The organism is Actinoplanes sp. NPDC049316 (assembly GCF_040677315.1).
Lineage (GTDB): Bacteria > Actinomycetota > Actinomycetes > Mycobacteriales > Micromonosporaceae > Actinoplanes.
The window spans coordinates 213,420-326,447 of the sequence record NZ_JBFAQM010000006.1; the positions used below are offsets into that span (position 1 = coordinate 213,420).

The 113,028-nt window shown below is 71.9% G+C and carries 107 protein-coding genes and 2 pseudogenes (1 of these 109 cut by a window edge); 44 read left to right on the forward strand and 65 right to left on the reverse strand.

The features are described 5' to 3' along the window. A partial coding sequence (locus tag AB0K03_RS12190) for a hypothetical protein (RefSeq protein WP_364683477.1) occupies positions 1-442 on the forward strand: 442 nt, incomplete at its 5' end. A gap of 15 nt (positions 443-457) precedes the next feature. On the opposite strand, the gene AB0K03_RS12195 is transcribed toward AB0K03_RS12190, so the two are convergent. The 4 genes from AB0K03_RS12195 to AB0K03_RS12210 all read right to left on the reverse strand — a co-directional run bounded on the left by AB0K03_RS12195 (position 458) and on the right by AB0K03_RS12210 (position 3,635). After that, a complete protein-coding gene (locus AB0K03_RS12195) occupies positions 458-1,198 on the reverse strand; it encodes a peptidase E (RefSeq protein WP_364683479.1) in 741 nt (246 codons plus the stop codon). Next, positions 1,195-2,028, reverse strand: coding sequence for a nucleotidyltransferase domain-containing protein (locus AB0K03_RS12200; protein ID WP_364683481.1), 834 nt, complete (start codon positions 2,026-2,028; stop codon positions 1,195-1,197). Before AB0K03_RS12200 ends, AB0K03_RS12195 begins: the two co-directional genes overlap by 4 nt. A 15-nt stretch (positions 2,029-2,043) precedes the next feature. After that, on the reverse strand, positions 2,044-2,649 hold the full coding sequence (locus AB0K03_RS12205) for a class I SAM-dependent methyltransferase (RefSeq protein ID WP_364683483.1): 606 nt from the start codon (positions 2,647-2,649) through the stop codon (positions 2,044-2,046). Positions 2,650-2,813: 164 nt separating this feature from the next. After that, positions 2,814-3,635, reverse strand: coding sequence for a G5 domain-containing protein (locus AB0K03_RS12210; RefSeq protein WP_364683485.1), 822 nt, complete (start codon positions 3,633-3,635; stop codon positions 2,814-2,816). A 221-nt stretch (positions 3,636-3,856) separates the two neighbouring features. Between AB0K03_RS12210 and AB0K03_RS12215 the strand changes: the two genes are divergently transcribed. After that, complete coding sequence (locus AB0K03_RS12215) at positions 3,857-4,315, forward strand: lamin tail domain-containing protein (protein ID WP_364683487.1); 459 nt, start codon at positions 3,857-3,859, stop codon at positions 4,313-4,315. 194 nt (positions 4,316-4,509) lie between these two features. Here the strand turns inward: AB0K03_RS12215 and AB0K03_RS12220 are convergent, their stop codons facing one another. Then, positions 4,510-5,079 carry an NAD(P)H-dependent oxidoreductase gene (locus AB0K03_RS12220; RefSeq protein WP_364683489.1) on the reverse strand — a complete coding sequence of 190 codons (570 nt, stop codon included), beginning with the start codon at positions 5,077-5,079 and terminating at the stop codon, positions 4,510-4,512. Positions 5,080-5,172: 93 nt separating this feature from the next. On the opposite strand from AB0K03_RS12220, the gene AB0K03_RS12225 reads away from it, so the two are divergent. The 6 genes from AB0K03_RS12225 to AB0K03_RS12250 are packed head-to-tail and all read left to right on the forward strand — an operon-like array spanning position 5,173 to position 10,673. Then, positions 5,173-5,628, forward strand: a complete 456-nt coding sequence (locus AB0K03_RS12225; RefSeq protein ID WP_364683491.1) for a MarR family winged helix-turn-helix transcriptional regulator — start codon at positions 5,173-5,175, stop codon at positions 5,626-5,628. Between the two features lie 42 nt (positions 5,629-5,670). Then, positions 5,671-6,024: a metalloregulator ArsR/SmtB family transcription factor gene (locus AB0K03_RS12230; RefSeq protein ID WP_364683493.1), complete on the forward strand. Its 354-nt coding sequence runs from the start codon at positions 5,671-5,673 to the stop codon at positions 6,022-6,024. Further along, positions 6,008-6,502 (forward strand): SRPBCC family protein, encoded by a 495-nt coding sequence (locus AB0K03_RS12235; protein WP_364683495.1) that lies wholly within the window; start codon positions 6,008-6,010, stop codon positions 6,500-6,502. Before AB0K03_RS12230 ends, AB0K03_RS12235 begins: the two co-directional genes overlap by 17 nt. Before the next feature lie 20 nt (positions 6,503-6,522). Then, positions 6,523-7,107 (forward strand): phosphoesterase PA-phosphatase, encoded by a 585-nt coding sequence (locus AB0K03_RS12240; protein ID WP_364683497.1) that lies wholly within the window; start codon positions 6,523-6,525, stop codon positions 7,105-7,107. 47 nt (positions 7,108-7,154) lie between these two features. Continuing rightward, positions 7,155-9,251 (forward strand): hypothetical protein, encoded by a 2,097-nt coding sequence (locus tag AB0K03_RS12245; RefSeq protein ID WP_364683499.1) that lies wholly within the window; start codon positions 7,155-7,157, stop codon positions 9,249-9,251. 51 nt (positions 9,252-9,302) lie between these two features. Further along, the gene (locus AB0K03_RS12250) at positions 9,303-10,673 is read left to right on the forward strand and encodes an MFS transporter (RefSeq protein WP_364683501.1); all 1,371 of its coding nucleotides are present in this window, start codon (positions 9,303-9,305) and stop codon (positions 10,671-10,673) included. On the opposite strand, the gene AB0K03_RS12255 is transcribed toward AB0K03_RS12250, so the two are convergent. Genes AB0K03_RS12255 through AB0K03_RS12265 form a run of 3 tightly spaced genes read right to left on the reverse strand, consistent with a single transcriptional unit; the run spans position 10,633 to position 11,602 of the window. After that, a complete protein-coding gene (locus AB0K03_RS12255) occupies positions 10,633-10,929 on the reverse strand; it encodes a DUF1905 domain-containing protein (RefSeq protein ID WP_364683503.1) in 297 nt (98 codons plus the stop codon). The genes AB0K03_RS12250 and AB0K03_RS12255 overlap by 41 nt on opposite strands. 41 nt (positions 10,930-10,970) lie before the next feature. Next, positions 10,971-11,366 (reverse strand): PIN domain-containing protein, encoded by a 396-nt coding sequence (locus AB0K03_RS12260; RefSeq protein WP_364683505.1) that lies wholly within the window; start codon positions 11,364-11,366, stop codon positions 10,971-10,973. Continuing rightward, positions 11,363-11,602 carry a hypothetical protein gene (locus tag AB0K03_RS12265; protein ID WP_364683507.1) on the reverse strand — a complete coding sequence of 80 codons (240 nt, stop codon included), beginning with the start codon at positions 11,600-11,602 and terminating at the stop codon, positions 11,363-11,365. The genes AB0K03_RS12260 and AB0K03_RS12265 overlap by 4 nt, the downstream gene beginning before the upstream one ends. A 140-nt stretch (positions 11,603-11,742) precedes the next feature. On the opposite strand from AB0K03_RS12265, the gene AB0K03_RS12270 reads away from it, so the two are divergent. Then, positions 11,743-12,324 (forward strand): Uma2 family endonuclease, encoded by a 582-nt coding sequence (locus AB0K03_RS12270; RefSeq protein ID WP_364683509.1) that lies wholly within the window; start codon positions 11,743-11,745, stop codon positions 12,322-12,324. A 28-nt stretch (positions 12,325-12,352) separates the two neighbouring features. Here AB0K03_RS12270 and ychF read toward each other — a convergent pair whose 3' ends face one another. Together ychF and AB0K03_RS12280 are read right to left on the reverse strand one after the other, a co-directional pair. Continuing rightward, complete coding sequence (gene ychF / locus AB0K03_RS12275) at positions 12,353-13,438, reverse strand: redox-regulated ATPase YchF (RefSeq protein ID WP_364683511.1); 1,086 nt, start codon at positions 13,436-13,438, stop codon at positions 12,353-12,355. Positions 13,439-13,449: 11 nt separating this feature from the next. Next, positions 13,450-14,106 (reverse strand): hypothetical protein, encoded by a 657-nt coding sequence (locus tag AB0K03_RS12280; protein ID WP_364683513.1) that lies wholly within the window; start codon positions 14,104-14,106, stop codon positions 13,450-13,452. Positions 14,107-14,184: 78 nt separating this feature from the next. Between AB0K03_RS12280 and AB0K03_RS12285 the strand changes: the two genes are divergently transcribed. Continuing rightward, positions 14,185-15,600, forward strand: coding sequence for an AlkA N-terminal domain-containing protein (locus AB0K03_RS12285; RefSeq protein ID WP_364683515.1), 1,416 nt, complete (start codon positions 14,185-14,187; stop codon positions 15,598-15,600). Next, entirely contained in the window at positions 15,597-16,100 is a 504-nt protein-coding gene (locus tag AB0K03_RS12290) for a methylated-DNA--[protein]-cysteine S-methyltransferase (RefSeq protein WP_364683517.1), read from the forward strand. Before AB0K03_RS12285 ends, AB0K03_RS12290 begins: the two co-directional genes overlap by 4 nt. Here the strand turns inward: AB0K03_RS12290 and AB0K03_RS12295 are convergent. The 5 genes and pseudogenes from AB0K03_RS12295 to AB0K03_RS12315 form a co-directional block, all read right to left on the reverse strand. Beyond that, complete coding sequence (locus AB0K03_RS12295) at positions 16,097-16,459, reverse strand: hypothetical protein (RefSeq protein WP_364683738.1); 363 nt, start codon at positions 16,457-16,459, stop codon at positions 16,097-16,099. The two genes, AB0K03_RS12290 and AB0K03_RS12295, sit on opposite strands and share 4 nt — an antisense overlap. Further along, positions 16,451-16,843: pseudogene (locus AB0K03_RS12300) on the reverse strand (maleylpyruvate isomerase N-terminal domain-containing protein); the annotation flags it as partial. The gene AB0K03_RS12295 and the pseudogene AB0K03_RS12300, both read right to left, overlap by 9 nt. 12 nt (positions 16,844-16,855) lie before the next feature. Continuing rightward, positions 16,856-17,362: a hypothetical protein gene (locus AB0K03_RS12305; protein ID WP_364683519.1), complete on the reverse strand. Its 507-nt coding sequence runs from the start codon at positions 17,360-17,362 to the stop codon at positions 16,856-16,858. A gap of 14 nt (positions 17,363-17,376) precedes the next feature. Continuing rightward, positions 17,377-17,691: a hypothetical protein gene (locus AB0K03_RS12310; protein WP_364683521.1), complete on the reverse strand. Its 315-nt coding sequence runs from the start codon at positions 17,689-17,691 to the stop codon at positions 17,377-17,379. Positions 17,692-17,697: 6 nt separating this feature from the next. After that, complete coding sequence (locus tag AB0K03_RS12315; RefSeq protein WP_364683523.1) at positions 17,698-17,952, reverse strand: hypothetical protein; 255 nt, start codon at positions 17,950-17,952, stop codon at positions 17,698-17,700. A gap of 47 nt (positions 17,953-17,999) precedes the next feature. Here AB0K03_RS12315 and valS point away from each other — a divergent pair, with 47 nt between their 5' ends. Then, positions 18,000-20,531 carry a valine--tRNA ligase gene (gene valS / locus AB0K03_RS12320; protein ID WP_364683525.1) on the forward strand — a complete coding sequence of 844 codons (2,532 nt, stop codon included), beginning with the start codon at positions 18,000-18,002 and terminating at the stop codon, positions 20,529-20,531. Positions 20,532-20,598: 67 nt separating this feature from the next. Then, on the forward strand, positions 20,599-21,138 hold the full coding sequence (locus tag AB0K03_RS12325; RefSeq protein ID WP_364683527.1) for a hypothetical protein: 540 nt from the start codon (positions 20,599-20,601) through the stop codon (positions 21,136-21,138). 254 nt (positions 21,139-21,392) lie between these two features. Here the strand turns inward: AB0K03_RS12325 and AB0K03_RS12330 are convergent, their stop codons facing one another. Then, complete coding sequence (locus AB0K03_RS12330) at positions 21,393-22,553, reverse strand: DNA recombination protein RmuC (RefSeq protein ID WP_364683529.1); 1,161 nt, start codon at positions 22,551-22,553, stop codon at positions 21,393-21,395. Positions 22,554-22,606: 53 nt separating this feature from the next. On the opposite strand from AB0K03_RS12330, the gene AB0K03_RS12335 reads away from it, so the two are divergent. Beyond that, on the forward strand, positions 22,607-23,380 hold the full coding sequence (locus AB0K03_RS12335) for a hypothetical protein (RefSeq protein ID WP_364683531.1): 774 nt from the start codon (positions 22,607-22,609) through the stop codon (positions 23,378-23,380). On the opposite strand, the gene AB0K03_RS12340 is transcribed toward AB0K03_RS12335, so the two are convergent. Then, entirely contained in the window at positions 23,377-24,333 is a 957-nt protein-coding gene (locus AB0K03_RS12340; protein ID WP_364683740.1) for a 4-hydroxy-3-methylbut-2-enyl diphosphate reductase, read from the reverse strand. The two genes, AB0K03_RS12335 and AB0K03_RS12340, sit on opposite strands and share 4 nt — an antisense overlap. Before the next feature lie 121 nt (positions 24,334-24,454). Between AB0K03_RS12340 and AB0K03_RS12345 the strand changes: the two genes are divergently transcribed. From AB0K03_RS12345 to AB0K03_RS12355, 3 genes are read left to right on the forward strand one after another with little or no spacing between them, the layout of a single operon-like run. After that, complete coding sequence (locus tag AB0K03_RS12345; protein WP_364683533.1) at positions 24,455-24,838, forward strand: hypothetical protein; 384 nt, start codon at positions 24,455-24,457, stop codon at positions 24,836-24,838. A 5-nt stretch (positions 24,839-24,843) separates the two neighbouring features. After that, entirely contained in the window at positions 24,844-26,067 is a 1,224-nt protein-coding gene (xseA, locus tag AB0K03_RS12350; RefSeq protein ID WP_364683535.1) for an exodeoxyribonuclease VII large subunit, read from the forward strand. After that, positions 26,064-26,267, forward strand: coding sequence for an exodeoxyribonuclease VII small subunit (locus AB0K03_RS12355; RefSeq protein WP_249610876.1), 204 nt, complete (start codon positions 26,064-26,066; stop codon positions 26,265-26,267). The genes xseA and AB0K03_RS12355 overlap by 4 nt, the downstream gene beginning before the upstream one ends. Before the next feature lie 3 nt (positions 26,268-26,270). Here the strand turns inward: AB0K03_RS12355 and AB0K03_RS12360 are convergent, their stop codons facing one another. Beyond that, positions 26,271-26,813, reverse strand: a complete 543-nt coding sequence (locus AB0K03_RS12360; RefSeq protein ID WP_364683537.1) for a DUF4245 domain-containing protein — start codon at positions 26,811-26,813, stop codon at positions 26,271-26,273. Positions 26,814-26,912: 99 nt separating this feature from the next. Here AB0K03_RS12360 and glpX point away from each other — a divergent pair, with 99 nt between their 5' ends. Together glpX and AB0K03_RS12370 are read left to right on the forward strand one after the other, a co-directional pair. Further along, a complete protein-coding gene (gene glpX / locus AB0K03_RS12365; RefSeq protein WP_364683539.1) occupies positions 26,913-27,950 on the forward strand; it encodes a class II fructose-bisphosphatase in 1,038 nt (345 codons plus the stop codon). Next, positions 27,947-28,912 (forward strand): DMT family transporter, encoded by a 966-nt coding sequence (locus AB0K03_RS12370; protein WP_364683541.1) that lies wholly within the window; start codon positions 27,947-27,949, stop codon positions 28,910-28,912. Before glpX ends, AB0K03_RS12370 begins: the two co-directional genes overlap by 4 nt. Before the next feature lie 20 nt (positions 28,913-28,932). On the opposite strand, the gene AB0K03_RS12375 is transcribed toward AB0K03_RS12370, so the two are convergent. The 4 genes from AB0K03_RS12375 to AB0K03_RS12390 form a co-directional block, all read right to left on the reverse strand. Continuing rightward, positions 28,933-29,595, reverse strand: a complete 663-nt coding sequence (locus tag AB0K03_RS12375; RefSeq protein WP_364683543.1) for a rhomboid family intramembrane serine protease — start codon at positions 29,593-29,595, stop codon at positions 28,933-28,935. A 60-nt stretch (positions 29,596-29,655) separates the two neighbouring features. Then, positions 29,656-30,444, reverse strand: a complete 789-nt coding sequence (locus tag AB0K03_RS12380; protein WP_364683545.1) for a serine protease — start codon at positions 30,442-30,444, stop codon at positions 29,656-29,658. A gap of 80 nt (positions 30,445-30,524) precedes the next feature. Next, positions 30,525-31,247, reverse strand: coding sequence for a transglycosylase SLT domain-containing protein (locus AB0K03_RS12385; protein ID WP_364683547.1), 723 nt, complete (start codon positions 31,245-31,247; stop codon positions 30,525-30,527). 384 nt (positions 31,248-31,631) lie between these two features. Continuing rightward, positions 31,632-33,047, reverse strand: coding sequence for a PhoH family protein (locus tag AB0K03_RS12390; RefSeq protein WP_364683549.1), 1,416 nt, complete (start codon positions 33,045-33,047; stop codon positions 31,632-31,634). Between the two features lie 259 nt (positions 33,048-33,306). Between AB0K03_RS12390 and otsB the strand changes: the two genes are divergently transcribed. Next, entirely contained in the window at positions 33,307-34,134 is an 828-nt protein-coding gene (gene otsB / locus AB0K03_RS12395) for a trehalose-phosphatase (RefSeq protein WP_364683550.1), read from the forward strand. 81 nt (positions 34,135-34,215) lie between these two features. Here the strand turns inward: otsB and AB0K03_RS12400 are convergent, their stop codons facing one another. The 4 genes from AB0K03_RS12400 to AB0K03_RS12415 are packed head-to-tail and all read right to left on the reverse strand — an operon-like array spanning position 34,216 to position 38,851. Further along, entirely contained in the window at positions 34,216-34,986 is a 771-nt protein-coding gene (locus tag AB0K03_RS12400; RefSeq protein WP_364683552.1) for an isoprenyl transferase, read from the reverse strand. A gap of 31 nt (positions 34,987-35,017) precedes the next feature. Further along, a complete protein-coding gene (locus AB0K03_RS12405) occupies positions 35,018-36,136 on the reverse strand; it encodes an NAD(P)/FAD-dependent oxidoreductase (RefSeq protein WP_364683554.1) in 1,119 nt (372 codons plus the stop codon). Then, a complete protein-coding gene (locus AB0K03_RS12410; protein WP_364683556.1) occupies positions 36,133-36,990 on the reverse strand; it encodes a hypothetical protein in 858 nt (285 codons plus the stop codon). Before AB0K03_RS12410 ends, AB0K03_RS12405 begins: the two co-directional genes overlap by 4 nt. Positions 36,991-37,045: 55 nt before the next feature. Beyond that, a complete protein-coding gene (locus AB0K03_RS12415) occupies positions 37,046-38,851 on the reverse strand; it encodes a phosphoenolpyruvate carboxykinase (GTP) (RefSeq protein WP_364683558.1) in 1,806 nt (601 codons plus the stop codon). Between the two features lie 340 nt (positions 38,852-39,191). Between AB0K03_RS12415 and AB0K03_RS12420 the strand changes: the two genes are divergently transcribed. The 3 genes from AB0K03_RS12420 to AB0K03_RS12430 all read left to right on the forward strand — a co-directional run bounded on the left by AB0K03_RS12420 (position 39,192) and on the right by AB0K03_RS12430 (position 41,202). Continuing rightward, the gene (locus AB0K03_RS12420; protein WP_364683559.1) at positions 39,192-39,956 is read left to right on the forward strand and encodes a sigma-70 family RNA polymerase sigma factor; all 765 of its coding nucleotides are present in this window, start codon (positions 39,192-39,194) and stop codon (positions 39,954-39,956) included. Positions 39,957-40,008: 52 nt separating this feature from the next. Next, positions 40,009-40,575 carry a GtrA family protein gene (locus AB0K03_RS12425; protein ID WP_364683561.1) on the forward strand — a complete coding sequence of 189 codons (567 nt, stop codon included), beginning with the start codon at positions 40,009-40,011 and terminating at the stop codon, positions 40,573-40,575. A 63-nt stretch (positions 40,576-40,638) separates the two neighbouring features. Further along, a complete protein-coding gene (locus AB0K03_RS12430; protein WP_364683563.1) occupies positions 40,639-41,202 on the forward strand; it encodes a GtrA family protein in 564 nt (187 codons plus the stop codon). Here AB0K03_RS12430 and AB0K03_RS12435 read toward each other — a convergent pair. Together AB0K03_RS12435 and AB0K03_RS12440 are read right to left on the reverse strand one after the other, a co-directional pair. Continuing rightward, entirely contained in the window at positions 41,129-41,731 is a 603-nt protein-coding gene (locus tag AB0K03_RS12435; protein ID WP_364683565.1) for a PH domain-containing protein, read from the reverse strand. The two genes, AB0K03_RS12430 and AB0K03_RS12435, sit on opposite strands and share 74 nt — an antisense overlap. 4 nt (positions 41,732-41,735) lie before the next feature. Continuing rightward, entirely contained in the window at positions 41,736-42,605 is an 870-nt protein-coding gene (locus tag AB0K03_RS12440) for a biotin--[acetyl-CoA-carboxylase] ligase (RefSeq protein ID WP_364683567.1), read from the reverse strand. Positions 42,606-44,152: 1,547 nt separating this feature from the next. On the opposite strand from AB0K03_RS12440, the gene AB0K03_RS12445 reads away from it, so the two are divergent. Together AB0K03_RS12445 and AB0K03_RS12450 are read left to right on the forward strand one after the other, a co-directional pair. Beyond that, entirely contained in the window at positions 44,153-44,428 is a 276-nt protein-coding gene (locus tag AB0K03_RS12445) for a hypothetical protein (RefSeq protein ID WP_364683742.1), read from the forward strand. A gap of 1,647 nt (positions 44,429-46,075) precedes the next feature. After that, a complete protein-coding gene (locus tag AB0K03_RS12450; protein WP_364683568.1) occupies positions 46,076-47,662 on the forward strand; it encodes an acyl-CoA carboxylase subunit beta in 1,587 nt (528 codons plus the stop codon). A gap of 188 nt (positions 47,663-47,850) precedes the next feature. On the opposite strand, the gene AB0K03_RS12455 is transcribed toward AB0K03_RS12450, so the two are convergent. The 5 genes and pseudogenes from AB0K03_RS12455 to AB0K03_RS12475 form a co-directional block, all read right to left on the reverse strand. Further along, a complete protein-coding gene (locus AB0K03_RS12455) occupies positions 47,851-48,507 on the reverse strand; it encodes a M50 family metallopeptidase (RefSeq protein ID WP_364683570.1) in 657 nt (218 codons plus the stop codon). Positions 48,508-48,613: 106 nt separating this feature from the next. Then, positions 48,614-48,823, reverse strand: coding sequence for a hypothetical protein (locus AB0K03_RS12460; protein WP_364683572.1), 210 nt, complete (start codon positions 48,821-48,823; stop codon positions 48,614-48,616). A gap of 246 nt (positions 48,824-49,069) precedes the next feature. Next, a complete protein-coding gene (locus tag AB0K03_RS12465; protein ID WP_364683574.1) occupies positions 49,070-49,813 on the reverse strand; it encodes a M50 family metallopeptidase in 744 nt (247 codons plus the stop codon). Positions 49,814-50,077: 264 nt separating this feature from the next. Next, positions 50,078-50,290, reverse strand: coding sequence for a hypothetical protein (locus AB0K03_RS12470; RefSeq protein WP_364683576.1), 213 nt, complete (start codon positions 50,288-50,290; stop codon positions 50,078-50,080). 3,171 nt (positions 50,291-53,461) lie between these two features. After that, positions 53,462-54,424 (reverse strand): annotated as a pseudogene (locus AB0K03_RS12475) (serine/threonine-protein kinase); the annotation flags it as partial. 102 nt (positions 54,425-54,526) lie between these two features. On the opposite strand from AB0K03_RS12475, the gene AB0K03_RS12480 reads away from it, so the two are divergent. The 5 genes from AB0K03_RS12480 (at position 54,527) to AB0K03_RS12500 (ending at position 58,471) form a co-directional block, all read left to right on the forward strand. Continuing rightward, a complete protein-coding gene (locus tag AB0K03_RS12480; protein ID WP_364683578.1) occupies positions 54,527-54,724 on the forward strand; it encodes an acyl-CoA carboxylase subunit epsilon in 198 nt (65 codons plus the stop codon). A gap of 122 nt (positions 54,725-54,846) precedes the next feature. Next, complete coding sequence (locus AB0K03_RS12485; protein WP_364683580.1) at positions 54,847-55,257, forward strand: hypothetical protein; 411 nt, start codon at positions 54,847-54,849, stop codon at positions 55,255-55,257. Next, on the forward strand, positions 55,257-56,687 hold the full coding sequence (locus AB0K03_RS12490) for a hypothetical protein (protein ID WP_364683583.1): 1,431 nt from the start codon (positions 55,257-55,259) through the stop codon (positions 56,685-56,687). Before AB0K03_RS12485 ends, AB0K03_RS12490 begins: the two co-directional genes overlap by 1 nt. Then, positions 56,684-57,808 carry a type VII secretion-associated serine protease mycosin gene (gene mycP / locus AB0K03_RS12495; RefSeq protein ID WP_364683585.1) on the forward strand — a complete coding sequence of 375 codons (1,125 nt, stop codon included), beginning with the start codon at positions 56,684-56,686 and terminating at the stop codon, positions 57,806-57,808. Before AB0K03_RS12490 ends, mycP begins: the two co-directional genes overlap by 4 nt. Before the next feature lie 45 nt (positions 57,809-57,853). Next, on the forward strand, positions 57,854-58,471 hold the full coding sequence (locus tag AB0K03_RS12500; RefSeq protein WP_364683587.1) for a nucleoside triphosphate pyrophosphatase: 618 nt from the start codon (positions 57,854-57,856) through the stop codon (positions 58,469-58,471). 48 nt (positions 58,472-58,519) lie between these two features. On the opposite strand, the gene AB0K03_RS12505 is transcribed toward AB0K03_RS12500, so the two are convergent. The 3 genes from AB0K03_RS12505 to AB0K03_RS12515 form a co-directional block, all read right to left on the reverse strand. Then, positions 58,520-59,275: an ABC transporter permease gene (locus AB0K03_RS12505; RefSeq protein WP_364683589.1), complete on the reverse strand. Its 756-nt coding sequence runs from the start codon at positions 59,273-59,275 to the stop codon at positions 58,520-58,522. Between the two features lie 3 nt (positions 59,276-59,278). Continuing rightward, entirely contained in the window at positions 59,279-60,229 is a 951-nt protein-coding gene (locus AB0K03_RS12510; protein ID WP_364683591.1) for an ATP-binding cassette domain-containing protein, read from the reverse strand. Positions 60,230-60,537: 308 nt separating this feature from the next. Next, a complete protein-coding gene (locus AB0K03_RS12515) occupies positions 60,538-61,095 on the reverse strand; it encodes a PadR family transcriptional regulator (protein WP_364683593.1) in 558 nt (185 codons plus the stop codon). Positions 61,096-61,161: 66 nt separating this feature from the next. Between AB0K03_RS12515 and AB0K03_RS12520 the strand changes: the two genes are divergently transcribed. Continuing rightward, positions 61,162-62,922, forward strand: a complete 1,761-nt coding sequence (locus AB0K03_RS12520) for a biotin carboxylase N-terminal domain-containing protein (protein ID WP_364683595.1) — start codon at positions 61,162-61,164, stop codon at positions 62,920-62,922. Positions 62,923-63,081: 159 nt separating this feature from the next. Here the strand turns inward: AB0K03_RS12520 and AB0K03_RS12525 are convergent, their stop codons facing one another. The 3 genes from AB0K03_RS12525 to AB0K03_RS12535 are packed head-to-tail and all read right to left on the reverse strand — an operon-like array spanning position 63,082 to position 66,424. Then, positions 63,082-63,954, reverse strand: a complete 873-nt coding sequence (locus AB0K03_RS12525) for a transglutaminase family protein (protein WP_364683597.1) — start codon at positions 63,952-63,954, stop codon at positions 63,082-63,084. Beyond that, a complete protein-coding gene (locus AB0K03_RS12530) occupies positions 63,951-64,886 on the reverse strand; it encodes an alpha-E domain-containing protein (protein WP_364683599.1) in 936 nt (311 codons plus the stop codon). Before AB0K03_RS12530 ends, AB0K03_RS12525 begins: the two co-directional genes overlap by 4 nt. Further along, on the reverse strand, positions 64,880-66,424 hold the full coding sequence (locus AB0K03_RS12535) for a circularly permuted type 2 ATP-grasp protein (protein WP_364683601.1): 1,545 nt from the start codon (positions 66,422-66,424) through the stop codon (positions 64,880-64,882). The genes AB0K03_RS12530 and AB0K03_RS12535 overlap by 7 nt, the downstream gene beginning before the upstream one ends. 365 nt (positions 66,425-66,789) lie before the next feature. On the opposite strand from AB0K03_RS12535, the gene AB0K03_RS12540 reads away from it, so the two are divergent. Further along, on the forward strand, positions 66,790-67,530 hold the full coding sequence (locus AB0K03_RS12540) for a DedA family protein (RefSeq protein ID WP_364683603.1): 741 nt from the start codon (positions 66,790-66,792) through the stop codon (positions 67,528-67,530). Positions 67,531-67,549: 19 nt separating this feature from the next. Here AB0K03_RS12540 and AB0K03_RS12545 read toward each other — a convergent pair whose 3' ends face one another. Further along, on the reverse strand, positions 67,550-68,950 hold the full coding sequence (locus tag AB0K03_RS12545; RefSeq protein ID WP_364683605.1) for an NAD(P)H-quinone dehydrogenase: 1,401 nt from the start codon (positions 68,948-68,950) through the stop codon (positions 67,550-67,552). 107 nt (positions 68,951-69,057) lie between these two features. On the opposite strand from AB0K03_RS12545, the gene AB0K03_RS12550 reads away from it, so the two are divergent. Beyond that, positions 69,058-69,519 carry a gamma-glutamylcyclotransferase gene (locus AB0K03_RS12550; protein WP_364683607.1) on the forward strand — a complete coding sequence of 154 codons (462 nt, stop codon included), beginning with the start codon at positions 69,058-69,060 and terminating at the stop codon, positions 69,517-69,519. Here AB0K03_RS12550 and AB0K03_RS12555 read toward each other — a convergent pair. From AB0K03_RS12555 to AB0K03_RS12570, 4 genes are read right to left on the reverse strand one after another with little or no spacing between them, the layout of a single operon-like run. Then, positions 69,516-70,469, reverse strand: coding sequence for a GNAT family N-acetyltransferase (locus tag AB0K03_RS12555; RefSeq protein WP_364683609.1), 954 nt, complete (start codon positions 70,467-70,469; stop codon positions 69,516-69,518). The two genes, AB0K03_RS12550 and AB0K03_RS12555, sit on opposite strands and share 4 nt — an antisense overlap. Before the next feature lie 14 nt (positions 70,470-70,483). Continuing rightward, positions 70,484-71,221 (reverse strand): SCO6745 family protein, encoded by a 738-nt coding sequence (locus AB0K03_RS12560; RefSeq protein ID WP_364683611.1) that lies wholly within the window; start codon positions 71,219-71,221, stop codon positions 70,484-70,486. 43 nt (positions 71,222-71,264) lie between these two features. After that, positions 71,265-72,179, reverse strand: a complete 915-nt coding sequence (locus tag AB0K03_RS12565; protein ID WP_364683613.1) for a hypothetical protein — start codon at positions 72,177-72,179, stop codon at positions 71,265-71,267. 1 nt (position 72,180) lies between these two features. Continuing rightward, complete coding sequence (locus AB0K03_RS12570) at positions 72,181-72,813, reverse strand: MBL fold metallo-hydrolase (RefSeq protein WP_364683615.1); 633 nt, start codon at positions 72,811-72,813, stop codon at positions 72,181-72,183. A 107-nt stretch (positions 72,814-72,920) separates the two neighbouring features. Here AB0K03_RS12570 and AB0K03_RS12575 point away from each other — a divergent pair, with 107 nt between their 5' ends. After that, a complete protein-coding gene (locus tag AB0K03_RS12575) occupies positions 72,921-73,844 on the forward strand; it encodes a DUF4349 domain-containing protein (RefSeq protein ID WP_364683617.1) in 924 nt (307 codons plus the stop codon). Here AB0K03_RS12575 and AB0K03_RS12580 read toward each other — a convergent pair. Continuing rightward, entirely contained in the window at positions 73,841-75,100 is a 1,260-nt protein-coding gene (locus AB0K03_RS12580; RefSeq protein ID WP_364683619.1) for an amidohydrolase, read from the reverse strand. The two genes, AB0K03_RS12575 and AB0K03_RS12580, sit on opposite strands and share 4 nt — an antisense overlap. 219 nt (positions 75,101-75,319) lie before the next feature. Then, on the reverse strand, positions 75,320-76,891 hold the full coding sequence (locus AB0K03_RS12585) for a methylmalonyl-CoA mutase family protein (protein WP_364683621.1): 1,572 nt from the start codon (positions 76,889-76,891) through the stop codon (positions 75,320-75,322). Between the two features lie 209 nt (positions 76,892-77,100). Between AB0K03_RS12585 and AB0K03_RS12590 the strand changes: the two genes are divergently transcribed. Both AB0K03_RS12590 and AB0K03_RS12595 read left to right on the forward strand, forming a co-directional pair. Then, entirely contained in the window at positions 77,101-79,023 is a 1,923-nt protein-coding gene (locus AB0K03_RS12590; RefSeq protein ID WP_364683623.1) for a protein kinase domain-containing protein, read from the forward strand. A 57-nt stretch (positions 79,024-79,080) separates the two neighbouring features. Beyond that, the gene (locus AB0K03_RS12595) at positions 79,081-80,724 is read left to right on the forward strand and encodes a phospho-sugar mutase (protein WP_364683625.1); all 1,644 of its coding nucleotides are present in this window, start codon (positions 79,081-79,083) and stop codon (positions 80,722-80,724) included. A gap of 4 nt (positions 80,725-80,728) precedes the next feature. On the opposite strand, the gene AB0K03_RS12600 is transcribed toward AB0K03_RS12595, so the two are convergent. From AB0K03_RS12600 to AB0K03_RS12610, 3 genes are read right to left on the reverse strand one after another with little or no spacing between them, the layout of a single operon-like run. Continuing rightward, complete coding sequence (locus AB0K03_RS12600; RefSeq protein WP_364683627.1) at positions 80,729-81,412, reverse strand: GPP34 family phosphoprotein; 684 nt, start codon at positions 81,410-81,412, stop codon at positions 80,729-80,731. A gap of 59 nt (positions 81,413-81,471) precedes the next feature. Further along, positions 81,472-82,398: a GT-D fold domain-containing glycosyltransferase gene (locus tag AB0K03_RS12605; RefSeq protein WP_364683629.1), complete on the reverse strand. Its 927-nt coding sequence runs from the start codon at positions 82,396-82,398 to the stop codon at positions 81,472-81,474. Continuing rightward, on the reverse strand, positions 82,395-85,880 hold the full coding sequence (locus AB0K03_RS12610; RefSeq protein WP_364683631.1) for a bifunctional glycosyltransferase family 2 protein/CDP-glycerol:glycerophosphate glycerophosphotransferase: 3,486 nt from the start codon (positions 85,878-85,880) through the stop codon (positions 82,395-82,397). Before AB0K03_RS12610 ends, AB0K03_RS12605 begins: the two co-directional genes overlap by 4 nt. Positions 85,881-85,954: 74 nt before the next feature. Between AB0K03_RS12610 and AB0K03_RS12615 the strand changes: the two genes are divergently transcribed. Next, the gene (locus tag AB0K03_RS12615) at positions 85,955-86,437 is read left to right on the forward strand and encodes an 8-oxo-dGTP diphosphatase (RefSeq protein ID WP_364683633.1); all 483 of its coding nucleotides are present in this window, start codon (positions 85,955-85,957) and stop codon (positions 86,435-86,437) included. Here the strand turns inward: AB0K03_RS12615 and upp are convergent. Continuing rightward, complete coding sequence (gene upp, locus AB0K03_RS12620) at positions 86,434-87,066, reverse strand: uracil phosphoribosyltransferase (protein WP_364683635.1); 633 nt, start codon at positions 87,064-87,066, stop codon at positions 86,434-86,436. The genes AB0K03_RS12615 and upp overlap by 4 nt on opposite strands. 62 nt (positions 87,067-87,128) lie before the next feature. Between upp and deoC the strand changes: the two genes are divergently transcribed. The 5 genes from deoC to AB0K03_RS12645 all read left to right on the forward strand — a co-directional run bounded on the left by deoC (position 87,129) and on the right by AB0K03_RS12645 (position 93,835). Then, the gene (deoC, locus tag AB0K03_RS12625) at positions 87,129-88,079 is read left to right on the forward strand and encodes a deoxyribose-phosphate aldolase (RefSeq protein ID WP_364683637.1); all 951 of its coding nucleotides are present in this window, start codon (positions 87,129-87,131) and stop codon (positions 88,077-88,079) included. 5 nt (positions 88,080-88,084) lie between these two features. Then, complete coding sequence (locus AB0K03_RS12630) at positions 88,085-89,512, forward strand: aldehyde dehydrogenase family protein (protein WP_364683639.1); 1,428 nt, start codon at positions 88,085-88,087, stop codon at positions 89,510-89,512. A 151-nt stretch (positions 89,513-89,663) separates the two neighbouring features. Beyond that, the gene (locus tag AB0K03_RS12635; RefSeq protein ID WP_364683743.1) at positions 89,664-90,464 is read left to right on the forward strand and encodes an aldehyde dehydrogenase family protein; all 801 of its coding nucleotides are present in this window, start codon (positions 89,664-89,666) and stop codon (positions 90,462-90,464) included. A gap of 97 nt (positions 90,465-90,561) precedes the next feature. Then, positions 90,562-91,470 carry a DNA primase gene (locus AB0K03_RS12640; RefSeq protein WP_364683641.1) on the forward strand — a complete coding sequence of 303 codons (909 nt, stop codon included), beginning with the start codon at positions 90,562-90,564 and terminating at the stop codon, positions 91,468-91,470. A gap of 70 nt (positions 91,471-91,540) precedes the next feature. Then, a complete protein-coding gene (locus AB0K03_RS12645; RefSeq protein WP_364683643.1) occupies positions 91,541-93,835 on the forward strand; it encodes a transposase in 2,295 nt (764 codons plus the stop codon). Positions 93,836-94,417: 582 nt separating this feature from the next. Here the strand turns inward: AB0K03_RS12645 and AB0K03_RS12650 are convergent. From AB0K03_RS12650 to AB0K03_RS12675, 6 genes are all read right to left on the reverse strand, one after another. After that, a complete protein-coding gene (locus AB0K03_RS12650; protein WP_364683645.1) occupies positions 94,418-95,356 on the reverse strand; it encodes a cellulose binding domain-containing protein in 939 nt (312 codons plus the stop codon). Positions 95,357-95,691: 335 nt separating this feature from the next. Next, positions 95,692-96,279, reverse strand: a complete 588-nt coding sequence (locus tag AB0K03_RS12655; protein ID WP_041832917.1) for a GTP-binding protein — start codon at positions 96,277-96,279, stop codon at positions 95,692-95,694. A 1-nt stretch (position 96,280) separates the two neighbouring features. Continuing rightward, the gene (locus AB0K03_RS12660; protein ID WP_199510810.1) at positions 96,281-96,655 is read right to left on the reverse strand and encodes a DUF742 domain-containing protein; all 375 of its coding nucleotides are present in this window, start codon (positions 96,653-96,655) and stop codon (positions 96,281-96,283) included. 92 nt (positions 96,656-96,747) lie between these two features. After that, the gene (locus AB0K03_RS12665) at positions 96,748-97,152 is read right to left on the reverse strand and encodes a roadblock/LC7 domain-containing protein (RefSeq protein WP_014447580.1); all 405 of its coding nucleotides are present in this window, start codon (positions 97,150-97,152) and stop codon (positions 96,748-96,750) included. Continuing rightward, positions 97,149-100,799 carry a sensor histidine kinase gene (locus tag AB0K03_RS12670; protein WP_364683646.1) on the reverse strand — a complete coding sequence of 1,217 codons (3,651 nt, stop codon included), beginning with the start codon at positions 100,797-100,799 and terminating at the stop codon, positions 97,149-97,151. The genes AB0K03_RS12665 and AB0K03_RS12670 overlap by 4 nt, the downstream gene beginning before the upstream one ends. 448 nt (positions 100,800-101,247) lie before the next feature. Then, the gene (locus AB0K03_RS12675) at positions 101,248-102,315 is read right to left on the reverse strand and encodes an adenosine deaminase (RefSeq protein ID WP_364683648.1); all 1,068 of its coding nucleotides are present in this window, start codon (positions 102,313-102,315) and stop codon (positions 101,248-101,250) included. Positions 102,316-102,341: 26 nt separating this feature from the next. Here AB0K03_RS12675 and AB0K03_RS12680 point away from each other — a divergent pair, with 26 nt between their 5' ends. After that, positions 102,342-103,232, forward strand: a complete 891-nt coding sequence (locus AB0K03_RS12680) for a putative RNA methyltransferase (RefSeq protein WP_364683650.1) — start codon at positions 102,342-102,344, stop codon at positions 103,230-103,232. Here the strand turns inward: AB0K03_RS12680 and AB0K03_RS12685 are convergent. From AB0K03_RS12685 to AB0K03_RS12725, 9 genes are all read right to left on the reverse strand, one after another. Continuing rightward, a complete protein-coding gene (locus tag AB0K03_RS12685) occupies positions 103,229-103,906 on the reverse strand; it encodes a DUF4272 domain-containing protein (protein WP_364683652.1) in 678 nt (225 codons plus the stop codon). The genes AB0K03_RS12680 and AB0K03_RS12685 overlap by 4 nt on opposite strands. 6 nt (positions 103,907-103,912) lie before the next feature. Continuing rightward, positions 103,913-105,235: a thymidine phosphorylase gene (locus tag AB0K03_RS12690; protein WP_364683654.1), complete on the reverse strand. Its 1,323-nt coding sequence runs from the start codon at positions 105,233-105,235 to the stop codon at positions 103,913-103,915. Beyond that, positions 105,232-105,945: a cytidine deaminase gene (locus tag AB0K03_RS12695; RefSeq protein ID WP_364683656.1), complete on the reverse strand. Its 714-nt coding sequence runs from the start codon at positions 105,943-105,945 to the stop codon at positions 105,232-105,234. Before AB0K03_RS12695 ends, AB0K03_RS12690 begins: the two co-directional genes overlap by 4 nt. Positions 105,946-105,964: 19 nt before the next feature. After that, on the reverse strand, positions 105,965-107,233 hold the full coding sequence (locus tag AB0K03_RS12700) for an ABC transporter permease (RefSeq protein ID WP_364683745.1): 1,269 nt from the start codon (positions 107,231-107,233) through the stop codon (positions 105,965-105,967). Positions 107,234-107,238: 5 nt separating this feature from the next. Then, a complete protein-coding gene (locus AB0K03_RS12705) occupies positions 107,239-108,441 on the reverse strand; it encodes an ABC transporter permease (protein ID WP_364683747.1) in 1,203 nt (400 codons plus the stop codon). Between the two features lie 65 nt (positions 108,442-108,506). Next, positions 108,507-110,114 (reverse strand): ABC transporter ATP-binding protein, encoded by a 1,608-nt coding sequence (locus AB0K03_RS12710; protein WP_364683658.1) that lies wholly within the window; start codon positions 110,112-110,114, stop codon positions 108,507-108,509. A gap of 181 nt (positions 110,115-110,295) precedes the next feature. After that, positions 110,296-111,390 carry a BMP family ABC transporter substrate-binding protein gene (locus AB0K03_RS12715; RefSeq protein ID WP_364683660.1) on the reverse strand — a complete coding sequence of 365 codons (1,095 nt, stop codon included), beginning with the start codon at positions 111,388-111,390 and terminating at the stop codon, positions 110,296-110,298. A 194-nt stretch (positions 111,391-111,584) separates the two neighbouring features. Continuing rightward, the gene (locus AB0K03_RS12720) at positions 111,585-111,866 is read right to left on the reverse strand and encodes an SCO4848 family membrane protein (RefSeq protein ID WP_364683662.1); all 282 of its coding nucleotides are present in this window, start codon (positions 111,864-111,866) and stop codon (positions 111,585-111,587) included. 51 nt (positions 111,867-111,917) lie between these two features. Continuing rightward, positions 111,918-112,865 carry a hypothetical protein gene (locus AB0K03_RS12725; protein WP_364683664.1) on the reverse strand — a complete coding sequence of 316 codons (948 nt, stop codon included), beginning with the start codon at positions 112,863-112,865 and terminating at the stop codon, positions 111,918-111,920. Here AB0K03_RS12725 and AB0K03_RS12730 point away from each other — a divergent pair. Beyond that, positions 112,864-113,028 carry the start of a TetR/AcrR family transcriptional regulator gene (locus tag AB0K03_RS12730; protein ID WP_364683666.1) on the forward strand. Its footprint extends 324 nt past the window's final position, so only the first 165 of its 489 coding nucleotides appear in the window; it begins with the start codon at positions 112,864-112,866; the stop codon falls past the right edge of the window. The two genes, AB0K03_RS12725 and AB0K03_RS12730, sit on opposite strands and share 2 nt — an antisense overlap.

Consider the following 113,028-nt stretch of genomic DNA (forward strand, 5'->3'; position numbering starts at 1 on the left):
CGCGTTCTCGTTCACCCGCTATGGCACAGTGAGCCCGGCATCCGGCTGGAGCTTCGCAGCCGGGAACTTCGCGGGCGACTATCGCGCCGACGTCGTGGGCTACCACCCCAGCAACGGCAGCCTGTGGGTCGGCGCCAACACGGGATCCGCGTTCTCGTTCACCCGCTATGGCACAGTGAGCCCGGCATCCGGCTGGAGCTTCGCAGCCGGGAACTTCGCGGGCGACTATCGCGCCGACGTCGTCGGCTACCACCCCAGCAACGGCAGCCTATGGGTCGGCGCCAACACAGGATCCGCATTTTCGTTCACGCAATACGCCACCGTCAGCCCCGCAGCCGACTGGAGTTTCGTGGCCGGCAAATTCGCCGGTGACTCCCGTTCCGACGTGATGGGTTATCACCCGAGCAACGGCAGCCTGTGGGTCGGAACCACCGTCGACTAGTCCCAGACGCAACCCTCACTGATACTTCAGCACGCGGGTGGGCAGCGGCGTCTCGGTCACCGAGCCGTCCGCTGCCCGCCTCAGCTCGTACGCCAGCGGGCCCTCCCGGTCGGCCACCGCCTCGACCATCCGGGTGCCCCGGTAGACCAGGCCGGCACCGTCGTCGGTCGCGTACCCGTCGGGCAGCGTGCCGTCGCCGATCAGCTTGTGCATCATCGGCCGGCGCTGCTCCTCGCCGTCGTAGTGCACCCCGTTGCTGTACGGCAGCCAGCCCAGCCCGTCGGTGAAGGCACGCAACTCCGGCCCGTAGCTGTCCGTGCTGCCGCCGACGTGCCAGCAGATCGACCCGGCCGAGACGCCACCGAGGACCACGCCGGCCTGCCACGCCTCGTACAGGATCTCGTCGAGGCCGTGCACCCGCCAGATCGCGCAGAGGTTCGCGACGCTGCCGCCGTTGACCCAGATGACGTCCTGGTCGAGCAGGTGCGTGCGGATGTCCTCGTGGTTGGGCATCGGGAACAGCTGCAGGTGCGAGGCGCGGTAGTTCGTCTTCGCGAAGGCGGCGTAGGTCGCGCCGATCCAGTTCTCCGGGTCGCCGACGGCCTGGTGCAGGAAGCAGAACTTGGCGTCCTCCCCGGCGTTCGCCAGCTCCGCCGCGAAGTGGTGGATCGGGCCGGGGCGCATGTCGAAGATGCCGTACTTGCCGCGCTCGTAGCCGGCGCTCGTCGCGAGGATGGTGGGTTCGTCGGCGGTCATCGCGCCATCATGGCGCACGCGTCGGCGGTCTCCAGCACGAGGTCGGCGGCCATGTCGAGGGCGGTGCCGAGGTGAGCGGGGTCGCCGTCCACGCAGGCGAACATCGCGTCGACCCGCTGGCGGAAGCGGTCCGGAGCGCCGGGCAGGGCGGCCGCCGAGGCGATCGCCCCCTTCTCGTTGACCAGCCAGCGCCCGGCCGCGCCGTGCAACGCGTGCGCACACACGCCGACGAGCCGGAAGAGGCATCCGGCGACGTACGCGGCGTCGCCGCGGGACACCGCCTTGCGGGCGACCCCGGTCAGGAAGTCGGCCTCCCACAGACCTGCGATCAGCGCGTCGCGCAGTGCCGCGGGATAGACCCGGGTGCGCTCCTGCAGCGCCGTGAACTCACCGGTGGCATCGGCGAGGACCACGCTCAGCGCCACCTCGCCGGCGTACGTGAAGTCGGGGACGCCGAGCGGGTGCCCGGCCTGGGCGTGGAACGCGTACCGGCCGTGCCCCGCGTCGGCGACGGCCCGGGCCACCCGGTCGAGGTCGCGGTAGATCCAGTCCACGGGAGCGCCGTCGACGGTGAGCCAGCCGCCGCCGTCGACCCACGGCCCCCACTCGCCGGGCGCGGTGACTCGCGCCGACGGCCCGGCGACCTCGCGCGCCAAGGCACCCAGTGCGGCCAGGTCGAGCGCGCCGCGGTAGTACAGGCCGACGTCGGTGTCGGAGTCGGGAGCGTGTGTGCCGCGGGCCCGGCTGCCGCTGAGCGTCACGGCCGTCACGCCGGGCACCTCCACGAGGCGAGCGGCCATCTCCCGGAGTCGTTCGTCGCTGACCGCCACGCGCCCCACCCTCCCTCAGCCCGGCTTGACCGCCTCGACGAGCACCCGCCGGGAGTACGAGCGGAACACACCGTCCCGCCCGATCCGATCGTGCACCTCGCGCAGCCGGGGACGGAACCGTTCGATCGAGAAGCCCGGCACCGTCCACACCACCTTGCGCAGGAAGTAGGCCACCGCGGCGACGTCGAAGAACTCCACCCGCAGCCGCTCGGCGCGCAGGTCCACGAGAGACAACCCCGCGGCGGCCACCAGCCGTTCGAAGTGCTGCGGCTCAGGCGGCGGCAGCGGCCCGAGCATGGCCTCGGACAGTTCCCGGTTGGTGCCCGCGCCGATCTGCTGCGTGAGGAACGTCCCGCCGGGCCGCAGCACCCGCGCCACCTCGTCCCACGGGGTCCGTACCGGATGCCTGCTGACCACCAGGTCGAAGACCGCGTCCCGGAACGGCAGCGAGTTCCCGGCCTCGACCACCGAGGCGCCGAGCGGGCGCAGGTTGCGGGCGGCGACGGGCACGTTGGGCCGCCACGCCTCGACGGCGATCAGCACCCGCGGGGGCTCCGGCACCGTGGCCAGCACCTCGCCACCGCCGGTCTGGAGGTCGAGCGCGGCGGCCGCCCCGGCCATCCGCTCGCCGATCAGCCGGGCGTAACCCCAGCTCGGACGCTCCTCCCGGCGAACCAGGAGAAATCCCAGCCCGCCACGGGTACGGCGGCGGCCTCGGCGAGCAGGTCCTCGAAGGTGTCCACGGTGCGTGAGTCTGCGCGGTGCGAGCCGCCGGGGCGAGCGGATTACTCCTCGTCCTCGCAGGGCAGCGTGAGGTCCAGGGCGTCCAGGTCGTCGGAGCTCAGCAGGCCCAGGTGCTGGTCCAGCAGTTCCTCCTCCTCGGCCTTGGTCTCGTCACTGCACATCGCGCTGCGGGCCAGCGGCGCGCATTCGCTGCGGTCGCCGCACCGCCCGTCCTTGTCGTGGTGGCGGTCGCCCGACCGGCGGTTGCCGAACGCGATGACGCGGTGCTGCGGCTCGCGCGTCACCGTGGAGTCGAGCAGCCGCCGCGCGGTCTCCTTGCTGCCGGTGTACGTCACCTCGTAGTGCAGCACCCGCTCCCCGGGCACGCCCCGCTTCTGCACCCGCTTGCTGCCGCGCGGCAGGGAGGGATCGCGGACCAGCATCGTGCGGAACGGGATCGTCTGCGTCTCCGACACCCGGGCCGTACGCACCACCGGCACGGGCACCGTCCCGGTGGCGGCGACGCGGACGGGCACACGGTTCGTCTCGGCCACCGTGGACGTACGGCGCGGCGCGCGGGTCGCCGTACGGTCGGCCTCGCCCGGAGCGGACCGGTCCTCGGTGATGGCCGGAGCCTCGGCGTGGCCCCGTACAGGCGCGCTGGAGGCGACCGGCGGCTGCGACGGCGCTCGGGTCGGCGCGGCGGATTCGAGCGGCGCGACCGCGACGGCCTGATCGACCGCGCGTACGGCGTCAGCCCGCTCGTCCCCGGTCAGCGCGACCACACCACCGGCCGTACCGGCGATCAGCGCGAGCACCCCGAGGCCGGCCGTGGTCATCCGGACGCCGAACGGCAGCCGGGCCCAGAATGACTTTCGCGGCATTTCGAGTAGATGCTGCCAGGAATCACTAGATGTCTGGTTTAGCACCAGAGCATTGTGCGGCCGGAAGCGCCGCACGCCAGCGTCACTGCCGCACCCGAAAGGATGACCGCGGCCGGACCGACGGGTATGCGACACCGTCCGACCCGCTGCGCCCGCCTCCGGGGCGCCGCCGCGAAACATCTCCACAATGCTGCGACACGCCCACGACATCTGGAGGCACGGTGCGCAGATCGGTCAGCATCATCGCGGCGGCAGTGGTGGCCGTCGCCGGCTCGCTCGCATCCGGTGGCCCCGCCTCGGCGGCCACCCCCTCGCTGCGGTTCCACGGCGCCCAGTACGACTCCCCTGGCTCCGACACCCGCAGCAACACCAGCCTCAACTCGGAGTGGATCTCCCTTGTCAACAGCGGCAGCCGCGCCGTGAACCTCAGCGGCTACACGGTCCGCGACAAGTCCAACCACGTCTACAAGTTCGGCAACGTGACGATCGCGGCCAACGGCGGGCGGCTCTGGCTGCACACCGGCAAGGGCACGAACGGCGCCAAGGACCGCTACTGGGGCAGCGGCAACTACATCTGGAACAACACCGGCGACACGGCGTACCTGCGTAACGCCTCGGGCAAGCAGCTCGACACGTGCACGTGGGGCAAGAAGTCCGGCCGCACCTGGGTCGGCTGCTGAGCTCGTACGCGAGAACGGGCCGCCGGGAAGCCCCCTTCCCGGCGGCCCTCGTCATGAGGCGGCGGCCCTCGTCATGAGGCGGCGCCCGTCGCCCTCAGGCGGCGCCCCTCGCCATCAGGCGGCGCCCCTCGCCATCAGGCGGCGCCCCTCGCCATCAGGCGGCGCCCCTCGCCATCAGGCGGCGCCCCTCGCCATCAGGCGGCGACCGGAGCGCGCAGCGGCGCGAGCGCCGAGCTCCACGCCACCAGCTGGTCCAGCATCACGGTCAGCGCGCCGGCCTGGTGCGCGCCCGGCGTGAACTGGCTGTAGTTGACGAAGTCGGTGGCCAGCGACAGGGTCACCGCCGCGCGGACGTCGGCCATCATGAGCTCGCCCGCGATCAGCCGCAGGGACTCGATGGCCCGGGCGCCGCCGACCGAGCCGTACCCGACGAAGCCCACGGCCTTGTTGTTCCACTCCGCGAACAGGAAGTCGATCGCGTTCTTCAGCGCGCCCGAGGTCGAGTGGTTGTACTCCGGCGTCACCATCACGAAGCCGTCGAACTCGGCGATCTTCGCGGCCCACTGCCGGGTGTGCGGCTGGGTGTACTGCGCCATGGACGGCGGGATGGCCTCGTCCAGGTGGGGCAGCTTGTAGTCGAGCAGGTCGACGAGCTCGAACTCCGCGTCGGTGCGCTGGGACGCCTGCTCGAGCACCCACTTCGCGACGGCCTCGCCGTTGCGGCCCGGGCGGGTGCTGCCGAGGATGATGCCGATCTTGGGCATGGTCGCGTGCTCCATCTGTGTCGAGGTCCGTCCTTTGCTTCGTCAAGCAAATACTTGTCGTCGGCCGGGTGTCAAGGCCGTACGATCAAAGTCATGTCCGCCACACCCGCGCCACCGCCTCTGAGCAGCGAGGAAGAGGCGGTGATGCGCGCGCTGGGCCGGCTGATGCTGGTGCTCCCGCGCCTGCTCGACGCGGACCTCGAACGCGAGCAGCGGATGTCGCTGAGCGAATATCAGGTGCTCCGCCACCTCTCCGAGTCGCAGTGCCACATCATGCGGATGAGCGAGCTCGCCGCGGCATGCGACATGTCACTGAGCGGAATGACCCGGCTGGCCGCCAAGCTGGAGTCGCACGGCTACCTCAAGCGCATCCGCTGCGAGAGCGACGGCCGCGGCTCCAACGCCGTGCTCACCGAGGCCGGCCTGACCCGGCTGCGCGAGGCCTGGCCCGCCCATCTCGCGAGCGTCCGGCGGCACATCTTCGACCACCTCGGTGACCTCGATCTGACGAGCCTCGCGCACGCCCTGACTGCGATGACCGCCGACTGAGCCCTCGGTTGACGTATTCCCTTATGGGTATACGATGAGGCCATGGCACGAGCGGCGACCACCACGGACGCGTTCAACGCCGTCGCGGAACCCCGGCGGCGGCAGATCCTCGACCTCCTGCGGGCCGGCGAACGGCCGGTCAACGAGCTCGTCGAGCTGCTCGACCTCGCCCAGCCCCAGGTCTCCAAGCACCTGCGCGTGCTGCGCGAGGTCGACCTGGTGCACGTCCGCGACGAGGGGCGGCAGCGGCTGTACCGGCTCAACCCCGGTCCGCTGCGACCCATCCACGACTGGCTGCGGGCGTACGAGCAGCTGTGGAACGAGCGGTTCGACCTGATGGACGACGTACTGGACGACCTTGGGAAGGCGGAGAGCGACGATGACGGCGACGACTAAGGGCTCGGCGAAGGTGACCCTGCCGGCCGACAACCAGATCCTGATCACCCGCGAGTTCAACGCCCCGGCGCGGCAGGTGTGGAGGGCGTACACCACGCCGGAGCTGATCAAGCGCTGGTGGGCGGGGCAGCGGGGCACCGTGACCAGCGTCGAGGTCGACCTGCGGGTCGGCGGCAGGTGGCGCTACGTGATGACCGCCGGCCCCGGCTTCGAGGTCGCCTTCCACGGCGAATACCGCGAGATCGAGGAACCGGTACGCCTCGTCAACACCGAGGCCTTCGAGGGCATCCCGGACCCGGACGGCAACGCCGCGCTCGTCACGATGACCCTCACCGAGAAGGACGGGCGTACGGCCATGGAGGTGCTCGTCGAGCACCGCGACAAGGCGGGGCGCGACGCGCACGTCAACTCCGGCATGGAAGGCGGCATGCAGGAGTCCATGGACGCGCTCGAGGAGCTGGCGGCCTCGCTCGCCTGACCCTTTGCGATGATCACCGGATGACAGCCGACCGCGCCGCCCGGATCGCCTCGGAGGTGTTCGCCCCGGCTGTCCTGGTGGCGGCGCTCATGCTCATCGTCGGCTGGCACGCCGGGGACACCCCCGGCGTGTCCCGGTGGTGGGGACTGCCCGGCGCCCTGTTCGCGGCGGGCATTCCCCTCGCGTACGTCGTCCGCGGCGTCCGCCAGGGCAGGCTGACCAGCCACCACATCCCCGAACGCGAGCACCGCCTCGTCCCGCTGCTGTTCGGCATCGGCTCGGTGGCGGCGGGGCTCGTCGCGCTGATCGTGCTCGGCGCGCCGCGCGACGTCCTGGCGCTGCTGGCGGCCGGCGGTGCGGGCCTGGTGGTCTTCACGGCGGTCACACACTGGTGGAAGATGTCCATCCACGCCGGGGTGGCCGCCGGGACCGCCGCGACGCTGACCGCGGTGTACGGCCCGATCGCCCTGCTCAGCGTGCCGTTCGTGCTGCTGGCGTGCTGGGCGCGCGTACGCCTCTCCGCCCACACGGTCGCTCAGGTGCTGGCCGGAGCGATCGTCGGCGCGGCGATCGCGGCAACCGTCTTCCCAGCCCTGCGGCAGTGACCTTTAGGGTGAGGCCCGCGGTGCCGCCACCCTCTACTGTGGCCGCCATGGTGAGACGGCTTCGCAGTGTCGCATCCGGACTGATCCTCGCCCTGCTCGTGGTGCTCGCGCCCCTGCCGGCGGCCGCGGCGGCGACGTACTCCGTCAAGCTGTCCATCACGGCGACGGCCAAGGTCTCCGGCCGCTTCATGTACGTCTGGGACCGCGCGACGTGGACGTACCGCGTGGTGCAGGGCGACGCGGACAGCACCACCGGCACGGTCAGCCTGCCCCCGGGTGACTACTTCGCCGTGGCCCGGTACGGCTACTTCCGCCAGCGCAACTACCTGCTGGTCAAGACGTTCAAGGTGACGAACGCCGGGCTGACCGTGACCTTCGACGAGAAGGCCGCCAAGGAGATCCGGATCGTCCCCGACGACACCACCGCCACGCGATCCACCTCGGCGGTGTGGCTCACCACGCCCGCCGGCGTCGCCGGTTTCGCCAGCGGCGGCCCCGCGAAGAACTACGTCACCCCGTTCAGCGTCGCCGGCGTCTCGGTCCGCATCCACGACCTCCTCACCGGCTCGGGCGGCTCCCGCTACGACCTGTACCACTCCTTCTCGACGACCGTGCCGGCCACGCCCACGGTGTCCGTCACCAGGGCGAAGCTCGCGAAGACCGGCACCACGCTGCAGGCGCAGGGCGTCGGCACGATCGGCGCGCTCGGTTCGGCCCTCAAGGGCGGCTGGAGCGGCTCCTATGTGGAGTCCCGGGTGTCGCTGCCCGGCACGGTCACCGAATACGTCACGCCCGGCGTGGCCCTGCAGCGCCGGTTGACGTACGGCGCGCCCGAGAGCTATCTGACGTTGCCGGACCGGACCCTGGCCGCCGGCACCAGCGCCGGGACCACGGTCGGCACCGGACCGTTCGGTCCGGTCGCCGGAACGTCGGCCCGCGTCGGCGGCGAGCTGCGCATGAACGAGCCCATCGGGTACGCCGACGCCGCCGGTCACCCGGGCTACGACGCGCGCGCCCGCGAGACCCACACCCTCACCTCGGACGGCGACACCCACCGCTTCGACCAGACGGTCACCCGCCGGGTCGCGTGGTCCCACCTGTCCACAAAGGTACGGAGCGAGTGGACGTTCACCGCGCCCGAGGACGGCCCGCTGCCGCTGATCGACACGGCGTTCACGGCCACCGGCCTCGACTCCCGCAACCGGGCGACGACCGGGCGCGTCCAGATCACCGCGCACGCCGCGACCCGTGGCGGCGGCAGCACCACCGTGACGGGGATCGAATACTCGACGGACGACGGCGCCACGTGGACCGCCCTGTCCGGCAACGAGCTGCCCGTTCCCTCCTCAGCCGCCTACGTGTCCCTGCGCGCATCCGCCACGAATGAAAGGTCCGGCCACCTCCGCCGTACCGTCATCCGGGCTTTCGGCGGCCCGGCCGCCGCCGGCGACGAGAGCGCGGGAAGCACGAAGATCTCGAATGTCGTGGTCAACGGCGGCGCGGCGCTCGCCTTCGGCACCTCGGGAACCGCCACGTTCGCGGCGACCTTCTCGGCCACCGACCCGTCCGGCATCAGCGGCGGCGACGCCTACCTCTACCACGGCGCCTACGACGCACCGGACGCCGTCGCGCTCCCCGCCGGCGCCGCCGACTGCACCCCGACCAGCTTCACCGCGGCTCTCTGCACGGCCCGCTTCATCCTGAACGTCAAGACCGACGCGGCCGGCAACGCCCGCGCCGGCGCCTGGAAACTGGCCGCCTGGGCCGACGCCACGGACGGCACCTCCTTCACCGACCGGCACGCGGCCGGATCGGTCGCCGTGAAGCGCACCACCAAACTGACCGCGGACGCGACCCCCGAGCCGGTCAAGAAAGGCAAGACGCTGACCGTCACGGGCACGCTGACACGGGCCAGCTGGGACAACTGGACGTTCCAGGCGTACGCGGGCCGGTCCGTGGTGCTGCAGTACCTGAAGGCGCGCACGAGCACGTGGAAGACGGTGAAGACCGTCAAGACCGACTCGAAGGGGAAGCTGAAGACGACGGTGACGGCATCGGCGGACGGCTCCTACCGCTGGACGTACGCCGCCGACACGACCTCCACCGGCGTCACCAGCGCGGCCGACTACGTCGACGTGAAGTAGCGCCACGCCGGCGCTTGAGCTCAACCGGGGATGAGGTTCTAGGTTGCGTCGGTGAGCGCGATCCTGCGGCGGCCGTACGCCCTGACCACCACCGGAGCCTGGAGCCTCGTCTTTCTCGCCGCCTTCGAGTCGCTGGCGGTCACCACGATCATGCCGGACGTGACGGCCGGCCTGCACGGACGCGGCCTCTACGCGCTCGCCTTCTCGGCGGCCCTGGCGGCCGGCGTGGTCGGCATGGTCACTTTCGGCGCCTGGGCGGACCGGCGCGGACCCGCCGTACCGCTGCTCAGCGCGATCCTGACCTTCGGCGCGGGCCTGGCCCTGGCCGGCACCGCCACCTCGATGCCGCTCTTCGTGGCCGGCCGCTTCCTGCAGGGCCTCGGCGGCGGAGGCCAGACCGTGGCGCTCTACGTCCTCATCGCGCTGGTCTACCCGGCGGAGCTGCACATCAAGATTTTCGGCGCGTTCGCGACCGCCTGGGTGCTCCCCTCGCTCATCGGCCCGTCCCTCGCGGGCTTCACCGCAGCCGCGCTGAGCTGGCACTGGGTCTTCCTCGGAGTGCTGATCCTGGTCGCGGTCGCCACCACGCTGATGCTGCCGGCGCTGCGCGGCCTCGACCGCAGCCCCACGGACCGCGTCCCCGACCCTGCGGCCGACGCCCGACGCGCGGCGGAGGCCACCGTCGTGGCACTCGGCGTCATCGTGCTCAGCTCCCTCGCCGAGATCGACGCCGCCTGGCTCCTGGCACCGGCCACCGTGGTTGTTGCGGCGGTCGCGCTGCGCAACCTCGTACCGGCAGGCACGTATCGAATCGCCCGCGGCCTCCCGGCGGCGGTCGCCCTGTGCGCCGTCGCCGGCGGCGTCTTCGCCGGCACGGAGGTCTATCTGCCTCTCCTGCTGCACGACCGCTACGGCGTCCCCACCTGGCTGTCCGGCATCACTCTGACCGCCGGGGCGGTGGCCTGGGCGCTCGCCTCGGCCGTTCAAGCCCGGCTTGGCGACCGCATCACCCCGGCCTCAGCCATCCGAGCCGGCACGATCCTGCTGGCAGCCGGCGCGGCGACGGAACTGATGACGGCGGCCCTCCACCTCCATCCGGCAGCTGCGGCGGGCGGGTGGTTCCTCGCGGGCGGCGGCATGGGCACGCTGTACCCCCGGATCAGCGCCTTGGTCCTGGCGACCTCGCGGCCGGGAGAGGAAGGCTTCAACACCGCAGCGAAAAGCATCACCGACGCGGTGGGCGGAAGCGCGTCGTTGGCGGCGGCGGGGGCTCTGTTCACGGTGCTGCCGTTCGTGGCACCGTTCGCCTTCACGACTGCGCTTGGGGTCATGGCCATCCTGGTCGGCCGCCGCGCGGTGGTCCCCAGCGCGATCGAGACGCTCAGTCTTCGTCCGCCCGGCCGGGACGCAGCACCACGGTGACGATGTCACCTTCGTCGATACCTTCGGCCTTTCTGACGGCATCCTTGAGGGGGACCAGATAGCGGCCATTCCTGGGGAAGAGCGCCGTCCGGAACTCCGCCTCCCCGATGACGACCCGCACCGGCACCTGCCCCCAGTAGATGAGGGATCGGGCCGCTTCCTTGAGCTCGGCACTGTCGGCCTCGGGCATGGCCACGAAGAAGTACGGCGCCGGCCCGCGCCACTCGATGACCTCCGCGTCGAATGCCCACTCCACGACGAGCATTCAACCAGCCGGAGCCCAGGCCCGGATCCGGGCTACAGGCCGACGACCCGGACTCCCCGCCCGCACAGCTTGACCATGTCGTCGACATCGGAGGTCAGGACCGCCACGGGCCCGGGAAGCCGTAATGCCACCTCGGCGACCATGGCGTCGATGGCGTACCTGTGCCCGTGCAGGCCCGCCGCCTTCAACAGCCCCGCACTACGGCGAGCGGTCTCCTTCGTCACCGCCTCCACGCGGATCCGGGACAGCAGCCAGCTCAGCCGCGCCATGTCCACGCCGGCGTGGGAGACCTCGATGATCGTGGCAGCCGACATGGCGATGTCGGCCCCGTCGCGTTCCCCCAGCTCCAGGAGCCGCATCACCTTGCGGTCCTGGCTGATCCACCCCGAGAACCCTTGCGAATCGAGCACCAGCGACTCGAGGCTCACGCCGCGCGATCCGTCCCCTCGGTCCCGTGCAGGAGGGTTCGGGCTTCAGCCATTTCCTCGTCAGTGAACGCGCCGGACTCCTCCTGATAGCGGTCCAGCTCGTCGCGCAGCAGGCGGCGCCGCTCGGCACGCTCGGCCAGCTCGGTGAGGTAGCCGGAGACGTTGTCGGTGTGCGTCTTCATGCTTTCCAGCAGCTCCACCGGCAGCGTGATCGTGACCTTCTTCGTCCTCGCCATGCCGCGACCATACCATGGTATTACCACACCTGGTCCGGGGCTTCCACGCGGTCCGTGCCGACCGGTCCAGCCACGCCGCTGAGCCATGAGGGCATTTCTGCACGGCGGGCGGGACGGTCACCGAGTGCTACCGTGACGGCATGACTGCGGTGCCCGAGTGGATGCGGCCGCCCCGCCCCGAGGGGTGGTACGCCGACGATCTTGACAAGCTCGCCGAAGCACCCCGCCATACCGAACTGATAGATGGAGCCCTCGTCTTCATGATGTCTCCCCAGCGGGTCTGGCACGCACGAATGGTGACCGCGCTGGTGAACAGTCTGACGGAGCAGGCACCGCCAGGGGTCGAGGTCGACCGCGAGATCACGATCCGACTCGACAGATGGAACCGTCCCGAGCCCGACCTCCTGGCGGCGGCAGCCGCCTACGATCCGTCACGAACCTTCTACACGCCCGAGGAAACTCTTCTGGTCGTTGAGGTGGTCTCCCCGGAATCAGCCCACCGCGACCGTACGGTCAAGCTGCGCAAATACGCGGAAGCCGGCATCGCCAACTACTGGCGCATCGAGGAAGAGAACGGATCACCTGTGGTCCACGCCTACGAACTCGACGGGCCCACCCGGTCGTATGTGCCGACCGCAATCCATCGAAACGAGCTGCACACCACGACACCGTTCGAGATCTCGCTTGATCTGAATGGCCTGGTGCCCGGCCGCAAGAGCTGAGCCGGGATCACCATCAGCCGCAGCGTCACTACACGTTGAAGCGGAACTCCACCACGTCGCCGTCCTTCATGATGTAGTCCTTGCCTTCCATGCGGACCTTGCCCGCCGCCTTGGCCGCCGCCATCGAGCCCGCCGCCATCAGGTCCTCGTAGCTCACGATCTCGGCCTTGATGAAGCCGCGCTGGAAGTCCGAGTGGATGACGCCCGCCGCCTCCGGGGCGGTTGCGCCGACCGGGATGACCCAGGCGCGGGCTTCCTTGGGGCCGGCCGTCAGGTACGTCTGCAGCCCCAGCGTGTTGAAGCCGACCCGGATGAGCTGGTTGAGGCCCGGCTCGGTCTGCCCGGTGGACTCGAGCAGCTCCATCGCCTCGTCCTCGGGGAGGTCGATCAGCTCCGACTCGATCTTCGCGTCCATGAAGATGGCCTCGGCCGGGGCGACCAGCGCGCGCATCTCGTCGAGGAACGCGGCGTTTCCGAGCTCCGCCTCGTCGACGTTGAACACGTACAGGAAGGGCTTGACGGTCAGCAGGTGCAGCTCGGCGAGCTGGTCCAGGTCGATGCCCGCCGCCTTGGCGCCCGCGTACAGCGTGGTGCCGTCGTTGAGGAGCTTGAACGCCGCCTCGGCCGCGGCGACCGCCGGGGCGCGGTCCTTCTTGAGCTTGGCTTCCTTCTGCAGGCGGGGCAGGGCCTTCTCGATCGTCTGCAGGTCGGCCAGGACGAGCTCGGTGTTGATCGTCTCGATATCGTCGGCCGGGGAGACCTTGCCGTCGACGTGCAGGACGTTCGGGTCGGAGAAGGCGCGGACGACCTGGCAGATGGCCGAGGCGTCGCGGATGTTCGCGAGGAACGCGTTGCCGCGGCCCTGGCCCTTCGAGGCGCCGCGGACCAGGCCGGCGATGTCGACGAACGAGACGGGGGCCGGGATGATCTTCTCGCTGGCGTACACCTCGGCCAGCTTGGTCAGCCGCTCGTCGGGCAGCCCGACCACGCCGACGTTGGGCTCGATCGTCGCGAACGGGTAGTTCGCGGCGAGCACGTCGTTCTTGGTCAGGGCGTTGAACAGGGTGCTCTTGCCGACGTTGGGCAGGCCGACGATCCCGATGGTAAGGCTCACGACAGACCAGTCTACGGCCGGTCGATGGACGTCCCGGGCAGCCCCAGCGGGTTGTCGGCCATCACCCGGAGCTGGGCGGCCACCTCCGGGCTGGCCGTCATCGCTTGGGCAAGCGCCCGCAACTGCGAAGACGGCAGCTGGCCGCTGCCGATGCCGTGCAGCGGGATGGTCACCGTCGCGCCGGAGTCGCGGTCGCGGGCGGTCAGCGACGGCGGTACGAACGTACGGTCGCGCTGGTGGCCGGGCATCGCGGAGATCTCGGCCCGGGACAGGTCCACGGTCTTCGTGCGCAGCGCGCCGCGGATCGACACCGACGTGCCGTCCAGCCATCCCGCCGTACGCAGGGACTTGAGCGCCAGGTAGCCGCCGAGCAGGACCACCGGCACGCCGATGAGGCCGAGCAGGCGCAGCGGGCCGAGCCCGTCCTCGAACGAGAGCCACGCGCCGCCGGACACGCATTCGCGCACCTCGGGCGGGAGCAGGTCCGGCGGGATGCCGGCGATCTCGTCGGGGCTCGGGCAGCTCTCGTCCGAGCCGAACGCGCGCTGCAGCCAGCCGTCGAACACGAGCGGCAGCAGCGCGAACGCCGCGCCGGCCGCGGCGAAGACGAGGCCGAACACGACCCCGAACGCTTTCGCCGCCGGGCGGGCACCGATCGAGAGTTTCATCGCGGCAGCATAGACGCCGTACGGTGATGTCCGAATCCCGCCAGCCAACGGCCCGTGCCGGGGAGCAGACTCGAGCCCATGGAACTGGACTTCGAGCGGTGCTACCGGGCCGTCGACAGCCGTGACCAGCGCTTCGACGGCTGGTTCTACACGGCCGTACGCACCACCGGCATCTACTGCCGGCCGTCCTGCCCGGCGCTCACCCCCAAGCGGGAGAACGTCACGTTCCACCCCAGCGCCGCGGCCGCTCAGCGGGCCGGATACCGGGCCTGCCGCCGCTGCCGCCCCGACGCCGCGCCGGGCTCCCCCGAATGGGACGTGCGAGCCGACGTCGTCGGGCGGGCCATGCGGCTCATCGGCGACGGGGTGGTCGACCGGGAGGGCGTGCCGGGGCTCGCGAGCCGCCTCGGCTACACCGAGCGGCACCTGCACCGCATGCTCACCGCCGAGCTCGGCGCCGGTCCGCTGGCGCTGGCCCGGGCGCAGCGCGCGCAGACCGCGCGGATCCTCATCGAGACCACCTCCCTCGGCTTCGCCGAGATCGCGTTCGCCGCCGGGTTCGGCAGCGTGCGGCAGTTCAACGACACGATCCAGGAGGTGTACGCGCGTTCACCCGGCGAGCTTCGGGTACGCCGTACCGGGCGGGAACCGGAGGCCGGCGCGATCTCGTTGCGGCTCGCGTACCGGGCACCGCTGCACGCCGGGGCGCTGCTGGAATTCCTCGCCGCGCGCACCTTGCCCGGCGTCGAGGAGTGCGACGGGACGACGTACCGCCGGGGGTTGAATCTGCCGCACGGCAGCGCGACCGTCGCGCTGACCCCGGCCGACCGCTTCGTGTCGGCGACGCTGCGGCTCGCCGACGTGCGGGACCTGGCGCCCGCGGTGGCCCGCTGCCGGCGGCTGTTCGACCTGGACGCGGATCCGGTCGCCGTCGACGGCACGCTGAGTGCCGATCCCGCGCTGAGCGCGCAGATCACCGCCGACCCCGGGGTACGGGTCCCGCGCGCGGTGGACGGCTTCGAGATGGCGGTCCGGGCGATCGTCGGCCAGCAGGTCTCGGTCGCCGGCGCCCGCACCACCCTGGGCCGCATGCTGGGTCCCGTGCAACCGGGTGAGCTGCGCGGCTTCCCCACCGCCGAGGCCGTGGCGGAGCTGCCGGACGAGGCGTTCCGGATGCCGGCGGCGCGCCGGGCGAGCATCCGCGCGCTGGCCGAGGCGGTGGCCGACGGCAAGCTCGACCTCGAGCCCGGCGCCGACCGGGAGGAGGCCGTCGCCCGCCTGCGCGAGCTGCCCGGCATCGGCGCCTGGACCGCGGGATACGTGGCCATGCGCGCCGTCGGCGACCCCGACGTCCTCCTGCCCACCGACGTGGCGGTCCAGCGCGGCGCACGAGCGCTCGGCCTGCCGCACACCCCCAAGGCGCTGGAGGCGCACGCCGAACGCTGGCGGCCCTGGCGCTCGTACGCCCTGATGCGACTCTGGAGGTCCGCATGATGCACCACCACACGCTCGACACCCCGGCCGGCCCGTTCACCTACGTCGTCAGCGACGCGGGCGCGGTGCGAGCGGCCGGCTTCACCACTGATGTCGGTTCGTTGCTTTCCCTCGTACACAAGGATCTGCGGGAGGAGACGCGGCCCGCAGCGTCACCCGGACCGGTCGGGGCCGCGGTGCTGTCCTATCTGGACGGTGACCTGACCGCGATTGACGGGGTGGTGGTCGAGCAGCACACGACGGGCCCGTTCATGGCGCACGCCTGGCAGGTCATGCGAGAGATCAAGCCGGGCGCGCCGGTGACGTACACGGGCTTCGCGGAATTGGCCGGCCGCCCGTCAGCAGTTCGTGCGGCGGCGACGGCGTGCGCGCGGAACGCGGTGGCGCTGTTCGTGCCGTGCCACCGGGTGCTGGGTACGGACGGGACGCTGCGCGGCTACCGGTGGGGTCTCGGGGTCAAGACGTGGCTGCTCGCGCACGAGCGCCACGACCCGTCCTAGGCGCTCGGGTCCCAGGCGGCGAGCTGGTCGAAGATGCGCGGGTCGCCCTTGAATTCCAGGGTCTCCGGTGGGATGCGGCCGTAGAAGACCAGGACCAGATCGCTGGCCGTGCCCCGGAGAGAGGCGTCGGGCTCCCCGTCCGCCGCCCCCAGCCGGGCGACCCGCGCGCCGTCGGCGGACAACCAGAGACGCACGGAGAGTCCCTCGGTGGCGTGGTAGTCCACGGTCGCGGGCTCGTGCGGCCACGCGACCGTCGTGGAACAGCAGGTGAGCTGGAACTCCTCGGCACCGTCGAGCGCGACCTCGTCCGGCAGCGGCTCCGGCGCACCGAGGGCGAGCTGCGCATCGTACGTGTGCACCGCGATCTCCTGGAGCTGGTGGCGGGCGGCGGCGCCGGAGGTCTCCGGCGACTGCGAGTCGGACCACCACGTCCAGCAGCCGCGGTCCGGGCCGGCCTCACGCAGCGCGCCCAGCAGCTCCTGCGTCGAAGCAGTGAACTACGCGAGCAGAGCGGCACGCTCGCGCGGCGCCTCGGCCGCGGGTCCAGGCATCCCCCCGACGACGATGGCGGCCCACTTGCGGCGACCCGCGCCCAGGTGCTGAACCAGGTCGAACAGCGTCCAGCCCGGGCAGGTGGGCACCGGCGCGTCGAGATCAGGCGCGCCGGCGATCAGGGCGCCGAAGGCGGTCGCTCGCTCGTCGATCAGCCGCAGCAGATCAGGGAACTCCACAGCGTTCTGCACGTCGGTTGTCTATCACCGCTCGGCGAACTTCGCCGCCCCGGCCGTCCCCCATTCCGCATGCAGGTCGCCGGCCGTGACCACTATCGAGCCGCCCGTGAGTTTTACCTCGTGAGTACACCCACGCTCGTGCGGCATTATCTCGTCGAGCTGAACGTCGCCGAGCCTGGGCGTATCCGGCCACATCCGTTTCTCCCCACGTGGACCGGCGCCGACGTCGAGCCCGACGACATCGTCGTACGTGAGAACCAAACCGGCGGCATGCTTGAACCGGTTGGGAGCGAAACGAATCTCGACCGCCAACCGACCGTGCCCGGCCTCGCCGATGGACATGCCGGCGAACCTGAGATCCTTGACGCACCGGGCACTCGCGAAGTCGTAATGATCAACGTCAGTCGCGAATGACCTCGCGCCTTCCGGGAGGTGCGCCTCCAACTCGGGGAGCTTGTTCAGGTACGGCTGAGGATCCAGCAGCTGAGAAGCCCACGGGCCGTCCGTTGAAGACACTTTCACCAACTTCATGAGCGGCCACCGTCTCAGTCATGAGCGTCCTTCGCCAGGTAGACACGACGGGCGGCGCTTCCCGGCCAGCCCGCGTTCGGCGTGCCCACGAAGACCGATGGCTCTATCGCGATCGGGCCATCTTGAAGAGCTTCCAGCTCGAACACCAGATCGTCGATGTCCTCGTCCACCTCAGCATTACGCTCACGCACGACGACGTACAGGTTGATCCGATCGGCCTTCCGTTCCACCGAGACAGCGCGAATCCCCGGTGAGATGAGCCCGAGCGCCGCCTGGACGACATCCAGCACCAGCCTGTTCCCAGACTCCGGAGAGGTCTCCACCGCCACCTCCTGTCACCCTAAGCGTCCAACGCACTGTAGACGCGACAGAAACGGCATCGGCTTGTCGTAGGAGAAGCACTGCTTCTCGCCGGCGCCCGTCTGGGGCACGTCCAGCAGATTCAGGATGTTGCCGGCCGCGTCGTGCTCGTACCGGCGGTCCCACACCGTGCCGGTAGCGGTCTCGGCCTTGACGAACGTCCGCTTCATCCGGCGGGTGAAGATTTCTTTCAGGAAAGTGTCAACAGCGATCGATGCGAGGGCCGGCACCGGCGAAGTGCGTGGCCCCGCCCACGCCGCACCTCTACCCTGTGCCCATGACTGATACGGGAAGGACCGCGCGCGCCGGTCTGCCCGAGAAGCCGTCCCTGGACGGGCTCGAGGAGAAGTGGGCGCGCCGCTGGCAGGAGGAGGGCACGTATGCGTTCGACCGCTCGAAGGAGCGGGCCGACGTATACGCGATCGACACGCCTCCGCCGACCGTATCGGGCGAGCTGCACATGGGGCACGTCTTCTCGTACACGCACACCGACACCGTCGCGCGGTTCCAGCGGATGCGCGGCAAGACCGTCTTCTATCCGATGGGGTGGGACGACAACGGGCTGCCCACCGAGCGCCGGGTCCAGAACGTGTACGGGGTCTACTGCGACCCGTCGCTGCCGTACGACCCGCAGTGGCAGCCGCCGGAGGCTCCGCCGAAGCCAGCGGTGGCGGTGTCGCGGCGCAACTTCGTCGAGCTGTGCAGCCGGCTGACCGTCGAGGACGAGAAGGCGTTCGAGGCGTTGTGGCGGCGGCTCGGGCTGTCCGTCGACTGGGCGATGACGTACACGACGATCGGGCCCAGGGCGCAGGCGGTGTCGCAGCGGGCGTTCCTCGACAACCTCGCGCGCGGGGAGGCGTACACGTCGGAGGCGCCGACCCTGTGGGACGTCGGCTTCCGGACGGCGGTCGCGCAGGCCGAGATCGAGGACCGGGAGCGGGCGGGTGCGTACCACCGGCTGCGCTTCCACGGCCCGGACGGGCCGGTCGAGGTCGACACGACCCGGCCGGAGCTGCTGCCGGCCTGCGTCGCGCTGGTCACGTACCCCGAGCATCCGCTGGTCGGCAAGACCGTGCGCACCCCGCTGTTCGACGTCGAGGTCCCGGTGCATGCGCACCCCCTGGCCGAGCCGGACAAGGGTACGGGCATCGCCATGGTCTGCACCTTCGGCGACCTGACCGACGTCATCTGGTGGCGCGACCTGGACCTGCCGACCCGGGTGGTGCTGGGGCGCGACGGCCGGTTCCTGCCGGACCGGCCCGACGGCGTGCCCGCGGCGGCGTACGCGCAGTTCGCCGGCCTGACCGCCAACGCGGCCCGGCGGGAGGTCGTGCGGCTGCTCGGCGAGACCGGCGACCTGCTGGGCGAGCCGCGGCCGATCACCCACCCGGTCAAGTTCTACGAGCGGGGCGACTCGCCGCTGGAGATCGTCACGAGCCGGCAGTGGTTCATCCGCAACGGCGGGCGTGACGAGCAGCTGCGCGACGAGCTGCAGGAGCGCGGGCGGCAGCTGCGCTGGCTTCCGGCGCACATGCGGCACCGCTACGAGCACTGGGTGGCCGGGCTCACCGGTGACTGGCTGATCAGCCGGCAGCGTTTCTTCGGGGTGCCGGTCCCCGTGTGGTACCGGCTCGACGACGCTGGCGAGCCGGACCACGGACAGCTTCTCATACCGGACGTTTCGGCGTTGCCGGTCGACCCATCCTCGGAGTGTCCGCCCGGTTTCGACGAGTCCCAGCGCGACGTCCCCGGTGGCTTCACCGCGGACCCGGACGTCATGGACACCTGGGCCACCTCGTCGCTCACCCCGCAGATCGTCGGCGGCTGGGGCACCGACGACGAGTTGTTCGCCAAGGTCTTCCCGATGGACCTGCGCCCGCAGGGCCAGGAGATCATCCGGACCTGGCTGTTCTACTCCGTCGTCCGCGCCCACTTCGAGCACGGCGTGCTGCCCTGGTCGACGACGGTGCAGTCCGGCTGGATCCTCGACCCGGACCGCAAGAAGATGTCCAAGTCCAAGGGCAACGTGGTCACGCCGATGGACCTGCTCGTGCAGCACGGCTCCGACTCGGTGCGCTACTGGGCCGCGAACGGACGCCCGGGCGCCGACCTCGCGTTCGACCCGGCGCAGATCAAGGTGGGGCGGCGGCTCGCGACCAAGCTGCTCAACGCCTCGCGCTTCGCGCTCGGGCTGGGCGCCGCGGACGCGCTGCGGCAGCCGGTCACGGCGGAACTCGACCGGGCGATGCTCGCCCGGCTCGCCACGGTGGTCGAGGAGGCGACGGCGGCGTTCGACGCGTACGACCACACGACCGCGCTCACCACGGCCGAGGCGTTCTTCTGGACGTTCTGCGACGACTACATCGAGCTGGTCAAGGACCGGGCGTACGGGGAGGGCCCCGGCGCCGACTCCGCACGGGCGGCGCTCGCGGCCGGGCTGTCGGTGCTGCTGCGGTTGTTCGCGCCGTTCCTGCCGTACGTGACGGAGGAGGTGTGGTCGTGGTGGCGCTACGGCTCGGTGCACCGCGCGACCTGGCCCACCAAGTACGAGCTGACCCGCGTCGCGCCGGACGGCGACGCGACCCTGCTCGACCTGGCCGGCGACGCGCTGCGCCAGGTCCGCCGGGCCAAGTCGGACCGCAAGCTGTCGATGAAGGCCGAGGTCCCGCTCGCCGAGGCGCTCGGGCCGGCCGCGCTGCTCGACCGGCTCGCCCTGGTGGAGGGCGACCTGCGGGCGGCCGGGCGGATCGGCAAGCTCGACATGCTGCCGGACCGCACGCCGGAGCTCGTCATCGCCTGCGCGTTCTGACCCGCCGGTCCGGGCTTCCTTCGCCAACCTTTCCGCGAGGGCGGCCCGGACACGGCAGCATGGAAACATGCCGGTCCCCCCTGAAGAGGTCGAGGCGCCCGCCGACGACGCCGTGCTCTTCCGGTCGTCGCCGTGGCGGACGTTCACGGTCATGTCCGCGGTGCTGTTCGTGGCGTACGTGGCGGTGTCGCCGCTGGTGGCATGGCTGCTCGGAGCGCCGCTGGACAGCTGGTGGTCGACGGCCGCGCAGGCCGCGGTGATCGGCGTGGTGGTGGCCGGCGGGTACGCGCTCTCCTCCCGCTCGGCGATGCGCACCTGGGTACGCGCCTCCTCGGGCGGGCTGGAGCTGGCATCCGAGGGCAGCGACCCGGTGCTGCTGGCCTGGCCGGACATCGATCACGTGGTGGTACGCCGCAGCGGCCTGCGTACCGTCCTCGACGTGACGCCGGTCGGCCTGGACCGGGTGCACCCGGTCGCGGAGGGCGACGACGGCTGGCCGGCGTTGCACGACGAGGAGGACGGCTCCCCCGGCTTCACCGCCGACCTGACCCAGGTGTGGCCGGGCCCGCGCGCGCTGCGCCGCGAGCTGGCCCGGCGGATGCGTTGACGCTCGGCGTCAGAGCTCAACGGGCCCGCTTCTTCTGAGTCGGGAACTGAGCTCCAGGACCGTACTTGACCTTCGGACCGCGCGTCTGTTCGGAGATCCTGACCAGAATCTCACGGCCGACGAAATCCCGGAGGATGTCTCGAGACCGCATTGAGACTCCTTTGGCGCGACCGACACTCTGGAGGTTCCGCCAAACTCACGGCCTCGCTCCTCCGAGACGCGCAGGTTGAGCGCTGGCTTGCACGGAGGAAGTGTCACCTGGCCCACGTGGAGCCCGACTCGTCGAGCAGCTCCGGCGCCTGCGGCTGGCGCGGCGTCAGCTCGACCTGCGCGGGGACCGCGAGCTCCTCGTCGGACACGCCCATCTCGGCGAGCTTGCGGGCGCTCACCAGCACCCGGGACTCCAGCGAGCCGACCGCACGGTTGTACGCCGTCACCGCCCCGCTCAGCGACGCACCCAGCTTGCCCACGTGGTCGCCGAGGGTGGCTAGGCGGCCGTACAGCTCGCGGGCCAGGCCGTGCACCGCGAGCGCGTTGCGGGCCAGCGCCTCCTGCCGCCACGAGTAGGCGACCGTGCGCAGCAGCGCCACCAGCGTCGCCGGGGTGGCCAGCACGACGTTGCGGCTGAACGCGTGCTCCATCAGCGCGGCGTCGCGCTGCAGCGCCGCGTCCAGGAACGGGTCGGCCGGCACGAACAGCACCACGAAGTCGGGGGTCTGGTCGAACGCCGTCCAGTACGCCTTGCCGGCCAGCGCGTCGACGTGCCCGCGCAGGACCTTCGCGTGCTGGTCCAGGTGCGCGTCGCGGGTGCGCTCGTCGCGGGCCTCCATCGCCGACAGGTACGCGTCGAACGGCGCCTTCGCGTCCACCACCACCGACCGGCCGCCGTGCAGGCGCACCACCATGTCGGGGCGTACGCCCTGATGGTCGGTCGTGGACGTCACCTGCTCGGCGAAGTCGCAGTGCTCCAGCAGGCCGGCCGCCTCGACGATGCGGCGCAGCTGATGCTCGCCCCAGCGGCCCCGGACCTGCGGCGCCCGCAGCGCGGCGACCAGCTGTTTGGTCTCCGTCCGCAGCTCGCCGGAGACCAGGCCCATCGCGCGCACCTGCTCGCGCAGTTCCGCGTACGCGTCGACGCGGTCGCGTTCCAGCTCGCCGACCCGCTGCTCGTATCGGCGCAGCATCTCGTGCAGGGGCGCGACGGCCCGCGCGACCGCCTCCTGCGACTGGGCGGTGGCCTCGTAGGACAGCGCCCGCAGCGACTGCTCGAGGCGCTCCTCACCGTCCTTTCCAGCCTGCACGGTCGCCTCCAGCCGGGCGATGTCCGCGGCGGCACGCAACCGCGCGGCGAACCACCCCAGCGCGGCCCCCACCGCCAGACAGATGATCACCACGGCCAGCGTCGAGAAGGTCACCCTGCGAGCTTGCCAGAGGCGTACGACGTTCCCGGCGCGGGTACCGTCGACATATGAAGGTGTTTCTGCTGCTGATCCTGGTCCTGATCGTGGTGGCGATCGCCCTCGCGTGGCGCCGGGGCTCCGCGGCCCGCGAGCAGCGGCATCTGGACGACGCCCGCGCGGAGGCGCAGCGCTGGTACGAGCGGCTCGGCGGCCAGGTGATGAACCTGCACGCCGACGACCCCGCCGCCCGGCAGGCGCTCGCCGACGCCTCGGAGCGCTACAACGCCGCCGGCGGACAACTTCAGCAGGCTCGCTCGGTGCGCCAGTTCCAGCTGGCCCGCGAGTCGGCACTGGAGGGTCTGGCGTACGTGCGCGCGGCCCGTACGGCCATGGGACTCGACCCGGGCCCGGACCTGCCGCCGCTGCTGAGCTCGCAGGGAGCCGGGCAGCTCACCCGCGAGCGCGAGGTCACAGTGCAGGGACACCAGTACAAGGCCGGCCCGCAGCCCGGCGTGGACACGCCCTACTACTACCCCGGCGGCCGGGTGCAGGGCCGCCCCGTGCCGGCCGGCTGGTACTCGACGCCGGTGTGGAAGACCGCGCTCGGCGCCGGCGCGGGCGTGCTCGGCGGGATGCTCATCTTCGACGCGCTGCTGTCCCCCGGCTTCGGCGACATGGGGTACGGCGACGGCTATCAGGACGGGTTCCAGGACGCCGCCGGCGACTTCGGCGGCGGGGACCAGGCCGGCGACTTCGGCGGCGGGGACCAGGGCGCCGACTGGGGCGGCGGCGACTTCGGTGGGGGCGACTTCGGCGGCGGGGACTTCGGCGGCGACTTCTAGCCCTTAGGGCGGGCGTTCGCGGCGGCCTTCATATCGCGGCGCAGCTCCTGCGGCAGCGAGAACGTCAGCCGCTCCTCCGCCGTCGTGTACTCGGTGACCTCGCCGAACCCGCGCTCCGCGAGGTGCGCCAGCACGTCCATGACCAGGTCGTCCGGCACGCTGGCGCCGGAACTCACCCCGACGGTGGTCGCGCCCTCGAGCCACTCGTCCCGGATCTCGGACGCATAGTCCACCAGGTGGCCGGCGCGGGCGCCGGCGCCGAGGGCGACCTCGACCAGCCGTACGGAATTCGACGAGTTCCTCGACCCGACCACGATGACCACGTCGCAGTCCGGCGCGATCTCCTTGATCACGTGCTGCCGGTTGGAGGTGGCGTAGCAGATGTCGTCGCTCGGCGGCGACTGCAGCAACGGCAGCCGGGTCTTGAGCCGCGCGACGGTCTCCATGGTCTCGTCCACGCTCAGGGTCGTCTGCGACAGCCAGACCACCTTCGCCGGGTCGCGGACCACGACGTTGTCGACGTCGTCCGGGCCGTCGACCAGCTGGATGTGCGCGGGGGCCTCGCCGGAGGTGCCGATGACCTCCTCGTGCCCCTCGTGACCGATGAGCAGGATGTCGTAGTCCTCCGCGGCGAACCGCCGGGCCTCGTGGTGCACCTTCGTCACCAGCGGGCAGGTCGCGTCGATCGCCTTGAGGTTGCGCGCGCGGGCCTGCTCGTGCACCTCGGGCGCCACGCCGTGCGCGGAGAAGACGACGGTCGAGCCCTCGGGGACCTCCTCGTTCTCCTCCACGAAGATCGCGCCGCGGGCCTCGAGGGTGCTCACCACGTGCTTGTTGTGCACGATCTGCTTGCGCACGTACACCGGGGCGCCGTAGAGCTTGAGCGCCTCCTCGACGGTCTGCACCGCGCGGTCGACACCGGCGCAGTAGCCCCGCGGCTTGGCGAGGAGCATACGCTTGCGGACTGGGGCAGCAGAGTCGGAAGTCACCCGGCAATGGTACGTGCACCCGTCGCGGATCTCGCTTCCTGCGATACGGGCCACAACCCGCCGCCGCGGGCGGAATACTCGGCCCATGAGCGCCGTGGGCACCGCGCTGCGCCTGGTCATCGGCTGGATCAGCGTGGTCGTCGGCCTGCTGAACCTGATCGCCGATGCGGACGACCTCTCCGATCACACCTACCTGCTGTTCAACGCCGCGCTGCTGGTCGGCGGAGTGCTCCTGGTGTCGCTCGAGGGGATCGGTGCGCGACCAGGCGCCGGGGACTACGCGACGGGGGCCGTCGTCACGGTCGTCGGGCTGGTCGCCGGGCGCGGTTACCCCTTCGCTTTCCGCGACGTGTTCAGCGCCGTCGCGGACGTGCTCTTCTGGGGGTACGCCGGTCTGGCGCTGATGCTGCTGGTGACCCTGGTACGGCGTACCGCTGCACGGACGCGTGAGCACCCGCCCGTAGGCTAGGCCGGGTGACCCAGCCGGAGCCCAAGTCCAGCGCCGACGAGCCGTGGCCCGTACGCGTCGTGAGCCAGAAGCTCGGCGCGTGGGTGGCCAAGCTGGGCTGGGTCTGGGTCGACGGCCAGGTGGCGCAGATCAGCCGCCGGCCCGGTGCCGGCGTGGTGTTCCTGACCCTGCGCGACCCGTCGGCCGACCTCAGCCTCACCGTGACCGCGCACCGCGACGTCCTCGACGCCGGCGCCCCGGAGCTCAGCGAGGGCGCCCGCGTCACGCTGCACGCCAAGCCCGAGTTCTACCCGGCGCGCGGGTCGCTGAGCCTGCGCGCCGACGAGATCCGTCAGGTCGGCCTCGGTGAGCTGCTCGCCCGCCTCGAACGGCTGAAGAAGCTGCTCGCCGCCGAGGGCCTGTTCGCCCGGGAACGCAAGCGCCGGCTGCCGTTCCTGCCGCAGCGGATCGGGCTGATCACCGGCCGGGCCTCGGCCGCCGAGCGCGACGTGCTCATGAACACCCGCCGCCGCTGGCCGGGCGTCGACTTCCGGGTGATCAACGTGCCGGTGCAGGGCCCGACCGCGGTGCCGCAGATCATCGACGCGCTCAAGGTGCTGGAGAACGACGACACGGTCGACGTGATCGTCATCGCGCGCGGCGGCGGCAGCGTCGAGGACCTGCTGCCGTTCTCCGACGAGGCGCTGTGCCGGGCCGTGTTCGGGTGCCGTACGCCGGTGGTCAGCGCGATCGGCCACGAGACCGACGCGCCGCTGCTGGACTACGTCGCCGATCTGCGCGCGTCGACGCCGACCGACGCGGCCAAGCGGATCGTGCCGGATCTCGGCGAGGAGCGGCAGCTGATCGGGCAGGCCCGGCGGCGCCTGGACCGGGCGGTGCTCGGGCTCGTGGACCGCGAGTCGCACCGGCTGGAGGCCTTCCGGTCGCGGCCGTCGCTGGCCCGGCCGGAGACGTTCGTCGAGCAGCGCGCCGCCGAGGTGAGCCAGCTGCGCGACCGCGCCACGCGCAGCCTCGAGCACCGGGTGCGCCGGGCCGACGACGACCTGCGGCACACCCTGGCGCGGCTGCGGGCGCTGTCGCCCAAGGCGACCCTCGAGCGGGGGTACGCGATCGTGCAGCGCGCCGACGGGCACGTGGTGCGGGCCGCGGACGAGGTCGCCGCGGGAGACGTTCTACGCGTACGGCTGGCCGACGGCGAGCTGCGCACGGAGGTACGGGAGAACCCATGAGCGACGAGACACTGAGCTACGAGCAGGCCCGGGGCGAGCTGGCCACGGTCGTGGAGAAGCTGGAGCAGGGCGGCGCCTCGCTGGAGGAGTCGCTGGCGCTGTGGGAACGCGGCGAGAAACTGGCCGACGTCTGCCAGCGGTGGCTGGACGGGGCACGGGAGCGCATCGAGGCCGCCCGCGCCGCCCGCCCCGAGCAGTAGGGGTCAGGACAGCGCCGCGGCCAGCGTCTCCAGGTGCGCGGACGACGCCGGGCCGACCACGATGACCGTACGGCCGCTCTCCCGCAGCACGAGCGCGTTCTCGCCGGGGCGTCCCTCGTACCGTTGCCAGATCCGCGCCTCGTCGCGGAACGTGCCCACCGGTTCCCGGGGTTTCTCGCCGAGCTCGCCCGGCACGAGGGTGGTGGGCGCGACGCTGCTCTGGACGAGCTGGATCGGCTTCTTGTCCGGGTCGACGTAGCCGATCCGCAGCGTGGCGCCGTCGTCGCCGCGCTTGAAGGTGGCGCTCTGCACGTGCCAGTCGTCGCCCAGACCCTGCGGCTCGCTCACCGGGAAGACCGCGGCCGAGCGGGCCTGCTGCAGCGTCGGCTCGGCGTCCACGCTGATCGGCTCGTCGCCGCCGAGCACCATCCGGTAGAAGAGCAGCAGGAGCGCGATCGGGACGAGCAGGATGGCAAGGGACAACGCCATGTCCCGCGGACGGCGCTCTTCACGCTTGCCGACGGTCGGGGTCTCGGGGCTGGACACCCCACCATTGTTAACCATGTCGCGGACGCGGGACTTCGCGCGGGCGGCCGTGTGAGGATCGGACGACCACACCCCGCACCGTCGCGAGGAGGCCCCCTGATGCCCGTTTCCGCCAACCCCCAGGATCTCGACCGCAACATCGCCCTCGATCTCGTCCGTGTCACCGAAGCCGCCGCGATGGCCGCCGGCCGGTGGGTGGGCCGCGGCGACAAGAACGGCGGCGACGGCGCCGCCGTGGACGCCATGCGCAAACTCATCAACTCGATCCAGATGCGCGGCGTCGTCGTCATCGGCGAGGGCGAGAAGGACGAGGCGCCGATGCTCTTCAACGGGGAGCAGGTCGGCGACGGCACCGGGCCGGAGGTGGACGTGGCCGTCGACCCGATCGACGGCACCACGCTGATGAGCAAGGGCATGCCCGGCGCGGTGTCGGTGCTGGCCGTGGCCGAGCGCGGCGCCATGTTCGACCCGAGCGCGGTCTTCTACATGGAGAAGATCGCGGTGGGCCCGGACTGCGCCGACGTGATCGACATCAACGCCGGCGCGACCGAGAACCTGCGCCGCATCGCCAAGGCGAAGCGCTCCGACGTCTCCGACGTCACCGTCTGCATCCTGGACCGGCCGCGGCACCAGGCCCTGGTCGAGGAGGTACGCGCGGCCGGCGCGACCATCCGGTTCATCTCCGACGGCGACATCGCGGGCGCCATCTCGGCGGCCCGCTCGGAGTCCGACGTCGACGTGCTCATGGGCATCGGCGGCACCCCGGAGGGCATCACCGCCGCCTGCGCGCTCAAGTGCCTCGGCGGCGAGATCCAGGCGAAGCTGTGGCCGCTGGACGACGCCGAACGGGAGAAGGCCCGGGCCGGCGGGCACGACCTCGACCGCGTGCTCACCACCGACGACCTGGTGACCGGCGACAACTGCTTCTTCGTCGCGACCGGCGTGACCTCGGGCGACCTGCTCAAGGGCGTGCGCTACCGGGCCGGCGGGGCGCACACCCAGTCGATCGTCATGCGCTCCAAGAGCGGCACGATCCGGGTCATCGACTCGTACCACCGGCTCGAGAAGCTGAAGCAGTACTCGTCGGTCGACTTCGACGGCCACCTGCCCACGGTCTGGCCCTCGGTGCGCGAATGACGCAGACCGGCACCTCGCTGCCGGCCGTGACAGCCACGCGGCGCGCGGTCGGCGTGGCGCTCGCGGTCCTCGCGGGCGTCGCGCTGGCCGTGCAGTCGCGCATCAACGGCGAGCTGGCCGTACGGCTCGACGACCCGATCGGCGCCGCGCTGATCTCGTTCGGCTCGGGCCTGCTGGTGCTCGTCGTGCTGGTGCCGGCGCTGCCGTCGGGCCGGGCCGGGCTGCGCTCCCTCCGCGAGGCCCTGCGCGACCGCCGGATCCGCCTCCTGCAGTGCGTCGGCGGCGTGTGCGGTGGCTTCCTCGTCGCCACGCAGGGACTCACGGTGCCGACGCTCGGCGTGGCGGTCTTCATCGTGGCGGTGGTCGCGGGCCAGTCGTCGAGCAGCCTGATGGTGGACCGCGCGGGCACGGGCCCGGGCGGTCCCCAGCCGGTGAGCACCCCCCGCCTGGCCGGCGCGGTGCTCACCGTGGCGGCGGTGGTGATCTCGGTGGCGGACCGCATCGGCCACTCGGGCGCGCTGGTGCTGGCGGTCCTGCCGCTGCTCGCCGGTCTCGGCATCGCCTGGCAGCAGGCCGTGAACGGCCACGTCCGCATGGTCGCGGACAGCGCGATGGTGGCGGGCCTGATCAACTTCCTGACGGGTACGGCGCTGCTCGTCCTCGCGTACGCGGTCTCCGTGCTGGTCCGCGGCGTGCCGGGCCACCTTCCGCACGGCCCCTGGTGGCTGTACGTCGGCGGCACGATGGGCATCGTCTTCATCGCGGTGGGCGCGACGGTGGTCCGCTACACGGGCGTCCTGTTGCTCGGCCTCAGCATGATCGCCGGTCAGGTGACAGGTGCGCTGCTGGTCGACGAGGTCGTACCAGGCGACGCCGGCCGCCCGGGCTGGAACACGATCCTCGGCGCGGTCCTCACGCTGCTCGCGGTGGGCATAGCGGTCCTGCCCGCCCGCCGCCGCTGACCCCGGCTGCGGCCGTACGGTCAGATGTCGGTGAGGGTGGCGTCCGGGTCGTAGAGGGCCGGTTGCGGCCGGGGCCGGCGGCGGCGGAAGGCGATCGCGGCGATCACGCCGCCGAGCAGGCCCAGCAGGTGGCCCTGCCAGGAGATCGGCTGGTCGGTGGGGAGCACGTTGTAGATCTGGTACCAGTACAGCAGGCCGATGAAGGCCGCCACCCCGAGGTTCCACCAGCTGCGCTCGACGAAGCCGCGGGCGAAGAGCAGGCCGAGGTAGCCGAAGACCACGCCGCTCGCGCCGACGACCACGCTGCTGGGGTCGCCGACGAGCCAGACGCCGAAGCCGCTGACCAGGATGATGACCAGCGTCGACCAGAGGAAGCGGCGGGTGCCGCCGGCCAGCGCGAACGTGCCGACGAGGATGAGCGGGACGCTGTTGCCGTACAGGTGGTCCCAGCCGGCGTGCAGGAACGGGCTGAAGAGCACGCCGTCGAGGCCGTCGATGCGGCGCGGGATGATGCCGCCGGCGACGTCGAGGCGGCCGGCGCCGAGGCCGCGGTCGATCGCCTCGATGAGGAAGAGGATCGGGATGACGGCGCACATGGCCACGAAGGCGCGGCCGATGGAGGCGAAGAACGCCTCGGTGCCGAACCTGGCCGACGTGTCGTCCTGCTCCCCCGGATAGCTCATGACTCGATGGTTACCGATCGGCGCCACGGTCGCCAACTGCGGGTGTCCGATCGGGCACGGTCAGCTGAGCTTGCGGGTGGCCGTACGGATGGCCGGCCGGAACGCCGACACCTGCGTGTAGACCCCGGGGTAGCCCTTGCGCGCGCAGCCCAGCCCCCAGCTCACGATGCCGACCTGGATCCACCGGTCGCCGGAGCGGCGCACCATCGGGCCGCCGGAGTCGCCTTGGCACGTGTCGACGCCCTGCTTGCCGGCGCAGATGGATTCGTCCTCGACGAGCCGTACGCCCACCGTCCGGTACGCCTTGGCGCAGTCGTGGTCGGAGACGACGGGCACGGTGGCGTACCGCAGGCGCTTCTCCTGGCGCAGGGACCGTTCGCTCGTCTGCCCCCAGCCCAGGACGGTCAGCGGCCCCTTCTCCTCCTTGACGCCGTGGGCGAGGTCGAGGGTGGGCAGGTCCAGCGGGTGGTCCAGCTGGACGAGGGCCCAGTCGTCGCCGCTGATCTCGCCGTGGAAGCCCTCGGCACGTACGACCGAGACGGATCGGGCCGTCATGGCCTTCGCGGATTTGAGGTTGGTCACGCCGGCGGTGACCTCGATGCTGTCGTCCGGGCCGGTGCCGTCGACGCAGTGCCCGGCGGTGAGTACCACGCGCGGGGCGGTGAGCGCGCCGCCGCAGCCCATCGAGAGCCGCACCATCCACGGGAAGCGGCCTTCCGGGGCGAGGCTGCCGCCGACGACCTCACGGACCGGCGGGGCGCCGTCCTGGGCGCTGGCGGCCATCTGGCTCGCGGTCAGGACGGATGCGAGGATGCCGAGCACGACCAGTGAGGCGACTTTCCGGACCATGCGGACATTGCATCACTGCCGGGGACAGACGAAAGGGGTACGCGCCGAAGCACGTACCCCTTTGCCCGAACGGGTGTGGGTCAGTACCACCCGGTGCTCTGCGAGTGCGACCAGGCGCCGCACGGGGTGTCGTACCGGCCCTCGATGTAGCCGAGGCCCCACTTGATCTGCGTGGCGGGGTTGGTCCGCCAGTCGTCGGCGACCGAGCCCATCTTGCTGCCGGGCAGGGCCTGCGGGATGCCGTACGCGCCGGAGCTGGGGTTGGCGGCCTTCGGGTTCCAGCCGCTCTCCTTCTTCCACAGCTTGTCGAGGCACGGGAACTGGTCGATGCCGAAGCCTGCGTCGATCATCAGCGCACAGCCGGTCTCCCGGGTGCCGCTGTACTCGTTGCAGGAGTCGGGGATCGGGCCGGTGTAGGCCGTGCTGCCGCCGGAGCTGCCGGAACCGCTCTTCTCCGCCTTGGCGGCCTTCTCGGCCGCCTCCTTCTCGATCGCCTTCTGCGCTTCCGTGCGCGCCTTGCCCGCGGCGGTCTTGGCCTGGGCCATGGCCTCGGAGGCGGCCGCGCCCTCGGCCGCACGCCGGTACGCCCGCGCCGCCGCGTGCTGGGCCTGCCGCTCCTTCAGGAGCTGGATCTCCTCGACTTCCGCACGGGAGTCGACGAGCTTGGCCTGGGAGGAGGTGACGGCGGCGCTCTGCGCCTGGACTTCCCGGTCCTGTCCGAGATAGACCCCGCCGATCACGCCTGCGACGAGCAGGCCGACCGAGGCCGCACGGATTCCGACCCGGCTCCAGAGCCGATTCACGAAGATTTCCCTTCGTAGGGGGCAATGACGCGGAGCGGCACCACCGGCGCACAGCCCGGCGGCGGCTCACACCGCGAGCATCCCGGCCCCTCAGGCCGCATGGTCCGGCCCTCTTCCACCGGTCCCGCGATGGCCCCGATCGATGCCCGACCGGCCGTGCCACGCGAATGATGCTCGCCAGCCACCATGGCTCACGGTGAAGTGGATGTGAAATGGCAACGCCAACCTGTGAAGCGAATCACAGGATATTCCGGTCTCAATCGGTCCGAACCTCGCCTATTCCATTCACTCTCCCGGTATAAGCAACGTCACATTGGGTGACTGCCCCCGCGCACGGCGTGAGGCGGGGATCCGGCCGGATCCCCGCCTCACGGTGACGCTCGGTCAGAGCGGGATCTCCTCCAGGAGATCGGTGACGACCTCCGCGATCGGCGACCGCTCGGACCTCGTCAGGGTGACATGGGCGAAGATCGGGTGGCCCTTGAGCGCCTCGATCACCGCCGTCACACCGTCGTGCCGGCCCACCCGCAGGTTGTCGCGCTGCGCCACGTCGTGGGTGAGCACGACGCGCGAACCCTGCCCGATGCGCGACAGCACCGTCAGGAGCACGTTGCGCTCGAGCGACTGCGCCTCGTCCACGATCACGAAGGAGTCGTGCAGGCTGCGGCCGCGGATGTGGGTGAGCGGCAGGACCTCGAGCATCCCGCGCGCCAGCACCTCCTCCACGACGTTCGCGTGCACCACGGCGCCCAGCGTGTCGAAGACGGCCTGCGCCCAGGGCGACATCTTCTCCGACTCGCTACCCGGCAGATAGCCGAGCTCCTGGCCGCCGACGGCGTACAGGGGGCGGAAGACGACGACCTTCTTGTGCCGGCCGCGCTCCATCGTCGCCTCGAGACCGGCGGCGAGCGCGAGCGCGGACTTGCCCGTACCGGCCTTGCCGCCGAGCGAGACGATGCCGATCGACTCGTCGAGCAGCAGGTCCAGGGCCACCCGCTGCTCCGCCGAGCGGCCGCGCAGGCCGAACGCCTCGCGGTCGCCGCGGACCAGCTTGACCGTCTTGTCCGGTGTCATCCGGCCCAGCGCCGAGCCGCGCGAGGAGTGGATGACCAGGCCGGTGTGGCAGGGCAGGTGCTCGGCGTCCTCCACCTCGAGCTCCTCGCCCTGGTAGAGGCGGTTGACCTCGTCCTCCTCGAGGCTGAGGTCGGCCATGCCGGTCCACGTGGGATCGCTGGCCTGGCCATGGCGGTACTCGTCGGCGGTCAGGCCGACCGAGGCGGCCTTCACGCGCAGCGGCATGTCCTTGCTGACGAGCGTGACGTCACGCCCCTCCGCGGTGAGCCCCAGCGCCACGGACAGGATCCGGGTGTCGTTGGAGTCGTTGCGGAAGCCGTGCGGCAGCACGCTCTGGTCGGCGTGGTTGAGCTCGACCCGCAGGGTGCCGCCCTCGTCGTTGCAGAGCACCGGCTGGTCGAGCCGGCCGTGCTTGATCCGCAGCTCGTCGAGCATGCGCAGCGACTGGCGGGCGAACCAGCCGAGCTCGGGATGGTGGCGCTTGCCCTCCAGCTCGGAGATCACCACGAGCGGGATGACCACCTCGTGGTCGGTGAACCGGCGGAACGCCGCCGGATCGGACAGCAGGACCGAGGTGTCCAGCACGAAGACCCGTCCGGCTGGAGCGGGCTCCGCGTCGGCGTGCCGGTCCCGGGACGAGCGGCGTCCCGAGGTGGCGCGGCTGCTGGAGACTTTGGCGGCCGGGTCGGTGTGCGCGTCCCCGGCGTCAGTACGGCGAGATGTCACAGGCCTGCTCCAGCGGGCGTGCAACCCGGTCCGCCCGCGGTCCGCCATGTCCGGCGCCCGTCACTTGCACGGGGTCGGGATGCTGGCCCCGTGGCGTACTCGTCGCAGGTCCGGGCCGGCCGGCTGGCTCGGGAAAACCCCGTGCCATGACTAGAACGCTAGCGGTCAAGAGCCACCTTCGGTAGTACCCGCGAGATACGCCAATTCAGCGACGTTCCACCGACGTGCAATGGGCCGTACGGCGGGTAGGCTGGGCTTTGTGCCTGAGTCCCCGGTTGAGAACCCGCGTCCCACGCACCCGCTCAGCGCCGCGGCGGCCCTGCAGTTCACCGCCTCGCGAGCGAAGGACACCACCTTCTTCTTCGACTTCGACGGCGTGCTGTCGCCCGTGACGGACGACCCCGACGCGTCGCAGCCGGTGCCGTCCGTGCTCGGGGTGCTGGAGCAACTCGCCGCGAGGGTGGCCCGGGTGGCCATCGTCTCGGCCCGCCCGGTGAGCTTCCTGCGGTCCCGCTTCGAGTCGCTGGAGCACGTCGACCTCTACGGGCTGTACGGCCTCGAGGTGTGGCACGACGGCGACGTCGTGACCGAGCCGGCGGCGCTGCCCTGGGTTCCCGCGATGGCCGACCTGGCCGAGCGCGCCAAGGCGGAGCTGCCCGAGGCCATCCTGGTGGAGTACAAACGCCTCTCGGTGGCGCTGCACTACCGCACCGCGCCGCAGCTCGCGCAGCAGGTGGAGCGCTGGGGCCACGAGCAGGCCGAGCGTCTCGGGCTGCGCGTGCAGGGCGGCCGCATGGTGGTCGAGCTCAAGCCCCCGGTCGACCAGGACAAGGGCATGGTGATCAGCGAGGGCGTGCTGAACGCCGGCTGTGCCTGGTATTTCGGCGACGACATGTCGGACATCAAGGCGTTCGACGCGCTGCGCGCCCGCGAGGCGGTCGACCCGGGCTTCTTCGGCATGTGCGTGGCCGTCGCCAACCCGGAGACCGGCGCCGACGTGTCCAGCGCGGCCGACCTGACGCTGGACTCCCCCGAGGCGGTGGCCCGCTTCCTCGCCGAGGAGGCCCTGCCCGCCTTCGACCGCTGAGCCCCGCGCGCCCGCGGTCCGCGGCCGCCGCTGCGACCAGAGCGATCAGATTCGGTCAGAGAACGCCGACCGAAGGAGCGCTCAGGCGCCGTAGCGGCGCTGGCGGGTCGCGTACGAGCGCAGCGCCCGCAGGAAGTCGGTCCGGCGGAAATCCGGCCAGTTGGCGTCGTGGAAGTAGAACTCCGAGTGCGCCGACTGCCACAGCAGGAAGCCCGACAGCCGCTGCTCGCCGCTGGTGCGGATGACCAGGTCCGGGTCGGGTTGACCGCGGGTGTAGAGGTGCTCGGCGATGTGCTCCACGTCGAGGATCTCGGCCAGCTCCTCCAGGGTGCGCCCGGCCGCGGCGTGCTCGTGCAGCAGGGAGCGGACCGCGTCGGTGATCTCGCGGCGGCCGCCGTAGCCGACCGCGAGGTTGACCTCGACGCCGTCGCCGCGTTCCCGGGTCTTCTCCTGCGCGGCCTTGAGAGCGGTCGCCGTGCTCGCGGGCAGCACGTCGAGCGCGCCGACGATGCGTAGCCGCCACGGGTTGCCGTCCTCGGCCAGCTCGGTGGCGAGGTCCTCGATGATGGTCAGCAGCGGGTCCAGCTCGGCGGCGGGCCGGCGCAGATTGTCGGTGGCCAGCAGGTAGAGCGTCACGTGCTTGATGCCGGCCTGGTCGCACCAGGTCAGCAGCTCCTTGACCCGGGCCGCGCCGACCCGGTGGCCGTCGTTGGGGTCGACGTAGCCCATCTCGCGGGCCCAGCGCCGGTTGCCGTCGCACATGACCCCGACATGCTGCGGTATCGGCTTGCCGGCGAGCTTGCCGGCGAGCCGCCGCTCGTACAGGGAGTAGACCAGGGACCGCAGAGTCATCGCGCCAAGCCTATCGACCCCGGGCCGGGGCTCAAGAGGGCGCAGCGGCGATCCGGGCCAAACCCCCTGCGATCCGTCCGATCGTGCGAAGGTCGAAAACCCCGTCAGCGAGGCCCAGGTCCACCATCCGGGCGAAAACCGCCGCATCCCGGCGGGCCGCCTCGACGGCCGCGTCCACCACGCGGGGCCGCCGGGTCAGCAGCGAAGCCACCCGGGAGTGGCGCAGGTGGCGGCCGAGCCGGGCGTTGAGCGTCGCGCCGTAGCGTTGCGCCGCCGCCTCCGGGCCGGCGGCGGCCGCCCTACCCGCCAGTGCGCCGGAGAGCACGGCGTAGAAGATGCCCTCGCCGGTGAACGGGTTGATCAGCGACAGGGCGTCGCCGGCGAGCAGCACCGGGCCGCGGGCCGGCGCCGGCCGGTGGGTGGACAACGGCAGGTGGTGGGCGCGCAGGCCGGCCGGTTCGCCGCCGGGCAGGAGATCGGCGAGCCGCTCCAGCAGGTACGCCTTCGTGAGCGGCGTCCCGCGCAGCACCTCCCCGTACCCGACGTTGGCGGTGCCGTCGCCGAGCGGGAACGACCACGCGTACGCCGGCCAGCGCTGCCGCGTGGTCTTGATCAGCTGCTCCTCACCGGTCGCCGGGGCGTACCCGCGGATCGCGATGGCCAGGTGGCCGGCGGGGTTCGCGGGGTGTCCGAGCCACCGCCGCACGACCGAGCCGGCCCCGTCGGCGCCGATGACCACGCGCGCCCGGATGCGGTCGTCGAGGACGACGCTGCCACCGTCCCGGCGGATCGTCCGTACGCTGTGCCGCAGGAACTCGGCGCCGGCGGCGCGGGCCGCGTCGAGCAGACGAGCGTCGAAGATCCTTCGCGGCACGGTGTACGCCGGGCGCGGCAGCGGCCGGGCCACTTCCATCCCACCCGGGGACACCAGGCGCAGCCGCTCGACCGGTGGGTGACCGTCGGTGATCCCGGTGACGCCCAGGCCGGCGAGGACGTCGAGGGTCTCCGCGGCGATCCCGTCCCCGCACGGCTTGTCCCGCGGGAACTCGCAGCGGTCGAGCAGCAGGACGGAGGCGCCGGCGCGGAGGGCCGCGAGCGCCGCGGCGGATCCGGCGGGACCCGCGCCGACGACCGCGACGTCGTGGCTCACGCGGTGGCCGCCGCCGGTACGGAGGCAGCCGGCAGGCGCGACACCCGCCACAGCGAGTAGAGGACCAGCACCGCGGCGGCGACCAGCGGCGCCCCGTCCCGGACGAGCCCGTCGGCGCCCAGCAGCAGATAGCAGAGCGGCAGATCCACGACGAGCACACCGAGCGTCACCCAGATCAGCATCCGCCGCGCCCAGGCCTTGCCGCGCATGAGGAAGATGGTCGTCAGGGCCACCAGGTAGCTCACCGCGAACCCGGCCACGAACCAGAACCCCACCGCGAGCAGCCACTGCGGCCGCCGCCCCAGCTCCCCCACGGAGATCAGCGCGGGCACGAGCATGAGCGGGCTGTACGTGAAGGCCGCCACCCGGGCGGTGAGAGCCCAGGCGGCCAGCGGCGGGCGCTTCGGCACCGCCTCGCGCCACTCGAGGCCGTCCCGGGTCACCACCAGCTTCTTCGGGTGGCGAACCAGATGCTCCTGCACGGTCCGATGCCGGTAGAGCAGCACGACGACCGTCAGGCAGAGGACGGTCAGGGCGGCGAACCCGAGGACGCCGGGAAGCGGCGGGGTGCCCGAGCGGGGCACGATGAGCCGCCCGACGGCGAAGATCGTGGTGACGGCCAGGATCAGACCGATGGGCCGCGCGCCCGCGCGACCGCGGCGCACGTGCCAGATCAGGATCAACCAGCCGAGCGTACGCAGCAGCGCCCAGCCGGTGCGGACCGCGAGCCCGTAACCGTGCTCGGGCGCGTACCAGAAATTGAGGAGCTCGACCCCCGCGGTGGCCGCCGCCGTCGCGACCAGCAGCCAGGTCAGCGCGCGGACCACGCGCGGCTTGCGGTCGTCGACGGTCACGGGTGCGAAGGTACCCAGGCCGCGCCCGCCTCGAACGCGAGGCGGGCGCGGGGCGTCACGCGGCGTTCAGACGGGACTTGAGCGCGTCCAGCTCCGACCAGAGCACGGCCGGGAGCTTGTCGCCGAACTTGGCGAACCACTCCTCGACCTGCGGGATCTCGGCCAGCCACTCGTCGGTGTCGACGGTCAGGGCCGCCTCGATGTCGGCCCGGTCGACGTCCAGGCCGGTCAGGTCGAGCGCGTCGGCGGTCGGTACGTGCCCGATCGGCGTCTCGACGGCCTCTCCCTTGCCGTCGAGGCGCTCGACGATCCACTTGAGCACGCGGGAGTTCTCACCGAAGCCCGGCCACAGGAACCGGCCGTTCTCGCCGCGGCGGAACCAGTTGACGTAGAACACCTTCGGCAGCTTGCTCGCGTCGCCGGACGCGGCCTTGCCCATCTCGATCCAGTGGTTGAAGTAGTCGCCGGCGTGGTAGCCGATGAACGGCAGCATCGCCATCGGGTCCCGGCGCACGACGCCCACCTGCCCGACCGCCGCGGCGGTGGTCTCCGACGACAGCGTCGCGCCGAAGTAGACCCCGTGCACCCAGTCGCGGGCCTCGGTGACCAGCGGCACGGTCGTCTTGCGGCGGCCGCCGAAGAGGATCGCGTCGATGGGTACGCCGCGCGGGTCGTCGTACTCCGGGGCCAGGATCGGGCACTGGTTGATGGGCGTGCAAAAGCGGCTGTTCGGGTGGCTGGACGGGGCGTCCGAGTCCGGCGTCCAGTCGTTGCCGCGCCAGTCGGTGAGGTGCGCCGGCGGCTCGCCCATGCCCTCCCACCAGACGTCGCCGTCGTCGGTGAGCGCGACGTTGGTGAAGATGGAGTTGCCGCGGGCGAGGGTCCGCATGGCGTTCGGGTTGGTGCGCTGGTCGGTGCCGGGCGCGACTCCGAACAGGCCGTACTCCGGGTTGGTGGCCCACAGCCGGCCGTCCTCGCCGAAGCGCATCCACGCGATGTCGTCGCCGACGGTCTCGACCTTCCAGCCGGGCAGGGTGGGCTCGAGCATCGCCAGGTTGGTCTTGCCGCAGGCCGACGGGAACGCCCCGGCGATGTAGCGGACCTGCCCCTCCGGCGAGGTCAGCTTCATGATGAGCATGTGCTCGGCGAGCCAGCCCTCGTCGCGAGCGGCGACGCTGGCGATCCGCAGCGCGTAGCACTTCTTGCCGAGCAGCGAGTTGCCGCCGTACCCCGAGCCGAAGGACCAGATCTCCCGGGTCTCCGGGAAGTGCGAGATGTACTTGGTCTCGTTGCACGGCCAGGCGACGTCGGCCTGTCCCTCGTCCAGCGGCGCGCCGACCGAGTGCAGCGCGGGCACGAAGTCGGCGTCGGTGCCCATGGCCTCGAGGACCTTCGCGCCCATCCGGGTCATGATCTTCATGGAGGCGACGACGTACGCGCTGTCGGTGAGCTCCACGCCGAACATCGGGTTGGGCGAGTCGAGCGGGCCCATGCAGAACGGGACGACGTACATCGTCCGGCCGCGCATGCAGCCGCGGTACAGCTCCGTCATCGTCGACTTCATCTCCGCGGGCGCCATCCAGTTGTTGGTGGGCCCGGCGTCGGCGGGGTCGACGGAACAGATGAAGGTGCGTTCCTCGACCCGGGCGACATCCCCGGGATCGGTACGCGCCCAGAACGAGTTGGGCCGGCGCTCGGGGTCGAGACGGACGAGCGACCCGGCGTCGACGAGCGCGTCGGTGAGGCGGGTCCACTCCTCGTCGGAGCCGTCGCACCAGACGACCCGGTCCGGGGTGGTGAGGGCGGCGACCTCCTCGACCCAGCTGAGTAGGCGGGCATGGGAGGTAGGGGGCAGTGACATGTGAATCCCTTCGGTCGGCTTGACCTGTGACGTATCCGGCCGGCGGGCCGGCCCCTGTCACGGGAGTCACGTCAGCGTAAGCCGAGCGAACGTTCAGTTCATCGGTGAACCCTGTGGACAACCGCACAATCCTCGGCGTTTGTGCTCATAGACGATCGATCCTTCGCCGGACGGTGCACGAGTGAGCAGAGAGCGCTTCCCCACGTACGGACCGCATCCGCCCGGCGGCGGCTTCCCCGCCGGCCCACCGCTGGAACTCACGGCTTTCACAAAATGGACAAACCGACATAAGCTTGTCCGCAATCGGGCTTTCCTCCCACTCCCGGCTCTGGAGGCAGGAATGACGATCCCGGCGGGCGAGGCCGATGCCGACGCGGAGCTGCTGGCGGCCGTACGCGCCGGCGACACCGCCGCGTACGGCGTGCTCTACCAGCGTCACCGCACCGCCGCCCGGAACCTCGCGTACGGGCTCGTCACCGATCACGCCGACGCGGACGACCTCGTCGCCGAGACGTTCGCCAAGGTCTTCGCCACCCTGCGCGCCGGGCGCGGCCCGCTGGTGTCGTTCCGCGCGTACCTGCACACCACGCTCCGCCACGTCTGCTACCACCGGGCCCGCCGCGACCGCCGGCTCGAGTTCACCGACGATCTGAGCCGGTACGACGCCGGCGAGCCGTTCCGCGACCCCGCCCTCGACCGCCTCGAGCGCACGTACGCCGCCCAGGCCTTCCGCGCGCTGCCCGATCGCTGGCGTGACGTGCTGTGGCGTACCGAGGTCGAGGGGGCCAGCCCGGCCGAGCTGGCCCCGCAGCTGGGACTGACCCCGAACGCGGTCGCCGTGCTCGCCCACCGGGCCCGCGAGGGTCTGCGCCGCCTCTACCTCCAGCAGCACGTCGGGGCCGCCGACCCGCCGGAGTGCCGGTGGGCCGGGGAACGGCTGGGCGGCCGGGTACGCGGCCGGCTCGCCCCGCGGGACTCCGCGCGGCTCGACACCCACCTGGCGTGGTGCGCCGAGTGCCGCGCCCGGCTCGCCGAGGTGACCGAGATCGACCAGCACCGTCACCGGCCGTACCGGCAGCGCAACCCGGCCGGGCCCCCCGGTTAAGACTCGCTCACGAAAACAGCGGGGGGTGACGAGCGCCGGTACGCTCGGGTCCGTGCCCGTTGCCGACGTCCTGCCCGCTCTGCGGGCACGCTTCGGGGCACTCGTGCGCGAACTGAGCAAGTTCGGCACGGTCGGGGCGACCGCGTTCGCCATCGACCTCGTCATCTTCAACGTGCTGCTGCAGAGCGGTTCGGAGTCGTTGCTCGCCAAGACGATCTCCACCGTCGTCGCCACCACCGTCGCCTTCGCCGGCAACCGCTTCTGGACCTGGCGGCACCGCGAACACCGCAACATGGCGCGGCAGTACACGCTGTTCTTCCTGCTCAACGGCATCGGTTTGGGCATCGGGCTGGCCTGCCTGGCGATCAGCCACTACGGGCTCGGCTCGATCTGGCCCGAGTTCCAGACCCCGCTCGCGGACAACATCTCCGGGCAGCTGGTCGGCACCGCCGTGGGCACCCTGTTCCGTTTCTGGTCGTACCGCCGCTTCGTGTTCGGCGACAGGGTCGTCCCGGACCCGGCGCCCCCGGCAGTCCCGGGGACCCCGGCCCCGCCGGCCGGCGCGACCGCACCGCAGTCGACCGAGCCGCCGGCGCCGCGCGCCGTCCCGCGGATGTGACGAGGGTTTCAGCCCAGCTGCTGTGTCCGTCGTCTCCCGCCCTTCCCCCCGTAAGGTTGTCGAATGCCTTCAGCCCGCCCGCTGGCGGAACGCCTGCGCCACCTCGCTCCCGAGGCCCTGGCGTTCGGCGTGATCGGCGCAGCGAACACCCTGCTCTACATGGCCATCACCTGGGCGCTCCTGCCCATCGGCGCCGTGAAAGCGAGTGTCGTCGCCACCGTCGTCACCACCACCCTGGCCTACATCGCCAACCGGTTCTGGACCTACCGGCACCACACCCGCACCGCCCTGCGCCGCGAGTACACGCTGTTCTTCGGGTTCAACCTGGTCGGCATGGTGATCCAGTCCGGCGCGGTGGGCATCGGCAAGTACGGCTTCGGCCTCACCGAGGAGAACGACGCCGTGCTGTTCATGGGCGTCACGCTGCTCGGCATCGTGATCGCCACGGTCTTCCGCTTCTGGGCGTACCGGACCTTCGTCTTCCTCAAGCCCCCGGTCGACGGTCACGAGGCCGCGATGGCCGAGCTCGACGTCACCGCCGGCCTGGCGGAGCTCAGCGCCGAGGCGGAGGGCCGCTTGGACGAGGAGATCGCCAAGGAGATCGACGCCCAGCGCCGCGCGGTCTGACCAGCGGCGGCTCCGGCTCGTCGTCCTCGTCCTCCGGGCGCAGCTCCCGGTCGGTCTCGATGAGCTCGTACAGCGTGGTCTGCACCTGCTGGACGTGCGGCACCGACGCCAGCACCGCCGACTGCTCGCCGATCGAGTCGACGGTCAGCGTGCCGCACCCGAGCACCCGGTCCAGCAGGCCCTGCCGGGTCAGATGATCGTTGATGCGGTTGAGCGGCAGATCACGCCGTTCCCGGGCCACCACGCCGTCCTGCAGCAGGATCCGCTCATCGGTGAAGACGTAATGGGTGGTCCGCCACACCAGCAACGGCCAGACCCCGCGGGTCACGCTCATGAACAGGGCGATCGCCGCGACCACGCAGACGCCGATCAGGCCCCCGGTGGTCGGCGGGAGCATCACCCACACCAGGATGACCGCCGCGAGGGCGGCCACCAGCACCAGGACCGGGCGGACCGCCGCCTTGGCGTGCGGATGCAGGTGGAGGACGACCTCCTCCTCGTCGGTCAGCACGTCGTCCGGGAAAGCCACGGGCTCAGCGTACGTGCAGGACGTCCCCCGCCGAGACGCGACGCTCGGCGCCGTCCGCCGTACGGACCATGAGCTGACCGTCCCCGTCCACCGTGGTCGCCACCCCGGCGATCTCCCCGCCGCCGGGCAGCAGCACCCGCACCTCGCGCCCGATCGTGACGCACCCCCGCCGGTACGCCCCCAGCAGCCCGCACAGCTCCGCGTCGCCGCCGGTCTCGCGCCATCCGGCGTACCACCGCTCGAAACCACGCAGCAGCGCCCGCAGCAGCGGATCGCGGTCCGCTGCCTTCGCGCCGGCCAGCTGCAACGACGTCGCGGGCAGGCCGGTGGTGGGCGGCAGCTCCGCCGCCCGGGTGGTGACGTTGAGGCCGATGCCGACGACCACCGCGTCCTCGGCCACCTCGGCCAGAATGCCGGCGGCCTTGCCGGGCGCACCCTCCGGGTCGGACACCACCAGGTCGTTCGGCCACTTCAGACCGGCGTCCAGCTCGGTGATGCGCTGCACGGCCTCCATCAGCGCCACCCCCGCCAGCAGCGGCAGCCAGCCCCAGGCCCGCTGCGGCGCCGGCGCCCACCCGCGCTCGGGAACGGCCGCCCCCGGCCGCAGCAGAACGCTCAACGTCAGCCCGGCCCGCGGCGGCGACACCCACTGCCGATCCCGCCGCCCCCGCCCGGCGACCTGCTGCTCCGCGACGACGACCAACCCCTCACCGGAGCCGTCCCGCGCCGCGCCGGCCACATCGGCGTTCGTCGACCCGGTCTCGGCGATCACATCGATCCGGCGCCACAGGCCGCCGGGTACGACGAGCGCCCGCTGCAGGGCCCGGGCGGCCAGCGGGGGACGATCCAGATCGGCGTACGGCGAGGAGGCCATCGCCCTAGCCTATGTCCCGCCCCTCGCATGTCGCGCTCGCCGCATGTCGCGCCTTCCCATGTCCCGCCCGCCGCCCGTCCCGCCCGTCGCACGTCCTCCGTAGCGCGGCTGCGGCTCAGCTCGGGTCGGCCGCGTGCTTGCTCACGTACACGGTGCTCCGCTGATCCGGCGCCGCCTCCGGCCGGGGCCTGGGCCGCGGGCGCGGGCGTACCCGATCGTCGGTGACCGCGGGCAGGCTCTGGGTGGGCTCACCGGCCACGTTGCGTGGGCGCTGCGCCAGGACCTGGGGCCGCCGCCGGCGGGCCTCGGGCACCTCCGTACCGGGCCAGGTGAGATCGGGCAGGGCGGCCTCGGGCAGGTCCGGCACGGTCCAGACCGGGCCCTCGACGCTCACCTCACGGCCGGCGTACCCGCCCTCGAGCCGCGGTGCGTCGGCGGCCTCGTTCCTGTCGTCGCCCCGCCACCGGCGGCGCTCGGAACCGCCGGCTCGATTCCAGCTGTCGCGGTCACGCGGCTTCCGATCTCTCTCCGCGGCGTACCGTTCCCCGTTCTCGTCGCGCGCGCTCTGGCTCTTCTCCTGCCTGGCCCGCTCGGCGTTGCGCCGTCGGCCAGGCGCGTCGACCGGCTTCGGGAAGCGGCGACCGGCCGGCCGCTCACCCTCCGACCAGGCGCGAGGCAGCCCGATACGGTCGTCGGGGCGCGCCGGCGGCCACTGCGGCACAACCGCGGTCGGCTCGGACCCCGCCTCCGGCAGGGGGTCGAACCCCGAGGCCGGCGGATACGGCGGAACGGCGGGGATGCGCTCGACCGGCACGGGCCAGCCGTACCCCGCGTCCGGAATCGGCGTCCAGTAATCGCCGGTGACGGGCTCGTCGCGGTACTCCGGGCGTACCCATCCCTCCACCCGATCGCCGTAACGGCGGTCGGCGCGGGCAGCCCACGGACGGGCACCCGGGTGGGCATCCGCCTCGGTCAGCCCGGGCTCCTCGAGATCGGCCTGCTCGGGGACCGGCGGCAGCACGCCCACGGGGAGGTCGGCCACCCGGACGTCCTCGTCGGCCAGCCAGTCGTCATCCTCGTCCGGCTCGTACGGGTCCTCGTACGGGTCCAGCGCCAGATCCGCCTCGACGTCGTACCCGTCCTCCAGGCCGAGGTCCACGTCCAGCTCGGAATCCCCACCGGCACGGGCACCGAGATCGACCAGGCGTACGTCCGTCGGCCCGGCCGGGTCGCCGTCGGCAGCCTCCACGGACAGCAGGCGCCGCAGCTCGAAGCGGCTGCGCTCGCTGCCGGGGGCGTGCCCGGCCGGCGAATCGGCGTGGGGGTGGTCGATGTCTGCGGGGTCGCGGTCCGGGCCTTCGCCGGCCCTGCCCTGGTCTCCCCTGCCCTGGTCTCCCCTGCCCTGGTCTCCCCTGCCCTGGTCGGCGTTGCCCCGGTCTTGACTGACGCGGTCTTCGCTGTGCCGGTCCTCGCTGAGCCGGTCCTCGCTGCGCCGGTCCTCGCTGCGCCGGTCTTCGCTGTGCCGGTCTTCGCTGTGCCGGTCCTCGCTGAGCCGGTCCTCGCTGCGCCGGTCCTCGCTGAGCCGGTCCTCGCTGCGCCGGTCGGTCGGATTCTGGTCGGCGAGGCCATTGCTGGACAGGCCGTCGTTCGCCCGGGCGAATCTGCTCGGGTCGCTCGTGATCGGGCTGATCTCGATGAGGCCGGTGTCGGTGCTGTCCGCGGCAGGGCGGTGGGCGGTCGGGCCGGTTGGGCCGGTCGGCTCCAGGGTGAGGCTGGCGGGTCCTTCGGCGGCGGGCTCGCTCCGGGCGCCCGCAACGGCGTGACGGTCTCCCAACGCGGAGTCGGGCATGCCGCGACGGCCACCGGACGCGGAGTCAGCCCCGCCGCGACGGCCGCCCGGCGCGGAGTCGGCGGCACGACGGCCACCCGCGGAATTCACGGCGGCGCGCCGGCCACCTGACGGGGAGTCGGCGGCACGGCGGCCACCGCGCTCCGGGTCTGCGGCGGCTCGGTGGCCGCCCGGCTGCGCTTCGTGGTCCGCGGCAGCGCGGCGGCCCGGTTCGTCGCCCAACTCTGGAACGGCGGTGGACCGGCGGACCGGCTGCTGGGCCGCGTCAAGGGTCGGATCCGCGACGGCCCGCCGCGACGGCTTGTCAGGTACGTGGCCGGACGTCGAAGTGTCAGCCGGGCTGGTCGGCCAGAAACGGCGTGAGTCGCGCGGTCCCGGCAGCGGTGGCGGGACCGCGGTCGTTCCTCGATTCGCCTCCCGCATCCCGGCCGCGCCTTCGGCGACGCTGCCGGTGTTGGTATCGGTGCGGATGCCGCTGTTGGTGCCGGCGCGGATGCCGCTGTTGATGCCGGTGCCGGTGCCGTTGTCGGTGCCGGAGCCGGTGCCGGAGCCGGAGCCGGTGCCGGAGCCGGAGCCGGAGCCGGAGCCGGGGCCGGCAAGTCGACGGGTCGGGTGGTTGTCGGCGCGGGTGGCGGCGTCAGCTGCCCCGGCGGCCCAACCGGCGGCCTCATCCCCGGCTGACAGGCCTGCAACGTCGGCCGCCCTGACGGACCGACCGGCAGTATCAACGCCTCTGCCTGGCCGACCGGCAGCGTCAGCTGCCTTGGCCGACCGACCCGCGGTGTCAGCTCCCCTGGCCGACCGACCAGCGGCGTCAGCAGGCCGGACCCCAGCTGTGTTGCGCGGCGATCCAGGAGTGCCGCGGCGAACCGCAACCGAGTCGGCGCTGCGAGCCGCCGTACCCGAGCCGATGGACCGTCCCTTGACCGTCCCTTGACCGTCCTGGCCGCCCCCTCCCGGGACGTCGCCGCGGACTGTCCTGGGAACGTCGCGGCCCACCGTGCCAGGGGCGTCGCTGCGTACCGGGGAGGCCGGGCCGTTGCCGGTCGGGCTCGTCGCCTCCGCTGCTGCCTTCCGGCGGCGGGGCGCATCGCCGCGCCGGCCGCCGGTGCCACGCCGGGCCGGGGAGCCACGGCGGGCAGTCCGCTTGCCGGGGGCGGCGCCGCGTCCGTTCGCGCCGTTCTCGCGACCGCCGGCGAACAGCACGTGGCGGAAGACGATGAGCGTCGCGATGCCTCCGACGATCAACGCCACGCCCACGGGGGTCATCCATGTCGTCACGGGGGTTGTAACGAATGGTGCATTAGGAACGAAACGCACCCGGCTCGACGTCGGCCGGACCGGGCGCATGTGCTGAGTGCGTCATCCACGCCACCACCTTGGCAGCCCCGGACGTCCGCCCAGCGCGTTATCCACAGAGCCGGGATCCGCCTCGCCGCGTTATCCACAGCCCGGGCGGCACGGCAGCCGAGCGCCCGCATCGCTGGATACGATCACCCCCGACGCGGCACGACAGGCCCGTACCGCGTCGCAGAGCGGCAACGCGATCACGCACGACGTGGCTCGTGGGACAGCGCACCGGGGACGACGACCGTCCGCGGGTGAGTGGAGGCGCAGGACAGTGACGACTCAGCCGGACGTGCAACGGTCCGACATCCACACGACGGCCGGCAAGCTCGCCGACCTCGCCCGACGCACGGACGAGGCAGTGCACGCCGGTTCCGCTCGGGCCGTCGAGAAGCAGCACGCCCGCGGGAAGAAGACCGCGCGGGAACGCATCGAGATGCTGCTCGACGAGGGATCGTTCGTGGAGCTCGACGAGCTGGCCCGGCACCGCTCGACGAACTTCGGCCTGGACCGCAACCGCCCGTACGGTGACGGCGTCGTCACCGGCCACGGCACCGTCGAGGGCCGCCAGGTCTGCGTGTTCTCGCAGGACTTCACGGTGTTCGGCGGCTCCCTCGGCGAGGTCTTCGGCGAGAAGATCGTCAAGGTCCTCGACCTGGCCATGAAGATCGGCTGCCCGATCATCGGCATCAACGACTCCGGCGGCGCCCGCATCCAGGAAGGTGTCGTCGCCCTCGGGCTCTACGCCGACATCTTCTTCCGCAACGTACGGGCCAGCGGCGTCATCCCGCAGATCTCCCTGATCATGGGCCCGTGTGCGGGTGGTGCCGTCTACTCCCCCGCGATCACCGACTTCACCGTGATGGTGGACCAGACGTCGCACATGTTCATCACCGGGCCGGACGTCATCCGTACGGTCACCGGCGAGGACGTCGGCATGGAGGAGCTGGGCGGCGCGCGTACGCACAACACCCGCAGCGGCAACGCGCACTACCTCGCGACCGACGAGGAGGACGCGATCGACTACGTGCGCGCGCTGCTGTCGTACCTCCCCAGCAACAACCTGGACGAACCGACCACCTTCGACCTGCCCGCGGACCTCGGCCCGAGCGAAGCGGATCTCGCCCTGGACACGCTGATCCCGGACTCGGCGAACCAGCCCTACGACATCCGCGCGGTCGTCGAGGCGGTCGTGGAGGACTTCCTCGAGGTGCAGCCGCTGTACGCGCAGAACATCGTGGTGGGCTTCGGCCGCGTCGAGGGCCGCCCGGTCGGTGTCGTCGCCAACCAACCCATGCACTTCGCCGGCACGCTGGACATCGCCGCGTCCGAGAAGGCCGCGCGCTTCGTGCGGACCTGCGACGCGTTCAACATCCCGGTGCTCACGTTCGTCGACGTGCCGGGCTTCCTGCCCGGCACGGACCAGGAATGGGACGGCATCATCCGGCGCGGGGCCAAGCTCATCTACGCGTACGCCGAAGCCACGGTCCCCAAGGTCACGGTCATCACGCGCAAGGCGTACGGCGGGGCGTACGACGTCATGGGCTCCAAGCACCTCGGTGCCGACATGAACTTCGCCTGGCCCACCGCCCAGATCGCGGTCATGGGCGCCCAGGGCGCGGTCAACATCCTCTACCGCGGCGAACTCGCTTCCGCCGAGGACCCCGCCACCCGGCGCGCCGAACTCATCCAGGAGTACGAGGACACGCTCGCCAACCCGTACATCGCGGCGGAACGAGGCTATGTGGACGCTGTGATCGCCCCGTCCCAGACGCGCAACCAGGTGACCCGCGCACTGCGAATGTTGCGCACCAAGCGCGAGACGCTCCCGCCGAAGAAGCACGGCAACATCCCGCTCTAATCCGCGCCGCTCCCCCGCTACGCACGACGCACCGTGCTAGGTCCGCGCCGCTCCCCCGCTACGCACGACGCACCGTGCTAGGTCCGCGCCGCTCCCCCGCGACGGATGACGCACCGTGCTAGGTCGGCGCCGCTTCCCCGCGACGGATGACGCACCGTGCTGGGTCGGCGCCGCTTCTCCGGCTCGGGTTACGCGCCGTGGCGGAGGAGCAGCGCGCCGCCGTAGACCAGCGCGCCCAGCGACAACAGCCAGAAGACGAACAACCACACCACGTCGCCGATCAGCGTGTGGCTCTGCAGCTGCCCGGCGTCGGTCGTGGGGTCGGTGCGCATGGCGTGGAACAGCTCCGGCACCTGCCGCGTGCCGCCCATGAGGAGGAACCACACCCACACGTAGGCGAAGGCCAGCTGCACCGCCTCCGTCGACCGCATCGCGACCACCCACAGCATCGCGCCGACGAAGAGAATGACGAAGATGCCGAAGAGGTTCCGCGTCATGACCAGGACACCGGCGAGGAACACGAGGCTGAGGAGCAGCACCGAGCGCGGGTCGGCGTCGTGGACGAGGAGCTGCACCCCGCCGAAACCGAAGATGGAAGGCCCGAGGTAGCCGGCGACCAGGGAGACGAACTTCGACAGCCAGTTCTCCGCGCCGGCCTGCATCTCGCCGGCGCCGGCCCGGAAGATCTTGACGTGCTTCACGACCGAGCCGAACAGCCACCCGAACAAGGCGTGACCGCCCTCATGGGCGATCGTGATCGCGTTCGTCGTGTACCGCCACAGCGGCACGGCCGCCACGAACGCCACGACCCCCGTACTCCAGGCCATGCCCAGGTCAGCAGCCATGCGGTGGAAGCTATCGAGCACCCAGGGTGACTCGCATCACCACGAGATACTCAATGTGTCGCCATTCAGCTACTCGAAGTGGCCAACTCGGACGGCCGCTCCCGGGTCAGCCACCCGCCGTGACCGGCTTCGGCAGCCAGCCGCCGGTCGCGATCCCCCGGTGGCCGCAGCTGCCGCCCGCCTCCGCGTCCACCGAGCGCCGGCACCCTCCGGTGGCCCCGGCGTCCAGGAAGCGCTGATCGGCGGCCGCTCGCCCCGGCATAGCGCCGCTCGCCTCGAGCTTGTGGGCGTCCTCGGCGTGGGCGGCCGGGATCACGTAGCGCTCCCGGGCGTCCCTGAAGCGCCGCTCGCCCGGGCGTCCCTGAAGCGCCGCTCGCCCGGGCGTCCCTGAAGCGCCGCTCGCCCGGGCGTCCCTGAAGCGCCGATCGCCCGGGGCGTCTCGGAAGCGTCGCCGGCCCCGGACTTCCCGGGAGCACCGTTCACCTGCCGCTTGCCTCGGCGCTCAACGGGCTCCGGCGACCCACCGGTCGCTGCCCGAAATCATCGGCGGCTACTTCGCTCGTCAGGTGCTTGAAGTGGCCAGGTCGGGCAGCCACTGCCCGGCCAGCAGGAACGTCCCGATGACCAGCGCCGCGACGTCGACGATCAGGAACAGGCCGACCCAGAACAGCGCCGGTACGTGCGTGAGCCCGGCCAGCTGGTCCGCATCGGACTCGGGCATGCGCCCCCGGCTGCGCAACGATTGCAGCTCGAAGACCGGGCGGACCCCGCCGATCAACAGGAACCACACCCCGGCGTACGCGAACAGCGACTGGACCTGCGGCGAAGCCGACCACGAGACGGCGAAGACGATCACGCCGGTGACCAGGACGGACACCACGCCGAACACGTTGCGGATGTTGATCAGCATGAGCAGGAGCAGCACGACGGCCACCCACAGCAGCAACGTGATGCGGTTGCCGCCGAGCAGCCAGGCGCCCGCGAGCCCGATCAGCGACGGGGCGACGTACCCGGCGAGCAGCGTGAAGATCATGCCCGGCCCGGTCGGCCGCCCGGCCGACAACGTCAGCCCCGACGTGTCGAACTCCAGCCGGATACCCCGCAACTTACGCCCGGTGAGCAGCGCGGCGAGGGCATGACCACCCTCGTGGGCGATGGTGACGGCGTTACGGGCCACCCGCCACACCGGCCGCACCGCCACGACCACGAGCGCGATCACCGCGGTGACCAGCACGAGCGTCCGGGGCGGGTCGGGCTGGGCGCTGAGCAGGGTGTCCCACAGGTCACTCACCGAGTCGATCGCCACAGCCCGCGAGCGTAGCGGATCAATGCAGGTACGACCTCACGACAACCTGTGAATCGGCCGGGCACGACGCCACCTCAGCACGCCGCACGCGCAGCACGAGCCCTTCGCACCCGCCGGCGCGACGCGGCCCCTCGCGCCCGCCGGCGCAGCGCGAGTCCCCATACCCGGGCAGCGCGACCCCTCACGCCCGGGCGGCGCGACGCGGACCCTCACGCCCGGCGGCGCAGCCCAAGCCCCTCACGCTCGCCGGCGCAGCGCGAGCACTCAGGCGCGGCGGCGCAGGGCGGGTGAGGTGTCCGCTTGGGCGCGCCGCTGCAGCTGCCAGGCGCCTGCGATCGCACCGGCGACGATCATCGCTCCGGCGGCGGCCAGCGCGAAGGTCACCATGCCCACGGCCGCCACGAGGATGGCGATGTCGGCGAGCGCGACGAGCATCCACAGCCCGATCGTGGGCTTGCTCCCGTGTCGGCGAAACATCGTGCACCTCCAGTGATGGTTCACGATGAGTACCCATTCACGTGGTGGCTCATGCACCTTGATTCACGACAGCGGCTTGAACCCGTCGTAGATCACCTGAAGGTCCTTCTTCGCCGCGTCCCAGTCCTCGGGGGTGGTGTACCAGTTGATGCTGTACGCCTGCTTCGGCCCCGTCAGGAAGTTCCGCTTCACCGCGTGCTGCCGGTTGCCGCTGGCCGTGGTGTAAAGGAACTCCCAGTCCACGCCCTTCTGGAAGTAGTCGACAGGCACCATCTTGATGCGCTGGTAATTCCGGTACTTGCCGTTCGAGCGCGTCGCTTCCTGCTGCTTCCAGTCCGCCATCGGATCCGCCGCAGGCTGGTCGGTCTGCGCGATGAGCAGCAGCCGGTTGTTGTACCGGAACTCGGTCTCCTCGGGCCCATTGACCCGTACGGACACCCCGGCGGGTAGCGGCACGGAGAACCCGGTGCCGGCATCGCCGTACACCTTCCAGCCCTTCGGCACCGCGACGTTGTCGCTCGCCGGCGCCGACGACGGCGGCGTGGAGGGCGTCGTGGTCGTCGGCGTCGGGGCGGGTGTGGACTTCTCCGGAGCCGCCGCCGCGGCGGACTGCTGCTTGCCGCCGCTCGCGGCCGGCGCAACGCCGCCCTGCCGGCCCGGCTCCGAGGCCTGATCGTCATCCCCGCTCGAAAGAGCCAACGGCACAACCACAAGAAGCACCAGTACGGCGGCCAGAATCGCCATCGCGATCGCAGTCTGTCGCCGCGTGAGCGTGACACCGAAAACGGTGAGCCCTCGCCGCCCCGCGGTCGGCTCACGGAAGTTCATCGGCTGCCACGCGGGCCGGCTCGAAGGCAGAACGCCCGGCGCCCCGGAAACGGGAGCGGCCGAGGCAGCGGCACCACCCTTGCTCGCGGCCTCGGCGGCGGCGCGCTGGGAACGCCGGCTCGGCATGGTGCCCGCCGCCGGAATCACCCGGGTACGGGTCGGCTCCGCGCCGGACTGCCCCCGTGCGGAGCCGGCCGCCGTCTTGTCTGTTTCCCTGGCATCCTTCGTCGCGGCCGCTCCGGACTTGGCTGCCCCGGGCGTGCCCGCTCCGGACTTGGCTGCTCCAGGCGCGGCTGCTCCAGGCGCGGCTGCTCCAGGCGTGCCCGCCCCCGATTTCGCGGCTCCGAGCGCACTTGCTCCGGGCGCTTCCGCCTTGGCCGGTTCGGGCTTCGCCGGCGTCTTCATGGCTGCGGTGGGCTCAGCCGTCGTGGCAGCGCCCGTCAGGGCCGCGGCAGCGACCTGAGTCTGGTCGGGCTTGGCCGGGGCCTTCGGGCCGCCCTTCGCCGCATCGGCCGTGCCGGGCTCGCCCTGCCGCTGATCTGCGGTGCCCGCAGACTGCTTCGGCTGCGTCCCGTCCGGTCCGGAATTCTGCTCAGGCTCGGCCTTCTCCGGCTCCGAGGCCGGCTTGGGTTCGGTTTGCTGCTCGGCGGACCGCTTGGCGTCTGCCGGTCCTTCCTTGTCCGCCTGATCGCTGGAGGCGAGCTCGGCCACCTGCTCAGGAGCAGCGACGTCCGACGAGACCTCGGCGCTGTCCGGCTCCGCCGGCTCGGTGTCCGACGCTTCGACGGTCGCCGCCGCCGGCTGTTCGGTGTCCGCGGGGGTCACCTTCGCCTGGCGTCCCCGCCCCTTCTTGCGAGAAGCCTTGCTGCCCGAGCCCGCACCGGCTCGGGCGCCGACCACCGGCTTGCCGACCGGCTGTGCCGGGGCATCGTCCTTGGGGGCCTCCGCCTTACCTTCGGCCTTGGCGTCGCCGTTGGACGCTTCGCTCTCCGTCGCGGGACCGCCGATGTCTGCCGGGGCCGATCCGGCCTCGGCGGCCGCGTCGGGGTCGGCGTTGGCGTTGGGGTCGGCGTCGGCGTCGGTCGAGGTGGCCGGCGTGGGCTCGGCGTTGGTCGAGGGGGCCTTGACCAGGGCCTCGGCGTCGGTCGCGGGCTTCTCGGATTCTCCAGCCGGCGCGGTCACCTCGGCGGAGTCGGCCGTCGCTTCGTCAGCTGCCTTCGCCGCCTTGCCGTTCTGGGCCTTCTCGGCCGGCTCGGCGACGGTGGAGGTTGGGGCGGGCGTGTCCCTGGCCGGCTCGTCCTTCTCAGCACCGGACGACTCGGCCGGGAGCGCCTTGGAGCCGTCGGCGGACGAGGGCTCGTTGTCCTTGACCAGTGCCGCCGCCTCGGACGAGGTGGTTGCGCGCTTGTCCGGACGCGGCCCGAAAGGCTGCCGAGACTTGGGCTCCGCGGGCGCGGCAGCCGCCGAAGTCGGCCCCGGCGAGCTCGACGCCGGCGTGGCAGCCGACGAGGTCGACGTCGGCGCGACGGTCGGGGCGCTCGACTCCGGAGTGGTCGGCGCAGCGGTCGGCTTGTTCGCCGCGGGCGCAGGCGTCTTCGCCGCCGGCTCCGTGGCCGGGGTCCGCTCCGTGGCCGGCGTCGGCTTGGGGGCCGTAGGGGTGGCCGTCGCCGCCGTTGCCTGGGGTGGCTCGGGGATTTCGCGGCTGGGGGTTGAGGCTGGGGGCGTTACTGCCGGGGTACGGCTTGACGGTGGCTGGGGGGTCGTCGCTCGCTTACGGGCTGCGGCTACTTCCTCGACCGTGAACGACCCCGGGGCGGAGCCCGACCCGCGCATCGTCGCGTCGAGGGCGGTGCCTCTCTCCACTCCTGGGGTCGCCTGTGGGGGCGGCGGCTTTGCTGTGCCCGTACTTTTCCGGGCAGCCGGAGTGTCGACCCGCGTGGGGTCCAGTTCGGGCTGGTGCGGCGCATCGATGCGGGTCGGCGTGTCCGCGGGACGCGGCGCGCGGCCGACCGTCGCCTTGCCGGGAGCGAAGATGGGAGCGCGACCAGAGGGGGCTCCGCTTTGCGGACGGTTCTGCGCGGCTGCCGGGTCCGCCGCGGGACGACCGGGCGGCGTCGGAGCGCCGCGGCCCGGTGCGACAGGCGGCGTTGCACCGCCGCGACCGGGTGCGACGGGCGGCGTTGCACCGCCGCGACCGGGGGCGACCGGGGGCGGGGTGGCGGCGGCACGGCCGGTGGTCACGGGGGGCGTTCCGGACCTACCGGGAGAAACGGGCGGCGTGCCGGATCGGCTGGGAGAGACCGGCGGCATACCGGAACGGCCCGGAGAGACCGGCGCCGTGCCGGCGGGGGGACCCGAGGTCACGGGCGGGCGCGGGCCGGGCACGACCGGGGCGCTGGCCGACACGCCCGGGACGACCGGCGGGCGTTCGCGGCCGATACCGGGCCGGCGCATCGACGGGCTCATCGGGAAAGTGATCTTCGACCGGCGTCCGGCGGCGCGCAGCAGCAACCGTTCCGCTTCGTCGGCGTTGATCCGGTGCGCCGGGTCCTTGCGCAGCAGGCCGTTGAGCACCGGCTTCAGCGGGCCGGCGTTGCGGGCCGGCGGCGGGTTCTCGGTGGCCAGGGCGGCCAGCGTCGCGATCGCGGACGGCCGCGCGAAAGGAGACGCGCCCTCCACGGCCGCGTAGAGGGTCGCGCCGAGGGACCACAGGTCGGCGCCGGGACCGGCTGTGCCGTCCCGGGCACGCTCCGGAGCAATGTACGCGGGTGAGCCCAGCACCAACCCGGTCCGGGTGACATTGGGGTCGCCGGGCACCGTCGCCAGCCCGAAGTCGGTGAGCACGACCCGGCCGTCCTCGCCGATCAGCACGTTGCCGGGCTTCACGTCGCGGTGCACGACCCCCGCCCGATGCGCGGCGCGCAGCGCGCCCAGCACCCCGAGGCCGATCTCGGCCGCACGCACCGGGTTGAAAGGCCCGTCGCTGGCAAGAATGTCCTGAAGGGATCGCGACGGCACGTACTCCATGACGATCCACGGATCGGCGTCCGTCCGCAGCACGTCGAAGACGCGCACCACATTGATGTTGTTGAGGCGGGCGATGGCCCGGGCCTCCCGCAGCGACCGTTCCCGCATCTCCTGACGCTCGTCCGGCGTCAGCCCGGGCGGCGGGACCAGCTCCTTGATCGCCACATCACGGTGCAGGACGACGTCGGTCGCCCGCCAGACACGACCCATCCCGCCCTGACCGAGCGGCGCGACAAGCCGGTAGCGGTCAGCGACTACGAGCGGGGGGGAAGTAGACATCACGCAGAAAATACCCGGTCATGTCGAGCGGCAGCGAATCGATCAGCCGAGTGTGGGACGCGTGTCACCGCGTACCCGCGGGTACGGTCGTACGCTTGATCAATGGAAGAGGAACCGCTGGTCAGCGTGGTGCGCGGCGTACCGACCCCGGAAGAGCTGGCAGCCCTGGTCGGAGCCCTGGCCAGCCGATACACGGGTACGGATGAAAGCACCCCGAAGCCATCGACGACCCCCTGGACGCGCAGCTCCCGACCGGGCGCCGGCCGGGGATCGTGGCGCGAATCGGGCTTGCCCCGCTGAGCAACCCTGCTGAATAGACGGCAGTCTGTCCACAGGGCCCCGGCACGGGGTCGAGGACACCGGCCGTCACCGACTAGTCTCGCGGAAGACTTCGCGCACTCTCGGGGGAGGGCCCAGGCGTCATGCACGAGCCGCAGACCAGCTGGATCACCAGCTTCGCCTCGATCGAGACCGACATCCAGGCGATGGAGGAGTTCGCCAAGACCCTGGCGAACGAGGTCCAAGCCGGCTACGACCCCAACCTGCAGAGAGTCACGGCATCGATGTTGACGGTGCTCCCTGAAGTCAGCCCGCACTTTCCCGAGCTGCAGAGCTTCCTCAAGCTGCACAACGAGGTCCAGAACCAGACCCTCGCCAACACCTACAATTTCCGCGACGGCACCCACGTCTTCGCCACCGCCGCCCAATCCATCAGCGATGAATACCGCAACTCGGACGCGTACGCACACGCCAAGGTCCGCGACGTCGAGACTGCTTTCACCGAGGCGAGCGCCGCCACCATGACCGACGACGCGGAAGCGGAGAACGCCTGATGCTCATCGCAGACGGAGGCGGAGGCTACGGCGGCACGGACTGGAGCTCGAAAGACGTCCGCTACATGTGGTCCGCGATAGCCGACCAGGAGACGGACAAGCACTTCGACGTGGTGTCCGGCTGGAAGCAGACGGCCGACCTGACCCTCATCCACCTGGGCCAGGTCCAGATGTACCGCGACAACCTCGCCTCGGTGTGGCCCCCGTCCAAGAGCCCTGCAGCCGCGGCCTACATCGAGCGCCTCGACAAACTCATCGCAGACCTCCAAGCCACCCACGAAGCGGCCTCAGCCAACTACACGACCTTCTCGACGGTCACGCTGACGCTGAGCCTCGCCCGCAACAAACTGAAGCCGCTTTTCGACCAGTACGAGGCGAACGAGAAGGCGAATGGGGCCTGGAAGGCCGAACAGGCCGCCAAGGCGGCCGACCCCACCGAACTTCCGACGTTCTCCATGCCGCCGGTGTCGTCGGCCCAGCAGGAACAACTGAACAACCAGGCCCGCGTCATCATGTACGACCTGAGCAGCACGGTGATCAGCGGCCAGAGCGCCCTGCAAAAGCCCAAGCCGTACAACCCTGCGGCCGGAGGCGACAAGACCGACGAAACCAAGCGGGCCGGGAGGGAAGACGGCTCAGGTTTCGCAGCTCCTCCCGTCATTCCACCGCCCGGCGGTGACAGCGGTGGCTCTGGGCAGAGGCTCTCGTCGGTGCAGTCGCCCAACAGCCATGTGGGTACAGGCCATCTCTCCCACCCGGCACCGATTCATTCCGCGCCCATCGCTCCAGGCCCCGGAACGTCAACCGGAGTGGGATCTGTCGGAAGTGGGCCGATCCTCGGCAGTACGGCTCCCTCGGTCATAACACCGCCCAGCTCACAGGTCGTAACTTCACCGAGTCCGTCCGGTCCTGCTGGGCCGTCTGGATTGGTTCCCGGCCTCCTTCCTCCGACCGGCGGCACTGGCCTGGCGCCGGCGACGGGCCTTGGGCCCGGCAAGGTGCCCGGACCCGGAATGGTGAATCCCGGCGTAGGCGCTGGACCCGGCGTGAAGTTTGTGGCTCCGCCCGGCGGCGTCATCGGGGGCTCCCCGGGCAATGCACTGATCGGGCAACCGCCATCGTCTACCAGCCTTCGGGGCAGCGCGGCGTCGAGGGTAAATCCCGTGGGCGGGGTCATCGGCCAGCAGGGCGTCTCTCCAATCCGGGGCGGCGCTCCGGGGGGACGGCCGACGCCGGTGTCCGGCCCCAGTACGTCGACCGTTCCTGGGCAACCAGGCAGGAGTCGCATGCGCCGCGAGAGCGACACCGGCCACACCCAGTGGGACCCTGACAATCCCTGGGCGACCGAGGAGGGCGTCGACCCGGTCCTGATGCCTCCCCCTGAGCCCGGTCCGATCGACCCAGGACCAGCTATCGGCTACAACAGATGACTCGTCGGCTCATCGCCGTGGCAGTGGCCGCATTGACCGTCACCGGCACGGCGTTATTCGGCACTCCCGCGTTCGCTGACGAGTTCCGCGACCGGCAGTGGCACCTGAAGTATCTACGAGTCGCCGAGGCTCACAAGATCAGCACTGGTAAAGGCGTAACCGTTGCTGTCATAGACACAGGTGTCAGCAAACATCCGGACCTTGACAGCAGCGTTCTGAAAGGAACTGACTTCGTCAACCCGGGCGGTTCCGGCCAAGCGGACCAAGACGGACACGGCACGGCCATGGCCGGCCTCATAGCGGCCCACGGCAAGGACAATCGTGGCGCACTCGGGCTCGCCCCTGATGCCAAAATACTTCCGATCAAAGTATTGAGAGGCGACCGCAAGGTAAAGCTGGAACTCGGTCCGGCGATCGACTACGCAGTGAAGCACGGCGCGAAGGTCATCAACATCTCCGCAGGGGGCGGCACGACTGCACGGACGATCGAGGCGGTCAGGGGAGCAACTGAGGCAGACGTCGTCATAGTCGCTGCAGCCGGCAACAGGCCAGGTGACACCGGAGTCATCGCGCCCGCACTCTTCGACTCCGTGGTTGCAGTTGCCGCAACCGATCGCCAAGGCCGGAAGTCGGACGTATCAGTAACTGGTACCGCAATCGACCTAGCGGCACCGGGCGAAGACATGACGAGCACTACCAACAGGGGCGACTACGCGATAGAGCAGACCGGCACTTCGGACGCCGCAGCTATCGTCTCTGGGGCTGCTGCCCTGCTCCGCAGCAAGTACCCCGACATGACCGCCGAAGAAGTCGTCCAGCGACTCGAACAGACCGCCACCGACAAAGGCGCCCCCGGCGTCGATCCCGAGTACGGGCACGGCATCGTCAACATTGTCGCCGCCCTGAGTGACAAGCAGGCACCGGCGTCCGACGGTCCGAGCGCAGTTCCGACCACCCAGCCAGGCACCCCAGCGCCCACGACCACCGCTCAAGCACGGCCGAAGGCTGACGAGAAGAGCAGCTCAAGCGCTCTGATCATCGGCGGCATAGTTGCGGTCGTGCTGCTCGGGCTGGGGGGCGTCTTCTGGCTGCGACGGAGACGATCCGGAGGCACCGGCTGAAGCCACAGCCAGGGCCGCCCTCCCAGGCTTGTACCGTTGGCGCTCGTGCGTACCGACAACGGCCCCCGGCTGGTCCTGGCCTCCGCCAGCCCTGCCCGGCTGCAGCTTCTCCGTTCCGCCGGCTTCGATCCTTCCGTGCAGGTCAGCGGCGTCGATGAGTCCGTCGTTCAGACCGATGATGCGTACGAGATGTGCCTGGCCCTGGCCCGGATGAAGGCTCAGGCGGTGGCCTCGACGTCGGTGGCGGAGGCCGGCGTTCTCGTGCTGGGCTGTGATTCCGTGCTCGCCTTCGACGGGCAGATTCTCGGCAAGCCAGCGAACCCGCGGGAGGCCGCCGATCGGTGGCGGGCCATGCGCGGGCGGTCCGGTGTGTTGTACACCGGGCACCATCTCACCGATCTCACCGGCGGTAAGCACGCCGAGGATGTCGGGGCGACCGTTGTGCATTTCGCCGACGTCAGTGACGCCGAGATCGATGCGTACGTCTCCAGTGGGGAGCCGTTGCATGTTGCCGGGGCTTTCACGATCGATGGGCTCGGCGGGGTTTTCGTCGAGCGGATCGAGGGGGACCACGGGAATGTGGTCGGGTTGTCGCTTCCGTTGTTCCGGCGGCTGCTCATGACGTTCGGTGTGAGCGTCCCCGAATTGTGGAAGAGCCGCTGACGGGCCGGCCGCCGCGGATTGCGGTGTCGCGGCGGCCGACCACATTCCTTACCGGACGCTGCGCGCGAACAACCGTGCCGCCCACGTGATTGCCGCGACGGCGAGCACGGCCATGATGAGCAGCCCTTGCCAGACAGCCGAGGCTCCCAGGTCGCCGCGGAACAATGCCCGTACGCCGTCCACCGCCCATGAGAACGGGTTCCAGTCCGCGATTCCCTGCAGCCAGCCCGGCGCGAACGTCAAGGGCAGCAGAATTCCGGAGAGCAGCAGGACCGGCTGCGCGACCGTGTTCATCAGCGGCGCGAGGACGTCCTCGCTTTTCACGGCGAGCGCCACGCCGTAGGACACCGCCGAGGTCATGAGGGAGATCAAGGCCAGCATCAGGTACGCCAGCAACAGGTTGCCGAGGACCACGCGCAGGTCGAAGAGCAGCGCCAGCAGCGTGATGATGACCGCCTGGGCGAGCAGGGACACCGTGTCGCGCAGGGACCGGCCGAGGAGCAGGGCGAACCGGCTGACCGGGGTCACGCGGGAGCGTTCGATCACTCCGGCGCGCAGTTCCGCGATCAGGCCGAAGCCTTGGAAGAGCCCTCCGAAGATGGCCAGCAGGACCAGCAGGCCGGGGACGAAGATTTCGTACGCCTCCGCGTTGGTGCGGACGTTCAGTGCCGGTTTCAGCAGCGGCGCGAACAGCAGCAGATACATCACCGGCTGGAACACGCCGACGAGGATCCACACCGGGTTGCGGAGCAGGAGCAGGGCCTGCCGCTGGAAGATCAGCCAGGTGTCTCTGAGCAGCTTCATCGGTCAGCTCTCCCGCAGCGATCGGCCGGTCTTGGTCAGGAAGACGTCGTCGAGGGTGGGTCGGTGCAGCTCGATCGCGCCGAGCGGTACGGACGCCGCGTCGAGGGCGCGCAGGATCAGGGGGATCGCCGTGGCGCCCTCGTCGACGTAGAGGCGGACGCTGTCGTCGTGGGTCTCGAGCTTGTTGACGAAGTCCGCCGAGCCGAGGACCTCTGCCGCGCGGGCCGGGGCGTCGACTCCCACCCGTACGACGTCACCGGAGATCTCCCGTTTCAGCGCCGCCGGCGTGCCGGAGGCGACGATCTCGCCGTTGTCCATGATCGAGATGCGGTCGCAGAGCGCGTCCGCCTCGTCGAGGTAGTGGGTGGTGATGAACACCGTGATGCCTTCGGCGCGCAGGCGGCGGATCTCGTCCCACATGTGGGCGCGGCTCTGCGGGTCGAGGCCTGTGGTCGGCTCGTCCAGGAAGACCACTTTGGGCTCGTGGATGATGCCGAGCGCGATGTCGACCCGGCGGCGCTGGCCACCCGAGTAGGTCTTGCACTTGCGGTCGGCGTACGCCGCAAGGTTGAACGCCTCCAGCACCCGCTCGGTCCGCGCCCGGGCGTCGGCGCGGGAGATGCCGTAGAGGCGGGCCTGCAGGACCAGTTCCTCGCGGGCCGTGGAGTCGTCCCAGGTGGCGCCGCCCTGGGCCACGTACCCGATGCGGCGCCGCACCTCGCCCGGGCTCTTGCGCAGGTCCGCGCCGGCGACGACGGCGGTGCCGCCGTCCGGTTCGATCAGCGTGGCCAGCATGCGCAGGGTGGTGGTCTTGCCCGCGCCGTTGGGTCCGAGGAAGCCGAAAATCTCTCCCTCGTCGACGGTCAGGTCGACGCCGCGGACGGCCTCGACGGTTTTCTTCTCTTTGCCTTGGCGGGATGTGAACGACTTGCGCAGTCCCCGCGTTTCGATCATCTCGGCCCCCAGTCGTGGGCAGGCCCCAGCCCGCCGCCGTCAAACAGCGAGCAGGGCCCGCCGCCGTCAAACAGCGGACAAGACCCGCCGCCGTCAAACAGCGGACAAGACCCGCCGCCGTCAAACAGCGGACAAGACCCGCCGCCGTCAAACAGCGGACAAGACCCGCCGCCGTCGAGCAACGAGCACGGCCCGCCGCCGTGCAGCGGCAGACGAAAACCGCCGCTGTCAGGCGGAAAGAGCCCGACGAAGAGGCCCCGCCGCCGCAAGGCAGCGTAGGACCGCTCCCCGAGACTAGTCAAACTTGATTATTGGCCGGGGAAGTACGCCGTCCCCGCCTCGATCAACCGCGCCACCCGCTCGCACCAGCGGATCTCCGCCTCGGCGCGTTCCATCGCGAGCTCCCACATCCAGCTCACATACACCGGCTTCTTGGCGGCCCAATCGGCGCCCAACGCCGCCGCCAGCTGCTTGTTCCCCGCCTCCAGCTGGGCAGCCCTGTTCCGCAGGGCTGCCGCGGCCTCCTCGCGGGGCAGCGCCGGTAGGAAGGAGAAAGCCGCCATGAACGGGTCCGGCGACCCGCTCAGGTTCCACCAGTTGCCGCGCAGCAGCGACTCGAATTCCGCGACGCCCTTCTCGGTGATCTCGTACGTGGTCCGCGCCGGCCGCGCCCCGACCTGCTCGGTCGCCACCTCCCGGAGCAGTCCTTCCTCCGAGAGCTTGCGCAGGCCGTGGTAGATCGAGCCGGGCTGCACGTTGGCCCACTTGTCGGCGCTCCAGCTCAGCAGCTCGCGGCGGACGTCGTAGCCGTGCACCGGCTGCATCCACTGGACGACGCCGAGAATCATCATGCGGGTGGCGGACATGGACGCCAGCGTAATAGGCAAACTTGACTGAGCGCGCTTGTCGGTACCGGCCGGTAGGCTCAGCCCGTGCGCAAGGTATTGATCGCCAATCGCGGCGAGATCGCCGTCCGTGTCATCCGGGCCTGCAGGGACGCAGGCCTGACCAGCGTCGCCGTCTATGCCGACAGCGACCGCGACGCGCCGCCCGCGCGGCTCGCCGACGAGGCCTATGCCCTGGGCGGTGAGACGGCGGCCGAGACCTATCTGCGCATCGACAAGCTGATCGACGTCGCGCGGCGCAGCGGGGCCGACGCGGTGCACCCCGGCTACGGGTTTCTCAGTGAGAACGCCGAGTTCGCTCAGGCCGTCCTCGATGCGGGTCTGACCTGGATCGGTCCTACCCCGGCGGCCATCCGCGACCTGGGTGACAAGGTCACCGCGCGGCACATCGCGCAGCGGGCCGGAGCCCCGCTGGTGCCCGGCACCGCCGAGCCGGTCGCCGACGCGGACGAGATCGTCGCGTTCGCGCAGGAGCACGGCCTGCCCGTCGCCATCAAGGCGGCGTTCGGCGGCGGGGGCCGCGGTCTCAAGGTGGCCCGCACGCTGGAGGAGATCCCCGCGCTGTTCGAGTCCGCCACCCGGGAGGCCGTCGCGGCGTTCGGCCGCGGCGAGTGCTTCGTCGAGCGCTACCTGGACCGGCCGCGGCACGTCGAGGCGCAGGTCCTGGCCGACACGCACGGCAATGTCGTGGTGGTGGGCACGCGAGACTGCTCCCTGCAGCGCCGCCACCAGAAGCTGGTCGAGGAGGCGCCCGCGCCGTTCCTCAGCGCCGAGCAGCGCGAGCGCATCCACTCCAGCGCCAAGGCCATCTGCCGCGAGGCCGGCTATCACGGTGCGGGCACCGTCGAATACCTGGTCGGTCAGGACGGCACGATCTCGTTCCTCGAGGTCAACACCCGGCTGCAGGTCGAGCACCCGGTCAGCGAGGAGACCGCCGGCCTCGATCTGGTGCGCGAGCAGTTCCGCATCGCCGACGGCCTGCCGCTGGCTTTCACGGAGGACCCGGAGCCGCGCGGGCACGCCATCGAGTTCCGCATCAACGGCGAGGACGCCGGCCGCAACTTCCTTCCCGCTCCGGGCACGGTCACCGCGCTGACCTGGCCCTCCGGTCCGGGCGTACGGGTCGACGCGGGCGTCGAGGCCGGCAGCGTGATCGGCGGCAACTTCGACTCCATGCTCGCCAAGATCATCGTTGTCGGGGCGACCCGGGCGGAGGCCCTCGAGCGCGCCCGCCGCGTGCTGGACGAGACGGTGATCGAGGGCATCGCCACCGTGCTGCCGTTCCACCGGCTCGTGGTGCGCGACCCCGCGTTCACCGGAGAGCCGTTCACGGTGCACACCCGCTGGATCGAGACGGAGTGGGAAGGCGGCGTCCCGGCTTTCACCCCGCCCGCGGCCGCGGCGCCCGAGGCCCCGCAGCGCGAGACCGTCGTGGTCGAGGTCGGCGGCAAGCGCCTGGAAGTGACCATCCCCCGCTCGCTGATGTCGGGTACGCCCGCCGCACCCGGCCCGCGGCGTCCGGCCCGCCGCGGAAGCGGATCGGCCGGCGCCACCGCCGCGGGAGGCGCGGGCGCGCTGACCGCCCCCATGCAGGGCACCGTGGCGAAGGTGGCGGTGGCCGACGGTGACGAGGTCGGCGAGGGCGACACGATCATCGTGGTCGAGGCGATGAAGATGGAGCAGCCGCTGCTCGCGCACTCCGCGGGCACGATCTCCGGAATGACCCTGAAGGTCGGCGACACCATCGCAGCCGGCACGGTCGTCTGCACGATCGAGAACGACGCCTGACGGCCCGGCCGCGGTGCCCTACGAGCCGGGCCCGGGTACGGCCGGAAACGACGCCTGACAACCCGGCCGCGGCGCGCGGAGACGCTCGTCCCACGAGCCGAGGTGCGGCCGGGAACGACGACGCGCAGGCGAGGGCGTGCGGCCCGGAACGACGGCCCGCTACCGCAGGCGGGTGATCGTGACCTCGACGGTCTGACCGGTGCTGCCGGGTCCCGCGTACACGCCCTTCAGCGGTGGCACGTCGCCGTACTCGCGACCTCGGCCGACCACGACGTGCCGTTCGCCGACCGGCACGCCGTTGGCCGGGTCGAAGGCCGTCCAGCGGCCGACCCACCACTCCACCCAGGCGTGGCTCTGCCCGGCCACGCTGTCGCCGATCGCCGCGGTCGGCGCCGGGTGCAGGTAGCCGGACACGTAGCGGGCCGGCAGCCCCATCGCGCGCAGCAGGCCCACGGTCAGGTGGCTGATGTCCGGACAGACGCCTTTGCGCAGCTCCCAGGCATGCCGGGCGTCGCTCTGCACGCCGGCCGGGCCGGGCCGGTACGCCACCTCGCCGCGGACGAACTCGCAGGCCGCCAGCGCCGCGGCGTGCGGGGTCGAGTGGGCCGCGCGGATGTCCGCCGCGATGGCCGCCAGCTCGTCGTTGAGGCCGGTACGAGGGGTGGGCAGGAGCAGTTCGTACCAGCGGTCGACGGCCTCCGGCACGGCCAGGTCGGCCCAGCCGGCGCCCTCGCCGTCGTCGATGAGGTCGCCGGGCGGCAGCGTCTCCACGGTCGAGGTCGCCGTGACCGTCAGCGCCTCGTGCGGGGCGTGCACGTCGAAGGCCGTCACGACCGTGCCCCAGTAGTCCTCGTAGCGGTACGTGCGGGCCGGCGGCCACACCTCGACGCGTGCGTCGAGCACCGCCTGCCGGGTCTCGTTGCGCGGCCACATGCGGGCCTCGTTGTACGACGACGACACCGGCCCGGCGTAGCCGAAGCCGCTGCGATGTTCGATCTTGAGCCGCCAGCTGTCCACCAGACCGTTCGTCATGCCAGCGCTCCCGACACCCAGGCGACCGCCGTGGTCTGACCGAAGTAGCGGCGCGACACCGCCTCGTTGACCTGCGAGCACGTGCGTTCGAGACCGGCCAGTACGGACGCGAGATCGTCGATCAGCTCGTCCGCGCCCCGGAACTCCAGGTTCGTGCGGGCACGTCCGATGATGCGCTGCGCGTCCGTCGCGACGCCGGCGCGGCCCGGGTCGGGCTCCAGGTCGGACAGGCACGCCTCCGCGGTGGCGAGCGCCGCGAAGACCGAGCGGGGAAAGAGCCGGTCGAGCAGCAGGAACTCAGCGGCGTGCCGGTCGTCGAGGGAGCCACGGTACGTCCGCAGGTACGTCTCCCACGCCCCGCAGGACCGCAGCAGCGTCAGCCACGACGGGATGCTGCCGCCCGCCCGCTCGTGCGTACGCAGCAGCCGCGCCGTCATGTCGACCCGTTCGACGCTGCGCCCGAGCACCAGGAACAGCCGGCCCTCGTCACGGCTCATGGTGGCGTCGGTGAGGCCGGCCATGACCGCGCAGCGTTCCCGTACCCAGCGGAGGAACGCGTGCACGCCCTGCTGCTCGACGCGGCGCCGCGCGTTGGGCAGGGCGTGCCAGGTCGAGTTGAGGCATTCCCACATCTCGGAGGAGATGGTCTCCCGGGCGCCGCGGGCGCTCTCCCGGGCGGCGTCCAGCGCGCCGACGACCGAGCCGGGGCTGCGCTCGTCGAGGCCGAGCAGCCCGACCACACGCGCGGACGTGAACTGGCCTTCGGCGGGCAGGCCCATCACGGCGAGCAGCGACCGGCAGGCCCGCTCCTCGTCGGTCCACGGGTCGGCGAGGATGCGCTGCAGGTGCACGTCGAGGATCCGGGCGGTGTCCTCGGCGCGTTCGACGTACCGGCCGATCCAGTACAGCGACTCGGCGATGCGGCTCAGCATTCCCACGCTCCCTGCTGTTGCCGGGGCTCGCCCGCGGCGGCGGGGCCCGGATCCGGGCTGCTCGCCGCGGGCACCGGGGCCCGGGCCGGGGAGGAGACCGGAAAGGAGACCGGGGTGGACTCTTCGGCGAGCACCCAGGTGTCCTTGGAACCGCCGCCCTGGCCGGAGTCCACCACGAGGGCCCCTTCGGGCAGCGCGACGCGGGTGAGGCCACCGGGCAGCACCCGGATCTCGTCGCCGTCGTTGACCGCGAACAGGCGCAGGTCCACGTGCCGGCCACGCAGCCGGTTGCCGATGAGCGTCGGCACCGTCGACAGCGTGACCTCACGCTGGGCGATCCACCCGCGCGGGTCTGCCCGTACGGCCGACGCGACGGCCTCGAGCTCCTCCGGCGTCGCCTGCGAGCCGATGACGATGCCCGCGCCGCCCGACCCGTCGACCGGCTTGAGCACCAGCTCGTCCAGGTGGGACAGCACGTGTTCCAGAACGCCGGGCTCGCCGGGCCGGTACGTGTCCACATTGGACAGCAGCGGCTCCTCGTCCAGGTAGTAACGGATCAGGTCCGGCACGTACGTATGGAGCAGCTTGTCGTCGGCGACGCCGTTGCCGACCGCGTCGGCGATGGTGACCCGCCCGGCCCGCGCCGCGTTGAGCAGCCCGGCGACGCCGATCACCGAATCGGCGCGGAAGTGCACCGGGTCGAGGAAGCCGTCGGCGACCCGCCGGTAGATCACGTCGACGCGCTGCTCCCCCGCGGTCGTCCGCATCGCGACGTCGTTGCCCACGCAGACCAGGTCGCGGCCCTCGACCAGCTCGACACCCATCTCCCGGGCGAGCAGCGCGTGCTCGGAGTAGACCGGGTTGTGGACGCCGGGACTGAGCACCACGACGGTCGGGTCGGCGACCCCCACGGGCGCCGCCGCGCGCAGGGCCCGCAGCAGCATCGCCGGGTACGACTCCACGGGCAGGATCCGGGTGGCGGCGAAGACCTCGGGGAGCACCTGCGCCATCGCCCGCCGGTTCTCCATGACGTAGCTCACCCCGGACGGGATGCGGACGTTGTCCTCGAGCACACGGAACACGCCCTGCTCGTCGCGGACCAGGTCGACGCCGGCCACGTGGATGCGTACCCCGTTGGGCGGGTTGATGCCGGCCGCGGCCCGCAGGAAGTGGGCGCTGGTGGCGATGATCCGGCGCGGCACGACGCCGTCGGCGAGGACCTGGCCGGGGCCGTACACGTCGGCGAGGAAGGCCTCCAGCGCGCGGATCCGTTGGGCGACGCCCCGCTCGACCGTGCGCCATTCGGCGGCCGGGATGATCCGCGGGACGATGTCGAGCGGGAACGGCCGCTCCAAGCCGGTGATGCCCTGGTCGAGGAAGGCGCGGGCCAGCACCTCGGCGCGTACGCCCAGCTCACCGCTCGACAGCGGCTGCAGCGTGGCGTGCAGCGCCGCGTAGCTCTCCCGGGGCAGGCCGGGCGCCGCGAACATCTCGTCCCAGCCGGGGCCGAGGCGGTAATCCTCAAAAAGATCCGCCATGGCCCGACCCTAAGCGCGGGTCATTGCACATGGGTAACGACAAGCACGCGGCACGGTACGGAAGGGCCGCCGGTACGGGACCTACCGACGGCCCGGACTCCTGGCAACCGGCAACGGCCGGGGCGAGCCTTGCGTCCACGGTACGCGCGACCGGCGCCGGGTGAAGAAGCGTACGAATGGGGACGCAAGCGGCCGAGATTGGCAGAAAGCGCCCGCGTCTTGGCCCCCACGTGCGACGTTCAGGACGTACCGTGTCGGGCATCACCGTTTCCTGGGCCTGATCCGGGCTCATGCTGGACTCAGCCCATTCTCAGGTGCGCGCACGGACAATGCCGTGAGCCCTGGAGCCGCGAGGTGGCGACCCGATGACCGACCTGTTGACCGTGATGGCAACACCGGCGTGGGCGTACCTGGCCATTTTCGGGTTCCTCGCGGTCGACGCGATGGTCCCGGTGGTGCCGATCCAGGCCATCATGATCACCTCAGGCGCCCTGACCGTCTACGGCAACCTCAACCTGGCCCTGGTCATCGCGGTGGGCGCGCTGGGCATGTTCACCGGTGACTCGATCGCGTTCGTGCTGGGCCGTACGGCCGGCCACGCCGGGAAGCACTGGCTGAGCGGCCGGCTCGCGGCGTTGCGGCAGCGGTTCGCGCCCCGGGGCGAGCAGGGCGGCTCGGATTCCGAGCCCACCGAGTCGCGCACGAAGCGGGCGGCCGCCCGTTTCACCCGTGGCCTGCGCCGCCCGGGCCCGCTGGTGCTGCTGCTCTGCCGGTTCGTGCCGGGCGGCCGGATGGCGGCCGGCTACCACGCGGGCCGCACCGGCTACCCGATCAAGCTGTTCATCCTCTACGACGGCGGCGCGGCGGTGGCCTGGGCGACGTACGGCGGCCTCGTCGGCCACGTCGGCGGCACCGCGGTGACCCAGTCGGCGTGGCGGCTGTTCGCGATCGCGGCCACCGCGGCGGTCATCTTCGGCACCGCCGGCTGGATCCTCGCCCTCTTCGGCGGCCGCAAGGACGACACCGCCGACGAGACCACCGAGGAGGAGGCCGAGGACCACGCGGACGAGATCCCGACCCCCTCCGAGGAGCACGTCCGCCGGTGAGGCCCGGCGGGACCGCGGGTCACTGCAGCTCGTGCAGCATGAGCTGACGGGCGGCCTCGGCGATCGAGCCGGACAGCGACGGGTAGATCGTGATCGTGTGGGCCAGCTGGTCCACCGTCAGGTTGTTCTCGATCGCCATCGTGATCGGCAGGATCAGCTCGCTGGCCTTCGGCGCGACCACCACGCCGCCGACGATCTGGCCCGTGGCCGGGCGGCAGAAGAGCTTGACGAAGCCGTCGCGCAGGCCGGCCATCTTGGCGCGGGCGTTGCCGGTGAGCGGCAGCATCACCTGCCGGGCCGGGACCTTGCCGGCGTCGACGTCGTTCTGCGAGACGCCGACGGTGGCCAGCTCGGGGTCGGTGAAGACGTTGGCGGAGACCGTACGCAGCCGCAGTGGCGCGACGGCCTCGCCCATGGCGTGCCAGATGGCGATGCGGCCCTGCATGGCGGCGACGCTGGCCAGGGGCAGCACGCCGGTGCAGTCGCCGGCCGCGTAGATGCCCGGGACGTTGGTCCGCGACACCCGGTCGACCGTCACGTAGCCGCCCTGGGCGACGTCGACGCCGTACTCGCGCAGGCCCAGGTCGGCGGTGTTCGGCACCGCGCCGACCGCCATGAGGGCGTGCGAGCCGGTGACCACCCGGCCGTCGGAGAGGGTGACCTCGACGCCGTCGCCGGTGTTGACCACCGAGTCGGCGCGGGACTGGTTGAGGATCGTCATACCGCGCTCGCGGAACACCCGCTCGATGGCCATGGCGGCATCGGCGTCCTCGTGCGGCATGACCCGCTCGCGGCTGGACACGAGCGTCACCTGCACGCCCATGGCGAGGTACGCGCTGGCGAACTCGGCGCCGGTGACGCCGGAACCGATGACGACAAGGTGCTCGGGCAGCTCGGTGAGGTCGTACACCTGCCGCCAGTCGAGGATGCGCTCGCCGTCGGGCACCGCGGAGGCCAGCACTCGCGGCGTCGCGCCGGTGGCGATCAGCACAGTCGCGGCGTCCACCGCGTACGGCTTGCCGCCGTGCGGGCTGACCAGCACCTGGTGGGTGTGGCCGAGGGTGTCCTCGCCGAGCCGCGCGCGGCCGTGCACGACGTCGACGCCGGCCTTGACCAGCTTCGACTGGATGTCGCCGGACTGGGCCAGCGCCAGCTTCTTGACCCGCTCGTTGACCGCCTTCGCGTCGACGCTCACACCCTCGAGGCCGGCGGAGCGGACCCCGAACCGCTCGTTGTGCCGGTAACCGGTCACCACCTCGGAGCTGGCGATGAACGTCTTGGAGGGGACGCAGTCGGAGAGCACGCACGCGCCGCCGGCCCCGTCGGCCTCGACGAGCGTGACGTCCGCGTCGAGTTGCGCCGCGACCAGCGCCGCCTCGTACCCGCCCGGCCCGCCGCCGATGATCACGATCCGACTCACGTGAGTTCACCCTCCACTGTTACGTTTCGTCACTTACGTGACTGAGTTGTGCCGACACGCACACCTCGTATTCTCCCTCACCGGCGCATCGGGCTATCGTCATCGCCGTGGGTCACTACGCCGCGTACGGTTCAAACCTGGATCCGGCCCGTATGCGGGCCTATTGTCCGCACTCGCCGATGGTGGGCGTGGGGTGGGTCGAGGGCTGGCGGCTGACCTTCGCCGGTGAGGGCGACATGGGCTGGGAGGGCGCGGTCACCACGATCGTCGAGTCCCCCGGCGACCGGGTCTTCGTCTCGCTCTACGACGTGCACCCGTGGGACGCCGCGCAGCTCGACGAGGTGGAGGGCGTGACCGCCGGGGCGTACCAGAAGCTCACCGTGCGGGTCTCGACGCTCGAGGGCGACCTCAGCGCCTGGGTCTACGTCTTCGACGGCTACGAGGGCGGCATGCCGACGGCCTGGTATCTCTCCGAGATCGCCAACGCGGCGGAGAAGGCCGGCGCGCCCGACGACTACGTCAGCGAGCTGCGCCAGCGCCCCACGCGTACGTCTTCCCCGGAGCTTTAGATCTTCCGTTCGTAGATGTTGGCCTCGAACAGCGGGTGCATCCCGACGGCCCGGTAGAGCCGCGCGGCCCGGGTCGGGTTGGCCAGGTCGACGCCCAGGCCGGCCGTGCTGCGGCCCTTGGCCGCATAGGTCGCGAAAGCGCGGCGCAGGAGCGCCTCGCCCACACCCCTTCTCCGGTACGGCCTCAGCACCCCGAGGTAGCTCACATAGCCGATGCCGTCCTCGACGCTCGAGTCGGAGGACTGCAGGACCCCGGCCCACTCCCCGTCGACCTCCCCGACGAACCACTCGTCGTAGGAGACGCTCGACTCGGCGGCGAGACGCTCGCGCCAGGTGTCGTAGCCGGTCGCCTGGTGGTCGGTGTCGCGGAACGCCTCCTCGATCGTCGCGTGGAAGCGGCGCATCTCCGCCTCGTCGTCCGCGCGTACGGGCCGCACGATCACGCCGGCGGGTGGCTGCGGCGGCTCCGGTGACACGCCGTCCAGCGACATGGTCATCCGCGCGTGCTGCTTGATGAACGCGAAGCCGGCGTCGGTCAGCGCGGCGATCCACGGCTCCTCCGTCGGCACCGCGCCGGCCCGTACGGTGTACGGCGAATGCCCGAACTCGGTGCCGCGCTCGGCCGCCCGCTGCAGGATGAGCTCGAGGAGCGGCCGCTGCGCCGGCAGGCCCCGCTCGGGCCACACGTACACCTCGAGGAAGTCGCGGTCGCCGCCCGCGGGGTTGTGCGGGAACGCCCAGCCCAGGATGGCCCCGTCCGGGTCGAGGGCCACCCAGCAGTCTCGGGACATGTCGGTGTTGGGGCCGGTGAGCGCCTCGCGGACGTCGTCGGCGGTGAAGTCGGGCTCCCCCACGGCGGCCATGTCGCTGGCGCGGGCCAGGGCCAGGATCTCGGGGACGTCGTCGAGGGTGGGCCGGCGCGTACGCCAGCCGGCGGGAAGTGCGGTCACCGCGCCAGCGTGCCCTATCCACCGATCCGGTGCGACAGGGATTCCAGCAGGCCGATCAGCTCGACGCGCTCGCCGAGGTCCAGCGCCGCGTACGCCTGCCCGGCCAGCGAGTCCGCGACCGACTCGGCCCACATCAGCCGCCGCACGATCGGCCCGGCCGGCGGGTACGGCGGCTGCCAGCCGAACGCGACCGCGCCGGTCTCCCCTTCCGGCCCGGCGATGATGGCCTGCAGCGGGGTGAGGCCGCTGGCGCGTACGGCCACGACGTGCACGCCCAGCCGGTGCTCGTGCAGCAGGTGCAGCATCACCGCGGCCTGGGCGCCGGGCGACGCGTCGGGGACCGGCATGGCCCGCCAGGCGGCGAAGAGCGGCAGCCCGGCGCAGTCCACGGCGTCGACCACCCGCCCGGTCAGCTCCAGCAGCCGGTTGACCCGCGGGAAGTCGCCGAGCTGGTCGACACCCCAGCGGCACAGCTCGTGCAGGTGCCACGTCGCCACCTCGACGGGCGGGGACGTCTTGGCCGCCGCCTCCCAGCCGTCGGTGAGGGCGTCCGGGGCGATGAAGCCGATGGCGGCCGCGGCGGTCTCCGGGCGGACGTCGCCGAGCGCGCCGGCCCGCGCGGCCACGTGGTACGCCCACCCGGACAGACCCATCAGCCGGGCGCGACGCAGCGTCTGCGGGGACTCGGCGAACGCCCCGACGAGCGACGCGAGTCCGGCCCGGGCATTGGCGGCTGCCTGTTCGGGGGTCACCGCCCGATTCTGCTCTCTCTGACCGGTTCTGGAAAATGGCCGACTAGACCGGTTCATCCCCCTCAAGATCCTCCAGGGCCGCCTCGACGTCCCCGACCCGGCGGCGCGCGGCGGAGGCCTCACGTTCGGCCGATCGCCGGGCGAGCTTGCGCCTCGACACCTCGGCCTGGGCCACGATGCGCTGCCGCTCCAGCTCGGCGATCTGTTCCTCGAGATCATCGACGGCCTGGCTCGCGTCTCGTTCGGCCTCTTCCGCGTGTTCCAGCGCAGTCCGCGCCTTCCGGTCCGCCGCGTGCGCCGCGGTCAGCTCCCGCTTGAGCTCGCGCCGCTTCGCCGCGCGCTCGGCCCGCGCCTTCTCCTCGGCCCGGCGGCGGCGGTCCTCGGCCGCCGGCGCCCGACGAGGCTCCTCCTCGGGCTCCTGCTCGGACGGCTCAGTCTCTTCGGCGGTGACCAGGCGCAGGCGGGGGCGGGGGACCTCGCCGAAGCCCGCGTAGGTGGCCGCCTTGACGAGCCGGCCGCTGCGGACCTGCTCGGCGATCTCCGGCTCGGCCAGCGCGGCGGTCAGCGTGGCCTCCACCTCGGCCATCGGCAGCTTCGCGCCCCGCAACCCCGGGTCGCCCTCGACCGCGAGCTGCTGCGCGGCCCGGACCAGCGCCGACACGACCTGCCGGCGTTGGGTGGACAGCTCGCGCAGCTCGTCGCCCTTGAGGCCGCGCTGGGCCTGGCGCAGGGCCGTGGCGAGCTCGACGAGGTCCTCGATCAGCTCCGGGCGGCGCAGCGCGAGCAGGTTCACCAGCCAGGCCGCCACGGTCGGCTTGCGCAGCGCGGCGAGCCGCTTGGCCAGCTCCTTGTCGCCGGCCTTGCGCGCGTCCGCGACCGCCTGGGCGCGGCCCGCGACGAAGTTCTCCGGGGGTGCCTCGTACAGGCGGCGGATCAGCTCGTCGGTGCTCGGTGCCACGTCAGGGGAGCGTAGTGCCCGGGGCGACCTGCGCGTACGAGGTGCCGCCGAGCCGCTCCAGGTGCCCGTTGGAGACCCGCGCGCCGGTCTCGGTCAGCAGGAAGTCGTGCAGCGCGTACGCCCGCCCGGGCTTGACCGCGCGGACGAAGTCGATCGCCTCGCTCAGCTTCATCCACGGCGCGTGCAGCGGGACGAAGAGGGTGTCCACGTTCTCCTCGGGCACCGTGAACGAGTCGCCGGGCGTGTACACCGACTGGGCGCCGTCCGAGATGAGGTAGCCGAGGTTGGCGATGCGCGGGATGTCCGGGTGGATGACCGCGTGCTGTCCCCCGTACGCCCGGACCGTGAAGCCGGCGGCCTCGAATGCCGTGCCGGGCTCCACGGCCGTGACCACGTCGGCGAACGCCGTCAGCTTCGGCAGCACGTCGGGGTGGGCGTAGACGCGGGTGGCGGGCCGCTGGGCCAGCGCGTCGGCGAGCCCGTCCACGTCGAGGTGGTCGAAGTGCTCGTGGGTGATGAGAACGGCGTCCGCCCCGGTCAGCGCCGACCGCTCGCTGAACGCGCCGGGGTCGACCACCAGGACCGCATCGCCCTCGATGCGTAGGCAGGAATGCGTGAACTTCGTGACGCGCACGGGACTCCTCCGCTGCCGAATCGTGACCGCTCACCTCGCAGTCTGCCGGAACCGGCGCGACCGCGCCCAACGTCTCAGGGTCCACACCTGACGGGGAAGGACGATCCATGAACGGACGAAATCGGACCAGAGCGGCGGCTGTGTGCGCGGTGGGGCTGGCGGCCGCGCTCGCATTGCCGGCCTGCAGCAGCGGCGACAGCTCGAGCGACAAGGCGGCCTCCTCGACCGCCGGCGGGCGCGGCATCGCCGAAGGAGCGGCCGAGGGCGGCGCCGCCGCTCCCGCCGAGCAGCAGGGCAGGGACGCGGGCGCGAAGGCCCCCGACCTGAGCGTCGATCAGCGGTCGATCATCTACACCGGGTCGATCACCGTACGCGTGGACGACGTCAACACCGCCGCCGCGCGCGCCACCGGCATCGCGACCGCCGCGGGCGGTTTCGTCGGCGGCGACAAGCGCAACAGCAACGGCGACCACGGCTCCAGCGACGCGACGCTGACGCTGCGGGTGCCCGCCGAGAAGTTCACCTCCGTGGTGGACCAGCTCGCCGCCATCGGTACGGAGGAGCGGCGCGGCATCGACACCGAGGACGTCACCGAGGAGACGATCGACCTCGACGCCCGGATCGCCACCCAGCAGGCGCGCGTGGACAGCGGCCGCAAGCTCCTGGCCCAGGCGAAGTCCCTGAGCGACCTCGTGATGCTGGAACGCGAGGTCGCCACGCGCGAGTCCGACCTCGCATCGCTGCAGGCCAAGAAGCGCCGGCTGGGCGATCTCACCGCGCTCTCCACGATCACCGCCGTGCTGCTCGACCCGCAGGCCGTGGCGCAGGAGGAGGACGAGGGGGCGCCGGGCTTCCTCGCCGGGCTGCGCAACGGCTGGAACGGCCTGCTCGCGTCGCTGGCCGTCGTGGCCACCGTGGTCGGGTGGCTGCTGCCGTGGCTGCTGCTGCTCGCCCTGCCGGCGTCAGCCGTCCTCTGGTACGTGCGCCGGACCCGGCGGACCCGTCCCCCGCTGGAGCAGGAGAGGGCCTAGAACGCGCCGGTGGACAGCGCGGCCAGGGCGGTGTGCACCATGACGCGCACGCCGTAGCCGATGCAGCGCTCGTCCACGTCGAAGTTGCCGGTGTGCAGGTCGTACTTGACCTCCGAGCCGGGCGTGCCGGTGCCGAGGCGGATCATCGCCCCGGGAACGTTCTCCAGGTAGAAGGAGAAGTCCTCGCCGCCCATGCTGATCTCCGCCTCGACCACGCGGTCGGCGCCCAGCGCGGCGCCGGCCGCCCCGGCGATCACGGCGGAGGCCATGCGGTCGTTGATCACCGGCGGCACGCCCCGGTTGTACTGGATCTCGGCTTTGGCGCCGGTGGCGGCGACGACGTCGTGGATCAGCTGTGAGATCAGCTCCGGGGCCTCGCGCCACGCCTCGCGGTTGAGGATGCGTACGGTGCCGAGCACCTCGCCCTCGCCGGGGATCGCGTTGAACGCCTGACCCGCCTTCACCGCGCCCCACACCATGGAGACGCCGGCCCGCGGGTCGACCCGGCGGTCCAGCAGCGCGGGGACGTCCACGATGACCCGGCCCAGCGCGTGCACCAGGTCGGCGGTCAGGTGCGGCCGGGCGGTGTGCCCGCCGGGGCCGGTGAGGCATACGCGGACCGTGTCGGCCGCCGCGGTGAACGGGCCGGAACGGACCCCGACCAGGCCGGCGGGCAGCTGCGGGTAGCAGTGCAGGGCGTAGATCGCGACGACGTCCTTGAGCGCGCCGGAGGCGATGACCTCGGGGGCGCCGGAGGGCACCTGCTCCTCGGCGGGCTGGAAGATCAGCCGGACCCGGCCGGGCAGCTCGCCCTGCTCGTTGAGCTGCGCCAGGGCCAAGCCCAGCCCGAGCAGCACCGTGGTGTGCACGTCGTGGCCGCAGGCGTGCGCCACCTTCTCGACCGTCGAGCGGTACGGCACGTCCTTGGTGTCCTGCAGCGGCAGCGCGTCCAGGTCGGCGCGGAAGGCGACCACCCGGTCACCCTCGCCGATGTCGCAGATCAGGCCGTTGCCCTTGGGCAGCAGCTGCGGCGAGAGACCCGCCACGGCGAGCTCGCGGGCGACGAGCGCCGCGGTCTCGAACTCGGCGTTGGACGGCTCGGGGTGCGCGTGGATGTGACGGCGGATGGCCACGAGCTCGGCTCCCCGCGCGGCGAGCCAGCGGTCGAGCTGACCGGGCAGAGGCTCGGCCCCGGGGGGCGGTCCGGGAAAGGTCGCCGTCTCAGCGCCGGCCGGCGCCGTCAGTGCACTCGTCACGTCGATGTCTCTATCGCTCTCGAAATTCGGTCCGGTTTCCGCAACGCGCGACAGCCTAGACCTATTTTGGTGACGCTGTGCAACGTCATTCCCGTATTGGTCGGATCGCGGACTGTCACGAAATCCCTGATAAGAGCGATCTCCGGGCGGCATGCGGCTACCACCTCCTACAACGGGTTACGAATCGCGGAGGTGACGCGGTTCAAATCCAAGTAGCGGTCAGAAGTGCTCCACCGGGTGGTGTACCCCCCAGACGCCGCGCAACGTGTGGCAGACCTCACCAACCGTGGCACGGCGGCGCAACGCCTCCCGCATCGGCGGCAGCACGTTGTCCGTACCCTCGGCCGCCTTGCGCAGGTCGGCGAGGGCCGCCTCGACCGCCGGGCCGTCCCGCTCGGCGCGCAGGGTGGCCAGGCGCGCGGCCTGTTCCGCCTCGATCCGCGGGTCGACACGCAACGGCTCGTACTTCTCCTCCTCATCGGCGCCGAAACGGTTGACGCCGACCACGACCCGCTCGCCGCCGTCGATCTGCTGGGCGATCCGGTACGCCGAGGTCTCGATCTCCTGCTTCTGGAAGCCCTGCTCGATCGCCTCGACCACCGAGCCGTAGCCGAACACCCGCTCGATCAGGGCGGTCGCGGCGGCCTCCACCTCGTCGGTCATCGCCTCGATCACGTACGAGCCGGCGAACGGGTCCACGGTGTCGACGAGCCCGGTCTCGTACGCGAGCACCTGCTGGGTCCGCAGCGCGAGCCGGGCCGACTTCTCGGTGGGCAGGGCGATGGCCTCGTCGTACGCGTTGGTGTGCAGCGACTGGGTGCCGCCGGCGACCGCGCCGAGGGCCTGCACGGCGACGCGTACCAGGTTGACCTCGGGCTGCTGCGCGGTGAGCTGGACGCCGGCCGTCTGGGTGTGGAACCGCAGCATCATCGACTTCGGGTTCGTCGCGCCGAACTCGTCGCGCATGATCCGCGCCCACATCCGCCGTGCCGCACGGAACTTGGCGATCTCCTCGAGCAGCGTGGTGCGGGCGACGAAGAAGAACGACAGCCGGGGCGCGAAGTCGTCCACCGCCAGGCCCGCGGCGACCGCGGCGCGGACGTACTCCATGCCGTTGGCCAGGGTGAACGCGATCTCCTGCGCGGGCGTGGCCCCCGCCTCCGCCATGTGGTAGCCGGAGATCGAGATGGTGTTCCACCTCGGGATCTCCGTACGGCAGTAGGCGAACGTGTCCGCGACCAGCCGCAGCGACGGCTTGGGCGGGAAGATGTACGTCCCCCGGGCGATGTACTCCTTGAGGATGTCGTTCTGGATCGTGCCCTGCAGGGCCGACCCGGGCACGCCCTGCTCCTCCGCGACGAGCTGGTAGAGCAGCAGCAGCACCGACCCGGGCGCGTTGATCGTCATCGAGGTGGACACCTGGTCGAGCGGGATGTCGTGGAAGAGCCGCCGCATGTCCTCGATGGAGTCGATGGCCACGCCGACCTTGCCGACCTCGCCGTGCGCGATCGCCTCGTCGGAGTCGTACCCCATCTGGGTGGGCAGGTCGAACGCCACCGACAGCCCCATCGTCCCGGCCTTGAGCAGCTGGTGGTAGCGCGCGTTGGACTCCGCCGCGGTGCCGAAGCCGGCGTACTGCCGCATGGTCCAGGGACGCTTCGTGTACATGGTCGGATAGACGCCGCGCGTGTACGGCCACTCACCGGGCCGGCCGAGCTTCTCCTCCACATCGGCGGGCAGGTCGCCGCTGTCGTAGACCGGCTTGATCTCGAACCCGGATTCTGCGTTCACACCGCGATCCTAAGGCGTCGTTCAGGCGCTGTGGGGTGTGAGGGATTTTGCACCTCGCGTCCGAAAAGTTCCACCCTATGCGACAGCGTTGCTACGGTCCGTCAAGTTCACGGAAACACTCCATGACCGGCTTTTCGAATCGGGGTGGGACCCGGCAAGATAGCGTGGTTGGCCGACCGCCCCCTACACCCCATTCGGTGGCATCTCACGTGACTCAGATTCCGACGTGGAGCAGTGGCAACACCGCTCCGACCAGCGGACGCGCAGCCCCGGGCACGCTCATCGGTGGGCGGTACACCCTTCGCGCCGCGGTCGGCCACGGTGGCATGGGCACGGTCTGGCGTGCCGCCGACACGCTGTTGCGCCGGGACGTGGCGATCAAGGAAGTCATCCTTCCGCCCGGCCTGGCACCGAGCGACCGCGACGCGATGTACGAGCGCACGATGCGCGAGGCGCGCGCCGCCGCGGCCCTGCAGCACCCGGCAGTCGTGCAGGTCTACGACGTCGTGCACGAGAACGGCCGGCCCTGGATCGTCATGGAGCTGCTGGAGGCGCGCAGCCTCGCGGACATGGTGATCGAGGACGGGCCGGTGGCCCCGCGGGTGGTCGCGAAGATCGGCATCGCCCTGCTCGGCGCGCTCGAGGTGGCCCACGCGCACGGCGTGCTGCACCGCGACGTCAAGCCGGCCAACGTGCTGATCTGCACCGACGGCCGCTGCGTGCTCACCGACTTCGGCGTCGCCCGGATGCCCACCGACGTGCAGCTGACCACGCCGGGCATGGTCCTGGGCTCGCCGCACTTCATCTCCCCCGAGCGCGCCATGGGCAGCGACTTCGGTCCGCCCAGCGACCTGTTCTCGCTCGGCGTCACGCTCTACACCGCCATCGAGGGCCGGCCGCCGTTCGACAAGGGCGACCCGATCGAGACCATGCACGCCGTCGTGGAGGACCCGCCCACCCCGGCGGTCCGGGCCGCCTCGCTCACGCCGGTGCTGATGGGCCTGCTCGAGAAGGACCCGGCGCGCCGCTTCGACGTGCAGACCGCGCGCACCATGCTGCGCCAGCAGCTGGCCGGCCCGCTGGCCAGCAAGGCGCCGCCGCACATGATGACGGACCCGTATTCGGTCGTCCCGTCGCAGCGCCCGCCGGCGGCCGAGACCCAGCCGATCCCGCCGCAGCAGAAGCCGACGGGTCAGATCGGCGGCCGGGCCATGCTCGCGCCCGGCGACTCGCTCTCCGGCCACCTGGCGAAGCTGAAGCAGGGCGGCACGGACGGCAAGCGCCCGGCCGCGGCGGCCGCCGACCAGCCCACGGGGGCGTACCCGGGGCCCGACGGCGACCGCACCAGCGTGATCCCGCCGTCCGGGCCGGGCGGCAGCGAGGCCACCAGCGTGCTGCCGCCGCGGCGCCAGTGGGACGGCGCCCGCGCCGCCCGAGAGCCCATGTCGGGCGGCACCGTGGCGGGGAGCCCGGCGGTCAAGCGCAAGCAGATGATCGACAACGCCGTCGCGACCGTCCGCGAGTCCGTCGGCAAGGCGGTCACCACGGTCAAGGGCTGGCCGCGCAACACCCAGCTCGCCGCGGCCGGCGGCGTCGCGGTGCTGCTCGTGGTGGCTCTGGTGCTCGCGTTCTCCGGCGGGGGCGACGACGACAAGACGCCCACCGCGGCCGGCGTGCCGCAGGACAACGCCGCTGCCGACCCGGGCTTCGCCACGGTCGCGTACAAGGGCCGAGGCACCAGCGTCTCCGTGCCCAAGGGCTGGACGAAGAAAAGCGGCGGCAGCTGGGTCGACTACGTGGACCCGAGCTCCGAGCGCAAGGTCCGCCTGCTGGTCGAGCCGGGCAAGGGCAGCCCGCAGGCGTTCCTGAAGATCGCCGAGGGCAACCTCAAGAAGAAGGGCTCCAGCTGCCCCAAGCCGTACGCCCAGGTCGGCCTCACCGACCGGCAGATCAGCGGCCACCCCGGAGCGGTCCTGGAGTACACCTGCGCGGGCACCCGGCACGGGCTGTGGGGCGCCATCCTGACCAACGGCAAGGCGTACTCCTTCTACATGACCAGCACCGAGGAGCAGTTCGCCGAGAGCAAGCCGATCTTCGAGAACCTGGTGCGGACGTTCGCGCTGGACGGCTGAGCCGGCGATTCGGCCACCGAAGGCCGGCGGGCGCGGCGGGCGTGCTATCCACTGAGCATGGCAACTGACGACCTTCGCGAGCTGGCCGAGACCTGGCTGGCCGACGACCCCGACCCGGCCGGCCGCGACGAGATCCGTGCGCTGCTCGCCCGGCTCCCCGAGAGCGCGGCCGAGCTCGCCGACCGGTTCGCCGGCCCGCTGACGTTCGGCACCGCCGGGCTGCGCGGCCGGCTGCGCGCCGGGCCGAACGGCATGAACCTCGCCGTCGTGACCCGCGCCGCCGCCGGCCTGGTCGCCTGGCTCGGCGCCCAGGGCGGCCACGGCCCGCTGGTCGTCGGCTACGACGCCCGGCACGGCTCGAAGGACTTCGCCGAGCAGACCGCGCGGGTCGCCACCGCCGCCGGGCGCGAAGCCCTGCTGCTGCCGCGGCCGCTGCCGACGCCGGTGCTGGCGTACGCGGTCCGCAAGCTGGACGCCGTGGCCGGGGTCATGGTGACCGCCAGCCACAACCCGCCGCAGGACAACGGCTACAAGGTCTACCTGGGCGCGCAGCTCGGCGGGCCGGCCGGTGCCGGGGCGCAGATCGTCCCGCCCGCCGACGCCGGCATCGAGGCGGCCATCCAGGCGGTCGGGACGCTGACGGAGGTCGAGCTGGGCGAGCCCGGCACGGTCCTCGGCGAGGAGATCGTCGACGGGTACGTGACCAGCGCCGCGGCCGTCCTCGGGAGCGGCCCCCGTGAGCTGCGGGTCGCGTACACGCCGCTGCACGGGGTGGGTGGCGAGGTGCTGGCGGCCGCGTTCACCGCCGCCGGGTTCGAGGCGCCGGCCGTGGTCGCGGAGCAGGCCGACCCGGACCCCGACTTCCCCACGGTCGCCTTCCCCAACCCGGAGGAGCCCGGCGCGATGGACCTGCTCCTCGCGCTCGCCGCGGAGACCGGTGCGGACCTCGCGATCGCCAACGACCCGGACGCCGACCGCTGCGCCGTGGCGCTGCCCACCGGCGAGGACGGCGGCTGGCGGGCGCTGCGCGGCGACGAGCTGGGCATCCTGCTCGCCGACCACCTCATCCGCACCGGTACGCCCGGCGTGTACGCGACCACGATCGTCTCGTCCACCCAGCTCAAGGCCCTGTGCGCGGCGCGCGACGTGCCGTACGCGGAGACGCTGACCGGCTTCAAGTGGATCGTCCGCGCGGCCGACGAGCTGGCGTACGGCTACGAGGAGGCGCTCGGCTACTGCGTCGCTCCCGACATGGTCCGCGACAAAGACGGCATCACGGCGGCGCTGCGGATCGCCGAGCTGGCCGCCGCCCTGAAGGCGGAGGGCAAGTCGGTGCGGGACCGGCTGGACGAGCTCGACACCGAGCTGGGCGTGCACCGCACCGACCAGCTGTCGGTACGCGTCGACGACCTCACCGTGATCACCCGCGCGATGCAGCGGGTCCGCGCGAACCCGCCTGCCACGCTGCTCGGCCAGCCGGTCACGGACGTCGAGGACCGGGCCCCGGCCGCCGACGTGCTCACCCTGCGGACGGCGGGCGCCCGGGTGGTCATCCGCCCGTCGGGCACGGAGCCGAAGCTCAAGGCGTACCTGGAAGTGATCGAGCCGGTCGGCACCGGCAAGCTCGTCACCGCGCGGTTCCGTTCCGGAGCGGGCATGGCCCAGCTCCGGAAGGAGGTCTCCGCCGCGTTGGGTCTGTAGGCCGCTACAGCACCCGGGGGGTGCCCAGGGCCGCGCTGATCGCGCGGCTCAGGGTGGCCACCACCAGCGCGACGCTGGGCCGCACGATCGAGTCCTCGATGTTCGCGCCGCCCGAGAAGCCGGCCCCGCTCGCGATCTGTTCCAGGCGTTCGTGGGCGCGGGCCGTCTCCTCCGGCGGCAGCCGCAGCGCGGGCTCCATGCGGGTCGCCACGAGCAGCGTCGCGAGTGCGGCCGTCCGCTCGTCCGGCACGGCATCGGTGATCAGCGCGTCCGCGAGCCGCTTGCGGATCTCGGCCTCGTACGCCGGGTCGGTGGTCGGATAGCGGTGCACGTGGATCGCGCCGAGCTGGGTCTCGTCGACGTCGCGGATGACGCCACGGGCGACCAGGTCCTCGAGGACCCGCTCGCGCAACCGGTGGCGCAGCCGCTGCACCCACTGCGCGGGGGTGTGCGGCACGTCGGCGGCCGCCTTGGCGAGGACGGCGTCGGCGATCGGTTCCCCCGTCGGGGTCGTGTCCTTCACCACGAGGTTGCCGTCGGCGTACGCGATCCGGCCGGCGAGCGCGAGGTCGACCAGCACGGCCGCGGCCATGCCGAGGTCGAGTCCGATACGGGAACCGGTCGCCTTGCCGGTCTCGTCGTCATACGCGAGGAGCAGGAGCTCCTCGGCGAGCGCGATGGAGGTCATGTCGAAAACGATAGTGGCCGGTGTCACCGGGGCAACCGCCAGAGGGGCCGCCTCGGTGACTACTTCCGGACCACCTCCAGCTCCTCCGGCCACGCGCCGCCGGCGAAGACGTTCGCCCAGCTCTCGCTGATGTGACCGATGTCGATGGCCCAGCGGCCGCGCTGCGAGAGCCAGGCCGCGGCGAGGGTGCCGGCGGGGCCCAGCGCGAACAAGTACAGCCGGCTGGAGTCGCCGGATTCCAGCTCCGGCATGAGCCGGGGAAGGTCGGCGTACGCGTTGGTCGCCGTGGAGTACACGAAGTCGATGGACCGGGCGTTGCCGAACAGCGCCGGCTCCAGATGGAAGCGGGAGCCCTCGCCGGTGACGATCGTGATGTCCTGCCCGTCCCACACGTCACGCCACAGCTCCGCGCCGCGCCGGCCCAGGTGCGAGAAGTAGATCGGCCGGGACACGTGCGAGGTGCCGTACGGGACGATCGGGTTCAGCAGCGGTTTGACCTCCGGCCAGATGTCGTGCCACACCGAGGTCCAGTGCGCGTCGCGGAACGTGTACGGAAACCCGACGAGCAGCCGGTCGGAGTCGTAGCCGTCCATCGCCAGCACCGCGCGCAGGTCCCCGGCCAGCCGGGCGGACCACGGCTGGAAGCGCAGGTTGTACTGCGGCCGGAGCATGATCTTGAGCTCGCCGTCGCCGAACCGGGCCAGGCTCAGCCGGTCGGCCGCCACCCGCCGCATGGTCTCCTCGAAGCCCAGCTGCTGCGCCTGGGTGAACTCGCGGATCTCGGCGAACATCGCGGTCGAGGCGTACGCGCGGAAGCCCTCCAGATACTTGCGCTGCTGCTTGAGCTCCCAGCGGATGTCGTACAGCAGCTCGTTCTGCTTGCGCGCCTCGGTGTTGGCCTCCTTCATGGCCTTGAGCAGGCGCGGATCCGCGGCAGGGCCGGCGATGCGGCGCTTGATGAGCTTCTTGGTGCGGTCCCAGATCATCGGCTCCCCTTCTCTGCGGCCCCGAGCATGCGGTCGGCGAGCTTGGCGGCGGCGTGGCCGTCGTCCAGGTCGCAGGCCTTGGCGGCGAACGCGCGGTAGCGGTCGGCGTACCGGGCGGCGATCGCGTCGACGTCCCGGATCGCGGCGACGACCTCCGGCGACGTGGCCAGCAGCGGTCCGGGCGCCTCGGCCTCGAAGTCGAAGTAGAACCCGCGCAATTCGTCACGGTAGTACGCCAGGTCATATGTGAAGAACAGCATCGGCTGTCCGGTGTTCGCGAAGTCGAACATGACCGAGGAATAGTCGGTGATCAAAATGTCGGCTGCCGCCAGCAGGTCGGCCATGTCCGGGTACGCGGAGACGTCGTAGACGAATCCGTCACCGTCGCCGGGGATCTCGTCGAGCACGTTGGGGTGCCGGCGGACCAGCAGGGCATGGTCGGCGCCCAGCTTCTCGGCGGCGTCGCGGGTGTCGAGCTGCATCGAGATGCGGTACTGGCCGCCGCTGTACTCGTCGTCGCGCCACGTGGGGGCGTACAGGACGAGCTTGCGTCCCGGCGGGATCCCGACGACGGCCCGGACCCGCTCGGCGATCTCCTCGCGGTCGCGGAACAGCACGTCGTTGCGCGGGTACCCGATCTCGAGCAGCTCGCCCTCGTAACGGAAGGCGCGGCGCAGGATCGGCGAGCTGAACGTGTTGGGCGAGACGAGGAAGCTCCAGTTGGGCGCCTCCTGGGCCAGCTTCTCCAGGTAGCGGCGGTCGGTGAAGCGCACGTCGGCGATGTCGAAGCCGATCCGCTTCAGCGGGGTGCCGTGCCAGGTCTGCACGACCACCTGACCCTCCCGGCGGCGGAACCACTCCGGCAGGTGCTGGTTGGTGACGATGTAGCGGGCGGTGGCCAGCGCCTCGTACCAGCGCCGGCTCCACAACGGTACGACGTCGGCGGTGTGCGGCACCGGCGCCTGCCCGTCGACCGACACCCACAGGTGTTCCAGCCGCAGCCCACGCGCGACGAGCTCCTCGTGGACCGCGCGCGGGCTGTCCGAATACTGCCGGCCGGTGAAGCTGTTGTAGAGCACCAGGTCGCGCAGTGGTTTCTCCCGCAGCGCCGGGTAGTGCCGGTCCCGCAGCCGGGCCTGGTTGCCGCGGCCGCGTTCCTCGTCGTCGAGCGCCGAACGGATGCGCATCACCACGCGCTCGTCGGCGAGCCGCTCCAGCGACACCCGGGGCGCGTCCCCGGCCAGCGGCAACGGCAGGGCGTCCAGGGCGCCGGCCGTCGCCGGCAGCGGCTCCACCGGGCCGCCGGCGGTGCGGCAGAGGACGTTCCAGGTGCCCGTACGCATCCGGACCGGCGTGCCGAAGTGCTCCACGGCGACGGGGTCGACCTCGGCGTGCCAGGTGTCGCCGTCCACGCGTACGGGAAAAGCCTTGGTCTCGCGGGCGTTGGCCGGGCGCAGCACCAGCTCGAACTCCCCCGCGCGACCGTGCAGGCGCCCGCTGAACCGGAACTGCCGGGCGGCGGTGGTCACCTCGGTCAGCACGGGCCCGGTCGGCAGCGCCACGAGCACCGGCTCGCCGGTGTCGCCCGCGTGCACATGAACGGTCCGCGCGCCGAGGCCGATCGGCTCCCACCCGGCACCCTCCGCGAGCGCGAGGACCAGCTCGCCGCTGCGCTTCGTCCCGGCGGCCAGCCTGATCGTCCACCGGTCCGCCGGCTCACCGACCCGCAGCGGCGGGTACGCGACCCCGTCGCGCTGCAGATCCCCCACGGGAATGCCGAAGGTGAACCGATCCCCGTCGGCTTGCAGCGGATATCGCCGCCACACCAGCCCGTCCACCCGCGACAGGATCGCCGTCGTGGGCTCACCCGCGGCGAACCTGCCCGCGACGACCAGGGCGTCCCCGTCGTGACGGACGGAATCCAGGACGGCCCCGACGTGATCCACCTTGAGGCGCAGCCGGCCGGCCGAGATGAACGGCGTGACCCGCACGTCGCCGAACCGCCGGGCGGTCAGCCGTACCGGGGTGGCGGGCTGACCCATCTCCAGCGAGCCCTTGCTCTTGCGGCCCAGGCCCACGACCCCCGTCACGATCGACCACTCCGCGTCGCGCCAGGCGCCCTCGGGCGTACGCAGCGCCTGCGGGTCGATGATCGCCTCGAAGCCGGACCAGTCGTACGCGGTCTGCGCCGAGCCGTGGTCCGCGGTCGCGTCGATGCACCGCCGGTTGATCAGCGGGGTACGCCGGGTCCGGCGCCCGCCCGCCTCCTTGAGCCAGATCAGCCGCGAGGTGCTCCACGGGTGCGCGGCCGACTGGCCCGGGATGAACGCGTGACCGCGGATCCGCAGCTTGCCGTCCTCCCACGCCACCTCGTGCACCTTCGTCCGCGGGCGCGGGGTCCCCGCCGCGAACAGCTCGGGCGGCAGCTGCGGCAGCTTCGCGTGATAGAGGTCCATGTCGTGGTAGCGGCGCAGGCCCCGGCGGGCGATCCGGCGCTGCTTGCGCACCACCGGGGCGAGCTCCAGGATCTCCGGCAGCATCCGGTGCCGCACCAGCGTCCAGAGCACCCGCTGGGCGGCCGGCAGCTCGAGGATCGCCTTCGGGTCGACGGTGTCCAGGTACTCGTTCGTACGGTCCAGAAAGATCCGCCGATAGTCGTCGTCCACCCGGGGCAGCACCCGGACGAACAGCATCAGGTCGCTCTTGAGCACCGACTCGTCGTAGAGCCGCTTGATGCCCTCGTGCCCGGATCGGCCGAGCAGGCGGCTCACCGCCCAGCAGCTCTCCAGCCGGTCGAGGAACGCGGGCAGCTCCTCCCGGCGCTGGGTGATCGACTTGTCCGGCCCCTCCCGCTCGCGCCAGTAGTAGACGGGCGCGTCCAGCACGTCGACCGACTTGGCCAGCACGTGCGCGGGGACCGTGACCGGGATGTCCTCGTACAGCACGCCCTCGGGGAAAGCGAAGTCGTGCAGGTCCCAGAAGCTGCGGCGGAAGACCTTGTTCCAGGCCGTACGGTCGCCCAGCAGCGCGGGCAGGTGACTGACATGGGTACGCAGCTTCGTGGCGGCGAACGGCGCGCGGTGCATCGCCGACTGGCTCAGCCCCTTGGTGGTCAGCCGCAGCACGTTGGCGCAGGAGAAGTCCGAGCCGGTCTTCTCCAGGGTGCCGACGAGCAGCTCGGCCGCGTACGGCGCCAGCGCGTCGTCGCTGTCGACGAACATCAGGTAGTCGCCGGTGGCGTGCCGGGTGCCGGTGTTGCGGGCGGCGCCCAGCCCCGCGTTCTCCTGGCGGATCAGCCGGAACCGGGGGTCGCGGGCGGCGAACCGTTCGGCCACGGCGGCGCTGTCGTCGGTCGACCCGTCGTCGACCATGATGACCTCGAGCTCGTCCCGGTACTGCCCGGCGAGCGAGCCCAGACACTCGTCGAGATAGGGCGCGACGTTGTACACGGGCACGACGACGCTGAGAACCGAACTGGCCATTCGGGCAGGATATGCAGCGTCGGCAAGGCCCGTCGGCGCATCGGCGGGAACTCCACCCCTTAAGGTTGGCGGCCGTGCAGGCGACCCTCGCGACCCTCGGCTACGTGCTCTCCCCGGACGGCCGGGAGGTCCTCATGATCCGGCGCGACACCCGGCCGGACGACATCCACTTCGGCTACTACAACGGGCTCGGCGGCAAGCTGGAGCCGGACGAGGACGTCGTCGCCGGGATGCGCCGCGAGATCCGCGAGGAGGCCAGGCTGGAGTGCGGCGCCGTCGACCTCGCGGGCACCGTCTCCTGGCCCGGCTTCGGGCGCAACGGGGAGAACTGGTTCGGCTTCCTCTTCCGCATCCCGCGGTGGTCGGGCACCCCGCTGTCCGGCAATGAGGAGGGCAGCCTGCACTGGGTGCCGGTGGCGGACATGCTGGCGGGCCGCGTACCCATGTGGGAGTCGGACCGCCATTTCCTGCCGCTCGTCTTCGCCGAGGACCCGAAGCCGTTCCACGGCGTCATGCCGTTCCGCGACGGCCGCGCCCAGAGCTGGTCCTACAGCTAGAACCGCGGCATGCCGCCGAACTGGCGGTCGCCGGCGTCGCCCAGGCCGGGGACGATGTACATCTTCTCGTTCAGGCCCTGGTCGATGCTGGCCGTGACCAGCCGCAGCGGCAGCCCCGACTCCTGGAGCCGCTGGATGCCCTCGGGCGCGGCGAGCACGCAGCAGATCGTCACGTCGGTGCAGCCGCGGTCGACGAGCAGCTGGCAGCAGTGCAGCAGCGAGCCGCCGGTGGCGACCATCGGGTCCAGGACCAGCACCGGCAGCCCGGAGAGGTCACCCGGCAGCGACTCCATGTACGCCCGCGGCTCGTACGTGTCCTCGTCGCGGGCCAGACCCACGAAGCCCATGGACGACTCGGGCAGCAGGGCCAGCGCCGAGTCGGCCATGCCGAGACCCGCGCGCAGCACCGGGACGATCAGCGGCGGGTTGGCCAGCCGGGTGCCCTGGGTGGGCGCGACCGGGGTGGTGATCGGGTACTGCTCGACGGCGAAGGCGCGGGCGGCCTCGTACACGACCATGGTGGTCAGCTCGTGCAGGGCGGCGCGGAAGGTGCCGGAGTCGCTCTCCGAGCGCCGCATGGCGGTGAGACGGGACTGGGCCAGCGGGTGATCAACGACGAGTACGTCCACGCCGCTCAACCTACCGGGGCTATCCAAGATCAACTGTCGGTGGGCCGCGTAGAATCCCTCTCATGACAGCGACAACGACGTCGAGGCTCCCCGGCGTGTCCGGTTCCGCCTTCGATCTCCGATCTTTCCTGCACGGGCTGCCGGGCGTGGACAAGGTCGGGGTGGAGGCCCGGGCGGCGGCGCTCGGCACCCGGTCGGTGAAGACGACCGCCAAGGCGGCCGCCATCGACCTGGCGATCCGGATGGTCGACCTGACCACCCTCGAGGGCGCCGACACCCCCGGCAAGGTCCGCGCGCTGTCCGCCAAGGCGCTGCGCCCCGACCCCGCCGACCCCACCTGCCCGCCGGTCGCCGCCGTGTGCGTCTACCCGGCGATGGTGCCGGTCGCCGCCGAGGTGCTGGCCGGCAGCGGCGTCCACCTCGCCAGCGTGGCCACGGCCTTCCCGTCCGGCCAGGCCCCGCTCGACGTCAAGCTCGCCGACACCCGCGACGCCGTCGCCGGCGGCGCCGACGAGATCGACATGGTGATCAGCCGGGGCGCGTTCCTGTCCGGGCGCTACGACCACGTGTACGACGAGATCGTCGCGGTCAAGGAGGCGTGCGGCGACGCCCACCTCAAGGTCATCCTCGAGACCGGTGAGCTGGGGACGTACGACAACGTCCGCCGCGCCTCCTGGCTCGCGATGCTGGCCGGCGCCGACTTCATCAAGACGTCCACCGGCAAGGTGCCCGTGGCGGCCACGCTCCCGGTCACGCTGGTCATGCTGGAGGCGGTCCGCGACTTCCGGGCCCGCACGGGCCGGCAGGTCGGGGTCAAGCCGGCCGGCGGCATCCGCACCACCAAGGACGCGATCAAATACCTCGTGCTCATCAACGAGACGGTCGGCGACGACTGGTTGAGCCCCGACTGGTTCCGCTTCGGCGCCTCGTCACTGCTCAACGACCTGCTCATGCAGCGCACCAAGCTGACCACCGGCCACTACGCCGGCCCCGACTACTTCACGCTGGACTGATCGAGATGTTCGAGTACGCTCCCGCCCCAGAGTCCCGCGCAGTCGTCGACATCGCCCCCTCGTACGGCCTCTTCATCGACGGCGAGTTCGCGCCGGCGGCCTCGTCCGGCGGCGTCTTCAAGACCGTCAACCCGGCCACCGAGGAGGTCCTCTCGGAGGTCTCCACGGCCGGTCCCGAGGACGTCGACCGGGCCGTCGCCGCCGCCCGCCGCGCGTTCGGCTCCTGGTCCGCGCTGCCCGGCGCCGAGCGCGCCAAGTACCTGTTCCGCATCGCCCGGATCATCCAGGAGCGCTCCCGCGAGCTGGCCGTCCTCGAGTCCCTCGACAACGGCAAGCCCATCCGCGAGTCGCGCGACGTCGACCTCCCGCTGGTCGCCGCCCACTTCTTCTACTACGCGGGCTGGGCCGACAAGCTCCGGTACGCGGGCTTCGGCGACGACCCGCGGCCGCTGGGCGTCGCCGCGCAGGTCATCCCGTGGAACTTCCCGCTGCTGATGCTCGCGTGGAAGATCGCCCCGGCGCTGGCCACCGGCAACACCGTGGTCCTCAAGCCGGCCGAGACGACCCCGCTCTCCGCGCTGTTCTTCGCCGACGTCTGCCGCCAGGCCGACCTGCCGCCCGGCGTGGTGAACATCGTCACCGGCGCCGGCGACACCGGGCGGACCCTGGTCGAGCACCCCGGCGTCGACAAGGTCGCGTTCACCGGCTCCACCGAGGTCGGCCGGCAGATCGCCCGCTCGGTGGCCGGCACCCGCAAGCGGCTGACCCTGGAGCTCGGCGGCAAGGCGGCCAACATCGTCTTCGACGACGCCCCGATCGACCAGGCCGTCGAGGGCATCGTCAACGGCATCTTCTTCAACCAGGGGCACGTCTGCTGCGCCGGCTCCCGGCTGCTCGTGCAGGAGTCCGTCGCCGAGGAACTGCTCGACTCGCTCAAGCGCCGGATGGCCACGCTGCGCGTCGGCGACCCGCTGGACAAGAACACCGACATCGGCGCGATCAACTCGGCGGAACAGCTGGAGCGCATCCGTACGCTCTCCGACATCGGCGCCGAGGAGGGCGCCGAGCGGTGGTCCCCGCCGTGCACGCTGCCGGCGCAGGGCTACTGGTTCGCGCCGACGATCTTCACCGGGGTGACCCAGGCGCACCGGATCGCCCGCGAGGAGATCTTCGGCCCGGTGCTGTCGGTGCTCACGTTCCGCACCCCCGCCGAGGCGATCGAGAAGGCCAACAACACTCCGTACGGCCTCTCCGCCGGCATCTGGAGCGACAAGGGCTCGCAGGTCCTCGCGGTGGCCGACAAGCTGCGCGCGGGCGTGGTGTGGGCCAACACGTTCAACAAGTTCGACCCGACGTCGCCGTTCGGCGGCTACAAGGAGTCCGGTTACGGCCGTGAGGGCGGCCGGCACGGCCTGGAGGCGTACCTTGCCTGAGTCATCTTCCGACCGCCCCCGCAAGTCCGGGTCCGACAAGACCGCCGGCAAGGCTGTCGCGGTCCGCAAGGCCTCGTTGGCCAAGACGGTCACCGCGACCCCGGTCTCCGCCACCGCCACCGCCGTCGCGACCCGTTCCACGGCCGGGCGGCTGAGCGTCCGCAAGACGTACAAGCTGTACATCGGCGGCGCCTTCCCCCGCAGCGAGTCAGGACGGACGTATCTCGTGGACGGCGACAACGTGGCGCTCGCCTCGCGCAAGGACGCGCGTGATGCCGTGATCGCCGCCCGCAAGGCCCAGCCCAAGTGGGCCGGCGCGACCGCGTACAACCGGGGGCAGGTGCTCTACCGGGTCGCCGAGATGCTGGAGGCCCGCCGCGCGGAGTTCGTCGCGCTGGGCGTGCCTGCCGCCGAGGTGGACGCGGCCGTCGACCGCTGGGTCTGGTACGCCGGTTGGTCCGACAAGCTGGCCCAGGTGCACGGTGGCGCGAACCCCGTGGCCGGCCCCTTCTTCAACTTCTCCGCACCCGAGCCCACCGGGGTGGTCGGGATCGTGGCGCCGGCCTCGTTCCTGGGCCTGGTGAGCGTGATCGCCCCGGCGATCGTCACCGGCAACACCGTCGTGGTGCTCGCCGCCGCGCCGCAGGCCGCGGTGACGCTCGCCGAGGTGCTGGCCACGTCCGACGTGCCGGGCGGGGTGGTGAACATCCTCACCGGCCACGCCGCCGAGACCGCGCCGTGGCTGGCGTCGCACGACGACGTCAACGCCCTCGACCTGACCGGCGTGACCGACCCGGCGCTCGCGGCCGACCTCGAGCGCTCCGCGGCGGGCAGCCTCAAGCGGGTGGTCCGGCCCGCGGAGGGCGGCACCGACTTCGCGGCCGATCCGGGCCTGGGGCCGATGACCGCCCTGCTGGAGACGAAGACCGTCTGGCACCCCAAGGGCTTCTAGACGGACCGCGGTCGGGTCCCTCCCAGGAGCGACCACTAAGGTGTGTGCCCAGACTCACCCATCCGAACAGCGTGCGAAAACCCATCCGGAGGTCAGCGTGGCCAGCCAGTCTCCCGAAGAGGCCGCGGAGGCCTCGACGGTCAAAGAGGGCCTTTCGGGCCGTGAGCTCTGGGACGAGGTCCGGATCGAGCCGGTGGAGATCGCCCTCCCCGGGGGCGTCGCGCTGACGCTGCGGGCGTACCGGAAGGCCTCGGAGCTCACCCCGACCGAGATCGACACCGACGAGGACGACCCCTTCGAGGCCCGCGAGCGCGCGGCCGCCGCGCGCGCCGCGGAGGAGGAGGAAGTGATCGTCGACGAGGAGTTCGCCGCGCTGGTCGCGGAGGACTCCCCCGGCTCGAAGACCCACCGGTCCGAGGACGGGGTCCTGCGCAACGAGGACGGCGAGGTCGTCGAGGAACCCGACCCCGAGGACTTCAAGGACGAGGAGGCAGAGGCGGCCGCCGACGAGGCAGCCGATGAGGAAGTGCCCGTCTTCCTGAGCCACAAGGGCAGACTTCTCGCGTTCAAGAGCCCCGAGTCGCTGGTCTCCTTCATTCATTCGGGTGCGCCGCACGATCTCGCACAATTGGACACCTGGCCGGTGCTGGCCCAGCGGGTACAGTCGTCCGACGTCGACCCGCTGCCGGAGGACCGCTACGAGCTGGACCTCGTCGTGGAGAACCTGCGCGGCGGGCACGACACCTGGGACCTTCCGCTGCTCATCGCCGCGGGCGAGGTGGCCCGCGACCTGGGTCACGCGTTGCGTCTGAAGCCGGTGATCCTGGCTCTGGCGCCCGGATCGCCGCTCGATGACCTGGACGAGTCCCTCCGGTCCGCGGAGAGTGGCGGAATGGGCGGTTTCTTCGGTCGCCGTAAGCTCCGTAAAATCGGCGCACAACAGGCGAGCCTGGGGTGGCGTTCGGTAATCGGCAAGATCTCTGCCGCTGTGGACTGGCGCGACTGACCCCTCACCAGGGACCATCAGTCCTTGGCCGAAACAGGTCGCGAACAACCCCGGGGAGGAGGACGACGCCGTGGCGCTCGTGCGCGTGTACTGCGGTCTGGCGTCGGCTGATGAGACGGTGCGCTCGGCCTCGGCCGGTTCCGCGCTGACCATCGCCGTGGTGGACGACGCAGGACGGCTGCTCGGAGTTCACGAGATCAGCGACGACCCGGCCGGGTACGCCCAGCTCGGCATGCTGCTCGTCGAACGGACCAGCGGCTTCGCCGAGGCCGCGGTGGCCGCCGACAGCGACGACCACATGGTCACGTCGCTGCTGACCGCCGCCGGGCGTCCCCTCGTGGTGGCCGATGACGACTCGGCCGACGACTTCGCCGAGCGCTTCTCCGACGACGAGTCCCCCGAAGAGATCGCGGCACCCCCGGCCGCCCGCCGCGCCGTGGGCCTCGCCCGGGCGCTGCAGGCCGGGGCCATCGCCGCCGTCACCGTCCCGACCCCGCGCGACCTCGTCAGCTACAAGCCCGTCCTCGCCGCCCACGTCGCCATGCTGAACGGCCGGTACGCGTCCGCGATCGCCCTGCGGGAGGTGCTGCGCGAGCTGTATCCGGCCGCGCTGCGGGCGTACCCGGACCCGGCGCACCCGCTCGCGCTCGCCGTCCTCGACGCGCTGCCCGAGCCCGGCCGCCTGACCAGCCGCAACGCCGACCCCCACCAGGTCGCCGAGGAGGTCGCCGCCGAGCTCACCCGGGCCGGCGCGGGCACCGAGGACCAGGTCGTCGCGGCCGTCACCGCGCTGGTCGTGGCGATCAACGAGTCCCCCCGCCGCGGCGGCGTCAACAAGTCGCTCGCCCCGGCCGCCGCGGACACCGTCCGGCACGCCATCGGCGCGGTCAAGTCCTGTGACTCCGCCTGCGAGGCGCTGGTCGGCACGCTCGCCGCCCGGGTCAGCCAGCAGGCCGCCAACCCGGTCCCGGGGCGCCGCCAGGCCGGATCCCGCCGCGCCGCCGAGCCCGCCGCGGCCGGCCTGTCGTCGGTCCGTCCCGGCGACACCGGCACCCGCCTCGGCCGTCCCGGCGACACCGGCACCCGCCTCGGCCGTCCTGGCGACACCGGCACCCGCGTCGGGCGCCGCGGCCGTCCCGAGCCCGCCGCCGCGGGCAGTGGCCCGGCCACGCCGCGCCCGATCACCACGCCGCCGGTCGCGCCGGATCCGATCATGCCGCCCCCGATGGCGCCGCGCCCGGTCACGCCGCCGCCGGCCGCCCCGGCCGCGAGCCTGCCCACCCGCACCCCGGCCGGTGGCCCGGCCAGCCGTCCCGTGTCGGTGCCGCCGCCCCCGCCGGGCATGACCCCGATCACCCCGGGCGCCCGTCCCGGCACGTCGCCCGCGCGACCCACGTCACCGGCCTCCCGCCCGTCGTCGGTCCCGCCGGCCGACACGGGTCAGCCGTTCCGCCCCACGCTGACGAACGCGGCCATGAGCAGCGCCCGCGCCGAACGCCAGCGCACGGTCATCCCGCCGCGGCCCAGCACCCGTAACGGGTCGGCCTCCACGCCGGGCGCCACCGACTTCTCGCTACCCATGCCCGCCCAGCGCAGCGCCGCCGAGACCCCGGAGCCGGGCTCCCGCGCCAACTGGCCGCTGCTCAACACCTCTGACGACGCGGCCACCCCGCCGCCCGCCGCGGTCAGCAGCCCGCCCGCCGACGGCCGCGTGAAGCCGCCGTGGCAGGACATGCCGAAGGAACCGCCGGCGCTGCGCCTCGTGGAATCGGGCCTCGGCGGCCTCGAGAGCACCCCGCCGGACGTCACCGCGATCACCGACCCGCCGCCCCTGCGCCTCGTCGACGACCGCGCCCGCAACGGCCGCGCCACGGCCCGGCGCACCGCACCCACCCTCACGGCCCTGGACCGCAGCACCACCCCACCGGTCCCGGCCGAGGGCGACGGCGACCTGCTCATCTTCGCGGCCGCCCGCTCCGCCTGGTTCACCGGCCACGACGAAGCAGCCCCCGCGGCGGACCTGGACTGGAGCAGCCCGATGGACACGGGCTGGCGGGCGGCCGAGAAGGCCTCCGCCCCCGAGATCGCCGCCGAGACGTCGGCCGGCCTGCCCAAGCGGGTCCCGCAGGCCAACCTCGTCCCGGGCTCCCCCCTCCGCGAGGAACGCCCCCTGCGCATCGTCCGCGACGCGGCCAGCATCGCCGCCCACACCACCGGCTACTTCCGCGGCTGGCGCCGAGGCCAGGAGATCGGCGGCTACGCGATCGGCGGCCGCCCTGGCCGCGAGGCCGCGGGTGGCTGGGACTTCAGCCGCGACGGCCAGGAGTCCGAGGACTACCGCAACGCGGGCTACCCCAGCCGCTGACCGCGACGGGTGCGTCGCTCGGCTCCGGTTTCCGCCTCCCGGCCTGCGCTCCTTGGCCGATCCGTGGGCCCGCGGGCTGCGCTTTGCGTTCCCCCGGCGGTGGTTGACGGCTCGCCGGCCGCACTGCGCCGGTCCGCGGCCAACCCCTCGGGGCGGCCCGCACTGTGTCCGCCAGGGGCCCACCCACGCGCTTCGGGCTGACTTAAAGCCCCTGGCCGCACTGCGCCCGCCACCGGCCCATGCCCCGCGCTTCCGACCGGCTCACGCCGGCGCCGCGCTTGTCGCCCAGGCACGCTTGTCGCCCAGGCACGCTTGTCGCCCACCACCAGCCCACCTCACGCCCCCGACCGGCTCACACCGCTGGCGCGCTTATCGGCCTGGCACGCTTATCGGCCTGACGCGCTTATCGCCCTGGCGCGCTTATCGCCCTGACGCGCTTATCGCCCACCACCAGCCCGCTCCCGCGCTCCGGCCGGCTCACGTCGAAGGCCCCTCGCGCCTCGGGCGGGCCCGCCCGCCGGCGCCGAGCGCGCGGCACGCCGCGCGGTCGGCAGACCTCAGCCCGCGCCCTCCGGCGTCCGGTCAGCTGACCACCTGGGTGAGGTCGGCGGGGTCGGAGCGCCGGTCCAGCGCGTCGATGGCGCGTACCGACCAGACGTGGGTGCCCGCTGCCGGGGCCGGGCCCGCGTACCGGGTCGCGCCGGTGATGGCGACCGGTTGGCCGTCCAGCGAAACCTCGTAGCCGGCGATCGCGGGTGCCGGACCGACCGGCGGTGGTATCGGCTGGCTCCAGGTCAGGCGCTGAGAGCCCGGGGCAGTGGCCGCGATCGCCAGGCGGCCGGGGGCCGGCGGGACCGGGATCTGCGGTGTGCCCAGTGATGCGTACGCGCCGGCCGAGTAGTTGCCGGTCGTGTCGATGGCGCGGACCCGGAAGAGGTAGACGCGGGGCGGAAGCGTGGCGCTGGTCGAGTAGACGTAGCTGGTGGCCGTGGTGGTGGCCAGCAGGGTGCCGCCCTCGTACACCTCGTAGTGTCGCAGCCCGCGGTCGTCGGTCGACGGGCTCCAGTGCAGGGTGACGCCGGCGCTGGTGTCGATGGTCAGCGGGGCCGGCCGGGCGGGGTCCGTCTCGTCCGGCGGGAGGCCGTCGCAGGGCTGACCGTTGACCTGGCAGTTGGCCGGCTCACCGGTGCCGTGGCCGTACCAGCCGAAGTCGACGGAGCCGCCCGGCGGCGGGGTGGCGTTCCATGACTCGGGCTGGACCGTCACGTGGTCGCCGGTACGCGTGAATCGCCCGTTCCAGCCCGTCACGATCGTGGTGCCGGGCGGCAGGTCGAACTCGACCCGCCAGCCGTCGACAGTGCCGGGCGATTCGTTGTGCAGCCGGTAGCTGGCGACCTGGTCGGTTCCGAACACGGTCCGCTGGAGGTCGGCACGGACCGCCGCCGGCGTGGACGGGGCCGCGAGCGCCGGTGCTGGTGCGGACAGAGTCAGCAGCCCGACGAGCCATGGGAGAAGCCTCATGCCCACAGGCTAAAGACATCGGGGTACATCGATGCCGTGATTGTCGGTGCCGCCGGATAGAGGTGTTGTGGCGCGCTCACATCCGTCGATGCAACGCTCTCAGCGCCCCGTGGAGGCCGCTGGATCCGAGGCCGGCATGTTCGGGGCCGCTACGTGCCGACGACGGCCAGAAACGGCCCTGGAGACGGCCGGCATGCCCCCCGGGAGTGCGTCGGTACGAGTCCGATCGGCACCGGGGCCGATCGGAATAGACGACGACGGACGATGGCCGGCCGCATGCTCAGCGCACGCAAAAGTCCCGCTCCGGTGACCGGAGCGGGACTTTCGACGACGGGTCAGGCCGGCGCTACCGCGCGCGAGCGGCGCATCGTGAGGACGTACTCGACGAGCGAGATGAGTACGTTCTTCGTCGACTCGCGGTTGCGGGCGTCGCAGCTCACCACGGGTACGTCGCTGGAGATCGCGAGCGCGTCGCGGACGTCCTGGGCGTTGTGGTACTGCATGCCGTCGAAGCAGTTGATGGCGACCAGGTACGGCAGCCGCCGGTGCTCGAAGAAGTCGATGGCGGCGAAGCAGTCGGCGAGCCGACGCGTGTCCACCATGACCACCGCACCGATGGCGCCCCGGACCAGCTCGTCCCACATGAACCAGAACCGCGTCTGGCCAGGTGTGCCGAACAGGTACAGGATCAGGTCCCGGTCGATGCTGATGCGGCCGAAGTCCATCGCCACCGTGGTCGTCGTCTTCCCCGGCACCTGCCGGTTGTCGTCGACGCCCACACCGGCGGAGGTCATGATCGCCTCAGTGGTCAGCGGGGTGATCTCAGATACGGACCCCACCAGCGTCGTCTTACCGACGCCGAAGCCACCGGCGATAACAATCTTCGCCGATGTCACGCGCCCGGCGGTCGGCCGGCGCGACATGTCAGAGCCTGCGAAGTCCACTCAGCACCCTTTCCAGCAGTTCCGTACCCACCGCATCGTTCTCGTCCTCCAGCGACGTCGGCTCGTACACCGCCACCAGGCCGTCGTGCGCCATGTCGGCGACGATCACCCGAGCCACCCCGAGCGGTAGTTGCATGCGTGCGGCGATCTCCGCCAGCGACTGAACTCTGCCGCCGTCGCACATCGCCGCGATGTACTGGTGTTCGCTCCCGCCCCTGCCCGTACCGGTGGAACGGCCGCGGACGGTGGTCTCGACGAGCGCTTCCAGCGCTATCTCAAGCTTGGGCCGGGTCCGGCCACGGGTCACGGCGTACGGTCTGACCAGTGCGCCGGTCGGCTCATCGCGTTCGGGCATCGTCACCGCTCACCCCATCCCTCGGCCCATAGAAGTGTCTCGTGTTGTCAAGGTTTTGGACAGATACCGGACGGATCCGGTAGGCAATCCGTTCAGCCGAGAACTCCGGCCGCCGAGCGCGGAGCCGGCGTCAGGGCCTCACCCACGCGGTCCACCAGGAGCGCCATCTCGTAGCCCACCTGTCCGACGTCGCAGCTGCGGGCCGCGAGGACGGCGAACGACGAACCGTCCGAGATCGACATCAGGAAGAGGAACCCGTTGTCCATCTCGACCACCGTCTGCAGCACCGCGCCGCCCTCGAAGCACCGCGCGGCGCCCTGGGTCAGGCTGACCAGGCCGGAGGCGATGGCCGCCAGCTGGTCGGCACGGTCCCGGGGGAGGTCCCGCGAGGCCGCGAGCAGCAGACCGTCGGCGGAGACCGCGATCGCGTGCGCAACCCCGGGAACGCGGTCGGCGAAGTTGGCCAGGAGCCAACCCAGATCCTGCGTACTTGTCATGCCTCATGCTCCTTGCCAGCCTGCGAGGACTGCTGCCCTCCCGGAGTCTCCTCCGGGTTGGTCGATTGATCCTTCGTGCGACCCCGCTGCACACCGCGGTGGTACGCGGACAGCAGCCCGCGAACCGCCTCGGGGGTGCGGCGTTGGACGGAGGTCTCGGCCCGGTCCACACCACCAGGAACGAGCTGTGCCATCGGCGTACGACGCGGCAGACCGGCCGTCGTCGTGGTTTCCACCGGCATCTCGGCGGCCTTGCGGGCGGCCTGCCAGCCCTCGTCGGCCGCGGTCTGCCAGGGGTTGCCCGCGCTGCCGTCGGCCGTACCGTTCACGGCGGACGAGCCGTTCGTCGCCGCGCCGTTCGCGGCGACCGCACCCACCGTGGCGGGGTCGCGGTCGACGCGGGTCTCCGGCGAGGGAGCCTGCTGCGGCACGCCTGGCTGGCGGGCCGGCTCCCCGGTGGAGAAGCGCTGGGTGGTCACCACGTCGGCGTCGGCCGGCGTGCCGGAACCGGCCGACGGCTTGGCGTCGGTCGTCCGCGGCTCGCTGGGCCGGGCGGTGGTGAACCAGGCGGACTCGAGCTCCCGGAAGATCGGCAGCTCCATGGTCTCGTCCGCGAACTGCGACTGCCCGTCGCCCCCGGCACGCTGACGCGCGGCGGCCTGGGCGGCGGCGATCTGGGCGGCGGCGGTCGCCTGCGCGGCGGCTGCCTGCTGGGTGGCCGCCTCGTGCGCGGCGGCGGCAGCCGCGGCGGACCGCTCGGCCTCGCTCGGCGGCGTGGCGTTCTGCGGGTTCGTCGGCGGCGCCACCTGCGGCTGCGGGCCGGTGCCGGTCCGATCCGCGCGGTACCGCGGCAGCTCGGCGGTCAGGTCCAGGGCGGCCGCGAGGCTCTCCGGGACGTGCGGGGTGCCGTGCTCACGGTCGCCCGCCACCGGCGGCCAGGCCGGCGGGTGCGCCGGGGACGCGGGCGGGGCCGACTGCGGGCGACCGGCGTTCGGCGGCGCCGAGGTGGGCGGGCCCGACACGGGCGGCGACGACACCGGGCGGCCGCCACCGTACGGCGGGGCGGACGGCACCGGCGGCGCGGAGACCGGCGGGACCGGGGGCGCGGAGACCGGCGGCACGAACGGCGACCGGCCCTGCGTCTCGGGGCTGGGCGGAAGCTGACGCGGGATGGTGTGCCCGAAGGCGCCCGTGTCCTCGGGCCGCTGCCCCTCGCCGTTGCGGCGCTGCGGCAGCCCGTCGTTGCCGGCGAAGCCCTGCGGGCCCGACTGGGGCAGCGGCGGGATCGGCTCGTTGCTGCGCGGGCCGTGGAAGCCGTTGGCACCGGAAGAGCCGTTGCTGAAGCCGTTGGCGCCGCCGCCACCGAAGCCGTTGGAACCGCCGCCGAACCCGTTGGACGGGCCGCCGAAACCGTTCGCCGGCTCGAAGCCGTTGGTCGGCGCGCCGGTCAGGTCGGACCAGGCCGGCACCGAGCGGCCCGCGCCCGTGCCGAGCATGCCACCGGTGGGCATCGGCGGGTTCGGGTCGAACGGGCGACCGCCGGGGTATCCGCCACGGCCACCGCTCTCGAGCGCCAGCGGCGGCTCGGTGAACGCGGGCCGGTGGTCGACGCCACCGAACGACGTGGGTGCGGCACTGCTCGCCAGCCGGCCGGCCGCGCTGGTCGTCACCATGACACCGGCCGGCAGGCCGACGTCGGCGACCGTGCCCCGCTCGGTGTCGGCGGGCCGCAGCTCGACCTTGACGCCGTGCCGGTTGGCCAGGCGGGCGACCACGACGAGGCCCATCATCCGGGAGACCGCCACGTCCACCATGGGCGGGTTGGCGAGCCGCTCGTTGAGGTCGCGCAGCTGCTCGCGGCTGATGCCGATGCCGCGGTCCTCGACCGAGAGCACCGCGCCGTCGCCGAGGCGGCGCGCCTCGACCACGACGTGCGAGTTCGGCGGCGAGAACGCGGTCGCGTTGTCGAAGAGCTCGGCGACCAGGTGGACCATGTCGTTGACCGCGTGCGCGGCCACCTCGATGTCCCGGTCGATCATGCCGAACTCGATGCGGGTGTAGTGCTCGACCTCGGACTGCGCGGCGCGCAGCACGTCGATGAGGGCGGCCGGCTCGCGCTGCACACGGGTGGAGTCGGCGCCGGCGAGAACGAGCAGGTTCTCGTCGTTGCGGCGCATCCGGGTGGCCAGGTGGTCGAGCTGGAAGAGCTCGGCCAGGCGGTCCGGGTCCTCCTCGCCGCGCTCCAGCCGGTCCAGGTGACCGATGAGCCGGTCGACCAGGATCTGCGAACGACGGGCGAGGTTGACGAACATGGTCGCGACGGAGGACCGCAGGGCGGCCTGCTCGGCCGCGGTGCGGACGGCTTCCAGGTGGACCGCGTTGAACGCCTCGGTCACCTGCCCGAACTCGTCCCGGCTGCGCACCGGCAGCGGCTCGGCGACCTGGTCGGCGACCTGGGCCGGGGTGAGCGAGCCGGTCAGCGCCGGGTCCCGCAGCCGCTCGACCGCCTGGGGCAGGCCGAACTGGGCGACGTTCAGGGCGCCCTGGCGCAGCTCACGCAGCGAGCGGGCCATCGACCGGGCGACCATCCACGCGAAGACGATCGCGAGCAGGAGCATGCCGAGCAGGACGCTGGTCTCGATGAAGACCTGGCGCTGCACCGAGTCGCGGATGTCGGTGGCCTGGCCCACGATCTGCTCGTCGAGCTGGGTCTCCACCGTGCGGAACAGGCCGTTGTAACCGACCATCGCCGCTTCCCACTTGGTGCGGTCGAACGGGATCGCCGCGACGTTGTCGGCGCCCAGCGCGGACAGCGGGCCGGTCAGGTTGGTGGCGGCACGCTTCGCGGGGCCCTTCACGACCCGGTCGAACAGCGCCTTGTCCTCGTTCGTGGCCACCTGGCGCATCGACGAGTCGGCGATCGCGTAGCCGGTGTCGGTCAGCAGCAGCTCGCGGCGCAGGTCCGCGGTGAGCCGGCCTTCGCCGAGAACCCGGTGGCCGACGTCGCGCTGCCGGGCGATGTAGTCCTTGGCACGGGCGACGGCGGCGACCACGCGCAGCCGGTCGCTGAGCTCGGTGTCCTGGGCGAGCTGCGCGGAGGCGTCACGCACGTTCAGCAGGTCGTTGATGACGACGCTGTACGCGCTGTCGACCTCCTTGGCGTCGAACTGGCCGTTGGCCGTCTGACTCCGGGTGGAGGGCAGCTCCTCCAGGTTGAAGTTGAGGCGCGACAGCAGCGTGGCGACCTGGTCGGGAACGTCGTCCAGGGCGGCCTTCTGCTGGGCGTACGGCAGCTTGGCCGCGTCGACCTTGGGGTGCTCGGCGTTGTACGCCTGGGTCGCCGCCTGGCGATCCGGCGTGTCCGGCTTGGTCGTCGCGATCATCATGCCGTACGCGCGCTCGTTCTGCAGGTGGTCGACGAGTCCACCGGCGGCCTGCGACAGCACGGCCAGCGTGCGTGCGCGCTCGGCGTTGCTCGCCTCGTCGATGTGGTCGATCAGGCCGCTGGTACCGACGATGATCGTCGCCAGGGTGGGCACGAGCATGATGAGCCCGAGCTTCGACCAGATCGGCAGATCCCGCAGCCGGCCGGCCGGCCGGCGGAGACGCGACATGACCGCGTTCGCCGTCTTGGGGCGCTTGCTCACGTCACCGTCCTCCTGTTTCGGACCCGGCCTTCGGATCACCGGGCACCGCACACGGCCTACACACCGGGTCGGGCCCCCGAGATTCCATCACGACGAGTGTCAAAGAGAAAGAGCAGCCTGACCCGGACCGTTTGTGTGATGCGAAGTCGCGTCCGAAGACGCCGCCATCGCCGGTCGGTCATCACTGCTCGTATAGGGGCGCATCTCTCACGGTCACTCGATTCGGTCGGCACCGCGGTGTCCCCGCGCGTGCCGATCTGCCCGGATCCACCATCGATCCGGGCAGCACAGACGATGGCTCGCACGGGAGCGGACGGCAAGGCAAGATGCCGGATTATGCAGCTTTTGTAGAGAGGAGACTGACCGAACGGATGAGCCGCCTGACCGAATCGGTAGTTCGCGTCGACGAAAGTACGGACGTGTCGTTCATGCCCGTTTAAAACGGACTTCAGGCCACCAACTTCGCGTAGGCCGGCTTGATCACATCGAGGATGATCGCCAGCCGCTCGTCGTACGGGATGAACGCCGACTTCATCGCGTTGATCGTCAGCCACTGCAGCTCACTCCAGCCCCAGCCGAAGGCCTCGACCAGCAGCGCCATCTCCCGCGACATCGAGGTGCCGCTCATCAGCCGGTTGTCCGTGTTGACCGTGACCCGGAAGCGGAGGTCGCGGAGCAGGCCGATCGGGTGCTCGGCGATCGAGGCCACCGCGCCGGTCTGCACGTTGGACGACGGGCACAGCTCCAGCGGGATGCGCTTGTCGCGGACGTACGACGCCAGCCGCCCCAGCTTCCCGGCCGTGATGTCGTCCACGATGCGTACGCCGTGCCCGAGCCGGTCGGCCCCGCACCACTGGATCGCCTGCCAGATCGACGGCAGGCCGAACGCCTCGCCCGCGTGGATGGTGAAGTGGAAGTTCTCCCGCTGCAGGTACTCGAACGCGTCCAGGTGCCGGGTGGGCGGGAAACCGGCCTCGGCGCCCGCGATGTCGAACCCGACGACCCCGGAGTCGCGGTAGCGGACCGCGAGCTCGGCGATCTCCTGCGAGCGCGCGGCGTGCCGCATGGCGGTCAGCAGGGTGCCGATGCGGATCGGGTTGCCCTGGGCGGCCGCCTCGGCGCAGCCGTCCCGGAAGCCCGCGTGCACCGCGTCGACGATCTGGTCGAGGGTCAGGCCGCGCTCGAGGTGCTGTTCCGGCGCGTAGCGGACCTCGGCGTAGACCACGCCGTCGGCGGCCAGGTCGAGCGCGCACTCCTTGGCGACCCGGTGCAGGCCCTCCTCGGTCTGCATCACCGCCACCGTGTGCGCGAACGTCTCCAGGTAGCGTTCCAGCGACCCGGAGTTCGCCGAGGCGACGAACCACTCCCGCAGCCGCTCCGGATCGGTCTCGGGCAGCTCGTGCCCGACGGCGTCCGCCAGCTCGACGATCGTCGCGGGGCGCAGCCCGCCGTCGAGGTGGTCGTGGAGCAGGGCCTTCGGGGCCTTCACGATGTCGGCGAGGGAGATGGCAGCCATCAGCAGATGTTAGAGGGGCGCAACGGATGATCGACGGCGCATTGCCGTACCTGCGGTGCCCGGTGTGCGGCGGAACACTCGCGCGGGCGGCCTTCAGTCCGGTTGTGGGTGGCGGCGGGGTGGTTGGACAGGGCGGCGAACGGGCGCTGCGCTGCCCGCGGGGACACTCCTTCGACATCGCCCGGCAGGGCTATGTCACCCTGACGGCGGGCCGGGCACCCCATCCGGGCGACAGCGCCGGCATGGTCGCGGACCGGGAGACCTTCCTGGCGGAAGGCCACTACGACTTCATCGCGGACGCGCTGGCCAAGAAGGCTGCGGCGCCGGCTGAGGGAGCCGCGGCGGCGACCGCGGCGGTACGCGCGGACGACGGCCTGGTCGTGGACGCGGGTACGGGCACCGGCCGATACCTGGCCCGGGTGCTCGACGCGCTCCCGGGCGTGCCGGGGCTGGGCCTCGACGTCTCCAAGCCGGCCCTGCGCCGGGCGGCCCGGTCGCACCCGCGCGCCGCCGCCGTGCTCGCGGACCTCTGGCGGCCGTTGCCGCTGGCCGACGCCGTGGCGAGCGTGGTGCTCAACGTCTTCGCCCCGCGCAACGGGCCGGAGTTCCGCCGGATCCTGCGCCCGGACGGCCGGTTGCTGGTGGTCACCCCGGCCCGCGACCATCTCGCCGAGCTCATCGACGCCTACGGGCTCGTCAAGGTCGATCCGGACAAGGCGGACCGGGTCGCCGATGCGCTGGGCGGCGGCTTCGAGGCTGTGTCCGTGCAGCCGGTCAGCCGGACGCTGCGGTTGTCGGAGGCGGAGACCCGTACCTTGATCGGGATGACACCCAGCGCGCGGCATGTGCCGCCGCACGTAGCGGGAGCGCACGAGGTGACCGCGGCCGTTGACGTGACCTCCTACCGGCCGGTCTAGACCGAGAGGTCGACCTCTTCCCATTCCGGGGGATCGTCGTGGTACGGCCCGGAGAACACCACCGCCCACTCCAGGGCCCACCGGCGCTGGCCGATGGCGTTGCTGTCCACCTCACCGGGCGGCCGTACGCCGTTCTTCTCCGCCTCCTGGAACGCCCAGTCCAGGCAGTAGTAGAGGTCGAGCAGCACCGCCGCCTCGATCGCGTCCCGGGGCGCCACGAGCGCCCGGGACCGCCAGGCGTTGAACAGCTCCCCGCCGGGCAGGTCCGGCATCTGCCGCATCAGCCGTTCCTCGGGCGGCGCGGTGGGGTCGAGGTGCCGGCTCAGCCCCAGCAGCCACGCCAGCGCGAACACCGCGTCGTGGTGCAGCACGAACGAGCGGTGGTCGCCCTTCGCACCGGCGACGAACTGCCACTCCGGCGGCGTGACGAAATCGACCAGCTGCGACTTGAGCAGCCAGCTCATCGCGATCTCGGTGGGCATGCCGAAGCAGCGCGCCACGACCACGTGCAGGACCGCAGCCCGCGCCTCCAGCTCGCCCGTGGGACGCAGCTCCACGCCGTCGCCCGGCTCCCAGACCAGCGGGAACGACGGCGGCGGCAGCGGCAGCGCGAGCCGTTCGAGTTCGTCGAGGCTGGCGTCGCGCACCGCTCGGGGGTCGGGGGCGGCCTTCATGACCGCTCAGGCTATGCGATCGATCAACAGAGGGCCTTCAGTCCGTTCGTGGGTGGCGGTGGGGCGGTCGGAAGGGCGCCCATGGGCGGGCGCGTCCTGCGCGACGGTGACCGCGCCGGCCGCGTCGGCCCGGGCGGCGGGGATCCGGTCCGGGTCGTCCGTGCGCAGTTCGAGCAGCACGTCACCGGCACGTACGGCGTCGCCGGGCCGCACCTTGAGCAGCACGCCGGCCCCGAAGCTGACCGGGTCCTCCTTGCGCGCGCGACCGGCGCCGAGCCGCCACGCGGCGAGGCCGATGCCCAGCGCGTCGATCGAGGCGACCACGCCGTCCCGGTCGGCCCGCAGCACCTCGGTCTCCCGGGCGACCGGCAGCGGCGCGTCCGGGTCGCCGCCCTGGGCGCGGATCATGGCCTTCCACGAGTCCATCGCCGCGCCCGACTCCAGCGCCTTCGCCGGGTCGGCGTCGATGCCCGCGGCGGCGAGCATCTCGCGGGCCAGCGCGAGGGTCAGCTCGACGACGTCGGCCGGGCCGCCACCGGCCAGCACCGCCAGCGACTCCTCGACCTCGACGGCGTTGCCCACGGCCAGGCCGAGCGGGGTGTTCATGTCGGTGAGCAGGGCGACGGTCCGTACGCCGTGCGCCTTGCCCAGCTCCACCATCGTGCGGGCGAGCTCGCGGGCGGTGTCCTCGTCCTTCATGAACGCGCCCGTGCCGACCTTGACGTCGAGCACCAGCGCGCCGGTGCCCTCCGCGATCTTCTTGCTCATGATCGAGCTGGCGATCAGCGGGATGGCCTCGACGGTGCCGGTGACGTCGCGCAGGGCGTACAGCTTGCGGTCGGCCGGGGCGAGTCCCTCGCCGGCGGCGCAGATGACCGCTCCCACGTCGCGCAGCTGGCGGACGAATTCGTCGTTGCTGAGCGTGGCCCGCCACCCGGGCACGGACTCGAGCTTGTCGAGGGTGCCGCCGGTGTGCCCGAGCCCGCGGCCGGACAGCTGCGGCACGGCCGCGCCGCACGCGGCGACGAGCGGGGTGAGCGGCAGCGTGATCTTGTCACCGACGCCGCCGGTGGAGTGCTTGTCGACCGTCGGGCGCGACACCGCGGACAGGTCGAGCCGCTCGCCGCTGGCGATCATCGCGGCGGTCCAGCGCGCGATCTCGCCGGGCGTCATGCCGCGCAACAGGATCGCCATCGCCAGGGCGGACATCTGCTCGTCCGCCACGACCCCCCGGGTGTACGCGTCGACCACCCAGTCGATCTGCGCGTCGGACAGAGTGTGCCCGTCCCGCTTGGCCCGGATGACGTCGACCGCCGCGAACTCGCTCATCGTTGTTCCCATCTGGTTCCGATGCCTTCGGGGGGCTCGCCCTCGCCGGCCCACGCCAGCGCGCCCTCCGCGTCCACCACGACCACGCGTGACGTCCGCGTCAGACCCCACGTGACCGCCGCGGCGGCGCTCGGGAAGATGGGCCCCTCCTCCAGGATCCCCTTCTCGGCGTCGCCCTCCTGCGGGCTTCCGCCGGAGCGCTCCCAGTAGCCGGTCCAGACCTGCTCGCCGCCGGAGAGGTCCGGGTGCACGAACACCGTGCCGCGGCCCCGCCAGCGGGCGAGCTGCGGCGGGACGTCGGGCACGGCGGCCGGCCCGGTCACCTTGTCGAGGTCGTCGGGGCCGAACGCGTGCGGCAGCAGCTCCGCCATCGTGAGCGGCCGGGGCACGGCCTCCACGAGGCATTCCGGGCCGCCGTGTTCGTACAGCAGCTGGCGGCAGCGGCCGCAGGGCATCAGCGGCAGCCCGTTGGCATCGACGCACGAGACGGCCACCAGGCGGCCGCCACCGGTGGCGTGCAGCGACGTGACCAGGCCGCACTCGGCGCAGAGGCCGACGCCGTACGAGGCGTTCTCGACGTTGCAGCCCACGACCACGCGACCGTCGTCCACCAACCCCGCGACCCCGACCGGGAAGTCGGAGTAGGGCGCGTACGCGTGCCGCATGGCCTCGATGGCCGCCGCGCGCAACGACCCCCAGTCGATCTCCATATCGCGGATTCCCCCCGTGTCAGCTCTTGATGTACGGCTGTCCGTCCGCCGCGGGCGCGCGTACCCGGCCGACGAGCCCGGCCACCGCCACGATCGTCGCGAGGTACGGCAGCATGTTGAGGAACTGGCTCGGCACCGGGCTGCCGACCGCGCTCAGGTACGTGGCGAGCTTCTGCGCGAAGCCGAAAAACAGCGCCGCGCCCAGCGCCCCGAACGGCGTCCAACGGCCGAAGATCAGCGCCGCCAGCGCGATGAAGCCCGCGCCGGAGGTCATGTTCTTGTTGAAGCTGCCGGTCGCCACGAGCGTGAAGTACGCGCCGCCGGCGCCGGCGATCACGCCGCCGATGAGGACGTTGAGGTAGCGCAGGCCCCGTACCCGGATGCCGACCGTGTCCGCCGCCGTGGGGTGCTCGCCGACCGCGCGGGTCCGCAGGCCCCACCGGGTCCGGGTGAGACCGAAATGGATCGCGAAGACGAGGATGAGCGCGAGCCAGACGAGCGCGTTCGTGTCGAACAGCACCGGGCCGACCACCGGGATGTCGGAGAGGCCGGGGATCTGCCACTCGGGCATCTTCGGCGGCTGGTTGTACGCCTGCGCGTCGGGCTGCATCAGGCGCTCGTACAGGAAGCCCGTCACGCCCAGCGCCAGCAGGTTCAGCACGATGCCGACCACGACCTGGTCGACGAGGTACCGGATCGCCAGCACCGCGAGGATCGCCGCGATGAGCACGCCGCCGACGGCCGCGCTGAGCACGCCCGCCCAGACGCTGGTCGCCATCGTGCCGACCAGGGCGGCGCCGAAGGCGCCCATCAGGAACTGGCCCTCGATCGCCACGTTGACCACGCCGGACCGCTCGCCCAGGACGCCCGCCAGGGCCCCGAGGATCAACGGTACGGCCAGCTCCAGCGTGCCGCTCGCCGTGTCCACCAGCGGCAGGAACTTGCCGGCGACCTGCCAGCAGAGGAACGACAGGACGAAGGCGAGGATGCCGAGGCTCAGCACGCCCGTCTGGTAGCGGCGGGCCAGGCCGGCGAAGAGCACCGCGCCCGCGGCGAGCGCCACGATGCCGAAGAGGATCGCGCCGAGCTGTCCGTTGATCGAGAGCGCCGCGCCGGCGGCGTCCTCGCTGAGCGTGAACCGGGCCGTCTTCGCCGGCGCCAGGGCGCCGAACAGGATGGTGGCCAGCAGGCCGATCACGGCCACACCGACGCCGAGGCGCCGCTGCCGGTCCCAGAACCGGGCCGGCGCGACGGCCCCGGTCACCTCTTCCGCGGTCGCGGTCGACACCGCCGTCACCAGCCCTTCGCCATCGAGGTGCCGAGCCGCGCGGAGCGGGCGGCGCGCAGGTGGAAGATCGCCTTCACGAGAGCCGGTGCGGCGATGAAGATGACGATCAGGGCCTGGAGCACGGTGACGAGCTCCAGGGAGATGCCCGAGAACGATTGCATCCGGTTGCCGCCGGCGCGCAGCGCGCCGAACAGGATCGCGGCGAGCAGCGTCCCCCACGGCCGGTTCCGGCCGAGCAGCGCGACCAGCAGGCCGTCGAAGCCGATGTTGCCGGCGACCTGCGGGGTCAGCGCGTGCGCGGTGCCCAGCACCTGGGTGGCGCCGCCGAGCCCGGCCAGGCCGCCGGCGATCACCATGAGCAGCGTGTACGTCTTGGCGACGCTGATGCCGGCGGTCCGGGCGGCGGGCGGGTTGGCGCCCACGGCCCGCAGCTCGAAGCCGAACGCCGAGCGGTTCAGCAGCCAGGCGACCCCGGCGGTGGCCAGCACGGCCAGCACGATCCCGAGGTTGGCCCGCAGCTCGCCGCCGAACGAGGACAGCTGGGCGGAGCCGTCCACGGTCTTGCTGATCGCGTCGCTGCGCCCGGGCTGCTGGATGCCCTTCTGCAGGATCAGCCAGCCGAGGAAGAGGTTCGCCGTGTAGTTCAGCATGATCGTCACGATCACCTCGTGGGCGCCGGTCCGGGCCTTGAGGATGCCCGGCACGAAGCCCCAGAGCGCGCCGCCGAGCAGGCCGGCGAGCAGCGCCGCGATGAGGTGGATCACCGGCGGGAGCGGCAGGAAGAAGCCCGCCATGGCCGCGGTGATCGTGCCGACGACCGCCTGGCCCTGGCCGCCGATGTTGAACAGGCCGCCGCGGAACGCCAGCGCCACGGACAGGCCGGTGAAGACCAGCGGGGCGGCGTACGTCAGGGTCTCGGAGATCGGGAAGAAGACCTGCCGCCACGTCCCCGAGCCGTCGGCCCACGCGGTGATCGCGGCGGGGTCGACGATCGCGCCCTTGAACAGGTCGGCGTACGCGTCGCTGACCACCGTCCAGCTGGCGTTGAGGGCGTCGCTGGGCCGGGCCGTGAAGTAGCTGAACGTGTTGAGCACGTCGGGGTCCGACACGACGATGAGGACCGCACCGATGATCATCGCCATCACGATGGAGAGCACGGTCACCGTGACGGTGTTCGCCGCCCACAGGTTCTGCAGGAAGGCGTGCAGGAACGATTCCTGGTCCCGGGGCTTCTGAGGGGCCGGGGCCTCGTCGACCGCGGTGGCGTCGGTGGTCACTTCGTCCCCTTCTCTGCGGCTCCGTCGCCGGCCGCCGGTTCGTCGTCGCCGCGATCCGCGCCGTCGGCCGCGGCGGGCCGGGCCCCGGCCGCTTCGGCCCCGGCCGCCCCGGGCTCTGCAGCCTGCGCGGCGGGCTCGGACGCCGGCGCGCCGCCGTCGGTGATGCCGGCCATGAGCAGGCCCAGCTCCTCGCGCGGCGTGTCCGGCGAGACGATGGCCAGGATCCGTCCCCGGTACATGACCGCGATCCGGTCCGCCAGCCCGACGACCTCGTCGAGCTCGCTGGAGACCACGAGGACCGCCGTGCCGACGTCGCGCTCGTGGACGATGCGGCCGTGGATGAACTCGATGGAGCCCACGTCGACGCCGCGGGTCGGCTGGGCGGCGATGAACAGGCGCAGCGGCCGGGACAGCTCGCGGGCCACCACGACCTTCTGCTGGTTGCCGCCGGAGAGCGTGCTGACCGCCGCCTCGGGCGAGGACGTACGGATGTCGAACTGCTCGACGCGCTCGCGGGCCGCGGTGGCGACGGCGCCCGGGTCGAGCCGGAACGCGTTGCCGTACGGCGGCCGGTCGTACTGGTCGAGCACGAGGTTCTCGGCGACGGAGAACTCCTTGACCACGCCGTCGTGGCTGCGGTCCTCGGGCACGTACCCGATGCCGGAGCGCAGGATGTGCTTGGTGCTCATGCCGATCAGGTCCTCGTTGTCGACCATGATCGACCCGGCGCGCGGCTCCCGCAGGCCCATCACGGCCTCGACGAGCTCGGTCTGCCCGTTGCCCTGCACGCCGGCGACGCCGAGCACCTCGCCCGCGCGGACCACCAGGTCGACGCCGTCGACGGCGCGCACGCCGCGCTCGTCCTCCACGACCAGCCCGGAGATCTTCAGGACCTCGCGGCCCGGCTCGGCCGGCGACTTGTCGATGTCGAGGCTGACCGCACGCCCGACCATGGTCGACGCCAGCTCTTCCTCGGAGGTGTCGGGGCTGACGGTCGCCACCGTGCGCCCGCGGCGGATCACGGTGATCCGGTCGGCGATCGCCTTGACCTCTTTGAGCTTGTGGGTGATGAAGACGATGGACTTGCCCGCGTCGGACAGCCCGCGCATGACCTCGAGCAGTTCCTCGGTCTCCTGCGGGGTCAGCACCGCGGTGGGCTCGTCGAGGATGAGCAGGTCGACGTCGCGGGTGAGAGCCTTGACGATCTCCACGCGCTGCTGCGCGCCGACCGGCAGATTCTCGACCAGGGCGTCCGGGTCGACGGGCAGGCCGTACTTCTCGGAGACCTCGAGCACCTCGCGGCGGGCGCGGCGGCGATCGAGGAACCCGGCGCGGGTCTTCTCCGCGCCCAGCGCGATGTTCTCGGCGACGGTGAAGACGGGAACCAGCATGAAGTGCTGGTGGACCATGCCGATGCCGGCGGCGATGGCGTCGCGGGGGCTGCGGAAGGTCCGCGCCGCGCCGTCGACGACGATCTCGCCCTCGTCCGGTTGCAGCAGGCCGTAGAGCTGGTTCATCAGGGTGGACTTGCCCGCGCCGTTCTCGCCGAGCAGGGCGTGGACCTCACCTGGTTCGACGGTGAGGTCGATGTGATCGTTGGCCACCAGGTCGCCGAAGCGCTTGGTGATGCCGCGCAGCTCGAGTCTCAGCGGAATCTCCTGCAGACGAGGGACGGACGGTGGGCAACGCGAGGGACGCTATAACAGCCCTGAGCAGAGCCGCCGCGCAGGCCACGGGTCTTCCCCGCGGCCGCGCGGCGGCCGGAACGCTGACGTCAGCGGCGGGTCACTTCGGCGCGTTCGCCGACTCGACCTTGACCTTGCCCGCGATGATGTCCTGCTTGAGCTGGTCGACCTCCGACTTGAGGGTCGCATCGACCTTGCTGTCGAACTTGTTGTACGGCGCGATGGACACGCCGTTGTTCTCCAGCTTGCCCAGGTAGCCCGGGCTGGCGGCGAGCGGCTTGCCCTGCGCGCCGTCGGCCACGGCCTGCTCCACGGCGTCGGTGATGTTCTTGACGACGGTGGTCAGGAAGACGTCGCAGTACTGCTCGGCGCTCTTGCAGCCGTCCTGGTCGACCCAGATGACGGAGACCTTGCCGTTGGACGCCTTGGCGACGTCCGCGGTGCCCAGGCCCGTGCCGCCGGCCACCGGCATGATCACGTCGGCGCCCTGGGCGACGAACGTGTTGGTGATCGACTTGCCCTTGCTCTGGTCGCCGAAGTTCTCCGCGAAGGTGCCGTTCTGCTTGGCCTTGTCCCAGCCGAGCACCTGCACGTTCTTCTTCTTCTGCTCGTTGTAGTACTTCACGCCGTCGGCGAAGCCGTCCATGAAGACGGTGACCGGCGGGATCTTCAGGCCGCCGTACGTGGCCACCTTGCCGGACTTCGAGTAGCCCGCGGCGAGGTAACCGGCCAGGAACGCGGCCTCGTCGGTGGCGAACTGCATCGGGAACACGTTGGTCGCGCCCTGGATGCTGCTGTCGACGATGCCGAACTGCTGGCTGGTGTTCTCCGCCGCGACCTTCTTGGTGGCGTCACCCATGAGGCCGCCGACCGCGAGGATGAAGTTGCACTTCTGCGTCACGAACTGGCGCAGGTTGGGCTCGTAGTCGGCCTCGGCCGTCGACGCCACGTACTTCGGCTCGACGTTGCTCTGGGCCTCCTTGGCGGCCTGCATGCCGGCCCACGCCGAGGCGTTGAAGGACCGGTCGTCGATGCCACCGGTGTCGGTGACCATGCACGCCTTGTATGTCGCGGCGGCGCTCGCGCCCGAGCCGCTCGGGGTCTCGGCAGGGGCGTCGCCACAGGCCGCGGCGGCGAGCGTCAGCCCACCCGCCGCGAGAATCGCAACGATTCGGTTCCCACGTACTGGGCGCAACACGCCCTCCTTCCACAGCGCACCCGCACTTCGCGGCGCGTCTCAGGTCGGGAGCGTAGCCGCAGGCCACGGCGTCGGCAGGAAATCGGCCCGGACTGTTGGCGCACCGTTACCTGGCCGCAACCGCGTCCGGACCCGAACGCCGCTTCAGGTGACGAAGCGACGGAATTGCCCGAATATCGCGAAACCCACCGTTAATCTTTCGGCCGACCGGCCCCTGTGACCACAGAATCTTCGGCAATCGATGTCTTGCGGCTCCCGGCCCGCCAGCCCCGGACGCCGAGCACGCCGACCGTCGTGCCGATGGCGAGCGACGCGGCGATGAGCACGGCGTGGACCACGAGGAAGGACGTCGGGCGCCCGCCGGCGAAGGAGCGGTCGTCGTTCCAGATCGCCAGGCCGAAGCGCGGCCAGATGAACCAGGTCCAGACACCGACCGCGATCAGGAAGGCGGACCACCGCCGGGAGAGCACCACGGGAAGAAGTATGCGCCGCGGGGGCGGCCCGTCCGGACCGCCCCCGCGCGCTCATCCGGCGAGCACCGCTTCCCGCCGCGGCCCGGCTTGCGCGACCGCCGTCGTGGCCCGGACCGTTTCGCGCCGGCCGGCGGCGACCAGGATCAGACCCACGACGGCGTACGCGGACAGCACCCACGCCGCGGTCGCGCCACCGTGACCGTCGAAGTACGCCACCGAGCGCAGCAGCGTGGCACCCGCGCCGACCGGCAGGAACTGCCCGACGGCCCCCCACGGCTGCGGCAGCAGCTCCGGCGCCGAGGCGACGGCCGAGAGCGCGTTACCGACGAGGAAGAAGGTCGCGGCGCCCAGGGCCGCACCGGCCCGGCCGGCCACCGCGCCGAGCCCGGCCACCGCGGCCGACACCGCGAGCGCGAACAGCGCCAGCACCCCGGCGTTGACCAGATAGTCGCCGGGCACGACGCCGAGCCAGTACTGCTGCACGGCGGCCCCGGCGAACCCGGCCAGCACCGCGAACGCGCCGAGCCCGGCCAGCCGCGCGCCGGGCCGCTTCACGAGCAGGAACGTCAGGACCCCGGCGAGCAGGCCGGTGATGGCCATCGGAAGGAACCCCGCGCCGAAACCGGCACCGCGCGGGTCGCCGGAGGAGGTGGGCACCACGTCGACGACCGGGACGGCGCGCCCCTGCCCCAGCTCAGCGGCCGCCTGGGTGAGCAGCGTGGCCACCGTCGGGCTCGCGGCGGAGGCGACGTGCAGGGCGGGCCCGTCGGCGCCGAGGACGATCGCGCCGTAGACCTCGCGGTCGCGGATGGCCGCGTCCGGGTCGGCGACGATCCGGACGTCGAAGGCGCCCGGGCGCGCCTGGGTCAGCCGCGCGGCGAGCTGGCCGGCCGCGGGCGTGCCACGCGTCTCCGAAGAGCACCTGACCGCCCGCCGCGAGCAGATCCTCGCCGCGGCCCGTACCTGCTTCCTGCGCAACGGCCTGCGCAACACCTCCATGCAGGACTTGATCCAGGAGGCCGGGCTCTCCGTCGGTGCGGTCTACCGCTACTTCAAGTCGAAGGACGAGATCATCAACGCGATCTCGCAGACCGTGGCCGGCGGGCTGGCCGCGGTCCTGACTGAGATAGCCGCGGAGGACGACCTGACCCTCGTCGGCTCC

What these genes read in the sequence shown, in the direction of transcription:
- AB0K03_RS12195 (WP_364683479.1), bottom strand. Translation starts at nt 1,198, where the DNA reads ATGACCGCCGACGAACCCACCATCCTCGCGACGAGCGCCGGCTACGAG.
- AB0K03_RS12205 (WP_364683483.1), bottom strand. Translation starts at nt 2,649, where the DNA reads ATGGCCGGGGCGGCCGCCGCGCTCGACCTCCAGACCGGCGGTGGCGAG.
- AB0K03_RS12210 (WP_364683485.1), bottom strand. Translation starts at nt 3,635, where the DNA reads ATGCCGCGAAAGTCATTCTGGGCCCGGCTGCCGTTCGGCGTCCGGATG.
- AB0K03_RS12220 (WP_364683489.1), bottom strand. Translation starts at nt 5,079, where the DNA reads ATGCCCAAGATCGGCATCATCCTCGGCAGCACCCGCCCGGGCCGCAAC.
- AB0K03_RS12225 (WP_364683491.1), top strand. Translation starts at nt 5,173, where the DNA reads ATGTCCGCCACACCCGCGCCACCGCCTCTGAGCAGCGAGGAAGAGGCG.
- AB0K03_RS12230 (WP_364683493.1), top strand. Translation starts at nt 5,671, where the DNA reads ATGGCACGAGCGGCGACCACCACGGACGCGTTCAACGCCGTCGCGGAA.
- AB0K03_RS12235 (WP_364683495.1), top strand. Translation starts at nt 6,008, where the DNA reads ATGACGGCGACGACTAAGGGCTCGGCGAAGGTGACCCTGCCGGCCGAC.
- AB0K03_RS12240 (WP_364683497.1), top strand. Translation starts at nt 6,523, where the DNA reads ATGACAGCCGACCGCGCCGCCCGGATCGCCTCGGAGGTGTTCGCCCCG.
- AB0K03_RS12245 (WP_364683499.1), top strand. Translation starts at nt 7,155, where the DNA reads ATGGTGAGACGGCTTCGCAGTGTCGCATCCGGACTGATCCTCGCCCTG.
- AB0K03_RS12265 (WP_364683507.1), bottom strand. Translation starts at nt 11,602, where the DNA reads ATGGCGAGGACGAAGAAGGTCACGATCACGCTGCCGGTGGAGCTGCTG.
- AB0K03_RS12270 (WP_364683509.1), top strand. Translation starts at nt 11,743, where the DNA reads ATGACTGCGGTGCCCGAGTGGATGCGGCCGCCCCGCCCCGAGGGGTGG.
- AB0K03_RS12280 (WP_364683513.1), bottom strand. Translation starts at nt 14,106, where the DNA reads ATGAAACTCTCGATCGGTGCCCGCCCGGCGGCGAAAGCGTTCGGGGTC.
- AB0K03_RS12285 (WP_364683515.1), top strand. Translation starts at nt 14,185, where the DNA reads ATGGAACTGGACTTCGAGCGGTGCTACCGGGCCGTCGACAGCCGTGAC.
- AB0K03_RS12290 (WP_364683517.1), top strand. Translation starts at nt 15,597, where the DNA reads ATGATGCACCACCACACGCTCGACACCCCGGCCGGCCCGTTCACCTAC.
- AB0K03_RS12305 (WP_364683519.1), bottom strand. Translation starts at nt 17,362, where the DNA reads ATGAAGTTGGTGAAAGTGTCTTCAACGGACGGCCCGTGGGCTTCTCAG.
- valS (WP_364683525.1), top strand. Translation starts at nt 18,000, where the DNA reads ATGACTGATACGGGAAGGACCGCGCGCGCCGGTCTGCCCGAGAAGCCG.
- AB0K03_RS12325 (WP_364683527.1), top strand. Translation starts at nt 20,599, where the DNA reads ATGCCGGTCCCCCCTGAAGAGGTCGAGGCGCCCGCCGACGACGCCGTG.
- AB0K03_RS12335 (WP_364683531.1), top strand. Translation starts at nt 22,607, where the DNA reads ATGAAGGTGTTTCTGCTGCTGATCCTGGTCCTGATCGTGGTGGCGATC.
- AB0K03_RS12340 (WP_364683740.1), bottom strand. Translation starts at nt 24,333, where the DNA reads ATGCTCCTCGCCAAGCCGCGGGGCTACTGCGCCGGTGTCGACCGCGCG.
- AB0K03_RS12345 (WP_364683533.1), top strand. Translation starts at nt 24,455, where the DNA reads ATGAGCGCCGTGGGCACCGCGCTGCGCCTGGTCATCGGCTGGATCAGC.
- AB0K03_RS12355 (WP_249610876.1), top strand. Translation starts at nt 26,064, where the DNA reads ATGAGCGACGAGACACTGAGCTACGAGCAGGCCCGGGGCGAGCTGGCC.
- glpX (WP_364683539.1), top strand. Translation starts at nt 26,913, where the DNA reads ATGCCCGTTTCCGCCAACCCCCAGGATCTCGACCGCAACATCGCCCTC.
- AB0K03_RS12370 (WP_364683541.1), top strand. Translation starts at nt 27,947, where the DNA reads ATGACGCAGACCGGCACCTCGCTGCCGGCCGTGACAGCCACGCGGCGC.
- AB0K03_RS12375 (WP_364683543.1), bottom strand. Translation starts at nt 29,595, where the DNA reads ATGAGCTATCCGGGGGAGCAGGACGACACGTCGGCCAGGTTCGGCACC.
- AB0K03_RS12380 (WP_364683545.1), bottom strand. Translation starts at nt 30,444, where the DNA reads ATGGTCCGGAAAGTCGCCTCACTGGTCGTGCTCGGCATCCTCGCATCC.
- AB0K03_RS12400 (WP_364683552.1), bottom strand. Translation starts at nt 34,986, where the DNA reads ATGACTCTGCGGTCCCTGGTCTACTCCCTGTACGAGCGGCGGCTCGCC.
- AB0K03_RS12415 (WP_364683558.1), bottom strand. Translation starts at nt 38,851, where the DNA reads ATGTCACTGCCCCCTACCTCCCATGCCCGCCTACTCAGCTGGGTCGAG.
- AB0K03_RS12420 (WP_364683559.1), top strand. Translation starts at nt 39,192, where the DNA reads ATGACGATCCCGGCGGGCGAGGCCGATGCCGACGCGGAGCTGCTGGCG.
- AB0K03_RS12430 (WP_364683563.1), top strand. Translation starts at nt 40,639, where the DNA reads ATGCCTTCAGCCCGCCCGCTGGCGGAACGCCTGCGCCACCTCGCTCCC.
- AB0K03_RS12440 (WP_364683567.1), bottom strand. Translation starts at nt 42,605, where the DNA reads ATGGCCTCCTCGCCGTACGCCGATCTGGATCGTCCCCCGCTGGCCGCC.
- AB0K03_RS12455 (WP_364683570.1), bottom strand. Translation starts at nt 48,507, where the DNA reads ATGGCTGCTGACCTGGGCATGGCCTGGAGTACGGGGGTCGTGGCGTTC.
- AB0K03_RS12470 (WP_364683576.1), bottom strand. Translation starts at nt 50,290, where the DNA reads ATGTTTCGCCGACACGGGAGCAAGCCCACGATCGGGCTGTGGATGCTC.
- AB0K03_RS12480 (WP_364683578.1), top strand. Translation starts at nt 54,527, where the DNA reads ATGGAAGAGGAACCGCTGGTCAGCGTGGTGCGCGGCGTACCGACCCCG.
- AB0K03_RS12485 (WP_364683580.1), top strand. Translation starts at nt 54,847, where the DNA reads ATGCACGAGCCGCAGACCAGCTGGATCACCAGCTTCGCCTCGATCGAG.
- AB0K03_RS12490 (WP_364683583.1), top strand. Translation starts at nt 55,257, where the DNA reads ATGCTCATCGCAGACGGAGGCGGAGGCTACGGCGGCACGGACTGGAGC.
- mycP (WP_364683585.1), top strand. Translation starts at nt 56,684, where the DNA reads ATGACTCGTCGGCTCATCGCCGTGGCAGTGGCCGCATTGACCGTCACC.
- AB0K03_RS12505 (WP_364683589.1), bottom strand. Translation starts at nt 59,275, where the DNA reads ATGAAGCTGCTCAGAGACACCTGGCTGATCTTCCAGCGGCAGGCCCTG.
- AB0K03_RS12510 (WP_364683591.1), bottom strand. Translation starts at nt 60,229, where the DNA reads ATGATCGAAACGCGGGGACTGCGCAAGTCGTTCACATCCCGCCAAGGC.
- AB0K03_RS12515 (WP_364683593.1), bottom strand. Translation starts at nt 61,095, where the DNA reads ATGTCCGCCACCCGCATGATGATTCTCGGCGTCGTCCAGTGGATGCAG.
- AB0K03_RS12525 (WP_364683597.1), bottom strand. Translation starts at nt 63,954, where the DNA reads ATGACGAACGGTCTGGTGGACAGCTGGCGGCTCAAGATCGAACATCGC.
- AB0K03_RS12530 (WP_364683599.1), bottom strand. Translation starts at nt 64,886, where the DNA reads ATGCTGAGCCGCATCGCCGAGTCGCTGTACTGGATCGGCCGGTACGTC.
- AB0K03_RS12535 (WP_364683601.1), bottom strand. Translation starts at nt 66,424, where the DNA reads ATGGCGGATCTTTTTGAGGATTACCGCCTCGGCCCCGGCTGGGACGAG.
- AB0K03_RS12540 (WP_364683603.1), top strand. Translation starts at nt 66,790, where the DNA reads ATGACCGACCTGTTGACCGTGATGGCAACACCGGCGTGGGCGTACCTG.
- AB0K03_RS12575 (WP_364683617.1), top strand. Translation starts at nt 72,921, where the DNA reads ATGAACGGACGAAATCGGACCAGAGCGGCGGCTGTGTGCGCGGTGGGG.
- AB0K03_RS12595 (WP_364683625.1), top strand. Translation starts at nt 79,081, where the DNA reads ATGGCAACTGACGACCTTCGCGAGCTGGCCGAGACCTGGCTGGCCGAC.
- AB0K03_RS12600 (WP_364683627.1), bottom strand. Translation starts at nt 81,412, where the DNA reads ATGACCTCCATCGCGCTCGCCGAGGAGCTCCTGCTCCTCGCGTATGAC.
- AB0K03_RS12605 (WP_364683629.1), bottom strand. Translation starts at nt 82,398, where the DNA reads ATGATCTGGGACCGCACCAAGAAGCTCATCAAGCGCCGCATCGCCGGC.
- AB0K03_RS12610 (WP_364683631.1), bottom strand. Translation starts at nt 85,880, where the DNA reads ATGGCCAGTTCGGTTCTCAGCGTCGTCGTGCCCGTGTACAACGTCGCG.
- deoC (WP_364683637.1), top strand. Translation starts at nt 87,129, where the DNA reads ATGACAGCGACAACGACGTCGAGGCTCCCCGGCGTGTCCGGTTCCGCC.
- AB0K03_RS12630 (WP_364683639.1), top strand. Translation starts at nt 88,085, where the DNA reads ATGTTCGAGTACGCTCCCGCCCCAGAGTCCCGCGCAGTCGTCGACATC.
- AB0K03_RS12650 (WP_364683645.1), bottom strand. Translation starts at nt 95,356, where the DNA reads ATGAGGCTTCTCCCATGGCTCGTCGGGCTGCTGACTCTGTCCGCACCA.
- AB0K03_RS12655 (WP_041832917.1), bottom strand. Translation starts at nt 96,279, where the DNA reads ATGTCGCGCCGGCCGACCGCCGGGCGCGTGACATCGGCGAAGATTGTT.
- AB0K03_RS12660 (WP_199510810.1), bottom strand. Translation starts at nt 96,655, where the DNA reads ATGCCCGAACGCGATGAGCCGACCGGCGCACTGGTCAGACCGTACGCC.
- AB0K03_RS12665 (WP_014447580.1), bottom strand. Translation starts at nt 97,152, where the DNA reads ATGACAAGTACGCAGGATCTGGGTTGGCTCCTGGCCAACTTCGCCGAC.
- AB0K03_RS12675 (WP_364683648.1), bottom strand. Translation starts at nt 102,315, where the DNA reads ATGGCTGCCATCTCCCTCGCCGACATCGTGAAGGCCCCGAAGGCCCTG.
- AB0K03_RS12680 (WP_364683650.1), top strand. Translation starts at nt 102,342, where the DNA reads ATGATCGACGGCGCATTGCCGTACCTGCGGTGCCCGGTGTGCGGCGGA.
- AB0K03_RS12685 (WP_364683652.1), bottom strand. Translation starts at nt 103,906, where the DNA reads ATGAAGGCCGCCCCCGACCCCCGAGCGGTGCGCGACGCCAGCCTCGAC.
- AB0K03_RS12690 (WP_364683654.1), bottom strand. Translation starts at nt 105,235, where the DNA reads ATGAGCGAGTTCGCGGCGGTCGACGTCATCCGGGCCAAGCGGGACGGG.
- AB0K03_RS12695 (WP_364683656.1), bottom strand. Translation starts at nt 105,945, where the DNA reads ATGGAGATCGACTGGGGGTCGTTGCGCGCGGCGGCCATCGAGGCCATG.
- AB0K03_RS12725 (WP_364683664.1), bottom strand. Translation starts at nt 112,865, where the DNA reads ATGGAGGTGTTGCGCAGGCCGTTGCGCAGGAAGCAGGTACGGGCCGCG.